Below are 113,937 nucleotides of genomic sequence, written 5' to 3' on the forward strand. Positions count from 1 at the left end.
GTCTGATGCGGAGTTTATGTTAGAGAATTCTATGTTTGGTTTACCACAAGGATCTGTATTTACAACGAAATCTCATAACACGTATCAATCAGCACCAGCAATTTTAGGACAACAAGGATACACATCAGCTGTATTCCATGGTAACTATAAAACATTTTGGAACCGTGACGATATTTATAAATCATTTGGTTTTAATAAATTCTTTGATGCTTCATACTATGATATGAACGAAAAAGATGTGGTAAACTATGGATTAAAAGATAAACCATTCTTTAATGAATCCATTCCGTTATTAGAAACATTGAAACAACCGTTCTATACGAAGTTTATTACGTTATCGAATCACTTCCCGTATCCGATTGATAAAGAGGAAGCGACAATTGAACCAGCAAACACAGGTGACTCGTCTGTAGATACGTATTTCCAAACAGCACGTTATTTAGACGAATCTGTAAAAGGTTTCATCGATTACTTGAAACAATCTGGTTTATACGATAATTCTATTATCGTTATGTACGGTGATCATTATGGTATTTCAGATAATCATAATGCAGCAATGTCAAAAGTAATGGGTAAAGAAATTAACTCATTTGAAAATGCACAGTTACAACGTGTACCATTTATCGTTCGTGTACCAGGTGTGAAAGGTGGCGTACAACATCAATATGGTGGTGAAATTGATGTTCTTCCAACTCTTTTACACTTACTAGGAACAGATACAAAAAATTATGTTCAATTTGGTTCAGATTTATTATCACCAGATCATAAACAAGTTGTTGCGTTCCGTAACGGCAACTTCGTAAGCCCAACAGTTACTGCATTAAACGGCAAATACTATGATACAACGAATGGAAAACCAGTAGAATTTACAGATGAAATAAAACAAAATGAACAAATGGTTCAAAACTCGTTAAAATACTCTGACCAAGTCGTAAATGGTGACTTATTACGATTCTACACACCGGAAGGATTTACACCGATAGATCGTTCGAAGTATAACTATAACAATCGTGATAAAAACAAAACGAAAGTAAAAACGACTCCGGAAGGGGAAGCTAAATAAATAACAAAAGGCACTATTCCTATGAATAGTGCCTTTTGTTTGTAAATAAAACATCATCATGAGATAGAACCATCTGTTGCTTTCTGTTTTGTCTTTCCGAAGAAAACTACACCGGCAATAATGATAATGATGAATGCCCATTTTATGAAAGGATTACTTTCGAAAAATGCAGTGAACCATTTCTCGTCTACAATCATTTTCGCAGCGGTATAAGCTAAAACAGCTGCTCCAATCGTAATGATGATAGGATAACGGTCAACCCATTTTAAAATTAATGTACTGCCCCAAACTACTACTGGAATTGAAACTAATAGCCCGATGATTACTAAAGAAAAGTTGCCATGCGCAGCTCCAGCAACAGCGAGAACGTTATCAATTCCCATCAATGCATCAGCAATGATAATGGTTTTAATAGCAGACCAGAAACCTTCTTCTGCCTTAATATCGTGATCTTTGCCTTCAGCAATTAATTTGTAAGCGATCCATATAAGGAGTACACCACCAATTAGAAGTAGCCCTGGTATTTTTAACAACCAAACGACAACTAAAGTAGCGAGGGCTCTAATCGCGATTGCCCCGATAGTTCCCCATATAATAACTTTCTTTTGTTGATCTTTCGGTAATCGTCTTGCTGCTAACCCAATTACAATGGCATTATCACCTGCTAACACTAAATCAATTACAATAATGGCAAGTAAGGCTGACAAATATTCAGCTGAAAGGAAATCCATATACATATCACTCCTTAAGAGTAATATGTGCTAAAGTGTTGATAATATAAAAAATAGGATTGACTTTGTATATTCAATCCATAATTTCTTACTGTATTTTGATAAATCTGTTTTAATTTCGTATCAATCGCCTTTGCAATCTCTTTTGCTTTTCGATTCATCTTTTTAATACGGTTTTCTCTTCTACTATCCAAGTTTTTACTTCTGATTTCATGAATAGATCTATCTTCCTTAGCACGAAAACGTCGTATTTTTTTACGAAGGAGAGAGGGGGAATTGAGTCGAATATACGAGGAGTAATTCCAAAAACGATAAAAAGACTTGATTCCTAGTTAAAGGAAATCAAGTCTTTTTATTACATACGATTATCGTGCCAGAAGTTTAATGGGAAGTGTTCGTTCTCACTATAGGCTTCTAATTCATATCCTTTTTCTTTCAGCCCTTTAATAATACCAGGTACTGCTTTTACGGACTGTGGATGAATGTCGTGCATAAGGATAACTTCTGTTGGCTTGTTTGCACCATTAATAACGTTTTCTACAATTTTAGCTGATGCAGCGTCAACCGGCATTTTGTTATATCTCCAGTCTAATGAATCAATTGTCCAATCCCAAACTTTTAGCCCATTCTCAACAACTTTGTTGCGAAGCGCTTCGTTTAATCCTGGCATTGAGCCGTAAGAAGGACGAGTTAATACTGGTGATTTACCTAGAACGCCAGCGATTAATCCTTGATCTTCTTTCATCTCATCTACGTAATGACCTTCTGTGTAAAGTTTCTTGTAGTTATGAGTCATACTGTGCATCCCAACGTAGTGGCCTTCAGCATCTTCACGCTTTACAAGATCAGGAAAAGCTTTTACATTTGAACCAATAAGGAAGAATGTTGCTTTTGCATTTTCTTTCTTTAACATATCTAAAAGCTCAGCTGTGTATTTTCCAGGACCATCATCAAATGTTAAATAAGCTACTTTTCTAACTTGCCCATTGTATTGTTTTGGAGCTTCTTTCGGTGCAAGAGACGATTGAATTTCACTTACAAGTTGAACAGATTTTGCTTCATCCTCTGTACTTGCTAGAGCAGTATGTGTTGATCCTAAAGCCGCTTCGTATGTAAATAATACCCCCGCGCAAATCAAAATAGCCCTTTTCACTAAAGTTGTCATTCGAATTCCATTGTGCATAATTTTCCTTCTCTCTATAAAAGTTCTACTCTACTATATTAGCAATTATAGGGAGGTAATTGCAAAAAAACTTTTTTACAAGTGCAAAAAAGTTTGTCCAAAAGTATGCAAGATTTCATACTTTCGTATCACTTCATTTTCGTTCCAATTATTGATTCGAATATTTTTGTTTTTTATTAAGATATTGGTAAAGAAACAATTAAATGAAAAGGGAGGGGGAATATGGCTAATTATATTTGCAATACATGTGGAGTACAGTATTCCTAAAATGAAGAAGCACCTTCTCGTTGGAAAATTTGTAATGAAGAAAGACAATATGTGAATCCAATTGGACAGTCATGGACAACATTAGAAACTATGCAAAATAGCAATTTATACAAAAAGGAAGAAATGTTTATTTTATCTTGATATCCATATAATTAATTTTATATGAATTTAATACTAAAGGCCTACTATTTATAAACTAATAGGCCTTTCAACTTAAGTAGTTCTCACACTAATGAGGGATGTTAAAGGAAATATATGTTACCTATAATAATGACTGTAAAGCTTTGGAAAATGAAAAGGAGGAGATTTGCATGAAGAATTGGGTTCAATTTAGAATTGCAAGACCAACAGATAAATTTGAAGAAGTTATAAGTTTTTATGAGACGGGGTTAGGATTAAAGCGTATAGGAGAATTTCACAATCATGAAGGATATGATGGAGTTATGTTTGGATTACCGGATGCCGAGTATCATTTGGAGTTTACAACGCATGTTAACGGAAGTCCCTGTCCGGCACCGACAAAAGATAATTTACTAGTTTTTTATATGCCTAATAAAGATGAAATTGAAAAAATAGTGAATCGATTAAGCAATATGGGCTATCATGAGGTGGAACCAGAAAATCCGTATTGGATAGAGAAAGGAATCACAATAGAGGATCCAGATGGTTGGAGAATTGTGCTAATGAACGCATTTGAATAAAGAAGCTCTTTTCGTATGTAATGAAGTGTAACAAAATGATTGAGTCATAAATCCCTACAGCATTTGTAGGGATTTTTATATAAGAAGATTTAGTTAAGGGAGTTATTAAAAAGTATAGAGTATTAAGTCATATAGAAGGTACAGGCCAAGAAATTATTGTACAAATGAATGGGAAACCAATTCATGCATGGGTAGCATCTGCTGGTATTGGTGGAACTCTAATGGGGGGTATAAAGCAGTAAAGAATTATACAAAAAAATTGAGCTACATTTAGTAATGCCTGCTGAATTGCCTTATGGTTCTGAACAACCACCAAATGATTTAAAGAAATATGCTGGATCAGGTGGGTTCGGCTTAGGAAGGAAACAGGAAGACAATTTGATAGAAAAACAATGGACTTATTCATATGAAGAGACCTTGTATGAAATGGCGCGTTTTTATAATGAAACTAGTATGAAAATAGGAACGTCTGCGGCAGCGAATTTATTAGCCGCTAAACAAATTGGGAGAGAAAAAGGTTCTGATTTTAATGTAGTTACAGTTTTTCCAGACGCAGGGTCCATAGAAGAGTGGTCAGATGTAAAGAGCTTACCAAAAATAAGGAGAGAATCAAACCATTAAAAGTTCTTTCATATTCTATTTCTTACACTATAGGAAATCGATGAAACGAAAACCTGTATATGTAAAATGTACAGGTTTTTCGTAGGGGTTTTAGATGTTTGTAGCAACTAAAAAATTTCACATACCGAATTTAAAAAGTAAATATAGGAAAACCAAAAAGTAATGTAGAATATATCGTACATACATATATGAAGTCAACATAAAAAATAAAGAGGTGGGTATATGTTACTTGAAGAAGTAATGCAGCAACTAGAGGAATACGGAACAGAACAGAATCGTAAAACGTATAAAAACCACGGAGCGAAAGAGCCACTATTCGGAGTTAGTTTTGCTAATTTAAAATTGTTAAAAAAGAAGATAAAAAAAGATCATGATTTAGCAATTTCATTATGGGAAACAAAAAATATGGATGCAATGACATTAGCAACAATGATATTAGATCCAAAAAAAGTTACGACAGAACTACTAAATAAATGGGTACAGGAAGTTGATTATTATTGTTTAATGGACGTTTTAATGACAGCTATTTGTACGTCGCCAATCGCGATAGAAAGAATGGAAGACTGGACAAAGTCTGATGATGAATGGATTGGAAGAGCAGGCTGGGCTTTATTAGCAAATATAGCGATTAAAAATAAAACGTTACAAGATGATGTCTTCTCTCCTTATCTAGATGAGATTAAAGAAAATATACATAATGAAAAAAATAGAAAAAGAGAAGCAATGAATCGTGCTTTAATCGCGATAGGAATTCGTAATGAAGACTTAGAGCAAGCAGCGATTGAAATTGCACGTGAAATTGGAAAAGTACACGTTGATCACGGAGCAACGTCATGCAAAACACCAGACGCAGAGTCGTATATAAAAAAAGCGAGAGAAAGAGCTGCAAAAAAGAAAGTGAAATAAGAAAAGGGGAACGGTTATGAAAGCAATGGAAGCGGCAAAAAGCATCATTACATCACACTTTCCGGATTGTGATGTAGCCTTACTTGGAGGAAGCGTTGCAAGAGGGGAAGCGACAAAAACATCTGATCTGGACATTGTAATAATAGATCCTAGTTTGTCATCTTGTTATAGAGAATCTTTCTATAGTAATGGATGGCCAGTTGAGGTATTTGTACATAATTTTGAAACGTTAAAAACCTTTTTTAAAATGGATTGTGATCGCGGAAGACCTTCGTTACCACAATTAGTTGCAGAAGGTGTTGTATTAAAAGGGGAAGATGAAATTGTTGAGAAATTAAAAAGCGAAGCGAATGAGTTACTAAATAAAGGACCAGCTAAATGGACTGAAGAAATGATGAAGCAGAAGCGTTATTTTATTACAGATACTTTGGATGATTTTATTGGTGCATCAAAAAGAGAAGAAGAGTTGTTTATCGCGAATTTATTAGCTGATTTATTACATGAATATGTATTAAGAGTAAATGGGAAATGGCTTGGAAGTTCAAAATGGTTTATAAGGGTACTTAGAAAATATGATGAACAATACGCAGATCAATTTGTAGTAGCGTTCGATCATTTTTATACAACGGGAGAGAAAATAAAATTAATTACTTTTGTAGAAAAAACGCTAGAACAGTATGGAGGAAGAATGTTCGAAGGGTTTTGTATAGGAAAGTAAAAAGGGGATAATACAATGAATATACCATTCGTTCAATTAAGAGAACTGACACTAGATGATGTAGAAGACCGATATCAATGGTCATTAGATACAAAAGTAACAAAACATTTAGTTGTACCAGATCAATATCCACCGTTCACTCGTGAAGATACAAAAAAATGGATTGAAGCATGTATAAATCGAAAAAATGGTTACGAACAAAGAGCTATCACTGCGGAGAACGGCATACACATTGGATGGGTAGATCTTAAAAACTTTGATAAAACAAATAAAAATGCAGAATTAGGAATCGCGATTGGTAATAAAGAATACTGGGGTAAAGGGTATGGAATAGCTGCCCTATATAGTATGTTACATGTAGCATTCTTTGAATTTGAATTAGAAAAAGTATGGCTACGTGTAGATGAAGATAATTTTCAAGCTAGAAAGAGCTATGAAAAGGCTGGTTTTGTATGCGAAGGGTTAATGAGAAATGATCGATTACGTAGAGGTCAGTTCATTCATCGCTATCGTTATAGTATGTTAAGAGAAGAATATCAATCTTTAATTAGTAGTTTATAAAAATGTTATGTTAACTAAAAGGAGATAGAGAAATATGATTCGATTACTTACGAAAGAAGATGCAAAAAAATATTGGGACTTACGTTTACAAGCATTACAAGTAAATCCAGAGGCATTTGTAACAACTTATGAAGAGGCGATTCACCAAGAAAATCCGATTAAGCGAGTGGAAAGTAATTTAACAGCTGCTACTAGTTGTACATTTGGTGCTTTTAATGAAGAGCATCAATTAGTTGGAGTTGTTACTTTACTAACAGAAGAGAAAGAGGCGTATAAACATAAAGGTCATATCGTTGCGATGTATGTAGATGCAAGCAATCGAAGAAGTGGTCTTGCACGTGAGTTAATACGTAAGGCAATCGAAAAAGCAAGAGAAATGAACTTGGAACAATTGACATTAGGTGTTGTATCCACTAACGAGCCAGCAAAAAGGTTGTATGAATCAATAGGCTTTAAAACGTATGGGATTGAAAAGAGAGCTATAAAGATGAATGGTGTGTATAGTGATGATGAACATATGGTTTTGTTCCTTTAAAAGAGGGAGTTTACTATGAAAGATCTCTATTTAGAAAAAAATATGAACCCGCAAGTAGCAATTCTATATGCGACAGTTGCCGATACATTTAAACGGTTGCAAAAGTTAGTAGAGGGTACCGATGAGAAAGAACTGTCTTTTAAAGGGTTAAAAAATAATGAAAATAGTATTGGACAACTACTTCAACATTTAGCAGTTGTCGATTTGCATTGGGTATACCGCTTAAAAGGAGAACCCGTTCCACTGGCACTTGATAATATATATGGACATATGTTAAATGAAGTAGGAGAGCTGCCCAGTTTAAGAAAATATACATTGCAACAATTAATGCAAGATTATGAAGCAGTGCAACATATGTTTTATGAGGAATGTTTGAAACTAACAGAAAATGATTTAACACGAGAGGTTTTTTATGAAAAGGGAGAAAATGCGACTATAAGGTGGGGAATATGGCATATAGCTGATCATAATCGGTACCATCAAGCTCATATTAGTCAGTTAAGAAAACTATATAGAGCTAGAATGCATACGAGATAAAGATTTCGAATTTTAATTATATTTAATTTGTTGTATAGTATAAGAAGAAACTAAACAAGGGGTTTTATAATGAAAGCTATTGCAGTAGGGATATTGGCATCATTTTTCTTTGCCTTTACCTTCGTTTTAAATCGGGCAATGGACCTAGAAGGTGGAAGCTGGATTTGGAGTGCATCATTACGGTACTACTTTATGGTCCCAATGCTTTTACTTATTGTCATGTATAGAGGGAATTTAAAGCAACTCTTTCAATATATGAAAAACAATCCGAAAGAATGGTTAGTGTGGAGTATCGTTGGATTTGGTCTCTTCTATGCACCACTTAGTTTTGCTGGAGCTTTCGGACCTGGTTGGCTCGTTGCATCAACATGGCAAATTACGATCGTAGCAGGGATTTTGTTAACACCATTTTTTGCAGTAGATCCGTTACATAAAAAACTCCCAATGAAGGAATTAGTTATGTCGGGTATTATTTTATGTGGTGTTGTACTTATGCAAGTAGAACATGCTTCTTCATTAGGAATTCGTGAAACCGTTTTATGTGTAGTTCCTGTACTTATTGCAGCGTTTGCGTACCCTCTTGGAAATCGAAAAATGATGCAAGTTTGTAAAGGGGAATTAGATGTATTTCAGCGAGTTCTCGGTATGACATTAGCAAGCTTACCATTTTGGTTTTTACTATCTGGTTATGAAGTATCAACAGGTGGTCTACCGTCAAGTAGCCAAGTTTTCCAATGTTTTATTGTAGCAGTTAGTTCTGGCTTAATCGCAACGGTATTATTCTTCTTTGCGACAGATCTTGTAAAAGATGATCCGCAAAAACTAGCAACAGTGGAAGCAACTCAGTCCGGTGAGGTTTTATTTGCGCTAGTAGGAGAACTTATCTTGTTATCTGCACCAATTCCGTCATCTTTATCTTGGATTGGTATGAGTCTAGTTATTATTGGAATGATACTACATAGTTATGTAGCGGTCGTTGTGAAGAAAGAAGAAAAAATAACGGCGTAATGAGATTAGCTCTTTATATAAAGAGCTAATCTTTTTTCATAGAAAGGAATGATGATATGAATTTGCAACGCGTTGAACAAATTGAGAAAGATCCTATTTTAAATGTACTACAGTATGCAGTCGGACCAAGTGAAATTAGCTTAAAGAAAGCAGTTTTATTTTATGAAAGGAATAAAGCGACTTTGCATAGATATGAAGAAAAGGCTTGCATAGGTATTGAAATAATTGGAGCAAAGAAAGCGAGAATTTGTCATATAGCAGTCATTCCACAATATCGTCATAATGGAATTGCGTGGCAAATGATAAAGGAAGTATTAAGAATACATCAATTGATGTATCTAGAAGCAGAGACAGACGATGAAGCGGTAGAATTTTATAAAAAAATTGGTTTTCAGGTTAAAAGTTTAGGAGAAAAATACCCGGGGGTTGAAAGGTTTTGTTGTTATTTGGAAATTCATTATAAAAATATATAAATATACATCTTATGTTTCGTTTGAAAAAAGTGATATTTACATTATATAATAAAGGTATCTGGAAAAATATAGATAATAGAAAATAGGTGTATAACACATGAGAATGGATAAAAGTAAATTTATAAAAATTGCTACTTCAATAGGAGTGTCATCTTTTTTATTAACGGGCTGTGGCGATTATGAAGAAGATACTGTCCAGCAAGAAAGTACTGCTGTTAAAACAGATGGTGCAAAACAAGGAAATGAACAAGAAAGATTAAATTGTGATGATAAAGCTCCAACTAATGAAAATGTAGAAAAAGATGAGTTATGTAAGGAAAATAATCCGTCATTTTCTTCTTATCATGAAAATTCACATTTACCGATACTGCCGTTCGTTGCAGGATATTTATTAGCAAGCAGAACTTCAAATATGAATTATACAGTAAAACCGAATATAATGAAGAAACCGTATGCAAATAACATTATTCCATATCGTGAAAAAGACCAAAGTAGAACTGGAGGCAGCGGTGGTGGCGGGTATTACGGCGGAACTAACAGTAACAATAATAAATCTTCCAATAAAGTGGATTTAAATAAACAACAGCCAAATCCATCAAATAAAGTAACACCAGATACAAATACGCCGAAATCATCTACGACACAAACGCCGAAAGTGAATTCTGGTTCTAGTGGAATTGGGAACGCAAAAGCGCCAGCAGGATCCTAAAATGAAAGGATAATGGAGTAATGTATACAGAACAAGAACAGAAAGAGTATATGAAAGTATGGTTTTCACTTGCAGAAGAGGCTGGTCGGAATGGGTTTACTTGGCCGAGTCTATTAGAAAATGAAGAATGGAATCAATATATGGCAACAGGTATGTATCGTATGCCAGTAAAAACTTATACTGCTATTTCAAAAGCGACAGAAGAAATTATGTATGTGTTATATAGAACGTATCAATACATTCTCAATACGACAGAAGATTTTCAAAAATTAGGATTTCCAGCTGAAACGTGGGAAATTGCGAGAATGAAACATACAGGTTTATTTTCATATTTTACAAGGTTTGACTTTATCGTAAATGGTGAAGATATAAAGTTAATAGAAGTAAATTGTGATACACCAACAGGTTATTTAGAGCCATCTGTCGCAAATGAAGTGTTATGCCGTTATCACGATGTAAATCATCCAAATCATATAGAGGAGCATATTGTGCAGGCGTGGGAACAAATTAAACATGACTATAGTATAGATCCTAGAGAAACGATTTATTTTACGAGTTATGATTGGCATGATGAAGACCATCAAACAGTTCAATTTTTAAGAAGCTATTGTTTAGATCAGTCAACGGATTATATAGGTATTCAAGATATCGTTGTTGCAGATGATGGTATATATACGCAAAATGGTGAGAGAATTCATTATTTATATAGACTATATCCAATTGAATATTTAGTTTCAGATGCTGATAAAAGCGGGAAAAGAATTGGACTCCAGTTTTTAGATCATATAGCGCAAGGCAGAGTGAAAATCATTAATCCACCAGCTGCTTTTCTTATGCAAAATAAAAGTGTACTCGCATTAATTTGGCAACTTTACGAAGAAGAAGTTTTCTTTAAGGAAGAGGAGCGAGGAATCATTCAGAAATACTTCCTACCAACATATTTTACAAATAAACCGTTTATAGAAAGAAATGAATCCTATGTTTCTAAACCTTTATACGGCCGTGAAGGCGGAGGAGTATCTATATACGAAAATAATGAACTATTAGCTGAAGATAAAACAGAGTATTACTTTGAACAGCGGAAAATATATCAGCAATACATAGAAATGCCAGACTATACAATTGACACGTGGGACGGTCCGTATACTGGTAAACTATTAATTGGTTCACACTGTATTAGCGGGAGAGCTGCTGGTTTATTTTTACGTGTAGGTGAGAAAATAACAGGAAATTTATCGATGTTTACTGGAGTTACAATTGAAGGATAAATGAAACAAAGAGCTTATCATTTTTGGTGAGCTCTTTGTTTGTATATAGTGTTTTTATGTTTTTGATGTAACGCCTTCATTTTTTGCATAGATAAAATGAATAAGTTAAAAATTAAGAAAAATATGATAATATATGTATGTAGTAGTTTAAAACAAATGGGGGAACAATCGTGAAAATGAATGACATAGTGGCAAGTACGCAATTGCCAAATACAATCAAAACAATTACAAATGATTTAAGAAAATTAGGATTAGAAAAAGGAATGACAGTTATTGTACATTCTTCGTTAAGTTCCATTGGCTGGGTATCAGGCGGAGCAGTTGCAGTAGTAGAGGCGTTAATGGAGGTTATTACAGAAGAGGGAACGATTATTATGCCAACTCAGTCTTCGGATTTATCTGATCCGAAACATTGGTCAAGACCACCTGTACCTGAAGAATGGTGGCAAATTATTCGGGATAACGTTCCAGCATTTGAGCCACATATAACACCAACAAGGGCAATGGGAAAAGTAGTTGAATGTTTTCGTACATATCCGAATGTAGTACGTAGTAACCATCCATTAGGAAGCTTTGCTGCATGGGGAAGACATGCAGAAGAAATAACAGTAAATCAGTCACTATCGATGAGTTTAGGAGAAGAATCTCCATTAAGAAAAATATACGATCTAGACGGATACATATTATTAATTGGTGTTGGATATGATTCCAATACTTCTGTACATTTATCAGAAGTACGTTCTGGTGCATGTGAGTTAATAAAAGTAAGGGCACCTATTATAGAAAATGGTGAAAGAGTATGGAAAGAATTTGTTGATATGGATTACGATTCTGACAAATTTGTAGAAATTGGTGTAGAGTTTGAGCAAAAAGGAACCGTAACAATGGGGAAAATAGGAAACGCAAAGTGCCGTCTTATGAAACAACGTGATATAGTTGACTTTGGAACAGAATGGTTTCGTAAGAAAAATTAGTAAGGGATGGTTACGATGAAGGGGAAAAAGGTATTAATTACAAGCGGTGGTTGTTTAGAAAAATGGGATCAAGTACGCGGCCATACAAATATGGCAAAAGGAACAATTGGAAGAATAATCGCCGAAGAGCTTATAAGTAAAGGGGCCCATGTTATATATTTACATGGTTATTTTGCGGAGAAACCGAATGATATAAACAATCAATTAGAATTACATCCATTTGAAGGAATTGTTGATTTACAAGATAAAATGAAAAGTATCATTACGCATGAAAAAGTCGATGCGGTTATTATGGCAGCGGCTGGATCTGATTGGATTGTGGACAAGATTTGTGATCAAGAGGGTAATGTTCTTGATATGAATGGAAAAATCTCAAGTGATATAGCACCAATTATACATTTTCAAAAGGCACCGAAAGTATTAAAACAAATAAAAGAGTGGGATCCAGAAACTGTACTCGTTGGCTTTAAACTTGAAAGTGACGTAAATAAAGAAGAATTGTTTGAAAGAGCGAAAAATAGAATGGAAGAAGCGAAGGCGAGTGTAATGATTGCAAATTCACCACATTCTTTATATTCGCGCGGAGCAATGCACTACGTAATTGGACAAGACGGTAAAGGGCAGTTATGTAATGGAAAAGATGAAACAGCGAAAGAAATTGTCAAAAGGTTAGAGGTACTATGTAATCGCGTTACTGCTTCATAATTTCAAGTATTTGGATAAGAGTGAATCCGCATAGTATATATTGGTAAGCGAAACTTTTTGCTTTGATACAAACGTTGACCATTCAATATGGATACATAGAATAATTGGTGAGGAGTGAATTCTATGGAACATTTATTAAAGCAAGCTATTAAACTCCGGAAAGAAAAGAAATATGCGCAGTCTAAAGAGATACTCATTGGATTAACGAATTTTACGAGGGATGCAGAAGTACTTTATCAATGTGCTTGGATACATGATGTAATGGGGCTGGAAACAGAAGCTATGCCGTATTATGAACAGGCAATTGCAAACGGTCTTGAAGGTGAGTCACTTTGCGGAGCTTATATCGGCCTTGGTAGTACATATCGTTGTATAGGTGAGTATGACAAAGCAATTACTGTTTTAGAAACAGGATTACAGCAGTTTCCAGATAATGATGTGATGAAAGTATTTTTGTCATTAGCGAAATATAACGTAAACGATCATGAATCCGCGATGAAATTATTACTTGAAACAGTCGTAAAAGTAGAAGAAGTGAAAGAATTTGAACGTGCTATTTCATTTTATAAAGATCATTTAAATGAGGTTTTTAAATAGAGGAGTGAACATATGAGTGTCACACTTTCGCGAAGGCGAAAAGGTATATGGATTGGACTCGTATCTTTAATCTTGTTATCAAACTATTTATTATATGCTCTTCCGATTGTACCAGCTGCTCCGAAAGAAGTTGTCCTTGGATCAATATTAGATTGTATGTTTGTAATTCCAATCATTACGTATTTCTTTATTATTCGAAAAAGGTACTCGTTAACGTATATATTTCCTGTTGTAATAGCTGGTTATATATTTGCAAGATTTATTATTCCAAGCGACTATTTACAAGCTTTTTCATACGTTTCTTATATTATAGTTGCAGGGGAAATTGCTTTTGTATGTTTTGAGTTATTCCTTCTATATAAAATTGTTAGAATGCTTCCTACAATAAGAAAAAAATATAAAGAATATAAAAGTGAGTATTCTTCATTTTCTTATGCAATTGATGCAGCGTTTGACACCACTATAAAAAGAAATAAATTAGTAGATATCATTGTAACAGAGTGTAAGTTAATCTATTATGCATTTTTATCGTGGCGTGAAAAAGTGCCAGAAGGTGAATGCGTATACTCATATCACAAAAAGACTAGTGCAATAGGTGTATATATTATGATCATCCATGCGACTTTAATAGAAAGTATCGGTTTTCATTATTTGTTTCATCAATGGAATCCAGTTGTAGCATGGGTGTTACTTATTTTAAACGTATATGCAATGTTTTATTTTTTAGCTGAAATACAAGCAATGCGTAAAAATCCAATTATTGTTACGGAAGAACAGGTAATTATTCAAATTGGATTAGGGAAGAAAATCATTATACCGTTTACACAAATTGATAAGATTACGTTTTATAAAGGAGAACTTTTAAAAAAAGAGAAAGAGCTTCTTGACGCAACGGTGATGGAATTTATAAAGGAACCTCCAACATTTGAAATAATACTTAAAGAGCCAATAAAAGCACAATTGTTATATGGATTTTCTAAAACAGTAAGTCGCGTTCACTTAAATGTTGATGAGGAACGGAAATTTTATGATGCAGTTACCGAGAAATTAAAACATGGGTAATGCTATTAATTTTCATCATGCGTTTGGTGTGTACGGTATTTGTATCGAAAATAATAATATATTAGTAATCGATAAATCAAAAGGTCCATATAAGAATAGATATGATCTACCTGGTGGGAGCTTATATGAAGAGGAGTCGCTGTTAGCGGCACTCCATAGGGAATGTAAAGAAGAAACTGGATTAGAAGTAAAGGTTATAAAGCAAGTAGGAACGGTTGATTTTCAATACCCTTCAAAGTTTAAAGATTATACACATGTACACCATATTGCAGTTTTGTATGAAGTTGAAAAGAGTGCAGGGAAAATCATAGTACCAAAACAATTTGAAGGTCAAGATTCTTTAGGAGCGAGATGGGTTTCTATAGAAAGCATTACAGAAGACAATTCATCTCCGCTTGTATGTAGTGCAGTAGAGTGGCTGAAAACAAATGAGCTTCCATTAGAAGTAAAAAAATATGAAACATGGACAGTGAAAAACTCCTTCTAAAATAAGAGGGAGTTTTTATTGTGTATTTGGAGACCAAACACTTCTTTATCACTATATAAATGGATATAATAAAGCTAGAAATAGCATAAGGGGAAACAAAGAATGAATAAATTACTAACACCAAAAAGTGAAATTATAGAAAGAAAAATAAGATATGACTCGACAACAGTAGAACACACTTGTTTATTACTTGAAAAGCAGTTGCAAAGTATCGTGCTATTTCATGAGGTTCAGTATTCATTTACAATGACTGCACATCGTGCGAGTTTAACAATCCCAAAAGGAAGTTACACCATTGCATACTATTGGGAAGATCGTCCGTACAATTTATACATATGGAGAGATAAGAATGGAACGTATTTAGGCTCTTATTTTAATGTTGTAAAAAATACGCAAATAACAGATGAACTAGTGTCATTTGAAGACTTAATTATTGATATTTTGGTACTTCCAAGTGGAGAATATTTTATTTTAGATGAGGATGAGTTGCCTGAGTCTTTAGAGGAGTTTGAGGATGGTTATGTGAATGAAGCTCTTAATGTATTAGAGGAAATAATTCAAAAGACGCTTCCTCAAATGATTGTAGAGACAGAAAGAGTGAGGTTAAACTAAATTGTAATCGATTTGAAAATAGAATACGTGTTTAATGAAATTGAGTAGTCTCAAGTTATATAATCTAACTTTTTTGATAAGTCTAAGGTTAGATGTATATTTCTTGGGATTACTCTTTTTTTGTGGAAATTAATATTGACTGAATACAGTTCAGTCGTTTATGATTGAATCATATTCAGTCGCAGAAAAAACATAATAGGAGATAACATATGAAAAGAATATCGAAAGAACCAGATGTTAGAAGGCAAGAGTTGATGGATATTGGTTTTGAACTATATATGAAAAATGGTATGAAAGGATTTGGCATAAAAGATGTTGTGAATCATGCTGGTGTAGCAACGGGCTTATTTTATTATTACTTCAAGTCTAAAGAGAATTTTGTTGATGAAGTATTAAATGATTTTATTGTGAAAAATATGGAGTTAATTGAAGAAATACTTGTTTCTAATGAACGGTCTGTCATGCAAAAGCTGAAAGATTCTCTAAATATATTTTGGACATTTATCGAAAAATTAGCGCCTTATAAAAATGTGAGTTCGTTTCAGACGGAACAACATTTTCAACTGGAACAGAAATTATTTACGCGAATGCAGCCATTAATTCGACAAGTAATCGAAGAAGGGGTGAAAACTGGGATTTTTAATATTGATAACTCATTATTAGCATCAGGATTTATTTTATACGGTCTTAGCAGTATTGCTCATTCAGAGGTGAATTTGAATCTAGACATGAAGCGAGAAATGGTTAATTTAGTATTAAATACACTACGATATGATCAAAGAGAAGGAGAATGTATATGAAGATCATGATTGATGGAAACAATATTTCGAATGAACAACTTACAAAGTGGAAAAAAGAACGTATGAAAAAAGTTTTCAATACATTAGGACATAAAGAGCCAGAATTAAATGATACAGACGTTATGATAAAAAAACTAACAGAACTAAAATTAAATTATTCATACAATGAAATGTATGATAAGTTAAAATCTAAACTTAAATTAAGTGAAATGGGTATGCGTATTTGTACTGCTTTATCTGGTGATAGACGAAAATTTTCAAAAACAAATATTTATTTAGATGGGATTACAGCAGAAGAGGCGATAAATGGAATTGATAGTTTTATGCTTGAACAATCAGATGAAAATAATCAAGTGAATTTATCAGCCTGTCCAGATCACTACGTACTAAGACCCTTTGGGGAAAATGAATTGGAGGTTATCGAAACTACTGGTAATTCTCCATTTCCAGTTCAATTTTTTATTGTTTTTGGTGACGAAACAGGATTAAAGACACCTAGAGATAAGTCTTATCAATACCAATCAACAGGTGTTGCACGTATGAAAGACGGTACTACTATTGGTGGAGTTCGACATCAATTCAAAGATACAGATACTGGTATAGAAGTAAGTCTAGTTGTAGAGTTTCCGGCACTTTGTCCTAATAGTCTTATTGAATCGCATCAAATGCATTTGGCATGTGAGTTTTCTTATTGGTTACAGTGGATTAAGGAACATAAAAAATAATTTTTATATAAATAACAATAAGGGTATTTAAACGAATTATATATATTTTTTAATAAAACCTAGTTGACTTATCGGAAATATTTGTATAATATGTACTTAATTCTATTACGTATTGCTGATTGGAGAAACCAAAGGCATTTTATCTATTGATAAAATGCCTTTGGTTTTTTTATTACATAAATACTGAATCTATTCATTTAGATGAATCATTTCAAGGAGGGGAAGAAGTGACTGTTTCAATTAATGAGGTATCAAAATATTTTTCGAAGCAAACTGGTACTGTTCAAGTATTAGAGAATATTAATTTTCAATTAGAAAAAGGGGATTTTGTTACAGTAATTGGTCCGAGTGGTTGTGGAAAAAGTACATTATTAAAAATTATTGCAGGTTTAGACAACGATTTTGAAGGTGAAATCATTATTGATGGGGAGCGTATAACAAAACCGAGTAAGAAGCAAGGATTTATATTTCAAGAGCATCGTCTGTTTCCGTGGTTAACAGTTGAAGAAAACATTGCAGCTGATTTGTCATTAAAAGATAAGTATGTGAAGGATAAGGTAAAGGAATGGGTTAAAATTGTTCGGTTAGACGGTTTTGAAAAATCATATCCGAAAGAAATATCAGGCGGGATGTCACAACGTGTTGCGATTGCAAGAGCGTTGCTAAGAGATCCTAATGTATTATTACTTGATGAACCATTTGGAGCATTGGATGCATTTACCCGAAGTCATTTGCAAGAAGTACTGCTCAACATTTGGGAACAAAAAAAGACGACAATGATATTCGTTACACATGATATAGACGAAGCAATATATCTTTCAAACAGAATTGTCATCATGAGTGCAAAGCCTGGAAAAATACATAAAGTAATTGAAAATAATTTACCTTATCCGCGTAGTAAAACTTCGGAGTCATTCCAAGAAATTCGAAAGAAAGTATTACAGCAGTTTGAGTATGGAGGATTGATTCAAACAAGTTTATAGGGAGAGGGTGAGTATTTATGTATAAAAAATTTAAAGTTCTTTCTTTTGCATTAGCTATTTCTTTATTTTTATTCGGATGTGAAAAAAGCACAGCAAGTAGTAAGAAGGAAGATGTAACAGTACAAATTGGTATTCAGCAAGGATTAAGTCCACTATTACTCGCGCAGAAAAAGGGATGGTTTGAAGAGGAGTTTAAAAAAGAAGGAGTTAAGGTGAAATGGACAGAGTTCCAAAGCGGACCTCCTTATTTTGAGGCAATCGCATCAAATCGATTAGACTTTGGTGAAGTTGGCAATTCTCCAGTTATTTCCGCGCAAGTAGCAGGTATTGAATTTACCGAAATTGCTAATACAAGTTATGCGAGAAAAGGAACAGGGATTCTTGTACAAAAAGATAGCAAGATTACGAGTGTAAAAGATTTAAAAGGTAAAAAAATCGCAGTAGCAAAAGGAAGTAGCGCATTTAATTTATTGTATCGAGCGCTTGATAAAGAAGGTATCAATACGAAAGATGTAAATGTTATTCAACTGCAACCAGATGAAGCGCAGCCAGCATTTGAATCAGGATCAGTAGATGCATGGGCAATTTGGGATCCTTTCATATCGTTACATACGGTAAATAAAGGAGCGAAGGTGATTACAGATGGTGAACAATTAAATGTATCTTCTCCAGAGTTTTTAATTGCGAGAACAAAATTTGCGAAAGAGCATCCAGAATTAGTGGAGAAATTCCTTAAAGTATATGAAAAAGCACGTGTATAGCAAGATGAAAACTTGGATGAAGCAATAAAAATATACACTTCTGCAAAGAAAATAGATGCAGATATTGTAAAAGAAGTGTTTAATCACGACAAACCCATCTTAGTTCCGGTAACGAAAGAAATAGTTGCAGAACAGCAACAGACAGCAGATTTTCAATATAAGCTTGGTTCTATAAAGAAAGAAATTAAGACAGATAAAGTTGTAGATAATTCTTTCGTAGAAAAAGCGTTAAAGGCGAAGTGAAAAGAGGTTGTATAAATTGGAGAATACGAAAGCGGTTATTAAAAGGGCGAGTATAACGATTGAGAAAAACAATGTAAAGAAAGTACAGAAGACGAATATCAAATTTTTGATAAGGGCAATTACTATACCGATTATTATATTAATAATTTGGCAATTGGCCGGCGTATTCGGTCTAGTTTCTAAAACAGTTTTACCAACGCCGCTAGATATATTTTTAGCTTTTCAAGAACTTATAAAAACAGGAGAGTTATTCGGTCATGTAAGTATTAGTGTATTCAGGGCTGCGGCTGGTTTCTTTATTGGCGGGAGTTTAGGAATTATTTTAGGAACAATTGTTGGATTTTCAACGAGAAGTGAGCAATATTTAGATCCGTCAGTACAAATGTTAAGAACTGTGCCTCACTTAGCTGTTGCACCGCTTTTCGTATTATGGTTCGGTTTTGGGGAAACATCAAAAGTGTTATTAATTGCAGATGGTGCATTTTTTCCTTTATACGTAAACGCGTTTCTAGGAATACGAGGTGTAGATTCAAAGTTATTTGATGTTGCGAGAGTGTTAGAGTTTAGTAAAAGAAAATTAATTACAAAACTAATTTTACCGGCAGCATTGCCAAACCTATTACTTGGGGCAAGATTATCATTAGGAGTAGCATGGGTGAGTTTAGTAGTAGCAGAACTTATGGGATCTACAGAAGGTGTTGGCTATATGATTATGGATGCAAGGCAATTTTCAAATACAGATATTGTATTTGTCGGTATTATTATCTTTGCATTTGTTGGGAAGTTTTCGGATTCACTCGTACGTTTACTAGAAGTAAAGTTTTTAAGATGGCGAGATAACTTTAAAGGCGAGATAGGAAATTAACATATAAATTATTAGGGGTAATTTATATAGAGTAGTTTAGTGTACGTTTCAAAATAAATAAGGGGTGTGTAAAGGTATGGAATTATTATGGTTTATTCCGGCGTATGGAGATGGACGATATTTAGGAACGACAAAACGAGGAAGAGCAGCTGAGTATGGTTATTATAAACAAGTTGCACAGGCAGCTGATTATTTAGGATATACAGGTGTGTTACTTCCAACTGGCCAAGGTTGTGAAGATCCATGGGTATTAGCATCGGCACTTGCAGCTGAGACAGAAAAGCTAAAATTTTTAGTAGCAGTTAGACCGGGACTAATGTCACCGACAGTTGCAGCAAGGATGGCATCTACATTTGATAGAATTTCAGACGGGAGGTTACTTATTAATGTAGTCGCTGGAGGAGATCCAGTTGAATTACAAGGAGATGGATTGTATCTTGAGCATGATGAAAGATATGAAGCAGCTGATGAGTTTTTAAAAGTTTGGAAATCGACATTGCAAGGTGAAACATTTTCTTTAGAAGGAAAACATATTAAAGTTACGGAAAGTAAAGTTGTGTTCCCGCCAGTGCAAACGCCATACCCTCCTATATATTTTGGAGGATCATCCGCTGCTGGAAAGGAAGTTGCAGCAGAACATAGTGATGTATATTTAACGTGGGGCGAGCCACCAGAGCAAGTGAAGGAGAAAATAGAGGAAGTAAGAAAACTGGCAGAAGAGAAGAGACGTTCAGTGCGATTTGGCATCAGGTTACACGTAATTGTAAGAGAAACAGAAGAAGAAGCGTGGGAAGAGGCAGAACGTTTAATTCAATATGTAGATAATGAGACAATTGAACTTGCTCAGAAGACATTTGCAAGATATGATTCAGTTGGTCAAAAGCGAATGACCCATTTAAATAAAGGTACACGGGAGTCGTTAGAGATAAGTCCTAATTTATGGGCTGGCATCGGGCTTGTAAGAGGTGGTGCAGGTACTGCGCTTGTTGGAGATCCGCATACAGTAGCAGATAGAATAAAAGAATATGAAGCGTTAGGAATTGATACGTTTGTATTATCGGGATATCCTCATTTAGAAGAGGCATATGAAGTGGCAGAACTGTTATTTCCTTTATTGAAGGAAGATAAGAAGCAAGAAAATAAAATTGTTGGTGAAATGATAGCTGATGCATATGCATTAAAAAAATAGTGAGAAAAAACCCGCAAGTAAATCACTTGCGGGTTTTCATCGTAAACTATCAGAAAATATGGTAAAATTAAATAGTAACTTAAGGTGCGGTTGGTTGTTCAATTATCACTTCTCTAAGTAGGAGGGGGGTGATAATAAGTGAGTGAAATAGCGTTGTTACTGCAAGGTGGACTGTTTCTCGTTGCACTGTTAACATTCGTCGTCGTTTTAATAGACAAGCTCAAAAAATAACAACCCACCTATGCCAATAGAATGTGGGTTGTTTTGTTTGTAAGAAACAAATAGGATAAATGAACAATCCAATCTGCTAAGTTACGTGGACTAGTGTGTAGCCGCACACTAGTCTTTTTTATTTATATACAATTTATAATTGGTTTATGTGATTGTATTGTTCTTTTCATACTTATTATAACACAGTGTCTTTTCATCAAGAAAGGAGACCGTATGTTCTGTTTCTAATTAAATAGAAGGTGACTTTTCTTTAAAGAGCCCGTCCATATACTGTTTTAAAGTTTGAACGTAAAATTTTTGCTTATTTACATCATTTACGCCGACAATTGGTGATGGAAGTTCATATCTCTTTTCTGATAAATGAACGACAACATCAAAAATATCAAATAGACGAATGAAACAGAACAGGCCATCTTTATCACTTAATAAAATAAAGTAATGGTTTTCACTATTTGTATTTAATGTATTCCATAAAGAACTTTTGCTTAAATCACGAACAATGCTCTTTTCTTTTAATTCCATGAAGTCGGCATTCGATAGGATGCTAGAAATATCAATCGCATCTGGATCTTCAAAATAGCCATCGACTGCTTGTACAGCGAAAGTATAAGCCATTTTTAATACACTCATTTTATACTTACGGTTATCTAAAAGTAATTCCCGTTGAATAGAGCTAGCTACTTTCGTTACACGTTCTTCTTTCCAGATTTCGTTATGTAGTGAAATATCGTGCTTTTTACATAGTTTCATAATTAATGCATTGGAATAAAGTATTTCGTCACTTACTTCAACAACATCTGTCTCAGCGGCCGCAAGTTCCTCACCATGCTCATTCGTATAGAGCGGGGAGTCAATCTGTTTTTTCATATGTTCAATCTTAAACTGACTTAATTTATGCCGAATTAAGGGGCGATCAATATTTGTTGTCATTTGTTCATAACAAGTATCACAAATTGAGTTTGTGAAATAATATCCACATAATATTTCTGGGATGACATATTGTTCACTAAGTTCTTTCGTATCTTTTCTGCAAATGATGCATTGTGTCATTTTTATCACCTTTACCTGCAAATTTGTATGTAATCTCATTGTAGTGTATTTATTGGTATTTTGGAATATTGTAAAGGAAAATATTATGTGAAATTGTTACTTATTTTGGTACAATGAAGAGAAGTGCTAGTTTAAAGGAGGACGTTTTTTTGAAATCGAAAGTGCACTTTTGGACATTAGAAGTGCTAATGGTTGTAGCGATCATATTTATTTGCACAAAAATATCGTTTCTATTTCAACCGATTGGTATCTTCATATCAACGCTGTTTTTCCCAATCTTAATCGCGTTATTTTTATACTTCATATTTAATCCGGTGTTAGTCTTTTTAGAGGAGAAAAAAGTACCTAGAAATTTAGCGATTTTACTGTTATATCTTTTTATCATAACATTAACTGCGGTTGGCGTTGGGGTAGTTGTTCCAACGATCTCACAACAGCTAATGGATTTAGTGAAAAATATGCCAGGCTATATAAAAGAGGGAAAACTATACATACAAGATTTATCCCATCATAGATTGTTTGAATGGTTATCTACACAAAATTATGTTTCCATTGAAACAATTGAAAAAAATGCAATTGAATACTTAAAGGATATACCAAACACAATTACGTCGAGTGCAACGGCTTTATTTGGTATCATAACGAACGTCGCATTAGTTATTTTTACAGTACCGTTCATTTTATTTTATATGTTTAAAGATGGACATGCGTTTCCAGGAAAAGCAGTAAGCTTATTACCAGAGTCATACCGTGAAGAAGGGCTTCGTATCATTAAGGAAACGAACGAAACATTATCTGCATATATTCAAGGGCAAGCGCTCGTTTGTATATTTGTAGGTGCTTTTACTTTTATCGGTTATTTAATTATCGATTTACCGTACGCTTTTGTTTTAGGAATTATAGCTGCATTTACAAATATAATTCCTAACTTAGGCCCATTTATCGGTGCAGCACCAGCTGTTATTGTAGGTTTGTTCGTATCTCCGATGCAAGCGTTGTACGTAATTATTATCGTAACAATTGTACAACAGTTTGAAAGTAACATCATTTCACCGCGTATTATGAGTTCAAAATTAAATATCCATCCGTTAACAATTATTATTTTAATTTTAGGGGTAGGTAACTTTGCGGGAATTATCGGAATGATCTTGGCGGTGCCAGTTTATGCAGTAACGAAAACAGTTGTATCAAACTTAGTGAGATTGTTTAAGACGAAACGAAGTAATCGAAAATAGTATATGTTGAGAAAGATACACCACTTTTTAAGTGGTGTATCTTTTATTTATTAATCAATGTTAAAAAGTGTACGAATGCAATTTTATTATATATTTATTACATATCAAATAAAACGGTAAAGTTGTATGATATAGCCCCCAATAAACTATGTGGAATCCCTCTGAACTATCCAAATCATTTCCTTACAACGTGCTATCAACATCATAATCGACTCCTTTCAAGTTTTATATTTTTAAAGGATTATAGGTGAGTGTAGTATTTGCTTCTACGATCTCGAATTTCGTCCATAATCTTTTTGTATTGTTGCTCTTGTTTTAATTCATCTTCAGAAAAGATTTCTTTCTGGATTGTAATTGTTAAGAAGAAAAGATGAAACTTCATGATACATTCCTCCTTTCGAAAGGAATTATAGATGGCTACAGTAGTGACTTTGACGTTCTTTTACATCTTCCATAGCTTTATTAATTTGATGGTCATGCAATACCTCACTGTCCGAGAACTTAGTTTTTTGAATGGTAATCGTTAAAAAGAATACTTTAAATTTCATTAGATAAAACCCCTTTATAATTGATTTAGAAAAGACGGCTGTAATAAGAAGCTTGACGCTCTTTTACTTCGTCCATAATAGTTTGAATGTGTTGCTCACGTAAAATCTCACTTTGAGAAAGCTTACGTTTTTGAATGGTGATAGTTAAAAAGAATGCTTTAAATTTCATGAAGGTATTGCTCCTTTAAAATATATTTTTAATACATATGCGTATAATATGAACTTTTAATGTCAGTCATTTTATCAGTCAGTTGTTTTATTTGTTGTTTACGAATGATTTCACCTTCAGATAAAGTATTTTTCTGAAGTACAGTCGTAAAAAAGAAAATATGAAAAGTCATAAATGAATTCCTCCTTTCGAAAAGGAATTACATGTGATCACAATAAAGTGCTTGGCGCTCCTTAACATCATTCATAGCTTTTTCAATTTGCTCATTATGAAAAATTTCATGTTTGGAAATTGTATTTCTTTGAATCGTAATACTTAAAAACAATACGCTAATAGTCATCGAATGTTGCTCCTTTCTTTAAAAAATAATGTAAGAGACTAAAAAATCGCACAAAAAAGCCACAGGAAGATATAGTTCTCCTATGGCAGGGCGTGAAAAAGCCACAGGAAAGTATACGACCTCCTGTGGCGAATTTATGAATTAATAGAAATAAAGTACGATTTTCAATTCTCCATTAGGGTGGTCGAATTCATATTTAATTGTTCAGAAAATACAGGTGCAGTTAACGCTAAAGTTAAAGCATGTAATTGTAATTTCATCATTTCCTTCGACCTCCTTTTAGAATATTTTTCTTACGTTAGTAAGTATATACAATTAATGGATAATTGTAAACATAAAAAGCGAAAATTTTTAATTTTGATTAAAATGCGTATATTTTAAAGGGTTTTGAGAAGGTGTATTGTAATTAACGAAATATCGATAAAAATGGGGGATGCTAAATGAAATATATGCATCGTAATGTAGTTGTTATGCTAACAATTTTTTTATGTATTACTGCTTGTTCTAGAGGAGAAAGAATAAAAGAAATATCTGATGTTGAACCTGGTGACTTTAAGAAATATGCTGGGACATATGTTGGGAATAACTCAGATGTAGTTGCAATTGTTAATCGTTTACCCGGTGGTGAAACATTTCAAAGTGTAAGTTTAGAGAATGAAAGTATAAAGGTGAACTATGGTACAAAAGAAAATGGAACTTTGACAGAAGACATGGTTGAGACGTATTGGTTTGATGGTAAGGATACGATGGAGAAGAATTTTCTCTTTAACGTTATTTATTTAGCGATTTTAGTACCAAATGCAAAAGGTTACGAGTTGCAAGTAGAAAATAAAAATTTCACGATAAAAAGAGAAGAAATACTATCAATCCTGTATGAAAAGTTTGATAATTTCCCAAAAGAAAATGATATATGGGATAAAAAGAAAGTAGTAAAGTTTCTTAACGAAAATAACGAAGAAATTACAATGCTTATGAATGATAAAGAGTTTAGGAATGCTTTATTTGTAAAGTATCCAGTACAGCAGTTGAAATGATAGGAGGAAAATAGGTGGAGTTAGTATATAAAATTACTTATCATCGAATGCAAGATCATTATTTACCTAAGTTAATACAGGCAATTAGCTTCGTTAGTGAAGAAGATTTATGGAAACAAGGGGATTCTGTGAATTCAATTGGTGGAATCGTACTACATATTTGTGAACATATACAGAAAAATACTAGTCGTTATAAAAATCCAAATATAGTCTTTGAAAAGGGAATTGAGGAGTATTTTCCAGTAAAGCGACAACGTACTGAACTTTTGCTACAGTACGTTGAAGACGTATTTGATGAATGGGGAACAGAATATATACAAGCATGTGGAGAAAAAAGACATATTGACCTTCATAGTTTATTACATTTAGTGGAGCACACAAGTAATCATTTAGGGCAAGTTGTAGATCGTACAAAGTCTATAAAGGGACAACAATTTAATTTTTGTCAAAATGGTATAAATGAAAAGAATTTAAAAATTAGAGTTGAAACTTCAAAATTTTAGAAAGAGAGTCATTCTTAAACGAATGACTCTCTTTTTTTATAAAAGAAATTTATGGAAATATACATTTTTATGTGATATGGTTAATTACATAAGTAATGAACCTATGAACCTAAGGTGGTGAAATTATGAAACCTACTCTGGAGCAAAATAAATTAATATACTTGCAAATTGCAGAAACGATTGAATCTGATATTTTAAAAGACATATTACTTGAAGAAGAACAAGTTCCATCAACAAATCAATTTGCGAAGATGTTACAAATAAATCCAGCTACTGCAGCTAAAGGGGTAAACGTATTAGTGGATGAAGGGATTTTATATAAAAAGAGAGGGATCGGGATGTTTGTTGCAAAGGGAGCGAAAGAAGTTGTACTTAAAAAAAGACAAAATACTTTTATGACCGAATATTTACCTAAAGTGTGGGAAGAAGCGAAAGTATTAGAAATATCCAAAGATGAATTGATGGATATGATTCAAAAAATTACGAAGGGGGGGAACGAGGGATGATTGCACTTGAAACGAAAGATATAACGAAAAAATACAAAAAGAAAGTAGCAGTAAATGAAGTAACGATTTCATTGGAAGAGCATAAAATATATGGTTTGCTCGGTAGAAACGGAGCAGGAAAAACGACACTATTAAATTTACTTGCAGGTCAAATTACTTCAAGTAGTGGAAGCGTATCAATATTTGGCGAACATGTTTTTGAGAATAGTAAAGCGATGCAAAATATTTGTTTTGTTAGAGTAAAAGAAGAAGCTCAGTTAAGTTTTAAAGTAAAAGAAATTTTTAAGATGTGCAGCATGTTTTATAAAAACTGGGATGGAAAGTATGCTGAAGAACTCGCTAATAAATTTCAGCTTAATATGACAGTGAAATATCATAAATTATCACACGGCATGCAAACAGTCGTCGGCATTATTCAAGGGTTAGCAAGTAGAGCACCAATTACTATTTTTGATGAACCAACTACAGGTTTAGACGCAGCACACCGTGAATTATTTTATAGTCTACTACTAGAAGATTACGGTGAGTATCCACGAACAATTATATTATCAACACATTTAGTAGAAGAAGTAACCCATGTGATTGAAGATGTGATAATCATAAAAGAAGGAAGATTAGTTGTTCAATCATTGGTAGAAGATTTATTACAACAAGTTCAGATTATTTCAGGGCAAAAGGATAAAGTGGACGAGTTCTTGATCAATAAAAAAGTATTAAATCGAGAAGTTTATGGAAATAAGGGTATTGCTGTTATATGGGAAGAACTTTCTAATGAAGATTATTACTCTCTTGAAAAAGAAGGTTTAGCAATTGATAGAATTACATTGCAAAAATTATTTATTCATATAACTGGTGGTGAAGTGAAATGACGATGTTAATGAAGCAGTTAAAGTTACATATTAATTTTCATTATAAAGCAATTTTAATATTTTGGATTGTAGCCTTATTAATAAAAGGAGCTTTAAATGCTGCGCATTTAAATGGAGTGAACATTGGTTATTTACCCGAAATTATAAATAACCCGTCAATAGCAATTATGTTGTTTATAGTAGGGAGTGTTTTCATCATTCAAGATGAGCTATTTCGTTTAGCTGTTTCATTTGGTGTAACGAGAATTCAATATTTCATCGGAGCAATTTGTTATATCATCTTGCAATCCGCAATGTTTTCGTTTCTTCAAATAATGCTTTTACAAGATATAAAATATAATTTAGTAAATGTTAGTTTTGGGGAGCAATCGGTGCAACAATTTATTTTGCAATTTTTATTTTATGTTACAACAGCATGTTTCTTTCAAGTGGTAGTAGTTTTTAAACAACGATTTCAGTGGATCGGTCTTATGATTGGTGGGACCCTTTTCTTATCAACAAATAGTGTACTTTATGGAGAAGCAGGGGTAACCAATTTATTATTTACGAGTGATGGATCTTTAGTAAATATACCGTATTTTACTGTTATTTCAATTGGATTAACTGTCCTTTATATCATAACTAGTAGTATATTTATTCGTAAAGTATCATTCGAAAAAACGATTTGAAATATTATTAGATTACTATAGAGAGAAGGATAGCAAATGGGAGACACATCTTCACTCATTACAGTCTTTTTAGGCATTGCACTATTAATATTCTGGCGTCGTTATCGCTCCATGCATAAGCCAATAAAGGGATCAGGAAAACGTATTTTATGGCCGTTATTATTTTTAACACCAGGTGTTGTATGGTTTTTTGGTCCAGTACATCCAGCTATATTACAAGTAGTTATAGCGGTATTCATTGGGGTACTTTTCTCTGTGCCGCTTATAGTATTAACAAATTATGAACGAAGAGATGATGGGAATATTTATACGAAAAAAAGTGCTGTCTTTTTAATTACTTTTATTGCACTTGTCGTTTTAAGATATGGTTCAAGACAATTTATTGTAGATTTAGATCAACAAACGGTTGGTTTATTATTTTACGTAGTTGCAGTATCGTATATCATTCCGTGGAGAATTGCTTGTTATATAAAGCTTAGGAAAGTTTGGCGGGAAAATAGTAATCATACTATATGAAAACTTCTCATTTGAGAAGTTTTTTATTTTTATAGGTAAGTAAAATAATTTGTTGAAGTGCAAGATTGTTATAGAATATGATACATATTAAAATAAGGAAAAGTAGAGGGGATAAAAATGCGTACAATTTTAGTTTTTCTCAATAATATGTCCATCGATAAAATAGAGAACATTAGACAAAAACATGATCCTTTATTTGAATTAATTCCACCGCATATAACAATTGTATTTCCATTTAAGAGTGATATTTCAAATGATGAATTAAAATCTCATATTTTGAATTTATCAAGAGGGGTAGGCAAAATTGAAATTGAATTTGCAAATTGTATCACTCATGTAAGAAACTATTTGTTTTTAGAAGTGGAGCGGGGGAAAGAACAAATAACTAAACTACATGATATCCTGTATACAGGACCTTTATTACAATTTTGGAGAATGGATATTCCGTACATACCGCATGTAACAGTCGGGAGAAAAGAAAGTGCGGAGTTAGCTGCTGAAGTAGCCAAGGATATTCATAGTTTCCCTGAAAAGTTACAATGTGTAATTGATAGAATTAGTGTAGAGCGAATTGGAGAAAAGGGGGAATCAATTATTGAATTTGAAGTACCGTTGCAAAAAAGCTGACAAAAGTCAGCTTTTTTTATTCGTAGCATAAAGTAAAGCACCAATCGCACCGCTATTACCACCATCTCGTAAAAAGATGGGTGTTTTATTTTGGTATTTTGTGTAGCTACTAATAATATTTTGAAGATGTATGTTATTACATAGAGTTGAACCAATATAAATAATATGGTCAATGTTTTTTGTTTCGGCGAATTGAAGGCTTAATGCAGTAACGACTTCACCGACAAGTCCTTGTACAGTAGCAAGTATATCTGAGCTATTATAATTTGATTCTATAGTAGCGGCTTTGCCAAAATTGCTTGCAGTTAAACTATTATCAATAGGGGAGAGAATACCACCATAAATATCTCCAACCGTAATATCTAGTTTTTTTCTAGTTCCTACTTTTGTTAAAGGGATCACATCTTCAAAATGATCTAGATTTGTTAATAATTTTGAAAGTCCCATGATAGTACCACCGCCAACACCAGTTCCGCCAGCTCGAATATATTGGTCATTATAAACGTAATGAATAGAAGTACCTGTACCGATATTTGTTAAAATAAAGTTGTTTATATCATACTTCTCTTCTTTTAAAATGTATCGGACGCCTATAAGAGTAGCTTCAAATTCATTTAGTTCTACTATTTTATATGAGTTTGAAAGTAGTTGCTGTAATTCTTTCGCTTTACCACCTGTAATACATATTTGCTTTTTACCAGTGTTTTTCTTAAGCCAATCTATTATTTTATCTTGTTCATTTGAATAAAATTTTTCAAAAGCTAATTGCCTTTGTTCATCCAAATAAGCAATTTTCGTTAATGTGCCTCCAGCATCGATACCAATAGTACTTTCCATTTGTCTGCTCCTAACCAAGTGATTTATTTACTCTGTTCATGTTGATGAAACGAATTTTTAGGAGATAGACACCCCCGTTGAATTACATGATTTTTATTCTGCTTGATATATTAATAGCTTTTCTATCGTTACAATCGGTTGATTATTAACAGTGGCGGTACTTTTACCTAGTAGAAAACCTCGGCGATTGCGAGTTAACTCATAATGCAAATTAAGTTTATCACCGGGATATGCTTTTTCATGGAATGTAACCCCATCTAACGAGGAAAGGAAGCCTAGTCCGTTAGAATCACTTGTATGTACAAATGCACTAAGCTGAGCAAGTGCTTCTACAATTAACATATGAGGCATATGTTTTTGACTATCATTTATAAACCATTCGTTATTTGTAATGAGTTTATATCCTGTAACGGATTCACCTTGTTTTACATTTGTTACTTTATCAATCATTAAAAATGGATAACGATGAGGAAGAGTGTCTTTAATATGCATTTAAGTACCTCCAATGAATAACTCCCCTGCTTATAGTTAAGCAGGGGAGTTATCATTAATTTTTAACTAATTCTTCTGCTTTTTCAAGAGAAAAAATGCCACTATTTCTAATGTTTTCAACAACTTGTTGTAACACTGCTTTATCTTGAACGAGTGCAATGCGTACAAAGCCTTCTCCGTGAGGTCCAAATGCATGACCTGGCGTAACAACGACATTCGCACGATCCATTAATGCATATGCGAAATCTATAGAAGTCCAGCCGTTCGGAATTTCGGCCCAGACGAACATACTGCCAGCTGGTTTTTCAACATGCCAGCCAAATGTTCGGAACCCATCGACTAAAGTATCTCTACGTTCTTGATAAATACCGCGGTTTTTCTCACAAAAAGCAGCACCATTTCTTAGTGCAGCACATGCCGCTTTTTGAATTGGTAAAAATACTCCGTAATCTGTATTAGATTTAAATTGTGTAAGTGCCCCGACAATTTCTTCATTACCAATCATATAACCAATACGGCTACCTGCTAAACTATAACTTTTTGACAAAGAGTTAATTTCTACGCCAACTTCTTTAGCACCAGGCACAGAAAGGAAGCTAATTGGTTTATTACCATCAAAATAAAATTCAGCATAAGCAAAATCATGGACAACAATAATGTTATGCTTTTTCGCAAATGCGATTACTTCTTTAAAGAAATCTTCATGAGCCATTGCTGGAACCGGATTCCCTGGGAAGTTTAAAATCATCATCTTCGCTTTATCTGCAATTTCTTCAGGAATTAGCTCTAAGTTAGGTAAGAAATCATTTTCTTTTTTTAAAGGCATGTAGTAAGATGTTGCTCCAGCCATTTGAATTCCTGTTTCATAAGCTGTATATCCTGGATCAGGAACTAATATAATATCTCCCGGATTCGCATAAACCATAGGTAAATGAACGAGTCCGTCCTGTGACCCCATTAATAATAAAACTTCTTTATCGGCATTTAATATAACATTATGAGTGTTGTTGTAATATTCAGTTACAGCTTCGTGAAATTCTTGAATACCACTTAATGTGTATCCATAGCTTTCTTTTTGATTTGCTGTATGTACCATTTCTTCTCTTACGAAATCAGCAGGTGGCATATCAGGATTCCCGATACTTAAATCGATCATTTTGTGACCTGCTGCAATTTTTTCTTTTTTATAGGCCCCTAATTCACTAAATATAGAAGATTGGAATGCTTTCATTCTAGTTGCTAACGTGTAAGTCATCAAAACCCCTCCTAAAAAACAGTGTTTTCTTCCTGCGTTTTTAATTATTCTGAAAACACATACTTACATTTTATCACTTTTTTGTGAAAATTAAAATGATTGACAAATTTAGAGGGAGGATAAAGAGATGGAATACAAAATAACGCAGAAAACATTTTCTGCGTTTGATATGAAGTGTAATTATTTCTTTTTATATGTACATAATTTTTCCACTGCATAAAAGTATACGTTTAATTTGCCATCGACAACTTTTAAAGTTTGATCTGATGTAAATGAGTTACCATAATCAATGTGATATACATTAGAATCCTTAACAAATGAGCCTTTGTATAAGTCTTCTTTTTTCTTCGTTGTTTGCATCTCTACTAAATATTGAATGATTTTTTCTTTCTTTTCTTCTTTTACAACTGTTTCAAATTTATACGATATAGGACAAAGACCGTTTTTGTTGTCAACGACTTCCCAAGTGCCGTATATGTCATTATTGCTACATCCACTGAGTAGTATAATGAATAATGGAATAAGTAATAGAATCTTTTTCATTTTGTACTCCTTTCTTTGCATTTTCAATAAACGTGCGAATACGATACGAACATTGTAATAAATAAAGTTTAAATTTTTATAAAGAATTATTTAATTTCATATAAAAATTTAGGGGGGGATTGAAAAAGCATGAATCTAGTGTAAAGTCAGATTCATGCCGAGTACAATAGTTTATGTGATGTTTCTTTTGAGGAAGAATAAAGAGGAAAGTAGGATCACAATTCCATTTAAAATATATACAATTGCAACAATAAAGGCTAATGTACCTGCGACAAATCCAGCTTTATCAAATATAGAAGCGAATGCTGTGGTAGTCAAAAAGACAAGGGGAGTCAGTAGTGAAAATATAAAACCTGCGACAATTCTTCTTTTAAAGTTATGCTGAGAAAGGAAAATGGCTAAAAAGTTTAGGATGCTAAACATAACTATTACAAAAATAAAGATAATAAATAATTGCATACCATCAGACATTCCTACACCGCCTTGTTGTAGATAATAGTTTATATAATGTATTCGAAGGTAAGAGTGTTTACTCCTTTTAATAATTTCAATAAACGTAATAAATAAGATTATATAAAACAAAGAAGCATGGATTAGTTTAATACTACTAAATCCATGCTTCTTTAATTATGTTATAAATTCGCAGATTGCGAAGGTTGTTTTTCATACTGTTTCTGTTTAGATAGCGATATGAAGATAATGAATAATGAAATAACACCGAAAATAAGAACCATATATTGCAATCCAATCGTATCTAAGAAGAAGCCTGTGCCAAGTAAGACAATTTGGAACATCACTCTCTCAAACATATTACGGAATGAGAAGAGTCGGCCGTGATAGTTCTTTTCCACTTTCGTTTGGAAAATTGTTGACATAATAGGGAAGAAACAACCAACACTAAAACCAAACAACCCAAATGATGTAAGAGACATCCATTTTATATCGCTAAAGAACAATGATAGATGTGCAAAAGCGGTACAAACAGCGAAGAAATATAGTAACTTTTCAGGTTTGAAATGATCAGATAAACGTTTAATAACGAAGGCACCTAACATAAATGCGATACCTTCAATCGTATATATAAAGCCTTTAATCGTTGGATCATGTTGCATTTCGCTAATATTAATTACCATTAAATTAAATCCAGCTATAAATAATAGAGGGATAATACTTAATATAAGTGCTGTGAAAGCAATCGGAATTCCTCTTAAAATACGAAATACTTCCATAAAGCTATTATCTTTTGCCGCTTGCTTACTAGGTGTTGTTGATTTCTTATCTTCGAATTGTAGGAAGAAAGTTGAGAGGAATAATAAAGCATATGCTGCCATTGAGAAGGCGTACATATATTGTAAACTCATTACAACTAAAAGAATTCCACCTAGTGAAGTACCTGCAATACGAGCGATTGTACCTACATTCATATGTACACCGTTCATTTGTAATAACTCATGCTCACGTACGATGAGTGGAATTACAGATTGTAATGCAGGGAAATAAAATGCTGCTGAAATTTGAAGCGCAACCATAAATGCAATCATAAAGGCGATACTTTCAAATTGGATAGCGAAAAACATAAAAATAACACTAATAACACGACCAAAACCAGCATAAAGAAGGACTTTTTTCTTTTCATATTGATCGATGATACGACCAGCCATAGGTCCCACTAGAACACCTGCTAATAGCCCGATAAACAATATAACTGATTTCATGAAATCAGAAGGGACATATTTTTGCATAAATTCCAGGTTGCCAAGAATTCCAAGCCATAACCCTAAACCAGCAATAAACTCCCCAATTAAAACAATCCAAACATTTTTGTTACGCCACATAATATAAAACCTCTCCGTCTTTTAAAATGAAAAACTCGTATATAAAACCTCCTTATTTTATGTATTATTTTTAACGAACTTTTTTAGAGTCAGAGTCTATATTACGTGTTTCATGAGTGGATTTCAATTTTTTTGATTTGTCAAAAAATCGATTCGTTAATTGATAAAATAAGCAAATCAAAATGTAAATACTAAATGATTAAAACATAATGAATAGTAGGGATAAATATTAAAAAAATAAAAAAGCAAGAACATATAACTATGTCTCGCTTTTCTCAATTGCAAAATTAAACATTAGATTCACTTAGCAGCATTTACGCTCTTGTCCAATAGCTAAAGCGCTAAAAGATAGAGGACCAACAACTTCTGCGCTTGCACCACTAGTAAGGTTTTCTACAGTTAATGAATATTGGTGTGTTCCACTGCTAACATTTTGATCTATAGCTTGAAATGTTTGAGTGTAGAATTGCTCAGAATCTGTAGATTCAATACCTGCTTGTGCATTGAAAATTTCAAAGTTATCACGGAAAATTCGGAATAAAACTTGTGAAGTCCCAGATATACCTTCTATACCAATTGTAGCGATTAACTCTACACGATTATTACGTGAATTTCTACTTGAAATTCTTACTTTCAAATTTGCTAGAATTGCTTTATTTGGAGAAGCTGGAATTGCAAAAGTGGTTTCACCCGTTTTACTTATAGGTTGAGTAGCTTGGTAATCAATGATATGAGTCATATTCGTCACCTCCTCTTATACTAAAATATGAAAATAGCAATGAAATAGCTTGGACAAATAATAGAGTCGACATTAATTGTTGAAAAGGAGTAATTCACAAAAAAGCATCAAGAAAATATCACAATACAGTGATGGTTTTCTTGGTGCTTTTGTACTTAGGCCGAAAATTCTTCTTTGCGTACTTCGAAAAATTCATTACGACGTAAGTAATTATAAACTTTCTCGGAAACCTCTTCTTCTTCAGACATTAAGAAACGATGATTAAAAGCATAGAAGGATTGACCTTTAATTAATTTTACGTAGTAAATTTTACACGCCTCCTCTAGCAAAATTAGTATTCACTTAATATTATGATGACCTATATGCTTGTGAATCATACTTGAAGTTTCAAAGTATAGAAGCGAAACAAATTAAAAAGCTTACAAAACTGTAATGTTGTTGTCACGTTTTCCGATAGTTAAAAATAACCAATCTCTTCTATACTACAAATAAGTTACATAAAATAAGGGGGTAAAAATGATGGATGAAGTGATTGGAGAAGTTGTAGCAGGAATTTGTGAATTTGTGGTGGAAGTAACAGCAGATGCTATTGGGAATTTAGTTTCTGGAAAGGATGAGGAAAAAGAAACATTATAATAGTTTGTAAAAGTATACAGATGATTAAACTATAAAGGCTGATTTCTAAAGGGAAGTCAGCTTTTTTATTTTTTACATTATATTAATATTATTTGAATATTCATTTGTTATTATGTTTATGAAACTCATAAAGGAGGTGAATAAATAAAGATGTCGAATTTAGAGGCTGATTTATCTGATTTTCGTTTAATTGTGGCGAATGTGGAGGAAAAGGAATATCACTTTATTGTTCGTGAACACCCGATTGTAGGAAAAATTATATCGCTATTGGAAAATGGAAAAGAATATGGTTTAATAGATAAACAAATTGCTAATAAAGATAAATTTATTAAATCGGAGCTTACTAAATTAGAGTATTTTAACATAGATGTTCTCTATCATACACCTGGATGGATATGGATTGGTATGGATCAATTTGGTTTACATGCTCGTGAGGCTACTTATAACGAAGTAGACGTTATTATGAAGTTGAAAGAGGATTTATATTATATAGATGTATATGAAAAAGTAAAAATGTAATTGATATTTGGTCAGGTTAGGGGACAAGTTCCCGTAGCCTTTTTTGTTTTATATGTAAACGGAAAATCGATTTTATGTTGATGATAGGACAGCATGATAAGAAGTGAGCTGAAAAGAGGATTTGAAAATACATAAAGAGAACTTTAATTATTATATGAATTCTATATGTAAATAACAATAGAAAGAAGATGATAAAATGAGTAAAGAAGAGCTTGTGAAACAACAGTTTGGTAATAATGCGGAGAAGTATGTAAAAAGTAAAATTCATGCTAAAGGACCGGATTTACAATATGTAGTTCAACAAGTTGAGTCTCGTCATAATAATCGTCTTCTTGATATTGCTACTGGCGGAGGACATGTTGCAAATGTATTAGCGCCATTGTTTAACGAAGTAGTTGCTTTAGACTTAACAGAAAAAATGTTAGAGAATGCAAAAAAATTTATTATAAGTAACGGCCATGAAAATGTGTCTTTTGTTGCTGGAAACGCTGAGAGTTTACCGTTTTCTGATAGTTCTTTTGATACAATTACGTGCCGAATTGCAGCACATCACTTTACGAATCCAGCTCAGTTTATTTATGAAGTAAATCGTACGTTAGAAGATAATGGATTGTTTATTTTAATAGATAATGTTTCACCGGAAAATAATGAATACGATACATTTTATAATTTTATAGAAAAAAAGCGGGATCCGAGTCATGAACGGGCTTTGAAAAAAACAGAATGGATTACCTTATTAGAGAAAAATGGTTTGCAAATGCAGTCATGTCTTACTTTTGACAAGAAATTTGATTTTGACTGGTGGTGCGATATGATGAATGTACCTTTGCAGAAGCGGGTGAAGTTAACAGAATGTATGATGAAAACATCAGTTGAAATGCAAGAATTCTTTAACATTCAATATGAAAATAATAAAATTATATCGTTTTATACTGAAATGGCATTGTTTGTATGTAGAAAAAGTTTAACATTAAAAAGATAAATTTCTTGCAGTCTTTCCAAAGTACGTTATACTTAGTAACAGAGAAAATGAGAATTGAGGAAATGTAATAATGATTCGCGTACGTATTGAAGGAACTGAAGAAGAAATGCTTGAATTTATGGAGAAAATGCCGGATATTCCTGGATTTGAAAAAACACATACGAGAGAACCAAGAAAAGGAAATAATCCAAAGTATGATTCAAGTAAAAATGTGCTAGCATATTTATCTTATAAAAAGATTGAAGTCGCCAATAAATAGGCGGCTTTTTTAGTTTGCACCGTTTCACAGCCTTGTCTTTTTTACATACTAATAATAGTAGATAATGCTGAAGAGGGGTGAGTATAGTTAATAAGAAAATCATCTTTTTTGGAGACTTTGGTATTGATGATGCTGTGGCGTTAATTTATGCAAATAAAACATGTAAATTAGATATTTTAGGTATTGTTGCTGAATATGGGAATGTATCGCGAGAAATCGTAACAGAAAATGTGTATTTTTTAGAAAGATACTATGCTACAGAAGTAAAAATCATTGAGGGTGCAGCAAGACCGATGACAGCTGAAGAACCTTTGTTTTTTCCTGAAATTCATGGAGAGCACGGCTTAGGTCCCATTATTCCACCTGAAATGAGGATTTGTAAACGGGAAAATTTTTGTGAATTAATTAAATTAATTGAGCCTTGTCCAGAAGATATTATTATCGTAGCGACAGGACGATTAACAACATTGGCAACATTATTTTTATTATATCCAAATGTAATGGATAAAATATGTTCGTATTATATTATGGGCGGTGCGTTTTTATTTCCTGGTAACGTTACTCCTGTATCGGAGGCAAATTTTTATGGAGATCCAATTGCTGCAAATATTGTAATGAAGTACGCAAAGAATGCGACTATTTATCCATTAAATGTAACGCAACAGGCCCTAATTACGCCTGAAATGGTGGATATTATTAATAAAGAAGGAACAGGGCAGGCAAAGCTTATTAAACCAATGATTGATTTTTATTATGAGAACTTTTATAAAAAAGAATACCCGGGTATTGCTGGAAGTCCGATTCACGATTTGCTTCCGTTCATTTCATTTATAAATGATGATATTTTTGAATATAAAAAATCTGCAGTTTGGATTAGTACGACAAATGACGTAACAAGAGGACAAAGTGTGGCTGACTTTAGAAAAATAGCTGAGCCGACGAGGTTTGATGATCGGCCGATACAAAGAATTGCGGTTGGTTTTAATTATCCTGCATTTAAAGAAGAGTTTATGCGGACAATATTGAAGCCCGATTGTCCATAATAAGTGTAATATCTCAAGCTGCATAAATCGTTAGTCTAAAAAGTTAATTAACATGTATCATTTTTACAAAAAAATACAGTTATGCTCCATGAATAACTTATGAAAAATGTAACATAACTAATGGTAAGCAATTGTTTCTAATTATATTTTGATTGGTGAAATATAAAGGAGGTTATCATATGATTTGGTCTTTAATCGTTGGTGGTATATTAGGGTGGCTTGCTAGCTTAATTACTGGTAGGGATGTACCAGGCGGTGTAATTGGTAATATTATTGCTGGTATTATTGGTTCTTGGATTGGTGGGAAATTACTTGGTAGTTTCGGCCCAGTAATCGGCGGATATGCAATTATTCCAGCTTTAATTGGTGCGATTATTTTAATCTTCATCGTAAGTTTCTTATTGCGAGCAATGCGAAAATGAATGTAAGGACTGTTTACATTTGTAAGCAGTCCTTTTTATATGTTATGCTAGTATTATACAATCAGGAGGTGTCAGCATTGAAAACATTTACAGTAAATTTTCATCAAGAAGATAATGCTAAAGCGACAACAGTACATAAATTAAGTGAAGAGGACTTCAATAAAGCGACAGAAAAAGGTACTCGTCATCTATTTGATTTAGATACAAACGTTGGATTCTTCGTATTCTTTGACGCAGAAGATGCAGAAGGAAATGATCAATACTTAATGCTACAATATGAAGGAGATCATGAAGAGCCAACTGCGTGTTACGGATTTGACTTAAAATTATACTATCAATTTTTAGCACTATACTTAAATGATCTTGAATTCCAAGGCGAAACGGATGAGGAAGAGGAAGAATATGGTCCAATTCATCATTTAGCTCACTTACTTTACCATATTGTTGAAGATGGTAAGTCAATCGAAGTGTAAAAATACATATGTAAAGCTGTCCTTTTTGGGCAGCTTTTTTCTATTTAAGGAAGGAGTGCAGTGTAAATGGCGAGAAGGGATATATAAGGAGATGGAAAAATGATAAACAATACAATTCCAAGTTTTTTAAAATTATGGGAAAGCACCGACGTAGAATTAGCAGTCCTCAATCAATACTTCACTTCGCATCCAGAGATATTTGAAGAATACTTTAAGTATCATTGTCCTAATACGAATGAACGTCTTTCTAATGCCATAAAACAATATCCCGCAAAAATAGAAGACATTCGTATCATTACTAAAACATTACCAATCATTATCCAAGAGGTAACAAATGCATATCATAATAAATTTAACTTTGATGTAAAAATGAAATTTCATTTATTTGTTGGAGGATTTGGATCAAATGCATTTGTAGAAAGAGAGATTATTGGAGATATGTTTTTTGCCGCAGAAAAATTATCTCCAAATTTAAATCACCTTCGTGTTATTGTCGCTCACGAAATAGGGCATATATATCATAATGTTATGTTACAAAATAATGGAATGGATTGGGAGAAAGCTGAGTGGACCGATGCGGCAGTTAATTTGTATCGTGAAGGTGTTGCAACATACGTATCAAAGCAAATTGTGAAAGGTTTAAATGAATCCGTGTATTACTCATATGACGATGATGGTGAACGTTGGTTACAATATTATATAGAAAATGAAGAACAAATAAAGAAACGTTTTTTGAAAGATTATATAGAAGGATGGACGTTTGAAAAAGAGAAAGAGTGGTTTCGGTTATCTGGCGGACAATATTTTGGATACAACCGACTCGGTTATTTTTTAGGAACAGCTTTTGTAGAATATGTTGCACAAGCATTGGGCGAGAGTGAAGTATTTACTTTTTGGAACAAACACAATTTGAAAAGAGGTGTAATGGATTGGTTATCGAAATGAATCAGATTATGATAGGGGGCTGAAATGTATGAGAGTGTATGTAAAGATAGGTATGTTATTTCTCGCTTTTACATGTATTTTTGCATTAGTAGCATGTAAAGGAACAGACGAAAAAAAGGAAACAGATCCAACAACGGAAAATAGTAAAAATGAACAGAATAATACTTCTGAAGAAAAGAAAGAGCCTGATGAAAAATCAAATAAGGCAGGGTCAACAAAACCAAAGATAGATCCAAGCACGAAAGATACAGTAATCAATCAAAAATCAATTAACCATGTTAAAGAATTATTTGAACTAGCGAAAGAAGGAAAAGTACCTAATGTTCCGTTCGCAGCTCATACAGGAGATATTGAAGAAATAGAAAAAGCGTGGGGGAAAGCAGATAAAACAGAACAAGCAGGAAACGGAATGTACGCAACTTTTACAAATAAAAATGTTTCCTTCGGTTTTAATAAAGGATCACAAGTTTTTGATGTACGCTCCTATCATGCAGAACTAAAATCAATTACATTTCAAGAAATAGAGAAAGCTTTAGGAAAACCAGCTGCAGTTAAAGTAAATGGGGAAGATAAAATATATGTATATAAAGTAAACAATCAGTTTGAGTTAAAATTCATTATTTCAAAATCGACTGGTAAGGTAAATCATATTTCGGTATTTTCGCCTGAGGATAGTATTAATAAAATGGCAGGGTAATAAAGAAAGGATGTCACAAAGGTCATCGAGACTTTTGTGACATCCTTCTTTTTACTGTTAAAAGGGTGGGGAATGCAGCCTATAAAACATGGGGAGTATGCTCCGAAATGTCTTTTTTTATTTTATTACGCTCTAAATTTTGAACAAAAAGAGCTTGAATAATGCCCCCAATTATTAAGAAACAAGCACAAATATAAAATAGCATGCTACCGTTTAGTTTACTTAATAAAACGGCACCAAGTACAGGACCGCACGTTCGGGATATATCCCAATGTAACCCGTAAATTGAAAAATACAATCCACGTTTATCTGTAGGGGCGATTTCTGAAACAAATCGAAGTAAATGGTTTAAAGCGATGCTTCCACCAATGACTAAAAAGAGTAATGTAAAAAATAGTGACGCGATTGTTGCTGAAAGCCCGTAGCCAATTGCAGCTATTGTATAGCATGTGTAAGAAATAAGAATAATTTTCGCCATAGAAAATCTTTCAGACCATTTCACGAGGAAAACTTGCAGAAAGATTTCCATAATAGCTTTGCATGTTGAAATAAAAACGAGTGTGAGTTCGAAATCCGGAAAATTATGTTTCGCGAAAATAAGATAATTCGTCTCAGTTTGTGCATAAAAAAAGCTAATAGGAAGTGTAGAAATCATAAGTCCAAATACTGCGTAATGTTTGTGTACAAATTGTTTTGGAGATGTTACTTCAAATTTTTGCGTTGGTGTTGTCATTGCCGGAGCGGTTTCTGGAAGCTGCGTCCAAACAACGACTGCATATACTATAAGTGCAATGCTTTGTACTGTAAATACATATTCAGGGTGAGTCTTATAAAAAATAGTACCAATTAAAGGGCCGATTAGGGTACCTATTGCTCCCATCGTTTGCAGAAGAGAGAAGATTTCTGCTTGCTGATTTTGTTTTGTTAAATCAGCTATTTGTGCACGTTGAGCAGGAATATATAAGGAACGGCCAACCCCATTTATGACATATAACAAAGCAAATATAAAAACGGATTGAGCAAAGATGAAGCTGCCGATTGCAACACCTTGCAGCAGTAAGCCGAGTAACATAATTTTCTTTCGCCCATATTTATCAGTCACTCTTCCAGCAATAAGTGTAAATATAATGTCCGAAAGCGGTTGTAACCCGAAAATAAGCATAGTCATCATAATATTGCCGTTTAGCATCTTATTAACGTAAATAATCATAATGATAGCTAACATGGATTCTGTTGTTCGAGTTAATAATTCACCGCACAGTCTAATGATGATTGGTTTATTGTAACGTAATAAGAGATGATTCAATATTATTTCCTCCTTTCTATATTGAAATGATAAGATGAAAGGAGAAATGGAAAAAGGGTAAAAAGAATAGGGAGTATTTTTCACCTTTTAGGGGGAATATGATGTTTATTTTAGATCAATACATTGAACTATGGGTTGCCTATGGGAAAGGGAAAAAAGAAGGAGAACAATTAGAAATAACAGTCCAAAATATATCCGAAACATTATTTTGTACAGAACGTAATAGTAAATTGATTATAAAAAAATTAGATGAGTTAAATTGGATTGCTTGGTTTCCAGGACGAGGGAGAGGGAGGCGTTCTAAAGTAATATTTCGAAAGCATCCGAAGTCATTAATTTTAGATAAGGGAAAAGAAATAACGAAAAAAGGGGATGTGAGGAGCGGAATCGAATTTGTGGAACGCTATAGCTCGCTATTTTCATCCGTACAGAGTGAATATCAGTCATGGATTGATTCAATATTTGGTCATAAAATAGAAATGACATCTGAAGGGAGAAGAGATGTCCTTCGTTTGCAAGTACAAATGAATCTAGATATCGCTTTAGATCCGGTTTACGCTACGATGCGATCGGAATGTCATATGGTTAAACATATTTTTGATACACTTGTATATGTAAATGAGGAAACAAACTCTATAGAACCAAGGCTTGCTTTTCAATGGGAATATGATGATGCTGAAAAGGTATGGACTTTTTATTTACGAAAAGGCGTTCGTCTTCATAATGGGAAACGACTTACTGCACATCATGTCATACATTCATTAAAACGATTTATGAAAGCTGAAAACAACCCACATGCATGGATGTTACAACATGTTGAAAGTTTCCGTGCAGTGGATGAATTTGTTGTTGAAATTCAATTACATACGGAAAATAGGATGTTTTTACATATGCTAAGTGCAGAACAATGTTCTATCGTAAAGGAAGATGAAGCGGGAAACTTCATAGGTACAGGACCTTTTATATTACAAGAGAAGAATACACATTTATTTGCATTAGAAGTACATGATTTATATTATCGTGAAAGACCTTTTCTTGACCGAATTGAACTATTGAATGTAGAGCAAAATGTAAATACATATGACGTATTAGTAAAGGCACAGTATAAAGATAAAGAAAATCTTAATAAAGAACTTTCACGGCTTGAATCGAATGTGACATATGTAACGTGTAATCTTGTAAAAAAAGGGCCAATGCAAGATGAGCTGTTTCGAAAAGCGCTATACAAAATTATTCATGGTGATAAAATCGTTCAAGAACTCGGCGGAGAACGTGGAGAAGTGGCAAAGAAACTAATATTAGCAAATGAAAGTATAGTAGATATTGACGAAGATATCCAAAGTTTAATTAAAAGGAGTACGTATCATAGTGAAGTGCTACAACTATACACATTTACAGGACGAGATCACGTTGAAGATGCACAATGGATACAAAAAGAGTGTGCGAAGTACGGGATTCGTGTAGAAACCAATTTTCTTGAAATAGAAGATCTTTTAGAAATTAGTACGATACAAAAGGCTGATATGATGCATGATAGCGCAACAATTAGCGAACGAATAGAAGATAGTTTATTATATATGTTTCTTACAAAAAACAGTTTTATTCATGGGCAAAGCAGCGTGGATTTTCATAAATTATTGTCCCCTTATTTTAAACAAGAACAAGTAGAGGAAAGAGTTACACTGTTACGCGATATTGAGGACACATTGTTACGTCAAATTCATGTTATTCCTTTATATCGCAACAAACAACAAGTAACTTCTCATGAAAAAGTACAAAATATAATGATTAATTCACAAGGGTGGATTGATTTTTATAGAATATGGTTTAAACCTTGATAGATAAAGGTTCTTATGCATTTTTTATGAGGTGTATAAGAGCCTTTTTGTATGTAAAATAGGATTGTTTTACACATTGTTACGCTACTTGTGATAAAAGTCCATTTACAACGTAACAGTGTTATGTTACATTGTTATCAGGAAGGAGTGTTATACAGTTGAGTACAGATTTAATTTCAAAAAAAGATTTATTAGAACTTACTGGTATTTCATACGGACAGTTATATAGGTGGAAAAGAAAAAATTTAATACCGGAAGATTGGTTTGTACGAAAGTCTACATTCACGGGTCAGGAGACATTTTTTCCGAAAGAAAAGATTTTAGAGCGAATTGATAAAATCCAAACGATGAAAGAGGATCTATCACTTGATGAACTAGCGAATATGTTCTCACCGAGTGTGAGAGAAATTCTTTTAACAAAGGAAGACGTTTTACGTAAAGGGATTGCATCAGAACCAGTTTTACAATTTTTCATAGAACAAACGAATAAAACAGCAGAGTTTCAATTTGTAGATATTCTTTATGTGTACATGTTAGAAGAATTACTACAATCGGGAGAGATTAGTTTAGAAGAAGGAAAAATGGTCTTGCAAGTTTTAAGTGAAAATTATGAAGCAATGAAACATAAAACGTGTGACTTAATCATTGTCCGAAAGTTAGGGATTTCTACATGTTTCTTAGTTTCAAACGTGGATGACTTAATTTTTGAAAAAGGCACCAAAATCGTTTTACGCGAAGCGATTATGAAATATACCGAAGCATTAAAAACTAAATTGTTGTAGTGGAGGAGAAAGTATGCGTACAGATAATTTGATTATAAATGGTTACGGTTCATCGAATGGCGGCGAGTTTCATAAAGTGCAATTAAACGGAAAAGGAACTGTGAATGGAAATGTTGAATGTGAGCAATTTGAATGTAACGGTTACGGTGCAGTTACTGGCGATTTGAAAAGTAGCAGAGCACGAATTAGCGGATCTGGTAAAGTTGATGGCACAGTTCATGCTGAAACGATGCGAATTGATGGAAAAGCTACAATTACGCAAAATGTAAAGGCAAACAGTTTGAAAATTGCAGGAAAAGGTACGATAGGCGGAAATGTCACAGGTGAAGAATTTAAAGTCAATGGTCAAGCAACAATTGACGGTAATTGTGAAGTGGATACTTTTTCTTCAGAAGGACAATTTACAATTGGCGGATTATTAAGCGCTGATGAAATAAATATTAATATTCACGGTACATGTCGCGCGAAAGAAATTGGTGGTCAAACGATTAAAGTAAGACATAGATCAGGTACATTAAGTAGGCTATTTAAAACAGTATTTGGCTTGCAATTAGAAGCTGAACTATTAGAAGGTGACAATATTGATATTGATTATGCTCACATAAGAACGGTAAGAGGAAACAATATTACAGTAGGACCGAACTGTGAGATTGAACTCATTGAATATACAGGTGTTCTTACTGTTGATAAAAGCGCAAATGTAAAAGAAATTAAGCAGGTTTAATGGGAAGGAGAAAGTAATATGGAACATCCACATAGTCTCACAGTAAATGGTTCCGGTAATTCAGCAGGCGGAGATTATAATAAAGTGAAGATTCGCGGTGAAGGAACGATTTCTAATGATATGAGCTGTAATGAATTTAAAACGTACGGCACGAGTGATGTACGGGGGAATATGAAAGTAAAAAATTATGTTGTGTATGGAGATAGTGAAGTACAAGGAACTGTAGATGCAGAATATGTAAAAGTATATGGTAATACAAAAATGCATGGTGATGCACATATTGAAAAAACAAAAGTTAGAGGTATGATAGATATTGCTGGGAAGTTTTCAGGTGATTTTGTCGATGTAAAAGGTGCTTTAAATGTGAGGGGAAATATTGAAGTAGAAGATTTATCATTAACTGGTGGTCTTGAAAGTGATGGATTACTTAATGGTGAAAATATTCAAATCTCACTTCGTTATGAAGGAAGTAAGGTAAGAGAAATTGGTGGTAAAAAAATTACGATTCGTAAAAAAGCGAGATTTCTTCCTTTTATTAGTCATGTTGGAAACCTTCAAACTTCAATTGTTGAAGGAGATGATATTTATTTAGAACATACGATTGCTGACATAGTGAGAGGAAACAACGTTACAATTGGCCCTGGGTGTGAAATTAGTGTTGTAGAATATCATACTAGTTTTAATCAAAAGGGTAATACAGTCGTAAAAGAACATAAACAAATATAAGTAGTATGAGGGAGAGCAAGGTTATGGTTGAGAAGAATAATAAGCTCGGCTTTATTGTGGCGGGCTTATTGCTAGGTATTTTAATGGCATCAATGGATAATACCATTGTCGTAACAGCGATGGGAACGATCGTTGGTGACTTAGGAGGTCTTGAAAACTTTGTATGGGTCGTTTCTGCCTATATGGTCGCAGAAATGGCAGGTATGCCGATATTCGGTAAACTATCAGATATGTATGGTAGAAAGAGATTCTTTATTTTTGGTTTAATCGTCTTTATGATTGGTTCGGCACTTTGTGGTACTGCTGAAAACATTACACAGTTAGGCATTTATCGTGCGATTCAAGGTATTGGCGGCGGGGCATTAGTACCGATTGCATTTACTATCGTGTTTGATATTTTCCCTCCTGAAAAGCGCGGGAAAATGGGTGGTTTATTCGGAGCAGTATTTGGATTGTCAAGTATTTTCGGGCCATTACTTGGCGCATATATTACAGATTATATTAGTTGGCACTGGGTATTTTACATTAACTTACCGCTTGGTATTTTAGCACTTATTTTTATTACATTCTTTTATAAAGAATCACGAGTTCATAGAAAACAAAAAATTGATTGGTTTGGCGCAATTACTTTAGTTGGTGCAGTAGTTTCTTTAATGTTTGCACTTGAACTTGGCGGACAAAAATATGATTGGGATTCTAGCTTTATTTTAAGTTTATTTGGTGGATTCGCTATTTTAATTATTGCATTTATTTTTATTGAACGAAAAGTAGAAGAGCCAATCATATCATTTGAGATGTTTAAGCAGCGCTTATTCGGAATGAGTACCATTATTGCTTTATGTTATGGTGCTGCGTTTATGTCAGCAACTGTATACATTCCGTTATTCATTCAAGGTGTATACGGAGGTACCGCAACAAACTCAGGGTTATTACTATTACCGATGATGTTAGGATCAGTTGTAACAGCGCAATTAGGTGGGTTTTTAACGACGAAGCTTAGCTATCGAAACATTATGATTATTTCTGCTGTTATTATGCTAATTGGACTATTTTTATTAAGCACATTAACGCCAGAAACAAGTCGTGTATTATTAACAGTGTATATGATTATTATTGGATTTGGAGTTGGTTTCTCATTCTCTGTACTAAGTATGGCGGCTATCCACAACTTTGGTATGGAACAGCGAGGGTCTGCGACTTCAACGAGTAACTTCATTCGTTCATTAGGCATGACGCTTGGTATTACAATCTTCGGAATGATCCAAAGAACAGGTTTTCAAGATCAATTAGAAGAAGCATTTAAAGGTATGAACGGGGGAATGAATACAAACGCTTTAGGAGATTCAAGAGCTATTTTATCAGAATCGGCAAGATCTCAAATTCCACCGCAAATATTAGATAAAATTATTGATGCTCTTTCTAGCTCAATTGTCCAAACATTTATGTGGGCATTGGTACCAGCTGGTTTAGCATTCATATTTATTTTCTTTATGGGAAATGAGCGCATGGTAATTAAAAAACAACAAAAGAATAAAAAGAGCGAAACATCAAAAGCGTAATGAAAAAGCTCCCTTCCAATTGGAAAGGAGCTTTTTCGTATGTACGGATTTAGATTAGCCTTCGATGATTTCGTATTCTTCGTCTGCTAATAATAAAATTTGTGTTTTCTTACCTTTGTTTTGAACTTCGATTACATCGTAAGCACCTAAGTCTCTTATTTTGCTTTGAGAAGCGTTAACCATAACTTCAATAGAATCAATTAAGATATCTTCTTCAATGTATGATTCAGGCAATGCCATATCTTCAGTATCTAATACACATGCGTATAGATTTTGTAAGTTTTCAGCAGTTGGATTTTGTTCTTCAACATCAATGATGTTTTTTACTGCTTCCATATTTTCTTCTTTTGCTTGGTATACTTTAATTTTAGCCATTGTTTTAATCTCCTTTATAACGTAATCGTAGAGGCTACACTTCATTATAACGTTTTTTTCATGAAAGATGAAATTGTTATATGTATTTATAGGGAAATTTAAGTGTTTTTACCCATTATAGACGTAATTTCATGATTTGTGTAATGAATAAGTAACTATATGCCTAGGTTAAAAGTATACTGTCTAAGCTCTTCTCATATTTCATCCCTATACTATATGTATTAGATAAAAACATATAGTATAGGGATGGAGTGTAATGGATTGTGAGTCAGCATGAAATTGTAATATCTTATTGCATTTAATGAGATGAAAGGTATCGTATCATATCATTCGTGCAAGAGGACAATGGGGTTATCTTTGTAGATTGCAAATCATTCATGAGTCTAATAACTGTTATCGTATAGTATTTATGATAAAGGGGTTAAAATTGAAGTTGCGACTGATCACAATTATAGAAGAAAAGGATTGGCGACTATAGTTAGTGCAGCACTAATCTTGGACTGTTTAGAAAAAGGGATATATCCAAACTGGGATGCAGCGAATACTACATCTGCAAAACTAGCTGAAAAACTAGGATATGTTTTTGATAAGGCGTATGATACTTATTTTGTGGATAATAGTTCAAATAAAAGAGCAGTTAGCCAAAGCTAACTGCTCCTCTCTAAAGGGGGAATGGAGAGATACAATCATGTTATTTACATTATTGACGGGAGATTGATTTTTAAACAATCTTCTATAAAAGTTGAGATAAAATATTTTTAATTAACCCTGAGGATCCAATTAAGAGTACTGATAAAAAAACGATTGAGAATATACTTTTTTTAGGTTTTTTAAATTCTATGTATATGTTAATAATGGCACCAATTGCAACTACAGTAAAGATAACGAGTCTTATTACATCTATCATAAATAACGCTCCTTTTAATTACTTAATTGTATTATATAGGAATTGGCCTTTCGATTAGTTTATTTGAATACGATTTAAGGTAATTTTAAACAAACTAATCATTTATACAAAAGTAAGGTTAAGAAAAAAGACAGCGTAAGAAGTAATAGTATATCTTGTAGAAGCTGATGTTGACCAAATAAATTAGGGTTATTATCTATGCGGAAAAGTATAATTAATATTTATATATACTCACTTTAGGTACTTTTACAACTTAAATAATAAAACATGCTTTTCATAATGATCCAAACACCAATTATATTTTTCTAGAATAATTGGATGAACAACTTCTTTCGGAGTATCGACCTCAGTATAGCCATATTTCTTATAAAAGTTTTTTAATTCCTCAAAAGGAAGACAATATACATTTGGAACTTGTAATTTCTTCGCAGTTTCTACTAAAAATGAAACAAGATCCCCAGCTAATTGTAGCCCTCTAAATTGAGGAAGAATATAAATTCCACCCATTTCTAAAGTATCTTCATCTATTTGGACTAATCGTCCAACACCTGCATACTCATTGTTGTATGTAATAATTGCAACTTTGTCTCTTTTTAAATCACTTCGTACAAATCCTATTGAGTCGTATTGATTATTAATCCATTCTAAATCATTAGATGTAGCCATTTGGATACTCATAGACATCCTCCTTCGGAATACTAGCACTATCTTTATTATATAAAACATAAGATGCTATATCAAAAGAACCTTGATATAGCACATTTGCAAAATTTATTAGTTGAAGTTGTAGATTTGCTGGTATTGAAATGATAATTTCAACTAAAAGAGGATAAGAACCTTGTGAATTTAGTGTAAAACTAGTTCTTGTGTTTGGTAACGCATTATTATTTAAGCGTATAGAGTTTATAGGCTTATTTTAATTGGTGTAGCTACTATATTATTGGAACTAGTAAGGAAATATAATAATCCCCAGCCTGAGTGATAAAAATCGTATTAGGATTTAGCAAAAAAAACCTCCTGAAAAAGAAAAGGGATTTAAAAATAAGAGCACTTCGAAAAGTGCCCTTCAGTAACGACTACTCATTCTAAAAAGAAAGGATGCAATATATCATATGAAGTTAAGTGTATTTAATTATGGGCCTTTTATATAAAAGTTTTATTTTGTATTTTGTTCCGAATAAAAAGGCGGTTGTTTCCGCAACCACCTTTCAGTAAAATAAAGCACTTTTTATGAAATAAATTATGGATGATCCCTAAAAAAGGTTATAGGATATACTCACATTTTTATAACTAAAGTGACGAGTTCAGGTTATAAGAAAGGAACAATTATATTGTATGAAATCTATTCCAGAGTAGTCGCAAAGAAAGCTGTCTTCTTATTTGAAGGCAGCTTTCTTTTATTAGAAAAAGAAGTAGAAGTAAAATAAAAGATTAAGTTACTTGTCCAAACAAATCTTTAAAAAATACATAAAATGCTAATAGTTAGTCAATATTTTAATATTGCTAACTTTTAAGACTAAAAGGGGTGATTTTATGTGTGAATGTGAAGTTTGTAGAAGAAAGAAAAACCGAGATCCATTAAATCGGGATTGTGAGCCGAAAAAACGAGCTCCTAAGCTAAAAAAAGAGGATTGTGAACCAAAAAAAGAGGATTGTGAACCAAAAAAAGAGGATTGTGAGCCAAAAAAAGAGGATTGTGAGCCAAAAAAAGAAGATTGCGAATCATTAAATTATTATTCGTTTAGTAAAAATACAAATTTTTTAGAGGAAGCTATACAAACAGATAAAATCGATCAAATTTCTGAGGAATATATTGAAATAGTTGATTCAGCAGATGTACAAGTTACTACTACAGATACAAAAGCTGCGCTATCTATCCAAGCGGCATTACAAGCAGCTATTGTGGTTGTAGTAAGTATTTCTATAGCAGATAGTGAAAAGGCAGATAAAATAACACAAGAATTATTTCAAAAATCAGCTATTAAACAAATTAATAGACAAAAAACATTTATTAAAAATTCCAGAAACGTAACCGTAACAACGACTGATACAGATATTGCAGTGAATATTCAAATTCTCCTTCAAATTTTATTAGCTTTATTAGTTAAACTAAACATTTTATAAAGTGTCTATCCTATTGATATTTAGCTATAAGTTTTCACTCTAAGTAAACGTTTTTTGTTGTAACATATGGTACAAGCTTGGACTTCTTATTATGACTGAATTAATATTCAAGATAAATGAAAAAGCAAGTGTGGAAAACTACAAATAAAGTTGAAATACATTATTTAACAGTAAATGAAACTTATATTTATGTGAAGTGAAGGAAAGAAAGCTGACTTCTTATTAGAAGCCAGCTTTTTGAAGTTATTAGTAAAAAGAAGTGGAAAATAGAAGATTAAGTTACTTGTCCAAGCAATTTTTATTAAATTACATATAATGCTCTTAGTTATTTGAAATTTTTATAGAAAATTGATTGGAGTGAATATTGTAAATGGATGATTTAAACAAATTTTCTTCCTTTAAGTTTGATAAGGATCAAAAGAATATAATTATAGACCTTTTACTCTCAGATATTTTTAATAGGCATGGGATAAATGAAGAAAAACTAAAAAATTTATCGCCAGAAAAAAAGCAGCAAATTAAAAGTATTGTTTCTGAAATACAATCACAAGTTAATAATTATTTAGATTGAAAGGGGGTGAACGTATGGACAAAACATGTCATTCAGATGAAAATAAAAAATGGAGTGCATTAGATTACTCAAATCCTCATCCATCTTTTAAAAATGCTAGTGTTTCAGAAGCAGCTGCGCAAGAAAGTAAAACTTACCAAATTTCTGAAGAATCAATTACAATTGTCGATTCAGCAGATGTAGAAGTTACTACTACAGATACAAAAGCTGCGTTATCTATTCAAGCGGCATTACAAGCAGCTATCGTGGTTATAATAAGTATTTCTATAGCAGATAGTGAAAAAGCTGATCGTGTTGCACAAGAATTGTTTCAAAAATCATCTATTAAACAAATTAATAAACAAGAAACTGTTATTAGAAATTCTAGAAATGTTACAGTTACGACTACTGATACAGACATAGCAGTAAATGTTCAAATTCTTCTCCAAATTTTATTAGCGTTACTAGTTAAATTGAATATTTTATAAAGTGTTTAACTTGTTTTTTATCTAGTGATTCTTTTACTGTTTTAATTATAGTACAGGCTATAAATATTACTCATAACTGGACTAATATTTAACATCGCTAAAATAATAATGAGAGCAATGTGATGGAAAATGAAGTTTGGTTATTTTATGAAAATTTAAAAGCCATTTCCTTTATTGGATTTGGCTTTTAAATTTTAAACAGTATGAATTTGAAAAGATTATATTAAGATAAAGAATTAAAATATAATGATACAAAATACTTATAAAATTATTCGTGTTTTAGAAAAATAATAAGAAAAAGGTGTTTAAAATAGAATCATTTGTATTAACAGTTCAAGTTTTGAAGAATAGTGCATACAATATAAAGTGTTTTCCTTTCTTCATTTAAGTTTTACGTATATAATTTAAAAGTACTATTTTTATTTTATATTTTTTATATTTATAACAGAATAGAGGTTTAAAAATGGGTGTTAAAATCATTACGGATAGTGCGGCGGATTTACCGGTAGAATTGCTGCAAGCATATGATATTGATTTAATTCCACTCCGTGTTTATGATGAAGCAGAAACAGAGTATTTAGATGGAGTTACATTAGAGTCAGTTACATTATTGCAAAAAATGAGAGAAGGCGCTGTTTATAGAACGTCATTGCCTTCACTTGAAACTTTCCAAGAAAAATTTGTTTCTTATGCAAAAGAAGGTAATCCTTGTATATATTTAGCTTTTTCATCTGAACTGTCTGGTACATATCAATCATCAGTTCTCATTAAAGAGGAAGTAAAAGAAACATATGCTAACTTAGATTTAGAAATTATTGATACGAAATGTGCTTCGCTTGGTCAAGGTCTTGTTGTTTTAGAAGCTGCTAAAATGGCCAAAGACGGTGCATCAAAAGAAGATATTTTAAAACGTGTTGATTTTCTAATGAACCATATGGAACATATCTTCACTGTAGCTGACTTACAGTACTTAGTGAGAGGTGGACGTTTAAGTAAAGTCGCAGGATTTATCGGTGGTTTACTAAACATTAAACCGATCTTAAACGTGGAAGAAGGAAAACTTGTACCACTTGAAAAGGTAAGAGGGAAAAAGAAAGTACTTGGCCGAATTGTCGATATAATGGAAGAGCGTGGAAAAGAACTTAAAGGTCAAACAATCGGTATAACTCACGGTGACGATCTAGAAACAGCTGAAGCGTTAAAAGCATTAATTACAGAAAGATTTGGCTGTGAAGTATTTATCGTAAATACAATTGGTGCAGCAATCGGAGCACATACAGGACCTGGAGTTATAACGTTGTTTTTCTTAAATGAAGTAGAGTAAAGGATTGATCTTTTGATCAATCTTTTTTTCTTCAAGGTAATGTTACTATTTCTGTAGCAGATGAGCTGAAAAAATTTAAGGAATTATTACATATGGGTGTTATTACAGAAGATGAATTTAATGCGAAGAAAAAGGAGTTACTAAATATATAAATTAGTTTTTTATGAAATTAGTATGAAAATGCTAAATATAATATATAAAAAAGATGATTCTGTTGTGGACAGAATCATCTTTTTTATGTATTGAAGTATTTTGTTTATAAAAATCTAAATATTTCAAGATATTAAAATTTATTTATTTCATATATAATTGTGTAGGGAGAAATATCTGTAACTATTTGTAAAAATAGGGGGCGGCTATAAAATGCATGAAATTGCTAAGTGGGATTTAGATTCATTGTATTCGAATGAAGATATCCTATCTCCAATATTGGAGTTAAAAGAACAATTTTTTGTAACAAAAGATATAGGGATTCTTTCAAATTTTATACAAGCTATTGAAAAAGCAGAATACTATTTGTACTGTCGATTGGCTGAAGAAAGTGTTTCATCTGACATTACTAGATTGACTGTGAAAGTAAAGGAACTAAAAAGTGAAGTGCAGCAAGTCATACAGCAAAGTGAAGTGGAAATTACTGATAATACTAGGCTAATAAAAGCTGAACTACATGCGTGGGAAAATATGTACATACAATTAAGGAATAGGATAGAAATAGAGCACAATAATAAGCAATTATCATTTGGACAAGCAAATCATGTTGCAATGAATAGTGATAATGAAAAGGAAAGACTAGAAGTATTCGAGTCATTAATATGTGCTTTACATAAGGAGAAAGAAATTTTTGCTACTGTATTAAATCAAATAGGAAGATTGCGTAATACAAAGAGTAATGAATTAGAAGACATAGATATTTTAACTCAATCTTTTCATGCAAATGGCATTTCAGAAACTGTATTATTACAAATATGGAATGCGACAGAAGAAAACCTAGATAAATTAGTAAGTGCTTTAAACGTGTATAAGAAAGGTAGAGCTTCGATTACATGGCATGAACTTATGACAGTAAAGGAGAATAATGAGGTTATTATTCCTTTTTCAGTAGCAGTACAAAACATATACGATGCATTAAAAAATATAGATGAAGAATTAGCAGAATTTGCACGTCATGCGATAGAAAGTGGTTGGGTAGATGCAGAGCTGAGAGAGAATAAACCACCAGGTGGATTTTGTGCTCCTTTTTTCAGTGAGAAAGAATCTCGAATCTCAATGCGTTACGACGGAAGTATCGATAGTGTAAGAGTACTTGCCCACGAACTAGGACATGCTTGGCATTTTTATAATATGAGTTTTGAACAATCCTCTTCTTTTTTAGATGATTATTTGCCAATGAGTACAGCTGAATCAGCATCTATTTTCTTTGAAACGGTGCTTATAAATTATCTAATTCAAACAACAGATAGTATAGATATGAAAAAGTCATTGCTTAGCTGGAAAATAAGAAACTGTTTTAATTATGTAATGGCAATTCGAGCATCGTACGAATTTGAGAAGAACTTTTACGAGAAATGTAAAGAAAGTCCTTTAAGTGCTGATCAAATCGAGAAATTATCTATAGTAGCGCAAGAAAAAGCATATGGAAATTCATTATCAGAATATCAGCCGTTCGTGTGGATGAAATATATTCAATTTTATATAGCAGATGTTCCTTTTTATAATTATCCATACACATTTGGATATTTAGTTAGTTTTAGTTTATTAGAAATAGCTAAAGAAAGGAAAAGTACTTTTCATTTGAAATATAAAGAGTTTTTACGAGAAACAGGAAAAGCTCCAGTGGAAGAACTTATGAAAAAACATTTTGAAATAGATATAACGAGCTATGAATTTTGGGATAAAGCCTTTAAACAAATTTCTAAAGATATTGATGAATATTTGCAACTTATGTAAGGGGAGAGTAAAGTGAATCACCAACTTATAAAGGGAATACCTTTTTCAACTTTAGAATATGCAAAAGCTATAAGTTTATTAAAAGGTTGGCTACATGAAAAACAAGAGAAACCAAGATTTGTAGTAACTGCAAATCCTGAAATTGTTATGTCTGCAAAGGAAAGTACGGCTAAATCTAAACAGTTTAAAAAGATGTTACTATCTGCGGATTTAATAACAGCGGATGGAATTGGTGTCATAATTGGCTCGAAAATATTAAAAGGAACGCTGAAAGAACGCGTCACTGGGGCAGATATCACTCACGATTTAATAAAATATTGTAACGATAATAGATACCGCGTCTTTCTTTTTGGAGCTGCTCCAGAAAGTAATAAAAAGGCATTAGAAAAATTAAATGAGCAGTTCCCGGGAGCACAGTTTAAAGGACAGCATGGGTTTGTAAATGGCGAAGAAATAGAAGAAGTAAAAATGAAAATAAAGCAATTCAAGCCGCACTTATTGCTAGTAGGACTAGGTTCACCAAAACAAGAAGAATTCATCTATGAAAACATACAAACATTAAACATTCCACTATCTATTGGTATTGGAGGTATGATCGATATATTATCTGGTACTGTAAAAAGAGCACCAAAAATTATGAGGGATACTGGAACTGAATGGCTGTATAGGTTACTTTCACAGCCGAAAAGATTAAAGAGACAAATCGTACTTCCGAAATTTTTATTGTGGGTTATGTCTGAAAGAATTAAAGGGAGTAATTAATAAAGGAGAGTACATTCATGAACAGAATCGGCATTATCGGAGCAATGCAAATTGAAATAGACTTACTTTTAGAAAAATTAGTTGTACAAGAAGAACAAACAATCGCAGGAATGCCTTTTTACGTTGGGGAATTCATGGGAACAGAAATAATTGTTACAAGATGTGGTGTAGGGAAAGTTAATGCAGCCGCATGTACGCAAACGTTAATTCATAAATTTGATGTAGATGCTATCATCAATACAGGTGTTGCTGGCGGGCTACATCCAGATGTAAAAGTTGGCGATATAGTTATTTCAACGAATGTAACTCATCATGATGTAAGTAAGACTCAAATGAAAAACTTATTCCCGTTCCAAGAGGAGTTTTACGCAAGTAAGAAATTAATGGAGTTAGCACGTACTGCATGCAATAGTAGTAGTTTACATATTGGAGTTCATGAAGGGAGAATCGTAAGCGGTGAATGTTTTGTTGAAGATTCAAACCTAAAAGCGAAATTAATAGATGAATATGCACCGCATTGTACAGAAATGGAAGGTGCAGCAATTGGACATGTTGCCTACATAAATGAAGTACCGTTTCTCGTAATACGATGTATTTCTGACAGTGCAGACGATGAAGCCCAAATTTCTTATGATGACTTCGCGAAAACGGCCGCAAACTATTGTTCAGAAATTATCGTTGAGATGCTTAAAAATATATCAAGTAAAACTGTATTATAATTTAAAAGGAGAGAATGAAATGTTACAAGCATTAATTTTTGATATGGACGGAACGTTATTTCAAACAGATAAAATTTTAGAATTATCGTTAGATGATACATTTGATCACTTAAGATCCCTTCAATTATGGGATACGGTAACGCCTATTGATAAATACCGTGAAATAATGGGTGTACCTTTACCGAAAGTTTGGGAAGCTTTATTACCGAATCATTCTCTTGAAGTAAGAGAACAAACAGATGCATATTTTTTAGAAAGACTAATTGAAAATATTAAGAGCGGAAAAGGTGCTTTATATCCGAATGTAAAAGGAATTTTTACATATATAACAGAAAATAATTGTTCAATTTATATTGCTAGTAATGGTTTAACTGAATATTTACAAGCAATCGTATCTTATTATGAGTTAGATCAATGGGTTACTGAAACGTTTAGTATTGAACAAATAAACTCACTTAATAAAAGCGACTTAGTAAAAAGTATTTTGAACAAATATGATATAAAAGAAGCAGCTGTAGTTGGGGATCGTTTATCTGATATAAATGCAGCAAAAGAAAATGGCTTGATTGCGATTGGATGCAATTTTGATTTTGCACAAGAAGAGGAACTAGCCCAGGCAGATATAGTAATAGATGATTTACTGGAATTGAAGGGGATATTATCTGGAGTAGAGAATACGCATGCTACAAATTGAATGAGGTAACAATCATAAAAATGCTCAGAATAAATGATTCTTGAGCATTTTTATGTATTTTCACACATAGGAGGGGATGGACTTGAAAGGTATACATATTAAACAAATAGAAAATTTAATGAAATATGAATTCAAATATCTTGTTCAAGAGAGTAAAGAAGAAGGTTTTAACTTCCTAAAAAAATTAATAAATGAATATGAAAACAAACTAAACACATTTAATAAAACGGGTGAATGTCTATATGGTATTTTTCAAGGGGAAAAGTTAATTGGAATAGGAGGGTTAAATGAGGATCCATATACAGAAAATAATAAGATTGGCCGATTAAGGCGATTTTATATTTCAAAGGACTATCGTCGTATAGGGCTAGGAAAGTCGTTATTAAACAAACTATTATCTCATGCGGAAAAGAATTTTAAAGTAGTTGTTTTACATACAGATACAAAACAAGGTGATGCATTTTATAGTGCAAATGGATTTGTGAAGGGGCAGGTATATAAAGGCTCTAGTCACTATAAAGTATTATGTTAGTAAAAAAAGAGACCTCTGCTTCGAAAAATAAGCGTATGAAGTCTCTTTTTTCTAGTCAATTATGTTTAACATTCATTTTTTTCAATAGTCCCTTCGGATCACCTTTTACATAATAAAAATGTGGATTATTTTCATCGTCGTAAAGCATAATATAAGGTTTTTGATTAAGAGGGAGAAGAATAAGTACTTCATCAATTGTTGTTTGTAGCCATTGATTTGTAATAGAAACTGGTTTAGATAAAGGAATTTTTATCATGTGACCATCTTTTGGAACGACATTTAAGTTTTTGAAGGGGCCAGTAATGGATTTAGCATATTGAACAGCTTTTTTTTGAATAGCTGGATCTAAAGATTGTTTTTGAACGACCATTTCTTTTTGACAATCAAATACTTCAATTTGTTGATTTGTATTTGCGAACGCATTTGTTGATAATAAGAAGAAAAGAAGAGTAATGACCCCGATTTTTTTCATCATAGTACAACACCTCGTTTTTACTATACCCTTAACTAGTTCAAATATTTTTCTGTCACATACATGTAACAAAGAAGTTGTATGATACAATTAATTTTTGTTTAAAAGCAATGGAGGATAATGTATGAAAGTATTAATCGCAGATGATGAACAAGATATGCTAAGGATTTTAAAAGCTTATTTTGAGAAAGAAGGCTTCGAAGTTTTCTTAGCGAAAGATGGAGAAGAAGTACTTCAAATATTTTATGATGAAAAAATTGATTTAGCTATTTTAGATTGGATGATGCCGAAACATAGTGGTATTACTGTTTGTAAGGAAATAAAGAAAAACTCAAGCGTAAAAGTATTAATGCTTACGGCGAAAAGTGAAAGCGAAGATGAATTAGCAGCGCTTCAAAGCGGGGCAGATGAGTACGTAAAAAAACCATTTCATCCAGGTGTATTAATCACTAGAGCGAAAAAGCTTATACAGCACGATGATGTCATTCAAGTTCAAGATTTGAAAATAGATTTTACGAAAAATAAAGTTTATAAAAATGACAAAGAGTTAGATATTACAAAAACAGAGCTAGAATTAATAAAGTGTTTTTTAAGTCATAAAGGCATGATTTTGACTCGTAAAAAATTGTTAGATATCGTATGGGGATTTGACTATTTTGGAGAAGAGCGAACTGTTGATACACATGTAAGAAGGTTACGTAAAAAAGTAGGAGAAAATATTATAAAGACGCATCGTGGTTTAGGGTATAGTTTGGAGGAGCAGAGTGAATAAACTTGGAAAAAAACTATTTCTCAGCATTTCTTTAACTGTTATTCTTATTTTTACGATCTCTTTATTAATAATTAACTATCTTTTACCGAAATATAATATTTACAAAACGAGAGAGAACTTGAATGAATTTACAATGCAAATACAAAATACATCTGTAAATGAGTTAGAAGATGTAATTCGTACAATTGAAAGCGAAAATAACGTTACGTTTGCATATACGTCAATCAATCAGTCAGAAGATGATATGAACGAAGCGTTACGCATGCAACTTACGAAAAAGAAAGTAGTTTTAAATAAACTGTGGATTACGAAAGACGAAGTCATGAAGGTGAAAGCGGAAGGGCAATCGAATAAACTGTATGATCAAGAGAAGTTAAAAGCAAGTTTTTTCGCTAAATATATTGCAAAAGATAATACAATAATTTTAATGGGAACTTCTATTGCACATTCTAACGAAATTATAAAAACGTTAAATACATTTTATTTATACATTCTTTGTTTCTCACTCCTTCTTATTATTTTACTTGTGTGGATACTTTCAAAAATAATAACGACTCCATTAAAAGAGCTAAGTGATGTAGCTCAGGACATTTCACATTTGAAGTTTAAAAGAACAAAAGTGAAAACGAACGATGAAATAGGGGAGTTAGCCGATAGTATTAATATCATGAGTGATACACTACATGAAGCACATCAAGATTTAACAGATCGTAATGAACATTTAAAACGATTTATGGGTGATGTGACGCATGAATTAAAGACACCAATTGCATTAGTAAAAGCATATTCTATGGGAATTAAGGATGGGTTAGATGATGGGACATACGTAGATACAATTATAAAACAAACAGATCAAATATCAAACTTAATTGAAGAACTATTACAATTTTCGAAGTTAGAAAGAGATGTTTTACAAAAAGAAGAATTCCCTATTGAACCATTAGTCCGAAGTATAATAGATAAGCATAAAATTGAACTGGAGTCGAAAGAAATACAGTTGCAGACGAACAGTAATATTAAAAATCAGGTCATTTATGCGGATTTGAATAAAATGGGAATGGTGTTTCAAAATTTAATTTCTAACGCAATAAAATATACAACAAATCAAAATATAAAAATCATTTTAGAAGATAGAAATAAAAGTGTATATTTTCAAATTGAAAATGAGATTAATGCAGAACAAATTCAAGATATCGAAAAAATTTGGGAACCTTTTTATGTCTTAGACTCTTCACGAAGTAAAGAAAAATCAGGCACAGGATTAGGACTAGCGATAGTGAAAAGTATTTTAGAAAGGCATGGTTTTGACTATGGCGTATCTACTAAAGAGGGAGAAATACGGTTTTATATTTCTATGAAGAATGACTAATTCAATACAATTAGAAGCATCGTCTATTAATAGGTGATGTTTTTTATTGATTATATGAGAGCAGTAAATCAGAATATATAACCTTGAAAGCCCGTTGGAAGAGTGTTCTACAAATTTCTCAAGTTGCTGTATAAAAAATAAACTGAATTTTCAGTAATTATATTGTATAGTAAAAGGAGACATAAATGGGGAGGGAAGGATATGGGGAAAAAGAAAATAGCAACATTATCAGCAATATTATCTTTATCAATTACGTCAGGAGTTTCTAGTATGACTGCGTATGCAGACAATAAAGAAACAAACTACATAAATGAGCATGACGTGAAGTTAAATGGAATTGTTTCAGATGCGTTACGTTCAAGTACGAAAATTGAATTAGAAAATGGGATGACAAAACCGATTTATTCGCTTGATGAAGCAATTATTGAAAATTTATTTGTAGAAACGGAAGTAGATAGTGATCGAGATGGAAAAAAAGATCGAGTATCAGTAAAAGTTATGCGTCCAAAAACTGATCCAAATGTGAAAGTTCCTGTTATATATGAAATGAGTCCATATCGAGCTGGTTTAAAAGATGTTCCTGTATATAACGTAGATGAAGAATTGTATGCGTATGAAGGGAAACCGTATGGAGCTGTTAATCTTGGTTCGTATGGAAATTATTATGTACCAAGAGGTTATGCAGTCATTTTAGGTGAAAGTATTGGAACTGGGAAATCAGATGGATGTCCGACGACTGGGGATGAGCAAGAAATATTAGGGACGAAATCTGTTATTGATTGGGTAAATGGACGTGCGAAAGCATATACAGAAAATGGTGAGGAAGTTAAAGCCGAGTGGTCAACGGGAAATGTCGGTATGACAGGAGTTTCTTATAATGGTACGTTACCAAATGCTGTTGCAACGACAGGCGTTGAAGGGCTAAAAACAATTATACCAATCGCAGCGATTAGTAGTTGGTATGATTATTATCGTGCAAACGGTGCAGTGATTGCGCCAGGTGGATACCAAGGAGAAGATACAGATAATATGGCAGAAGCAGTATTAACAAGGGAAAACCCTGAAGTTTGCGGACAAGTAATAAAAGAGCTAACAGCCGGACAGGACCGGAAAACTGGTAATTATAATGATTTTTGGGATAAACGAAATTATGTAAAAGATGCTAAAAATGTAAAAGCGAGTGTGTTTGTTGTTCATGGTTTAAATGATTGGAATGTAAAAACGAAGCAGTTCGCGCAATGGTGGGAAGCGCTTGGAGAGAATGATGTTCCTCGTAAAATGTGGCTACATCAAGGTGGACACGGTGGAACATCAACGAATGACTGGCAAAGAACACAAAATAAATGGTTCGATTATTGGTTATATGGAATTGAAAATGGGATTATGAATGAGCCAATGGTTGATGTACAACGTGAAAATAAAACATGGGAAAAATTAAAAAACTGGCCAGATCCAGCAGCTGTACCGTCAAAAGTGCGAATGTATTTAAGTAATAAAGCAGTTAATTTACCATTCAGTATGGGTTCTGTTAATAAGATGTTTTCATTCGTAGATGATGCAAAAATGAAATCAAACGAATTAGTAGCAAACCCAGAATTAGAAGTAGCCAATCGATTAGTGTATACAATGCCTGTACTGCAAAAAGATACGCGTATAAGTGGTACACCAAAGATTTCAATTACAGGAAATATTGATCGATCTGTATCAAATTTAACAGCATTACTTGTTGATTACGGAGGAACGAAGCCGGAAATCGTAACACGAGGCTGGATGGATCCACAAAACGTAAAAAGTATAGAAAATTCAACAGCGATTCAACCAGGCAAAGATTATACATTTACATGGGACATGCAGCCAGATGATTATGTCTTTAAAGCTGGGCATCAAATAGGAGTCGTTTTAATTGCTAGCGACTATGATTATACAATTAGACCGAAAGCGGGCACGAAGCTTACAGTGAAATTAAGTGAAGTGACATTGCCAATTGTGAAATAAATAGTTATGGATAAAGAGGCTGTCCCAAAAGGTGCTTTTTAGCCAAAACCGAATAGAAAGTGAAAGGAAGAAACGTTGATTTAATAACGTTTCTTCCTTTTCAATTTCATGTGATTTTACTTCGAAAGAGACTTATGAGACAACCTCTTTACATTTTGAAAGGGAGAGTTTAATGTGAATGTTTATTGGTAGATACAAAAAGGCTTACAATAAATAAAAAAATTGCATTTATGATCAATAGGCCACTAAATGTAAGCCCAGCAAAACCTCCAGCGAATCCATCTCCTACTTTTTCACCAATTACATGCAAAGTGGCGAAGAAAACGATGGGGGAAGAAAGAATGAAAATGCCACTGGTAATTTTCCATATTCCCCTATATTTCTTTGCTATAAAGAAAATTAGAGCATTAAAAGCAATAAGAAGTAAAAGAAATATAATGAATGAATTCATCATATCCTCCTTTTGGTAAAGAGTTTGAATTTTCATTATTTACATTGGTATTTCAAAGGAAATATTATACAATATGATTATATTCTATGGAAAGTGAGTGATATATTATGACAGTCAGCTCTTTCGAATTTTCATTAAAAATACAGGTACAGGGAGATTAATTGAATTTAAATCTTCCGTACGTAAAAAACGGGGGAGAAAATAAATGTTTAGTTTTTATAGTACACTTTGCACGGAACTTTATGATTACACAAAGCCTGTCGGTTATTCTTTAAATGGTGATATTGAGTATTACGAAAAACGTTTAAAAAATTGTAGAGGAAGAATTCTCGAAGCAGCAGTAGGATCAGGGCGTGTCATCATCCCGCTTCTTGAGGCTGGTTTTACAGTAGATGGGATTGACTATTCACCTGAGATGCTAGAATCGTGCCGTATAAGATGCAAAGAGAGAGGCTTACACCCTAATTTATATGAAGGAAGCTTACAACAATTTTCACTTCCGCATAAATATGAGGCAATTATTATTCCTACTGGTTCTTTTTGCTTAATTGAAAATCGAGAGGATTCTATAAATGCATTGAAATGTTTTTATGAACACCTTAATCCAGGCGGACGATTAATCGTAGATATTATGCTTCCGTATGACTGGAAGACGGGGGAGATTCATACATCGACTTTTTCTTTACCAAATGGTGACGGAATTACATTAGAAAATAAATCAATTGAAATAGATTGGCTGAACCAAGTTACTCTATCCTATTTAAAATATGAAAAATGGAGTAAAGGGCAGTTAGTACAAACGGAATTGCAACGCTTTGCGGTGTGTTGGTATGGAATAGAAGAGTTTAAACTTCTTTTAGAAAGTATTGGTTTCTCTAATATTACTTGCTCTGCTGACTATGTTTTTGAAAAAAAACCGTCAAATGCAAATCAAATGTTTACTTTTGAAGCTGTGCGAAAAGAAAAATAAAGAAGTATGTAAGAAAACAAGGCAATCGATACAATATCGATTGTCTTGTTTTAATTGTATATTATATTGCGTACATGTTATTACGTTTTCATTGTCCAAGCATCCTTCTACTAACTACATATACTATTTATATTAAAGACAGTCACTATTTTAAATAGAACTGTAATGTTTCTATAAATGATATTTTAGAGAGGTAGGGGATAAATTTGGCAAACGAAGAACAAGATAGAATTGAAAATCAAGTGTATTCAAATCGTGTAGTAAGATCAGAATTTGATGCGAATTGGGAAACTTGTATATCAAAAAGTGGTTATATAATTTATGTAGCAACAAGTAATAATGCTGAAGTAATAGTACTTCTTGCAGATGGTTCAAGTAAATTATTAATTTTCGAACAAGGCGGTAAAGTAGTAGTAGGCGGTGGTGGAACAAGTCATTACAGTAAGCCGCACATCGCAAGAAATATTTAAGGTAGAACAAAATGCCGGAAAATGGTTAACTCATTTTAGTAGAACTTGATGTACTACAAATACTTTTGAATGATCAGAGAAGTTTGTAGGGAATTGTACGGATCAATATTTGAAATATAATGTATGGTTTGAAGAATTCTATAAGCAATAAAAAAGCATTTCCTATTTCGGGAAATGCTTTTTCTATGTTATAGTATAATAGTGTTTTAAAACAATGTTATTTTAATATATTTCAAATTTTGTTATGTATTATTTTTATATTAAATTAGTTGCGTAAGTATTTTTTTATATAAGGAGTAATAATTAGAGAAATGAAAAATATAGACTTTATACTAGAAAGTGATGAGGCATTAAAACCGTCTGAACGATTAGTACTATTATTATTAGAGAAGCATAGAATGTTATATACGAACGATCTATTGGCATTATCTAATTTATCATATAAAACATTAACAGATTCATTAACGTCGCTTGTATTAAAATCATATGTGTTAAAGGAAACAGGTAAGGGAAGAAGACAGAATTGTTATAGATTGGTATGATAAGACTGCTGATTTTAGAGATTTTATATTAATATTTATCGAATGTAAGGGGAAAACGCATTTTTGTTTTCAAATGAAAAATGTAATAAACTTAAATGTTTTTAATTTCATTTTTGTTAATGATAATTTAATTATTTTAAAAAATAGAAAAATAAAATAAACTGCATAAAACAGAAATAAAAAAACAATCCGTTTTTAAAACGGATTGTTTTTTTATTGGAATAATATTATAAGATGAATGGAACACAGGAATAACTATTCTACTTCACTTGTATACTTTTCAGGTAATAATTCCATTACGTTACATTTTACAAGTTCACCATTATAAGAAAGTATAACGTTCGTATTTTTTCCGTAATCACTTATTAATTCTCGACACATACCACATGGAGCAACAACCCAACATTTTTCTATATCTTCATGAGGGTGTGGGTGAGCAACTGCTACAATGGTATCAAATTCATGATCACCTTCTGAAATAGATTTTCCAATTGCCATAGCTTCACCACATACTGTTATTCTTCCAACATTCGCTTCAACATGTACTGCTGCATAAATATTACCTGTTTTAGTGCGTACTGCTGAACCGATATGATGACGGCCATATTTATAGTTTTTTTCGATTACTTTTTCAGCCGCTTTAATTAAATCATAGTCTTCACTATTTAAAGGTATTACGTGTAACATAATTTCTCCTCCATACTAAACATGATTAGCATTATTTTAGCGGGAAATTTTAATATTTAAAATAAAAGATAAATGTTAAATAGATAATATTATTATGTAAACTATAATTAAAAAAGGAATTTATAATAATCAACAGAACATATAGAAGAGTGTGATGATGAGAAAACAGCCTATGATATAGCCTTAGAAAAAGGTCATACTCACCTTTTACATTATTTGCAACAGGGAGTGAACGTGTGATGAATAAATGGAGTGTAGGGATATTTTTATTTAATGAGGTGGAAGTGTTAGATTTTGCAGGGCCATTTGAAGTTTTTTCTATCACTAAAGTACATGAAGAGAAACCATTTACTGTTTATACAGTTAGCCAAAATGGAGAAATGATTACAGCAAGGAACGGATTAAAGGTAAAGCCTGATTATAGTATTGAAGATTTACCACCAGTTGATATATTAATCATTCCAGGTGGTAAAGGCGCACGGGAAAATGAAGTGAAAAATGATATTGTAATAAATTGGGTTCGTCAGCAAATGAAAGAAGTAAAGCTAATGACTTCAGTTTGTACCGGAGCGTTATTACTCGCGAAAGCTGGTTTACTGGAAGGGTTAAAAGCAACAACACATTGGGCTAGTATTCAAACTTTCAAAAAAGATTTTCCGAATGTAGAAGTAATGGAGAATGTGAAATTTGTAGATGAAGGACATATTATTACATCGGCAGGTATTTCAGCTAGTATTAACATGTCATTTCATATTGTGAAAAATTTGCTAGGTGTGGAGATCGCTGAAGAAACGGCCAAAAATATGGAATATGATATTGATTTACAAAATTAAAAAAGCCCAAATTGGGCTTTTTTCTTATTTTGAGTGTATATAGGTATGATCTATGCTCTAAACTTAAGCTCTTAAACAGTCATTCTAGTTTATCGAATGTACGAAAATGCATCTCTTTTCTCCTTGTAACCATGTTAAAACAAGGAGAACTTTGTATGTAAAAAAACTCTTCTACAATAGTAGAAAAAGAATAACAGAAACTACTATTTTATGCCAGCATACATAAAAAAATGCAATGTAAATATGGAAATGTCGTCGAATGCTATCTTTAATTGGTTAATTAGTGAGATATTTTTGTGAAGGAGCTTATTTTATAAGAATAGAATTAAAGTTAATAAGAAATCATGCCGATGGTAGTGAAAATATATGTGTTAGGGGGATTTCATAATGAGGAAACTCAAGCGAATAAATGTTCCTAATATACAAGAACAACTATCACAGTCTAATGAAAATCGAGCAATTAATAAGAAAAAACTAAGACGATTTATATTCATGTTTATATTTATTGCGGCGGCTACTTTGTACGTTCAATTTATTTTAACGAAACAACAAGAAATAATTGTAGAAAAAAAAGATACAATTACGAATCAAAAAAAACAATTGGTTTCTTTAAAGAAAGATGAGGCTTCTTTAAAGACTAACATAGAAAATTTAACAGATGATGATGAAGAAATTTTGAAGTTTGCGAGAAAAGAATATCAATTTTCTAAGTCAAATGAAACTATATTTGTGTTGCCGAAATAGTGTAATAGAACAGTTAGCGATAGCTAGCTGTTTTTTCATGTAGGAATGTCATGGTACAAGAAACAATTACATATTGTAAAAATGAAGAGCTGGAGCTGTTTTTATACTTATGGAATATATACGAAAATAAATGTTGTTAAAATTCTGTCAATTGTATTATAATACAAGGTAAGCGGATACATTTTTTAATCCATGTTGAGTTTATCACTCATACGACTATTAAGAAAACCGTTATCCCGTATTAGAAAGGAAGAGAGCTGTGTACGCTTCAAATACAATTTATGTCGTAGGGGATGCGAAAGCACCTCAAAATAATCCCATTACCGAAAAGTTTAAAAGCTATTTTGTAGCGTTTGTACTTGTTAAGGAGACTGGGGAAATTGTAGATGCAGATTGCTCAGCGACAATTGCATTAACATCTCAATTCGTTAAATATTTATTTCTACATAAAAATATTAATGACCCAGAATTAGTAATGGAAATAAAAGATCGTTATTTCGGTTCGTCTCAAAAAGCATTACTTGTAGCATTAAAAGATGCACAGAAAAAATATAATCAAATTGCTGCTTTGTCTACCCATTCATAGACAAAATCCAGCCGTAAGAATCTTCTTATGGCTGGATTTTTTTATTTCACATTTACCTTCTATATGAAAAGTAAGCGAAAACGGAGATCTTTTGCTCCAAAAAAGTTGAGAATTAAGGATCCGTTTTGCCAGACAACGAAAGGATGAACAAAATGAAAATTACCGATGTAAAAGTAAATCGTAGACGTGTAAATCTTCATACACCGTTTAAAACCGCGCTTCGTACCGTAACCGAAATAGAAAGTATAGATGTATATATTCATACAGATGAAGGAATTGTTGGCAAGGGTGCAGCAGCTGCAACACCGGTTATTACGGGGGATTTCGCTAACGGGATTGAAGAAGCAATTTTAGGGCCGATGCGTTCCAATTTAATTGGTCAAGATATCATTCAATTTCAGCAGTTACTACAGCACATCCAAATGAGTTGCATTGGAAATCCAAGTGCGAAAGCCGCGGTAGATATCGCATTATATGATGTGTATTGTCAATATCATAACATTCCACTTTACGCATTATTAGGTGGAAAAAAAGAAATTCACACAGATATTACTGTAAGTGTAGATGAACCGTTCATTATGGCGAAAGAGGCAAAGCAACATGTAGAAAAAGGATTTCAAACTTTAAAAATTAAAGTGGGGAAATCTGCACACTTAGACTTAGAACGTATTGAAGCGATTCGAAATAGCGTACCAAAAAATACGACGTTACGATTAGATGCAAATCAAGGGTGGAATCCAAAAGAGGCAGTTTCTATCATTAAAGAGATGGAAAATCGCAATTTAAATATTGAATTTATTGAACAACCTGTTCATGCGAAAGATTGGGATGGATTAAAGTACGTCAAAGATCATGTACAAACACCTATTATGGCAGATGAAAGCATATTTTCAGCGAGTGATGCATTAAAAATTGTGCAAGGAAGATATGCAGACTTAATCAATATTAAATTAATGAAATGTGGAGGCATACGTGAAGCGTGGCGTATTGCTGATATCGCAGAAGCAGCTGGTGTGAAATGTATGGTAGGAAGCATGATGGAATCTTCTCTTTCTGTTAGCGCTGTTGCACATTTAGCTGCTGCACATCCTAATATTCATTACTTCGATCTTGATGCGCCACTTTGGTTAATGGAAGAACCGGAAGGAATGACTTATTCTGGATCAAAGGTAAACCTTCAATCGACAGTGAATAGTAAATCTTAGGAGAAGAGACTAGTAAATTATCTTTTAAGGGGGATATGTATGAAAAAAGTAGGAACTGCATTTTTAACAACTTTATTTATATTTTCATCGTTTACATCAGCAAATGCTGAAGAAAAGAAAGATAGTAAGGCGTTTATCGATGTATCTGCCGCAACACTTTGGACCACGCCTGATTCATTACGGCCAATTGATGCACCAAGTGCTACAAATCCAGTTGATTTGTGGAAGTGGACGAAGTCGATGACGCTGGATGAGAAACTTTGGTTAACAAGTGCAAATAAATTAGAAACGCAAGCGTTATTAGGCCAAGAAGTAACAGTTGTAGATAAAAAAGGGGATTGGGTGAAAGTGTTAGTCCATGGTCAGCCAACACCTCGAAATGAAGAAGGCTACCCAGGATGGATGCCTGAAAAACAGTTAACATATAATCAAGAATTTGCAGATAAAACAAATGAACCTTTCGTATTAGTAACAAAACCGACAGCCATTTTATATATAAATCCTTCTGAAAAACATAAATCGCTTGAAGTGAGCTATAATACGCGACTGCCGCTACTTAGTGAAGATACGATTTCATACCGCGTGTTGCTACCAAATGGGCAGAAAGCTTGGCTACGAAAACATGATGGAACGGTTTACCGTTCTCAAAATGATATTCCAACCCCGACGGCCGATGATTTAATAAACACAGGGAAAATGTTTTTAGGATTACCGTACATTTGGGCTGGTACAAGTGGCTTCGGATTTGATTGCTCTGGATTTACACATACGATTTATAAATCGCACGGTATTACAATTCCACGAGATTCTGGTCCGCAATCGAGAAATGGAGTTGCAGTGGATAAAGAACATTTACAAAAAGGAGATTTAATCTTCTTTGCACATGATCAAGGGAAAGGCAGTGTTCATCATGTGGGGATGTACATTGGTGATGGAAATATGATTCACTCACCGAGAGCTGAAAGATCGGTAGAGATTATACCGCTAAATACACCAGGATATATAGAAGAATACGCTGGCGCCCGTCGTTACTTACCTTAAAAAATAGAGGGGGTTTTCAAATGAAAAAAGTTGTTCGTTACTCATTAGTTAGTACTTTATTCGTTTCTTCAATTTTAGTTGGCTGCGCAAAAGAAAAAACAACGACAAAGCCGAAAGATGAGAAGAAAGTATTACAGTTACTAGAAACGGGTGAAATTCCGTCATTAAATTCAGGGAAAGTAACAGATGCAGTATCATTTAACGTTTTAAATAACGTCATGGAAGGATTATTCCGCTTATCGAAAAACGATGAAGTGATTGAGGCTGGAGCACAAAAATATGAAGTGAGTAAAGATGGGAAAACATATACATTCCACTTGCGTGATGCGAAGTGGTCTAACGGAGATCCAGTAACAGCGCAAGATTACGTATATGCTTGGAAACAGCTTATCAATCCGGATACTGCTTCTCAATATGCATACATTGCATACGATGTGAAAAATGCGGAGAAAATAAATAAGAAACAACTAGGGTTAGAGGAATTAGGAGTAAAAGCGACGGATGATAAAACATTCGTTGTAGAGTTAGAACATCCTGTACCGTATTTTACGAAATTACTTATTTTACCATCGTTCTATCCAATTAACGAAAAATATGCGAAAGAACAAGGTGATAAATATGGATTAGAAGCAAATAAAGCGGTATATAATGGGCCTTTTACACTATCTGATTGGAAGCATGAAGCGAGCTTTACGATGAAGAAAAACGAAAAGTATTGGGATAAAAAAGCAGTGAAGTTAGATGAAGTAAACTATCAAATTGTTAAAGAAATTTCAACTGCGGTAAATTTATATGAAACAGATAAAGTTGATCGAGCTGTCATTTCAACTGAATTCGTAGATAAATATAAAAATAATAAAGAGCTTAAACAATATACAGATCCGGTTATGTACTTCTTCCGATTTAATGAAAATGTGCCGATTCTTAAAAATAAAAATGCACGTCTTGCACTAAGTACAGTGTTTGATAAGAAAGGACTTGCGACTTCATTTTTAAATGATGGATCGGTTGCTGCAAACTATTACGTGCCAAAAGGATTTTTAAAAGGTCCAGATAAAAAAGATTTTAGAAGTACAGCAGGTGAGTTTAATAAAACGGATGTAAAACAGGCGAAAGAATATTGGGAAAAGGCGAAGCAAGAGACTGGTACAAATGAAGTAACGCTTGAGTTATTAAACTATGATTTAGAAAACTTTAAGAAAGTAGGAGAATACATTAAAGAACAGCTAGAGAAAAACTTACCAGGCTTAAAGGTAAATGTAAAATTACAACCACATACGCAAAAGCTAGCGCTAGAGAAGAAGAAAGAATATGAAATGTCATTATCACGTTGGCTACCAGATTATCCAGATCCAATGACATACTTAGAAGTATTCCTTTCTGGAAGTAGTGTGAACAATACTGAATATGCGAATCCAGAATATGATGCGTTAATTAAGAAGATTAAAACAGAATTAGGTAATGATGAAAAGGCTCGCTGGAAAGCACTACAAGATGCTGAAAAAATGCTACTTGATGATGCAGTTATTGCTCCAGTATTCCAGCGCGGATTATCTTACTTACAAAAGCCGTATGTGAAAGATTTATACGTACATCAATTTGGACCAGCAACAAGTTTAAAGTGGGCAGATGTACAAAAATAAAGGATGAGAAAACAGACTCCACGTTTGTGGTAGTCTGTTTTTTAGTTAAAGTCGGGTAAATAGTACATGGTATAATTTACTAGTCTGTATAAAATTTTGGAGGGGAATGAAGTTTTATGTTTGAAGAAAAGAAAGTAATACATACAAAAAGGTTATTCATGAGAAAGCCCATTATAGAAGATGTTGATCAATTTTATAGCATAGTAAAAGAAGAGGCTGTTGGCAAATGGCTTGCTAAATCAAAGGGAATGTCAAAGGAAGAAGCAAAGGACTATATTATGCAACTAATATCACATTGGGAACAGTATGGTTTCGGGGTATGGTTGTTAGTTAATAGAAATACAGGAGAGCTTTTAGGACATTGTGGTTTAAGAAAAATAGATGAAACAGGTGAAATAGAAATTATGTATTTACTTGATCCGGAATATTGGGGAAATGGATATGCGTCAGAAGCAGCAAAGGCTTCCATTCAATATGCAAAAGAGATGATGAATGTAAAAAGAATAATTGCTAGAGTAAAAGTAGCAAATGAGAACTCGAAAAAACTTTTACGAAATCTAGGGTTTATATATACTCATGAAGTTGATTATAGCGGGCGCTTATTATCATATTTTGAACTCAATACATCATCCGAAGAATTCTAGACATTTCATATGTTTTTTCATTGTTAAAAAATAAAATTATTACTAAAATTTCAGTGTGAAATGTATGTAGAATCTTGTATAATTAACGTGTTTCTATGGAAACATTTTCTTGCGCTATATATAGGTCTTAATAGAACAAGGAAAGAAATACATACATGTATATAATAGATAAATAGAATGGAACATGTATAGAGAAAAAGGAGAGAAATGATGACGTGTCAAAGACAAGGGTTACAATTTAATTGCGATAGGAAGAGGAATAAAAAATGAAAATGAAGCATGCCTTTGGTCCCATAATTTTAGCGTGTGTGCTTTTTTTTATTATCATACTCATCCCATCGAAAAGTTTAGTATCACTGATTAGTGATAAGAAGGTAGCAGATGCGGCAACTTCCTTACAAAAAGAAAAATTACAAAGTGTATTCTTGCAACAGAAAATGTTAGAGAATTCGCAGTATTTACCGATGTACGGTTCATCTGAATTTTTACGAATGGATGCATATCATCCGTCTAATTATTTCAAAGTAAATCCCGCTGGTTTTACGCCATATTTAATTGGGATTGGCGGTACACAAAGTTTAGCTCATATATTAAATATGACATCTACAATGGATGAGTTAGAAGGTAAAAAAGTAGTCTTTGTTTTATCACCACAATGGTTTACAAAGACTGGTGTATCGCAGGGGGATTTTACGAACAATTTCTCTAAACAACAAGCATATCATTTTATTTTTAATGATAAAATAAATGTAGAAATGAAGAAGCAAATTGCGAAACGACTTTTAGATTATAAAGTTGTTCAAGAAGATGATATATTAAAAAATTCCTTAGAAGGTATTGTATTTAATGATACGAAACATAACGTAAAAGCGGGTTTAGTTAAACCACTTGCTTATATGCATCGAAATATTTTAGATCATAGAGATTTATTTAACTCCATATTTAAGATTGAGCCGATGAAAGAAAAAACAAATGTGGGACTACGTTCAATTTCTTGGGTAGATGCACGTAAACATGCGGAAGAAGAAGGGAAAGCGGAATCTACTACAAACACATTCGGAATTGAAAATCCATATTACTATAAACATAATTTGAAGAAAAAGTTAAAAGGTTTAAAAAACTTTAGAGCAAATGAATCGTATGAAGAATCACCAGAATATGATGACTTACAAATTGTTTTAAATATTTTTAAAGAGAAAAATGTCAAGCCGCTCTTTATTTCTGTACCTGTAAATGGACCGTGGTATGATTACGCTGGTTTCCCTAAAGAGCGCCGTGAAGTGTATTATAAAAAAGTTCGGGAACAAGTTGAGAAAGCTGGGTATCCAGTAGTCGATTTCTCTGGCCATGAATATGATAAGTATTTCTTAAAAGATACAATTCATTTAGGTTGGAAAGGCTGGATTTACTTTGATGAAGCAGTGCAAAACTTTTATACTGAGAAATAAGTGTGGAGAAAAAGGAACGGCTATAAGCTGTTCCTTTTTTTAGTATAGAGGATTTTGATGTGGGCAATTCGGAAAGGCATGTATATCTTGAATGTGTCTAAAATCATAATGTTTCATTGCGAACTGCGCTTGATAAAGGTATTCATACACATATAATTGACCATCATGTGCTGAACATAATACACCAGAGGTTCCTTGCCCATTTATGAAGGAAATACCGATAGGGCGTCCGATTAAGTATTGTATTTTTTGTTGCCAATGCATAGGGGAATCACTCCTTTTTGAGATAATATACGAAATGAATGAGTGAATTGTTGCTTATCCACATAATTATGGAGGCTTTTTATATAATTCCTAGAAGATATTCATATGAATGAATTACAAGTGCGAGAAAGGAATGCATAATGAAGAAAGAAAATATTTTAGAAGAAAAGTTAAATATAATAGAATGGTGTCAAACATTACAGCGAGTACCTGATGATATATGGTTTCAGGCATTAAGAGAAGGTTCATGGGCAATTGCAGATGTGATTTCACATTTTATCGTTTGGGATGCGTTTTTAATAAAGCATAGAATTCCATACTTTATAAGTGGACAATCTGTACCAAATGTTCCAATAGATGTTGAGGAAATGAATAAGGGAGCAATTAAATATGCGAGATCTGGTATTTCAAAAGAAGGACTATTAAATCAATTCAGTGTTACTCGTAAATAGTTAGTGGATGAAATTGAGCGAATTCCCACCAAATATTTTTATAATGTCTACCAATTTGGCACTAAAAACGTGAAATTAAATCATTACTTTTCATCACTCATTCAACATGACTTAAAGCACAAAGAAGAAATAATGCAATTTCTAATACAAAATTAAGCCTATAATAAAAACCGCTAACATTCGTAATGAATGTATAGCGGTTTTTATTTATATTTTTACGCAAGATTTTTACGTTTTTTTGTCCATTTTTTTATAACGAAGTATAAAACAATAAGTATGACGCCACCAATTGCGAATGATTTCACATATGGTCCAGCGATATCATTAATATTCTCCCAATTTTCACCTAGTTTTTCACCTAAGTAAATGAAAATGATAGACCAAGGGATGATTGCGAGTGCTGTTAACGTAGTGAAACGTAGGAATGACATTTTTGTAATACCAGCAGGAATTGAAATCGCATGACGCACTACTGGAATGAAGCGTGCTGTAAAAATGACGCCAGTTCCGTAACGATTAAACCAATCTTCTGCAGCATCTATATGTTTTTTATGAATGAAAATATATTTTCCGTATCGTTCTAATATAGGTCGTCCACCGTATCGTCCAAGCCAATAAATAAAAATTTGAGCAATAACACCGCCAATTGTACCAAATACAACTGCGCCTAAAAATGAGATACTACCATTGAATACTAAGTATCCCGCATAAGCAAGGACAATCTCACTTGGGATAATCTCAATCATAAGTCCAAGCATAATGCCCCAATAACCTAATCCTTCAAAAAACGTTAATACTGAATGAATAAAACTACTTACCATTGTTGCACCTTCTAGTTTATGTATTTTTGAATAGGTGAACCTTATACTTAATAACATAAAAGATTCACTATGTGTAGATTATACCTTATTTGTATAGGGGATTGCTATTTCAATTCTTTTATGTCCTTTATAAGGATTATAGTAAAGTATATAAGTTCAATTTTCATGAAGAGAGAATGAAAAGATTATTAAAAATTCCTCATATTCTAATGATAATAGACTGAAAATTAAGTATAATAGTGGAGGTCTTTAATTTACAAAAATAGGAGGAGAACATATGTATATTACAGATCCGATTTATGGACCAATATCTATTCAGGATAGATATATTCTTCAATTGATAAATACAAAAGCATTTCAAAGGTTGGCGGATATAAAACAACAAGGACATACATACTTTTTACACGAAAACGCAATACATACGAGGAAAGAACATTCAATAGGTGTATATGTACTTGTAAATAAAGTGATAGAACATCTTACGAATATTGGTGATATTCATTTATCAGAATATGAGAGGGAATTATTATCTGTTGTAGCACTTCTACACGATATTGGCCATGGTCCGTATTCGCATTGTTTTCAACAAATATCAGGTGAAGATCATGGTGAGTGGACTATACGAATCATTCAAGAGGACGAAGAAATACGCACGATTTTAAATTAGACCCCTGGATTATTAGATGATGTAATGAAAGCTTTAACAGAAGATGGTGTTTTTCTAATTATAGATGAACTTTTATTTAATTCATTAGGCATGGATCAATTAGATTTTTGGAATAGAGATTTATATTATTCTAATCTTGAATTAGAGGGCTTAAGAATTGAAGAACTGATTGCTAGTATGCGTTTTATTAATGGTAAACTTGTAATTGAAGAATCTGGAATCCCTTTGATTGAACAACTAATGAAAATGAAAGAAGGACTTTATAATAATGGCTTTGGTCATCCGTTTGTAATAGGAAAAGATTTATTGTTGCAATCCATTTTTCGAAAGGTAATGGAAAAAAACCTTAAATTCTATACTCCTGAATTACAAAATTTCTTTTATAAAGAAGAGGGTTTATTAGTAGAGGACTTTCTTCCATTACAAGATGAAATGATTTTACATGAAGTTCAGTGCTTTGCAAAATCAGAGGACAAACAATTAGTGGCGTTAATTCAGCTTTATTTTTCAGGTACTAAAAGTTTATCATTTCAAAAAGGGCTGGAGGGTGATTTTAAGAGGGAGAATAATAATTTAGCAATAATAATTGAGAAAAAGGCGTACAGTTCATATGTAGGTGGTATTTACGTCTATAGTGAGGGGCAGCTAGAGGATATTGTAGAAAAATCCCCTTTTATTCGAGAGATAGTAAGGTTACCTAAAAAAGAATATGCATATTCAATTTAATTAGTTTGAAAACATAAAATGGATGAGGTGGAAATGTGGAGTGGAAAGAACGCCTTTTAGAAATGGATGATTTACCAGTTATATTAGAATGGTATAACGATGAAAAATTACATAACATAGCGGATATAAAACCATTTAAGCGATATACAATCGAAGAGCTTCGTCAGTACTGGACCGAAAAATTGTCGCGGTCTCATGCAAGTTATCATGTAATAGTAGTGAAGGATGAAGTAATAGGTAGAGTTGGATTAAAAAAGACGAAATATGATGATATATATGTGATGGAATACTCTATTCTCATTGGCGTTTCGAATTTATATTCAAAAGGGCTTGGAACGGAGATTACAAAGTATTTTATTAGTAAATCATTTTTAGACCCTGATATAGAAGCAGTTCTATTGCAAGTTAGGGAAGATAACAAGAGGGCGATTCGTTGTTATGAGAAAGCTGGATTTGAAAAAGTAAAATCGTATGTGGAGAATGAAGTGAAAGTGTACGAAATGCGTAGAGTTAAGAAAGAGGAAACAGTATAGAAAGAAAAAAGCGTGTGTATTTAATTCTGAATATAGCGTGAATTAGGGAGAGTGAATAAAATACATGAAACATAAAATTGCATTACTGGCAGATGTACATGGAAATGCAACTGCTTTACAAACAGTTATCGAAGATTCTATGAAAGAAGATGTGACTGATTATTGGTTTTTAGGAGATTTAATTATGCCAGGTTCTGGATCGAATGATTTATTTAAAATGTTAGAAAGTATAAACGTTGATACTTATGTACAAGGAAACTGGGAAGATAGCTTTCTTGACGTTCTTAATAAAAACATTGATATTGATAACGCAACTGATATTTATGTTTCTAGATTAGTTCAGTATCAATGTGAAAACTTGGATGAAAACTATATTAAGCATATTAAAAATTTACCATTACAGATAATAAAACAGGTTAATGATTTATCAATCAGTATTAGTCATAATTTACAAAATAAAAATTACGGAGGAGATTTGTGGCCCACTAATAATCAGGAACAGTTTGATCGGTTATTTGATCGTGAATATGATATTGCGATTTACGCTCATACCCACCATCAATTGTTGCGCTATAGTAGCGATGATCAATTAATTATTAACCCAGGAACAGTTGGACAACCTTTTTACAAGTGGAATAAGCTAAACTCTGACTTACGTGCTCAGTATGCAATTCTTGAGATTGATGAGGCAGGGATTGCGGAGGTGAGATTTAAAAAAGTTTCTTATGATGTAGAAAAGGAATTAAAAAACGCTATTAGTAAAAATCTTCCTTATATTGATTTATATCGCGAATTGCTCGAGACTGGAAAAACTCATACTCACGATATTGAATTATTGCGAGAAATTAATGATAAATACAATTACAACGATGATGTAATTAAGTTTATCGAGAAAATCTAATAGGCATTTAATAGCACGAAATGAAGATTGTTGAATGAATTATAGATTAGTAATGATAATTACATAATCAAGAGCAATTGTAAAATGAAACTTATATGTAAACGATTTTTGCATCTTATATTGATATAAAAAACAAGCATCTCCCAGTTCTACATATAAGATAGGGGGGATGCTTGTTTTTTACGGTTTCACATCTAAATTTTGTAGAAATAAAGTTGCTGTTACGTAACGTTTCGCTAACATTTGTACATATGCGGTATGTACAGAAAGTGTGGCGATAATAATGGCGTTACGGATTGCTTCACGTTGTTCGTTATTAACCTGATCGAACTTGCTTGCAATTTTATCAGCTCTTTCTTTTACGATGTTTTCAATTGTATGGATTGTATCTGTTGCATTTAATTGTAAGCAATTCCCTTGATTGAGTTCTTCAAATAGAGAAGAGTATGCTCCATATAAATGAACAGGATTGATTAAGTCATCACTTCGATCGGCTGGGTCGTTTACGATAAGGCGTAATAGCTTACGAATGGATTCAAAATCAAGTGCTGTTTTTAAATCTTCAACAATGAATAGTAAGGCTGCTTGTTCAATTGAATATTTTTTTCCTTTTTGAGGAGAGCCAATCATTTCTTTTATATCTCGTTTCACCCAGTTTTGCATGGCAGTTACAGAGAAACTTGTGTTTTCGATCTGATTGCCAAGCGCGACTATTTCATTTAAAGAGAAACCGACGTCTGTATCGTCAATTTTTATCAGTTTTTCAAAAATAGGTGAAAGTGCGGTAGTGATAAAAGCAGTTACGCTTTGTCCGCTTTCAATATCTTTTTTATGTGACTTTGCCCAAGCTTCTTGTAAAATACCGAGAGGCTTTTTCGTATTCCATCCTCTTAATGATAGAAGAAGGGTAGCCATTTCGTTTCGTGTGAGATGAAATGTTTCCATCTTTTCACCTCCATAAATAATAAAAAGTTCTTATGAACCTATAATATGTTTTGTTTCATTTAAAGTCAATTCTGTTTTGCTTAATTTTTCCTTTGTCACTAAACTGTCGGAAGTAAATAACACTTGCATATTTCGACAAAAGTTCATATAATAAGTTCATAAGAACCTTTAAAATGTTTTTAAAAATAAATCTATCATTCTGAATTTACTAGAAAGGTAGATTTCACATATATCTATATAAAAGGAGAATGGATATAATATGTTGAAAAAACTTGTAGCAGTCATGACAGCATTCATGGTTATCTTTGGAGCTAGTAGCTTCATGTTTGTAGATCACGCAGCAGCGAAGAGTTACAAATCTGGTAAAAAGTCGTTTACACCAAGTTCAGGTCAAAAGTCAAAAGTTGATTTAAACAAAAAAGACTCAAATGTAAATTCTCAAAAAACGACTCCTGATTCAAAAACAAAAGCAACAAATACAGCACCAAAAAGTAATAAAGGAAGCTTTATGAAAGGTTTATTACTAGGTGGTCTCGGTGGTTTACTAATGGGTAGCTTATTTGCAAATATGGGAGCTCTTGGTTCTGTATTAGCATTTATGGTAAATATGTTAGTAATGGCTGGTATCGTAATGTTAGCAATTCGTGCATTTAAATACTTCAAAGATCAACGTAAGAAAAAGGAAGATGAAGTAGCATGGAAACGATAAAAATTTCTGAACAAGAACTGATCAATGCCCTTTGCGTATATATCGCTGAAAAAAGACAAGTTGGTCCAGAAGAAGTTTTAGTTGAACTTATGTACGACGATGACTATGGTTTTTCTGCTGAAGTAGAGGTAAATGGTCGCCAGCAAATTTTAATTCAAGCGAACTTAATCGAAGCACTACGCTTATTACTTGACAGAGAATATAATGTCAATTCATTTGCGGCGAGATTACAACTTGAATTAGATGATGAAGAAGGTATTTACGCGTTAGCGAAATTTAATAACTCAGATGAGTAGGAAAAAGAGCTGTTGAGAGTATTCTCAGCAGCTCTTTTTAGTATGTGCATATGCAAGGGAATAATCACGCCAAATTTCATTCATTTTCCGTCTACCGACATCAACACCTTGGTTAAATTGAATGGCAGCTTGTTGACGTACCGCATGTACATGTTGGATTGCTTGTTGCAATTGTTGTTCCACAGAATGGGATTTTTTATTTGCCTGTTTTACAATTGAATATCCAGCAACAGTCCCTTGTGCCATTGCAATTTTCCCGCTTTCAATGCCAGTTATATTGCCGGCTACAAATAAACCAGAAAGAGGGGTTTCCATTGTTTCGGAATGGAGAGGAACATGCCCGCCTAATTCCGGAATGTAACGGAACGGACAGCCAGCTACAGCGGCTAGTTCAGCGAGAGGATATAAGCCACCGGCAATACAAACGAAGTCTGCTTCATATATTTGTTCCGATCCGGTTACGATATTTCCTTTCGTATCAATATTAGCAATGCGTACACCTTCAACTTGATTTGTTCCGATAATTTCAAGAGCTGCTTTTCGAAGGTGAAGAGGTGTACCGTTTATTTTCATTCCGCTGTTTGGATAGAAGGTTAATCCGGCTTTTCGAATCCAGTCATATTTCATAAAATGGCTACCTATGCGTAGAAAAGCAGAAGGAGCGAGATGAGCCGCATTTAAAAGAGAGTTTAAAACTTCTTCTGGTTCTCCAGCCTGTTGACTTAATTCACTTTTTTCAGGAAGTACGATATGTTCAACTTTGATGCCTGCTAATTGTAATTCATTCAAAATAGCGAATGACAAAATGTTAGCACCAATAATGATTCCTTTTTCCCCAACTTGAACGCGATGAACATTTGTCATTACTTGGGCTGCCCCGATTGACATGACTCCTGGAAGTGTCCAACCGGGAAGGGGAATGGAGTACTCAGCAGCGCCAGTAGCAAGTAAAACGAACGGTGCTTCTAACGTACCGATATTCGTATGTACGTACCAAGAACTTTCATCTTTATCTAAATTATAGACGGAAATGCCACATTGAATATTAACTGAAAGAGATTGTGCTTCTTCGTGAAGGCGTTTTGATTCTTTTATCCCGTTCCACCATTCTCCAGTAGGTTCTTGATGTAATTGTCCTAACAATCTTCCGCCAGGCTTCATAAATTCATCAATAACAAGTACATTCAGTCCAAATCGAGCGCAAGAGATAGAGGCTGATAAACCCGCTGGGCCAGCTCCGATAATTATGACATCATTCATCGCTTTTTCACCATCTCTCTCACGATATTTGGATGCTGTTTACCACTAGCAACAACCATATCTTTTTCAACGACAGTTAAGCATGCTCGTACGTTTGCTTGATTGTTTACTGTGACGCGGCATTCAGAACAATGTCCGATATTACAGTAAATACCTCGCGGCGTCCCGTTATCTTCGTGCACTCTTAATGTTCTTATTCCGTTTGCAAGTAAAGCGGCCGCAATCGTTTCATGTTCATATGCTTCATATTGTTGACCGTTAAATTGAAAAGTAATGCGATTACTATTATGTAAACTTCCTAAAATAGGGTGATGTGTAATTCTACTCATTTACTTTCACCTACCGATCCAAAAGTAACTGCTCGTACCGGTGGTTGATATTTCAATGGAATATCATTTGTAGTTACGCCTGGATTTGCATGTTCAATCATTCGATCTATCATCATTCTACATGTGCGGCCACCGCAAAATCCCATGCCAGCACGTGTTCTTAGTTTTAATTCTCTTGCCGAGCATTTATATTCAGCAATTGTCGATTGAAGTTGACCGTATGTAACTTCTTCACATCGACAAACAATTAAGTGGTCTTTATTCGTCATATGTATTCCTCCTCTAGTTCGGTTTGCACAAATTATACAATGCAAAAACTATGCCAATATAGAGGAGGTAAGGTTTATTGTAACCCGAGCTTTTTTAAACGGTTATATAAAGTGGCTCTCGTAACACCAAGTTGTTTCGCACATTCTAATTTATTTCCATTCAAAATGCGTAAAGCCCTCTCAATGACCTTTTTCTCATGTTCCTCCATCTCTTCTTGTAAAGAGAGGATTGTATTATTGTTGCTGAGTAATAGGGAATGAGCCGAATGTTCCTCTAAAGTTTCAGATGTATGAAATGGTAAATATTCTTGTTTTATAATACCGTCAGTCGCAAATACGACAAGTCTTTCGACAACGTTACGGAGCTCGCGAATATTACCTGGCCAATTGTAATGAAGCAGTTCATGCATAATGCTTGAAGGTAAGTCGCGAATGGGTCTGTTATAGTTGATTGAAAAATCGTTTAAGAAAGAGTAGGTTAATTCAATAATATCTTCGCGTCTTTCGCGCAGCGGTGGAATATGCAAACTAACTACATTTAGACGATAGTATAAATCTTCTCGGAACGTGCCTTTTCTCATTTCTTCTTGTAAATCACGATTGGTAGCAGCGATAATACGGAAATCAATATGAATCTCTTTTTCTCCACCAACTCGGTAATATTTTCGTTCTTGTAGTACACGTAAAAGTTTCACTTGCATATCGAGCGGCATTTCTCCTATTTCATCAAGAAATAATGTGCCACCTTGGGCGAGCTCTATTTTACCTTTCTTACCTTTATTATTTGCACCAGAAAACGCCCCGCGCTCATAGCCGAATAATTCACTTTCAAATAATGCTTCTGGAATTGCGCCGCAGTTAATTGAAATGAATGGAGCTTTAGCTGCTTCACTTGCATCATGAATTGCTTTCGCAAATACTTCTTTTCCAACACCACTTTCGCCGAGTATTAAAACAGTTGATTTCACCGAACAAACTTTTCTAGCTAATTGTATTGTTCTTTGTATAACGGGGCTCTTTCCATTCATCGCAAGAAAAGGGTCTGATTCATCTTTATACTTTGCTACTTCTTGTTCTAAACGGTGCATTTCATGTGACATATTGAATAGTTTTTCATTTAATGCGACTTGATTTGTAACGTCAGTTTCTGAAACGACTGCTCCTATAATTTCATCGTTACAATAAACTGGATTTGAGTTAATTAATACGAACAAATCTGGACGAGGTTGATGGAACTGAGCGATTATACTTTTTCCGTCATGTAATGATTGCAAAATTTCCAAATCTTTATAGTCAAAAAAACGAGTGATAGGTTGCCCAATAATCTCATTATGCTTGACTGAAAAGATCTTCTCGGCGCCATCTGTCCAGGTGCAAACGCGTTCTTTATCATCGATGACTGTAACGGAAGAATCCGTTGTTTGTATTACGGTGTTATAAAAAGAATGGAGTTCATTGTATGACTTAACAAGAAACGGGATGATTTGCTGAGCTGTTATACAGCATATAGGCTCTTTATTTTCGTTCATTATGATAACGACTATTTCATTGGAAAACGCGTCAATTAAAGCGGTGAATGATTCATCTTCATATATTACTGCGCAGTTATATTTTTCTGTAGTAGAAGGGCGGTAATAATACTTTCCGTTAATTTGCTCAATATGTTGCAAGCAGTATGTATGATTAATGGATAAAATTTTTAGAAATTCTTTTATTGTGGGAAATGAGAATGCCATATTGTCCTCCTATTATGTATAAAAATTTTGACAGTGATAAAAAAATAATACACTTATTTGCGATAAATTTAAAATATTTTTACAAATAAAAATATTATTTATAAAAATTGTATATATGTACAGTTGGCACGTCAATTGCATAAAAGAAAGTGAGAGCTTTAGGGGAAGGAGGAGTATTTTGTGAGGCACTGCGACGTTTTAATAATTGGCGGCGGTATTATTGGCTGCTCGATCGCTTATTACACTTCAAAATACGGAAGAGACGTAACAATCATTGAAAAAGGAGAATTTGTCAGCGGGACGTCTTCACGCTGCGATGGAAATATTTTGGCTATTGATAAAGACCCAGGATTTGATAGTCAAATGTCGTTAGTAAGTCAAAAATTAGTAACGGATTTAAGTGAAGAGTTAGAGCACTCATTTGAATATAGGGCACCAGGAAGTATTCTCGTATGTGAGTCAGAAGAAGAAATGGAAGCAGCGCAGCAATGGGTGAATCGTCAAAAAGAAGCGGGTTTACCGTTTCGAATGCTTGATAGGCAAGATATAAGAGCAGAATCGCCATTTTTTGCAGATGATTTATTAGGCGGGTTAGAATGCGCAACAGATTCGACTGTAAATCCATATCTTCTTGCTTTTTCACTTCTTGCAGAATCGAAGAAATATGGTACGAAGGCTTTTAATCATACGGAAGTAAAAGAAATGAAAAGAGATAAAGAAGGTTCCTTTATTGTAGAAACGACAAATGGGACGTTTACTGCGAAGCAAGTGGTGAACGCAGCGGGTGTGTGGGCTCCGAAAATCGGACAAATGTTGGATATAAATATCCCAATTGAACCGAGAAAAGGGCATATTATTGTAGCTTCAAGGCAACAACACGTTGGTTGCCGTAAAGTAATGGAATTTGGTTATTTAATTTCTAAATTTGGCGGACAACGAAAAGTGGATGCTTTAACTGAAAAATATGGGGTAGCTCTTGTGTTTGAGCCGACAGAAAGCCAAAATTTTTTAATTGGTAGTAGTAGAGAGTTTGTAGGGTTTCATACGAGGATAAATAACGAGGTTATTAAATGTATTGCGAACAGAGCAATACGTTTTTATCCGAAAATGGCGGATATGATGGTGATTCGTTCCTATGCTGGATTACGCCCGTGGACAGAAGATCATTTGCCGATTATTTCACGTGTGGAACATATCCCAAATTACTTTATAGCAGCAGGGCATGAGGGGGATGGCATTAGTCTTGCCGCAGTTACAGGAAAAGTGATTGAAGAGTTATTAAATGAAAAAGAAACAATCATTCCTATTGAACCACTTCGTTTGAGTCGTTTTACAGAAAGGGTGTTAAACGGATGAGGTCACAAAGAGTCTTTACGACGATTGATACACATACGGGCGGGAATCCAACGAGAACATTGATTAGCGGCCTGCCTAAGTTAATAGGCGAGACGATGGCAGAGAAGATGTTACATATGAAAAAGGAGTATGACTGGATTCGCAAATTGTTAATGAATGAACCGCGTGGTCATGATGTAATGTCAGGAGCACTATTAACAGATCCGTGTCATCCTGAAGCAGATATTGGTGTTATTTACATAGAGACAGGTGGATATTTACCGATGTGTGGTCACGATACAATTGGTGTATGTACAGCTTTAATTGAATCAGGTTTAATTCCGGTAGTTGAACCGATTACCTCGTTAAAGTTAGACACGCCAGCCGGCTTAGTTGAAGTGGATATCTTTGTTCAAGATGGAAAAGCGAAAGAAGTCTCCTTTTGTAACATACCAGCTTTTTTACTGAAACACATTACTGTAGACGTCGAAGACATTGGAACTGTAGAGGCGGATATTGCGTATGGAGGGAATTTTTATGCCATTATCGATGCGAAATCAGTAGGGTTAGAGTTAGTACCAGAAAACGCATCTACAATCATAGATAAGGCAATTCATATAAGAAATATCATTAATGAGAAATTTGAAATCATTCATCCAGAGCATTCGTTTATTAGAGGATTAACCCATGTGGAGTTTTATACAGATCCTACACATGAAAGTGCGCATGTGAAAAATACAGTTGTCGTTCCGCCTGGAGGAATTGATCGTTCTCCATGTGGTACAGGAACATCAGCAAAGTTAGCGGTATTATATGCTAACCAAAAAATTGAGATTGATGAAGAGTTTGTTCACGAGAGTATCGTTGGCTCTTTATTTAAAGGTTGTGTCATAAATACGACAAATGTTGAAAATATTGAAGCTGTCGTAACGAAAATTACAGGTTCAGCTTGGCTTATGGGGATGCATAGATTTTTTTACAATGAAAAGGATCCACTGAAAGAAGGCTTTTTGCTAATTCCGCCGATGGAACATGAAACGGAGGATGTAAAATGAACATTCAAAAAATGTATACAGCAGTAGACGTACACGTAAATGGCGAGGTATTCCGTGTAATCAAAGATGTACCATGCAAGTACTACTACAATTTAGAACAATTAAACGAACAATTTTCAGGTGAATTAGCGGAAGAAATGCAGCTTTTATTAAATGAACCGCGTGGTTTTATCGGTTTAAATGGATGTATCGTCGTTCCTTCTATTCATCCGGAAATCGATGCAGCTGTATTATTTTTTAATCATGAAGGGTCAATACCTCTTCATTACGGAGGTATTGTCGCAGTCATAACGATGTTACTAGAAAGTGGGTATGTAAAAAAGAGAGAGACGAATCAATACAAAATCGAAACGTTATCTGGCATATTTTTAGTTCATGCGTATGTAGAGCATGATGAAGTTGTATCTGTTTCGTTTGAAAGTAAAGTATGTTATATGATTGAGAAAAATTTACAAGTTGAACATATAAGTTACTCTCTCATACAGGCAGATAAAGTATACGCAGTTGTAGAAAAAGATGCGTATTCACCAGAAATTCATATTGAAAACATTTCTGAATTGAAAAAATGGGGAGAAAGTACACTACAAGCTATACAAAAACAGTCGTTAATAAAAAGGCTTATTTTAGTAGATTCTTCGCAAAAAGAAAAGAACCATATAAAGTCGATTACCTTTCATGAAGATAACTTTATCGTACGATCGCCAGGTTTTGTTTCTACTATTGTGTCTTATGTTCACGCGTTATTTAAAAATAATTATATAGCGGATAAACCTTTTATAAATGAAAGTATATGTAATAGCTTTATAACTGTTGAAAAAGTGAAGAAGGAAGAAATAGGTTACATTTTCCGTTTTGAAAGTAGAGGATTTATTACAGGGATGCAGACGTTTCTATTAGATCCTACAGATCCGTTTCCGACAGGATTTTTATTAAAATAAAATAGTAAAGGGAGAGATAAATATGAAAAATATTAAAGGGGCATTTCCAGTATTAATCACACCGATGGATGAGTTTCAAGAGATTAATTGGAACGGTGTAAAACAAAACGTAAACTACTTTATTGAGCAAAAAGTGGCTGGCATTATTATTAATGGAAGCACAGGAGAGTTTGTGAGTTTATCAAAAGAAGAACGATTTAAAATGGTAGAAACAGTATTAAAAGAAGTTGATGGTCGTATACCAGTTATTGTTGGAACTGCTGCGGAGACGACGAAAGAGACGATTGAATATACGAAACATGCAGAAGCGCATGGAGCGGATTGTGCATTAATTATAAATTCGTATTATTGTAAACCGAAAGAAGAGGAAATATATTTTCATTTTAAAGAAATCTCAAACGCTGTAAATATTCCAATTATGTTATACAATAACCCGTTTACATCTGGTGTTGATATGAGTACAGAACTCATGCTACGTATTGGAAAAGACTGTGAAAATGTTACACATATTAAAGAATCTAGCGGAGATATTCGAAAAGCGAGAGATTTAGTAAGACAAGGCGAAGGTGCTTTTCAAGTATTTTGCGGATCTGAAGATTTAGTTATGGAATCTTATTTAGTTGGTGCAACGGGATGGGTTTCAGTAGCAGGTAATATCGTACCGGGACTTGTTACGAAAATGTATGAGCATTTCCAAAATGGTGAATTAGAAAAAGCTTGGGAAATAAACGACGCTATTTTACCCCTTTGCGAGTTTCTTGAAGGATCAGGAAAGTATGTGCAAATTGTGAAACGATCAATGGAATTACACGGGCAAGCTGGAGGACCTTCACGTTATCCGAGACTCGGATTAACTGAAGAAGAAGATCAAAAACTTCAAACGATTATTTCAAAAATTGCAGCTCATGCAGCTGTTTAAATAAGGAGGAGAGCATATATGTTAACGAAAAACATTGAACTAAAACCAAAAGTGAAAGCGTTTTTAAATGAAGAAATTAAAATGTTTATTAATGGTGAATTTGTTCCTTCAATTAGCGGGAAGACGTTTGAAACATACAATCCAGCAACAGAAGATGTTTTAGCGGTCGTATGTGAAGCACAAGAAGAGGATATCGATGTCGCAGTAAAAGCGGCACGATCTGCATTTGAATCAGGACCTTGGGCAGAAATGACTACCGCTGAAAGAGCACATCTTATTTATAAATTAGCAGACTTAATAGAAGAGCATGGAGAAGAATTAGCACAGTTAGAAGCTTTAGATAATGGGAAGCCATATCAAGTAGCACTGGATGATGATATTGCAGCGACTGTAGAAAATTATCGCTATTATGCGGGATGGGCTACGAAAATTATCGGGCAAACCATTCCGATTTCAAAAGATTACTTAAATTACACACGCCATGAACCTGTTGGCGTTGTAGGTCAAATTATTCCTTGGAATTTTCCGCTCGTTATGTCTTCTTGGAAAATGGGAGCTGCACTAGCAACAGGTTGTACGATCGTATTAAAACCAGCAGAGCAAACTCCTTTATCGTTATTATATACAGCGAAACTTTTTAAAGAAGCAGGTTTTCCAGATGGTGTTGTAAACTTTGTGCCAGGTTTCGGCCCTGAAGCGGGAGCTGCAATTGTAAACCATCATGATATTGATAAAGTAGCCTTCACAGGTTCAACAGTTACAGGAAAATATATTATGCGTCAATCTGCAGAAACAATTAAACATGTAACGTTAGAACTTGGTGGTAAATCACCAAATATCATTTTAGAAGATGCTGATTTAGAAGAAGCGATTAACGGTGCATTCCAAGGTATTATGTATAATCACGGCCAAAATTGTAGTGCTGGATCTCGCGTGTTCGTTCACCGAAAACATTACGAAACAGTCGTAAATGAACTAGTGAAAATGGCGAATAACGTGAAACTTGGAGCAGGTATGGAGAAGGAAACGGAAATGGGTCCTCTCGTATCTAAAAAGCAACAAGAGCGTGTACTACATTACATTGAACAAGGAAAAGCTGAAGGCGCGACTGTTGCTGCTGGTGGTGAACGTGCATTTGAAAAAGGTTATTTTGTACAGCCAACCGTATTCATAGATGTTACTGACGATATGACGATAGTTAAGGAAGAAATCTTCGGTCCAGTTGTCGTTGTACTTCCATTTGATTCAACGGAAGAAGTAATCGAAAGAGCAAATCGCTCTTCTTACGGACTCGCTGCAGGCGTATGGACACAAAATATTAAAACAGGACATCAAGTTGCCAATAAATTAAAGGCAGGAACGGTATGGATTAATGATTATAACTTAGAAAATGCAGCGGCACCATTTGGTGGATTTAAACAATCTGGTATCGGCCGTGAGTTAGGTTCATATGCGCTTGATAATTACACAGAAGTGAAAAGTGTTTGGGTAAATATAAAGTAATAGAGAGATGAAATAATGAGATAGACGGACAACTGGAAGTTTTCATAATAGTTGTCCGTTTTCTTATATATAAAATAGTGTTCTAAAGAATGATAAGGGGGATTTGGATGGAGCAATTAGTAGAGTGGTTAGTAGGGCAAGTATGGAGTATAGGGCTAGTTATTTTCGCATTAGGGGCAGGGGTGTATTTTACTATTGCAACTCGTTTTCTACAAATTCGTTATTTTAAAGAGATGATTAAACTATTATTTGAAGGGAAGAGCTCGGAGACGGGAATTTCATCCTTTCAAGCATTTTGTTTAGCCTTATCAGGTAGGGTCGGAATAGGTAATATTGCAGGGGTCGCAACAGCTATCGCTTTCGGCGGACCGGGAGCTGTATTTTGGATGTGGGTAATGGCTCTATTAGGAGCAGCTAGTGCATTTGTTGAATCAACATTATCTCAAGTATATAAAAGTAAAGTTGGAAATGAATATCGCGGTGGTACACCATATTTCATTGAAAAAGGATTGAAAATGAAATGGTTTGCAATCATTGTAGCAGTCGTTGTAACACTTTCATATGGTGTTTTATTACCAGGTATTCAATCTAGTAGTATCGCAGTTGGATTCGAAAACTCTAATGGTATTAGCAAATATATAACTGGTATATTGTTAGTCATATTATTAGCGGCAATCATTTTTGGTGGCGTAAAGAGAATTGCAGGCGTTTCACAAATGCTCGTTCCATTTATGGCAATTGGATATGTAATTGTTACATGTATCGTATTAATTGCGAATGTAACGGAAATTCCAAGTATGTTCGCTTTAATTTTCTCTAGTGCTTTCGGTATAAATGAAATGTTTGGTGGAATCGTCGGTGCAGCAATTGCATGGGGCGTAAAGCGCGCTGTATTTTCAAATGTAGCTGGCGTTGGAGAAGCGACGTATAGCTCTGCTGCGGCTGAAGTATCTCACCCAGCAAAACAAGGGTTAGTTCAAGCCTTTTCTGTATACATTGATACAATTATCGTATGTACAGCGACAGCTCTTATGATTTTAATAACAGGTATGTATAATGTTATACCGGAAGGGAAAAGCGCTATTGTAAAAAATATAGGGAATGTTGATGCTGGTCCAATCTATACACAACAAGCAGTTGAAACTGTTATGACTGGGTTTGGTCCATTATTCATTTCAATCGCAATCTTCTTCTTCGCATTTACAACTTTACTCGCATACTACTATATCGCTGAAACGACACTTACTTATTTAGATCGTGAGCTTAAATATAGCTGGTTAAAACCAGTTTTGAAAATTGGATTTTTAATTATGGTTTACATCGGTAGCATAGAATCAGCGTCGCTTTTATGGAATCTTGGGGATTTAGGAATTGGTAGTATGGCATGGTTAAACTTAATTGCGATTCTACTATTAAGTAAAATCGCATTAAAAGTGTTAAAAGATTATGAAGCGCAGAAAAAAGAAGGGAAAGATCCAGTATTTGATCCTAAAAATGTAGGAATTGAAGGTTTAACATTTTGGGAAGAAAGAAGTAAAGAGGTTCAAAGAAAAAATGTTAAAGAACAAGAGGTAGTGGATGATAGTCTGAAACTGTAGTTTAAATAAACTGAACATTCACTCTATTGAACGAGGTATATTGCCTTCTTTTCATCACATACTACAGTAGGTACAGATAATTTGAATGGGGGTAATAATAAGATGGAACACGAACAACATCATAGTTCAGTAAATGACGTTCTACATCATTATAAAGAAGGAATCGGTAGTTTTACAAACCAAATTCCTGAAATTGCTGAAACATATAATGCATTCACGCAAGCTTGTTTTCAAGAGGGTTCTTTAACAAAAAGAGAAAAACAACTTATTGCATTAGGAATTAGTCTAGCAACGCAAGATGAATATTGTACCGTTTATCATACAAAAGGGTGTCTTGATCAAGGGTGTTCAGATAAAGAAATTCTGGAAGCGTGTGGTGTATCAGCAGCATTTGCTGGTGGAGCTGCAATGAGTCAAGCGGTAACTTTAGTGCAAGAGTGTTTAACAGAACTGAAAAATCATAAGCATTGAATAGAAAAAAACGTTTTAAACTTTATGTTTAAAACGTTTTTTATGTGAAATTACATTTGTATTCACTTTAATATTTTATATCTTCATAAATCGAATTCTCTACATCAGGAAGAACTGTGTATATGCTTTTACCGATTAAAGCTTCTAATTCTTTCTTAATTGCATAAAACCCTTTCCAATGTAATGATGTATGAGACGTTGTACCGTGACGTAAACCAACGGAAATCAATCTTCTTTCCAGCGTAGTAAAACCATCCGCGTCAGCAAGAGCATCACAAAGAGTAATTACTTTATTGTATAAATCGTAGTTACAATGTTCATTCAATATTTCAACTAACTGGATTCTCATATGATCAGGAACGAGACTCCACTCCGCTGCGATATCTATATGTTCATTTTTGCATGGGAATGAGTGTGTAACACAAATAACAGCGTTTCCTGTATACCCTAAATCATTCATATACATATAACCATCATAGGAATGAATGACCGATTTGGTAAAACCTTTGTATCTTCCGATATCATGCAAAAGGGCAGCATTATATGCTATATCAGCATCTACGTTATACCCATTTTTAATAAGTTCTATAATTATGTTTTCAGTTGCCTGAGCAACATTTATTGAATGTTCAAACCAAGGACCGGGGTTTTGTTCATATGCCCATTCGAGTAATTCTTTTGCATATGTTCTATCTACTATATATTTCATATCGTTATCCTTTCCCTAAAAAATCATGTTTTAAAGAATTTCATCTTAGTATATCATTATTCCTGCTTTAAAAATTGGTACAATGAAACAAAAGGGGGATTAGTAATGCAAAATTTAGTAATTGAAGAGATTAAGAAAATAAATGATGATATGGAAGAGCTTTCTGAACTTTTGAAAACGGTTGTAAATGATGGGGCGTCAATTGGTTTTTTACCTCCACTGGATCAAAAAGAATCAGCGAGATATTGGGAAACTGTTTTAGCACCAGAAGTGATCTTATATGTTGCTAAAATAAATAATGAAGTGGCAGGGAGTATTCAATTACATTTCGTTACAAAGCCTAATGGGATTCATAGAGCTGAAATTTGTAAGTTAATGACTCATCCAAACTTTAGACGTAATGGCATTGGACGTTCACTTATGCGCAAAGCAGAGGAACGAGCGAAGCAAGAAAACAGGACTCTTTTAGTGCTAGATACTAGAGAAGGAGATCCTTCGAATAAATTATATAAATCATTAGATTATCAAGAAGCTGGCAAAATACCAGAATACGCAATTTCTCCAAATGGTAATTTAGATGCAACAGTTATTTATTATAAATTTTTATAAGTGATGATTAAAATGCTGTCATGCTTAAAATAATAAAGTTTGATTTTTAACACCGTCTATATTTCTCTAGCGGTGTTATTTGAATTTAATTAATGTGCTAATTGAATTTGAGAAAGTTTTTAGAGGGTTCTTTTCGTAATGTTCCTCGACTTATAATGGATGTAGAGAAGATGACTAGGCAACTATAGTTATTTTCGCTTTATTATGGGAAAGGGGATGACGAGATGAAAACGAAAGGTTTACAGAAGGTGAAGAAAGTTATATTAAGTGGTGGGATATTACTTACAGGATTGTTAACTTTCGGTTTTTCAGAAAAAGCTTCAGCTCATGGATACGTAGAATCACCAGCGAGCCGTTCTTATTTATGTAAGCAAGGGGTAAATGTAAACTGCGGTCCAATTCAATATGAGCCGCAAAGTGTAGAAGGAATAGGTGGATTCCCGCAATTAGGACCTTCGGATGGTCAAATCGCAGGAGCTGGCCATTTCCCTGCTTTAGATGTACAGACTGTAGATAGGTGGAAGAAAGTTACGTTAAACGGTGGGACGAATACATTCAAGTGGAAACTAACGGCTCCTCATAGTACGAAAGAGTGGAAATATTATATTACGAAGAAAGATTGGAATCCGAATAAGCCTTTAACGAGGTCTGATTTAGATTTAGTGCCTTTCTATGTAAAAAATGATGGAGGAGCTAGACCTGGAACTTCCGTAACACATGAAGCAAATGTGCCAACTGATAGAAATGGATATCACCTTATTTTAGCTGTGTGGGAAATCGCAGATACTGGAAATGCATTTTATCAAGTTATAGATGTTAACCTTGTAAATAACGGTTTAGCATCAAATAACGTGCTAAATCATGTAGTGCAAGTTCCTACTTTATTTTAAATAAAGTATACATTTCGATCATCTAATTCATTTTAGATGATCTTTTTTACGAAAAACGATGAAAAATATAGAAGAAAGTGCAATTATTTATAAAAAATTATGCTTTAAATATTGTCATATTTGCTTCTTTAAGATATCCTTTTCATGAAGAGGTGGAAAACATGGAAAAAGTACTAGTTTTCGGGCATAAAAACCCAGATACAGATGCAATTTGTTCTGCAATTGCTTATGCAGAATTGAAAAAAGAATTAGGAATGAATGCTGAGCCTGTACGTTTAGGCGAAATCAGCGGTGAAACTCAATTTGCGTTAGACTATTTTAAAGTAGAAGGACCGCGTTTTGTTGAAACAGTTGCAAGCGAAGTGGACAACGTTATTTTAGTTGACCATAACGAGCGTCAACAAAGTGCTAACGATATCGAATCAGTTCGTGTGTTAGAAGTTATTGACCATCACCGTATTGCTAACTTTGAAACAAGCGATCCTATTTACTACCGTTGTGAGCCAGTTGGTTGTACAGCTACAATTTTAAACAAGATGTACAAAGAAAACGGCATTACAATTCGTAAAGAAGTTGCAGGTTTAATGTTATCTGCAATCATTTCAGATTCTTTACTATTCAAATCTCCAACTTGCACAGAGCAAGACGTAGCAGCAGCTCGTGAATTAGCGGAAATCGCTGGTGTAGATGCTGACAAATACGGCTTAGAAATGTTAAAAGCTGGTGCTGACTTAAGCGGAAAAACAATGGAGCAATTAATCTCTCTTGACGCTAAAGAATTCCAAATGGGTAATGCGAAAGTTGAAATCGCACAAGTAAACGCTGTTGATACAAATGACGTTCTTGTACACCAAGCTGAACTTGAAAAAGTTATCTCTGCAGTAGTAGAAGAAAAAGGTTTAGACCTATTCTTATTCGTTGTAACTGATATCTTAACTAACGATTCTGTCGGTCTTGCGATCGGTAAAGCAGCAAACGTTGTTGAGAAAGCATACAACGTATCCCTAGAAAACAATACTGCTACATTAAAAGGTGTAGTATCTCGTAAAAAACAAATCGTACCAGTATTAACAGAAGCATTCCAAGCGTAATATTATTGAGTATGATTTAGCAAAAAGACAAGTAGTCAGATTGGCTACTTGTCTTTTTCTTTCTCTAAAAAACAGAAAATTAGATTTTTAAAAGGAGAGTTGTGTATGTTTAATGATTTGGAGAGTAAATTACAGTCACTTTTAGAGCGAAATATTACTTCTGTTTTAGAATTAGAAAATTGGCTTTTCGATGAATTGCGTGTAAACGCTGAAATAGAAGAGAAGATAACAAGTAGTTTAATCGCCACGTATAGAGATACAGGTAACAGAAATATGCATGATTTACATATGTATAATCAAAATACAATTCAACCACTTTTAAAAAGATACAATGCAAAGTTTGACCAAAAATTTATAGAGTGTCCGTTTTCTAACTTATTAGACGAGCGAAAATATGCATTTATGAAAAAAGCAAGATTTGTAAAGAGTAAAATGTTTAATGAAAAAAACATTGCTCTTTCTATTAAAGAGCAAGAGTGCATTACGAAGTATAGAGAAATAATGTCTAACATAACAATTAATTGGGAAGGCGAGCAAAAGACGTATGCACACGTTAAAGCAAAGCTAGATAACCCAAATAGAGCTATTCGCGAAAAAGCTTGGTACGCTTTATGTGAAGCAAGGAGTGCAGTGAAACCAGAAGTGGATCGTATTATGAATGCACTTATACAATTGCGGAATGAGATAGCTTTAAATGCAGGGTTTAATAATTATAGTGAATATGCTTTTAAACAAAAAAACAGAGATTACAGTATTGATGATTGCTATAAGCTCCATGAATCTATAGAAAAGTATGTTGTACCAATTTGGAAACAGTTGGGAAGTATTTCTAAAAAGAATCTCGGTGTAAAAACGTATCGCCCTTGGGATCTTTCTCCATGTAATTTACCAAAAGTCCCATTCCAAAATGTGATTGATTTATTAAATGGTGTGGAAGAAATATTTCGAAAGACAGATTTATATTTTTATGAGAAATTTATTCATATAAGGAAAGCTGGATGCATTGACGTAGAAGAACGTGAAAATAAAGCACCAGGAGCTATTTGTTTTACCTTGCCTCATAGTAAAGAGGTTTTTGTGTATTCTAATTTTAGTTCTTCATTTTATGCAATTAATGCACTTATACATGAAGTGGGGCATGCATTTCATTTTTATAAACAATTTAAAAACGATAGTAGTATGCAGGAAAGATATCTGCGCGAAGAGGTGGCTGAACTTTATTCCCTCAGTCTTGAGTTATTAGTAATGGATAAGCTGAATGTTTTTTATAAGCAAGAGGATGAATATAAAGAAGTGCAACGCCTACAAATATATCGTGCTTTGTCTTTATTAATGTCGTCAATTGCAGGAGATGTATTCCAGCACTGGATCTATGCGAATCCAAACCATACACCAGAAGAACGTGATAAGAAACACGCCGAACTATGCAAAAGATATCAATATTCAACAGTCGACCTTGCAGGATTAGAGGATGAAATCGGTGCAAGCTGGATAGAGTCCTTTCACTATGTTCAGTTTCCTTTTTATAAAATTGAATATGCAATTGCACAAATAGGAGCAATGCAATTGTTTCAAATTTACTGGGAAGACCCAGAAAAAGCGATTGCTTTCTTTAAAGAAGGTGCGAGTGCAGATTGGAATTTATCTATACAAGAAATATATGAAAAAACAGGTGTCACGTTTGATTTTTCGGAAGAAAGGATAGAAAGTACTGCAAGTGTTATTTTGGATGTGATCAATGAATTAAAATAAGAATAGCATTCGCTATCCTTATAACTGTTTATTCGTAGATTTTTTCTTGTTTATATAAAATGTAATAATAGCTGTAATGAGAAAAATAGGTATAGCATACGCTTGCCCAACAAACAACTTCCAGCCCGCATGATTATAACTTTGAGATGCTGGAGCAATCATAGCGATTACGCAAACAATAATATAGAGTACTAGTGCAGGGAGTATATTTTTCATTTGTTCACCTCCTTTTCAGAAAATCACCACATGTATATTTATATAACACATTATAGCTTGAGATAACAAATATGTTTTTCTAATATTTATGTAAATAAAAGGGTTGTTTTTAAGTGGAATAGAATAGGTGTATGTAGAATGATATAGGGGTGTTACATATAATGAACAATATATTAAATCGAATAAAGAAAGATGTAAGTATAGAATTATTGAATACGCTATGGCCTGGTTTTAAGAGGGCTGCATTTGCACTATACGATGATGAGCATGTGTATGTATTTCATCATCCTCTATTTTTGAAAGATAATGATGAGTATAGTGTTTTAAAGTGGGATGAACAATTTAAAGGTGATACTTGTATTCTATTCAAAGATTATCCAACTGCTATCGTGAATATGAATAGATATAAAGATTATGCAAGTTTACTTGCGATTGTGGTGCATGAACTTTTTCATTGTCATCAATATTTGAATAAAGAAAGTAGATTTCCAAATGAATCTATAGGATTTCAATATCCTATAATAGAAGAAAACACAGAATTACGAAATAAAGAACGAATTTGTTTATATGATGCTGTTCATTGTAAATCTCAAGAAGAGAAAATTAATTATATTAAGCAATTTATTAAACTAAGAGAGCAAAGAGCTAGTGTTATGGGAGAAGATTTTATAACATATGAGCATATGATTGAAAGTATAGAGGGGCCTGCTTGGTATGTTGAAATGAATGCTTACAATGCAGTATGTAAAAATGATGAAAGCGACACATTACGAAAATATAGCGGACTCATTTTAGATGCATATGAAGCTAATTGTAACATTAGAAAGAGCTGCTATAGCTCAGGAATGCTTTTATGTTTATTATTAGATGAAGTCCTACCTGAATGGAAAAAAAGCTTCTTTAATAGTGATAAATCGTTATATGCTTTTTTAAAACAAAATATAAAGGTGGATTTGAGTTTAAATAATGAAATTACAATAAGTAAAGAAACGAAGCAAATCCTTCATTTTGTTCAAGACGAAAGAGATAAGGATTTCAACCACTTTTATGAGGAGAAGGGGTATCATTTGTATATTATAGGCAATATAAAATTAAATTCGTTTAATCCAATGAATGTAAAGTTAAACGGAAATAAAGCATTACATAAAACATTTTTAAGTGTAGGTATACATAATAAAACATATATGATAAATCAGCCTGTTTTAGCATCTTTTGAAGAAGATTTTAAAAATATGACAAAAGTTCATATCAAAATAAACAAAAAACCGAAAGAAACAAATAATGGATGGAATGTATTGGGGGTTGGAGATATAGAAGCTGAGTATGAAGAAGTAGAGGGTTCTATATTTTTATATTTAAAAAGTTAGAAATGAGGTAAGAAAAAACGATGAAAAGGTTATGCATAATTCCATGCGGAAAGAAGAAAATTTGGGATAAGTATCCTGATTACGGACCGATGGAGGCAAAAGATGTATATATTAGCCCGTTCGGAAAAGCATGTCAATCGTATGCAACTATGTTTTTTGAGAATTGGGTTATATTATCAGCGAAGCATGGATTTTTAAGGCCAAATGATATTGTACTAGAAAACTATGATCTTGCGTTTGATTCAAAGAGCGATAAGGTAATAAGTATAGAGCAATTACAAAAACAGATGGTAGATAAAAGTTTACTACAGTTTGACGAAATCGTCTTACTTGCAGGGAAAAAGCATAAAAAAGTAGTAACAAAGCTATATCCAGAAGAAATGATTACATATCCGTTAGAAGGATGTAAAGGAATTGGATATATGTTGCAGAGGTTGAAAGAGGCAGTGAAGGAAGAGGAGGAAATATAAGTATAGTTTCGGTCACTATGAGCTTAAACTGTTTTTAGGGAATTAAAACGTAAAATAGAGTTTTTAAGCATCGCCAAAAAGGTGATGCTTTTTGTTCGTGTCACCACTTTTTATAACGAAAACGAATTGCCTTCACTTTTAGAAAATGTAGGATGTATGGGTACAGTTAAGATTGTAAGTGGGAATAGCAATAAGACAAGTTTTGAATATGATATTAAGAAAGGAGATGTTGATAAATAATGGCCAGATATAGTTTGCACGGAGGACACAATAGTATTGTTCAAGGTGCTAATTTCGGGAATCGGAAAGAACACGTTCTAGATAGGCAAGTTAAAGATGCTGTGGCGACTAAGTTAAGGTCCCTAGGACACACGGTTTATGACGATACGGACGAGGTAGGGACAACTCAATCACAAAATTTAAATAATATCATTCGGAATAGCAATTCCCATGCTGTGGATTTAGTTATTTCTTTTCATCTTAATGCAAGTGATGGAAATGGACAGGGTGTTGAGGTTTTGTATTATGATCAGAAAGATTTGGCGGCTAAAATCTCAGCTCAACTAGCAAAAGATATTGGATGGCGTGATCGAGGTGCGAAACAACGTACAGATTTAGCAGTATTAAATGGAACGAAAGCACCGGCTATTCTTATTGAATTAGGATTTATTGATAATGAATCCGACATGGCAAAATGGAATGTTGATAAAATCGCTAATTCTATTGTATTTGCTCTTACAGGACAAACTGGAGGAGGTGCAACGGACTTGCTCAAAGTAAAAACTGGTGGTGTAGCATTTAGCAATTTACAAGCTTTGGCTCAGGCGATGGTTGATGCGGGTATTGATGGACAAATTGTCGTTCAGAAAGATGGCATTGGTTATGCTATAACGAATGGCTATCCGTCCGGAAATATCGATAAATTTACAGCTTGGTTAGATGCACGTAAATGGTACTATGAGTACTTGAGATAAAACGAAAAATTGTCTTATTTTTAGTTAACAAGTATATTAAGTAACTAATAATTATGTAACTATAAAAATATGAACAATGTATATGTAAATTAGTACACAAAACCACCTGTCAGAAAGGTGGTTTTGTGTATCACGCTTTAATGGCAGTAAAATTCATACCTCAAAATTCGGATGAAGCTAAGAAATTAGCTGGGAATTGCACTGCTTGTGGCCTCCTACTGATTATAGTTTAGAGCTTTGTAAGTCTTTACTTATTAAACCTGTAATAATATTTTATTTTCTCAATACATAAGCCGAATTTTAAAGTATTACGCAATAATACACTACCTTTCATACTATTTATTAGTTGATAATAGCAAAAAAACAAGCTTTGAATATAATAATGAAAAAGACCAACTATGAGAAGTCAAGAGGAATTTTATAAATAGGAAACTTAAAAAAGGGTGCACCAAATAACCCTAAGAGATGTTAAAAAAAATAAAAGTATCAAACTTCTTTTGAATATTGAGGGATTTCATACGGTTTATTGTTTTTTAGGATGGCATAGATAATGTAGCACAACTTTCTAGCTACAGCTCCTATACAAACATAGTAGTGCTTTCCTTGTTTTCGTTTCTTCTCATAAAAAGCTTTCAAGACAGGGTCATGTTTATGGGCTGTAATAGCGGCTTGGAATAAGGCTCTACGTAAATGAGAAGAGCCACGCTTAGATATAGACATACCTGATGATTCAAATTGTCCAGATTGGGACACAGAGGCATCAATGCCTGCGTAAGCGACAAGTTTAGATGGTTTATCAAAGCGGTGTATATCCCCAATTTCACTTAGTATAGTGGCACCTAAAATTGGTCCAACGCCAGGTACTGTCATGATAGGAGTATCTAAATCAATTAAAAGTTGTGACATTTCGTCTTCACATTCTTTGATTTGATCTTCGATAAAACGAATTTGCTCCATCAACATTTTTAGTTGGAAGGAAAAAGCGTTTTTACAGAAGGTAACACCAAACGAATTAGAGGCTAATTCCATTAGCTTGTTAGCTGTTTTCTTTCCTAGTCGGTTACGACTGGTTTGCTCAATTATTTGTGTTAAATCATCAATAGATATCTGTTCATAGTCACTAGGAGAGGCATATTCAAGTAAGATTTGCGAAGAAGTTTTACCAAAAACATCCGAAAAGATGCTTTGGTACTCTGGGAAAGTCTGATCTAATACGACAAGAGCTTTTCGTTTTAAATCACTCATATTACTTACAAGCGCATTACGAAAGCGGCTCATTTGTTTTAGAGCGAACATTTTTTCGTCCACAAGTGGGGTTTCAACAAAACGGCCGAATCGAATGATATCGGCAATCATAGTGGCATCAATGGCGTCTGTTTTTCGCTTTCTAATTTCTGTTCCTTTTCGCCAGGCATTGGTTTGAATGGGGTTTAATACAATGACTGAAAATCCATGATCCAGTAGAAAAGAATAAACAGCTAACCAATAATGTCCGGTGGCTTCCATTCCAATCAGTATTTCTGTAGGAGACTCAATGTATTGGTAGATCTGATTTAAAAGGGTTTGTCCACCTTCTTTGTGATTCTGAAAAGGAAATGGCTTAGTAATAGGTTTTCCCGCTTGATCGATAATGGACGCATAATGTTTATGTTTAGCGATATCAATACCTAAATAGAACATAGCTTACACCCCTATATTAATTAGTGTTAGATAGTGCTTTCCTCCCCTGAACTAATAAGCGCTACTACCTCGTAAGAGATACGAAGAATGACCAATGGTCATCAACATCCAACTCATTCGTAAACTACTTATTAGACAGAGGTACCGCTCTTTTTTACGAATACAAAGATTCAGGGAGATGGTCGGCAACACTCTATCTACAAATATTAGTATCTCATAAAAATAGATACCCTTGGGTTTATAGGTACATCCCGTCCCTAAAAACCTAACTTAATCATACGAGGAGATGTGAAATAATGGGTTATATTGTAGATATTTCGAAATGGAATGGCGACATTAACTGGGATATCGCAGCACCACAATTAGATTTTGTAATTGCACGTGTGCAAGATGGTTCAAATTATGTAGATCCTTTATATAAAAATTATGTGCAAGCAATGAAAGCAAGAAATATTCCGTTTGGTAATTATGCGTTCTGTCGTTTCGTTTCAGTAGAGGATGCACGGATAGAGGCGAGAGACTTTTGGAACCGTGGTGATAAAAATGCAACAGTTTGGGTAGCTGACGTAGAAGTAAAAACAATGAACGATATGAGAGCGGGTGCACAAGCTTTTATTGATGAATTACGCAGATTAGGAGCTAAGAAGGTTGGTTTATATATTGCTCATCATATGTATGATCCATTTGGAATGGCAAATGTCAATTGTGATTTTGTATGGATTCCTCGTTATGGTGGTAACAAACCAGCCTACCCATGTGATATTTGGCAATACACAGAAACAGGGAATGTAGCTGGCATAGGAAAATGTGATTTAAATAAGTTAATGGGAAATAAGCCGTTAGTTTGGTTTACTAATCAAACTATTGAACAATCGACAAAACAAGAAGGAGTTGGAATTATAGTGAATAAATTTAGTAAAGTTGTTACGTATGAATTTGGTACAGCGTTAGTAGTAGAAATGTTAGGAATGATGGATGCTCTGGGGTATGAATCTCGTATTATCTCATATGGAGATAAACAAGGATTAGTTAGATTTGAAACAGCATATCGCCAAGGGAATGAATTAGATCGAGCGACAGCGTGGTTAGATGCTAAAGGACTTAAATATTTTTATACAAAAGAGTAGTTTGCTAAATAAAAAGCCGTCATGTGACGGTTTTTTATTTTTATGTAATCTTTTAACTCTATGTAAAACAAAAGCGAAATGCCATTGTAGGCATGAAGAGGAAAGGTATTAATAATAAAAAGGAGTACGATACGTACTCTTTTTTTGGGTGATTATATTCCATCTTGAACAGATTTCTTTACAATTAACCATGTGTCTTTCTTTTTAATCGTTATAGCTACATTAGTTCCATTAGATTCCTTATAAAAGATATATCCATTGTTTGAGTTTACATATGTGACTGGTTCGCCTATGCAATCTCGCGAGCAGGATTTGTTGACTAGTTCAATTAGGGATAGTTCGCTTGGATCTGTTTTACTGGCTTCTATAACAGCATCAAGGCTTGTTTTTCGATAACCTTGCAAGTTTATATGAAAAAGCTGCTCTATTTCTCCTGTAATGCTAGTATTCATTACTTCTATTGAATTCTTTTTTTCTTGAAGAAATCCGTTTTCATAAAGTAATTTTGTATATCCAATCCATGCGATTAAAACTAGCATGATAAACATACTACATATTTTAAGTGTTCGAAGGCGTTTACTAACTATCGTTTCTGAGTATTTCATTCACTTTAATCCTCCAATGTTTTTAATTTAAAGTATGCCTCAATACATATTTTTAGAAGAAGGATAGAATTTAAAGAGTTCTAGATAAAAAAGAAAGCATCTGAAGTGAGATGCTTTCTTTTTAGTATTTTCACTATCTGTTCGTTACTTGTTTCATAAGTGGTCTAATTTCTTTAACGGGTGGTTTTTTATCATAGGCATCAACGTAAGAAAAGTAATAATTTAAGTTTCTGAGAAGTCCTTTTCCTATTTTAGCACTTAAAAAGGGAAAGACTTGTCCAGTATAATCATCAAGAGATTTACAGTAGTATTTTTCATCTAAATATATACTGTATTTACATGTTAGTTCTACTAGTGAGTTCCCTTCATCATCAATTACTTCCTTAGAATCAATAATGTCTATTAATGCGAATTTTTCATTTAGATAAACTTTCTTCTTTTTCTCATGTTTATTTGTAAGTATAAATACGAGACCAATGGCGTTAATCAAACTGTTTCCTCCTATAAAAAACGGATATTAATAAAATATATCGATATATGTTAAATGTAAAGAGGACAGGTGAAATATCATTGCTAGAAAGTTCGATAAGCCGATTTGGTTTTCAAATCGGCTTATTGTTATTGAAATACTTGCGGGAATTGCTTTACGATTGCGTTTGTTATCATGTCGGAAATTTCTAAAGCTTCTTTTTCAACTTTATCGTACAATTTTACTCCTGCTTCATAATCTTTATTTAGAAATGCCAGTGCTTCTGCTTTTGTTAATGCTAGATGTTCATAAAACATTTGTGTAAATTCTTCTTTTTGTATATATGGGTTGATGCTAGTAAGAAACACTACAATTTCATCACCGTTAGCGTACCATTTTTTCTCTATAGCGACAGCTGCGTTTTGGTCACCAGCTTTTGCAGCTTTAACAAGATCTGCTGCAATTACTAAGTGGTCTTTAATTAATGCACTATATTTTTTTACTGCATCTTCACCATAGAATGGTTCAAGAGATAGTCCCATATGTGTTGCATTTTGAAGAAGCCGTCCAACTGTAACGTTTATGTCGGGTAAATTGAAAACAATACTTATAATAGCTAATCTCGTCCAAGCGACATGTTGTTCCCATAAAGAACGCATATAACCTTTTAGAAAGTTCTCGTTTTTACTAATTCGGAAATTACGTACAGATGTATCAAAGTGTACATAAGGGTTATGATAGGGGGAGTAATACGATTGCCAATAAGTATACATAAACGGTAACACTCCTTTGAACATGTATAACTCAAAGTATGATGGAAATTTATTTTTAGTTACGTGTCCTCGTTTATTTTCAAAAATTGCTATGGAAAAAGATGAGGAATTTTATTGCGTTATATATAAATAAATTGAATATAAAGTAAAAGAGGCTCTGCAAGGGAAGTTGCAGAGCCTCAAAAGGGTATTGCCGAGATGTCGGACTCGACTACGTAATATTATCATAAAATTCTATTAAAAAAACCTGGTAAATGTGTCCAATTGAAAGTGAGTCTTTAATAAAGTGAAAGGGACCTGCTTCCCGCGGCAGATCCCTTTCACTAGATAATGTCGATGAGCAAAAACTCATCTGGAGTACCTTTATAGTAACAAGTGAAATTCGTTTTGTGTATTGAGAAAAAAGAATTAGATATTTAAATGTTAAGCATTTATATTTTACCTTTTGTAATTATGACCATTTGTAGTGAGTGGATTAAGATTATAAAATGGTGATAAGATTTATAATTACATCTAAAAGTGTTATGAAATATATATAAATTAAAAAAGACCCGCTTATATAAGCAGGTCAACTTAAGGGGTTTATCCAACAGAATATTTCATATAATACCAACTGTATTGCAGTAAGTCTATAAGGGTTATATTGAGAAAATTATTATGAATGATCTATTTCGCACCTGTATTAACGTTTAAAAAGTTGAGAAAGAAAATGAAAAAGCTTTCTATAAGAAAATAATGGTTGGTACTTATAGTATGATTCATATTTCCACGCTTCATTATTTGAGAATTGGGGTTGGTTCGATACGCTTTTCTGTTTGATGAAACTAATATTATGGTGCTTCATATAGTAACCTCCTGAATTCATATGTATAAGATTAGTAGTATTCAAGGAGAATTAATAAAATGTGTATTTATTTTGAAATTCGTTATAATTGCTAATCATTCTCAAAAACGTAAAGAAGCATAAAATAATGAAAAAGCAGGCTGATAGTCATGTATTCATCACTTTCATGATGCATAAGAGATGATATAATAGGAGTAGATGAAAGATAAAGAAAAGCAGGTGACTCTTTTTTGTTTACAAAAGCACAAGAACTTTTAGCGTCTTATTTCGGTTATTCGTCATTCCGAAGAGGACAAGATGAAACAATTAAAAATGTATTAGATGGGAAAGATACTGTCTGTATTATGCCTACAGGTGGTGGTAAGTCAATTTGTTATCAAATTCCCGCATTAGTATTTGAAGGAACAACGTTAGTTATATCGCCTTTAATATCACTTATGAAAGACCAAGTAGATACATTAGTACAAAATGGTATTTCAGCTACATATATTAATAGTTCTATTTCGATTACAGAAGCGAATCAACGAATTCAATTAGCGAAACAGGGCCATTATAAGTTACTTTATGTAGCGCCAGAGCGACTTGATTCAATGGAGTTTGTTGACCAACTGATCGATATGAAAATCCCGATGATTGCCATTGATGAGGCGCACTGTATTTCGCAGTGGGGACATGATTTCCGTCCGAGCTATTTACATATACACCGTATATTAGATTATCTTCCAGAAAAACCGCTCGTATTAGCATTAACTGCTACGGCAACACCACAAGTTCGTGATGATATTTGCAACACGCTTGGAATTAATCAAGAAAACACGATTATGACAACGTTTGAGCGCGAGAACTTATCATTTTCTGTTATTAAAGGGCAAGATCGTAATGCATATTTAGCGGATTATATTCGTCAAAATCAAAAGGAATCTGGGATTATATATGCAGCTACTAGAAAAGTAGTTGATCAGTTGTATGAGGATTTAATGAAAGCGGGAGTTTCTGTATCAAAATATCATGCCGGTATGAGTGATAACGATCGAAATGAGCAACAAGAACTCTTTTTACGTGATGAAGTGAGTGTAATGGTAGCCACATCTGCGTTTGGGATGGGTATTGATAAATCGAATATTCGTTACGTTATCCATTATCAACTTCCAAAAAATATGGAAAGTTATTACCAAGAAGCAGGACGTGCTGGCCGTGACGGATTAGATAGTGCATGTATATTGCTTTATTCTTCTCAAGATGTACAAGTACAACGCTTTTTAATTGATCAATCGACAGGAGAGTCTCGTTTTTCAAACGAACTTGAAAAACTGCAAAATATGACTGACTACTGTCATACAGAACAATGTTTACAATCATTTATTTTGCAATACTTTGGAGAAGAACCAAAAGAAGATTGTGGCCGCTGCGGTAATTGTACAGACGACCGAGAAAGTATCGATGTGACGAGAGAATCGCAAATGGTTTTATCTTGTATGATTAGGACGAACCAACGATTTGGTAAACAAATGATTGCACAAGTACTAACTGGATCTAAAAATAAGAAAGTCATTGAATTTAATTTTCATACTTTGCCAACTTACGGACTTTTATCAAATCGTAGTGTAAAAGAAGTGAGTGAATTTATTGAGTTTTTAATTTCAGACGAGCTAATTGCAGTTGAACATGGTACTTACCCGACACTAAAAGTAACGGAAAAAGGGAAAGAAGTGTTACTTGGTAAAGAGAATGTTTTACGTAAAGAACGAGTAGAGACAAGACAAATCGTTCAAGATCATCCTTTATTTGAAGTACTTCGCGAAGTACGTAAAGAAATTGCGCAAGGAGAAGGGGTACCTCCATTCGTTATTTTCTCTGACCAAACGTTGAAAGATATGTGCGCAAAAATGCCGCAAAGCGATTCTGAACTTTTAACTGTGAAAGGGATTGGTGAACACAAACTTGTGAAGTATGGTTCGCACTTCTTACAAGCAGTTCAGCACTTTATTGAGGAAAACCCAAACTATGCTGAAACTATTAAAACAGAAGTGATGACAGAACGGAAGAAATCAGGGAAAGCTTCAGCAAATTCTCATTTGGAAACGTATGAAATGTATAAACAAGGTATTAATCTAGATGAAATTGCGAAAGAACGTGGATTATCAAGACAAACGATTGAAAATCATTTAATTCGTTGTTTTGAAGATGGAATGGAAGTAGACTGGAACAGTTTTGTTCCTGCAGAATACGAACAACTGATTGAAACTGCTGTGCAAAATGCTGATGGTGGTCTGAAATCGATTAAGGAACAACTTCCGAATGAAGTGAGTTACTTTATGATTCGTGCTTATTTACAAATTAAAAAGTAGTGACATGTAAAGGGGATAGGGATTAATGCATCACGTTTTTGTGTATGGCACGTTAAGAAAAAAGCAAACGAATGCTCATTATATGCAAGGTGCAATATGCATTGCAGACGAAGCATGGACGTATGGGGAATTATTTGATACAAACGAAGGGTATCCGGCGATGACTTATTCGAATGAAGAAAAGGTGTATGGAGAAGTTTATGAAGTAAATGATGACATATTGCATAAGTTAGACGAACTAGAAGAATATACAGGTAATGCAGAGACGGATTTATATAAACGAATCACACAAATAGTATTTGATGGTGATAGGGAAATAGAGGCATATGTGTATCTCGCTCAAGATAAAAATATGCTAAAGAAAGTTATCATTTCTGGTGATTGGTTGAAGTATCAACAAGGGAAATAATAGCAGCCATAGAGCAGATATTGGAATTTTCCATTATCTGCTCTTTTATTTTTGGTACTTTAAAAATTCTTATTATTTAGATAAAATGTAAATGTAGGGAAATCAAAAGGAGGATTTTTCATGGGTATCAGAAATTTAGTTTCTCACCTGTAGTAGAAAAATAACGTACAGGAGGAGAATAATAATGAACGAATTAAATGTAAAAGAATTTTATAAAAAACAATTTGAATTACTAAGCTATAATATAAAAAATGAAAATTGGTTGCAGGAAGTTGCGAAAGAAGTACAAGAACAAATTGGATATTCATTTCAAACGATGTTAGAACTAGGAGCTGGAAATGGTGGTTTTGCAAGAGCGATGTCTAATTTGGATGTAAAAATGACTACTGTTGAGCTTGTACCAGAGTTAGTTATGTTTGCTAAAGAACATTCTACTAGTGATATTGAGATTCATTGCGCTGATTTTTATAAAATTAACTTTGAAGAAAAGTTTGATGTTGTTAGTTATTTAGATGGATTTGGTGTAGGGACAGATGAAGAACAATTGGTTTTATTAAAACGAATCCATAATTGGTTGAAAGATGATGGGTGTGCACTTATTGATATTTATCAACCATTATATTGGGAAAAAGCAAATGGACAAGAAATGCCGATTTATTCTGCAATGCGAAAATATGAATATGATAGTGAGAATGCTAGGATGCTGGACCACTGGTGGGAAAAGGATTCTTCAAATGATATCGTGACACAATCTTTACGTTGCTATACGATAGGTGAGATTAGTAATTTATGTGCAGAGGCTGGTTTCAGTATAGTTGGGATTTTCCCAGGAGGAGCGTATGACTTTGAAGAGAGGAAATATAAAGAGCAAGCGTCTTTAAATGAATGTTTATCATATCGAATAAAAATAAAAAAAGAGTAGGGATTAATTCCTTACTCTTTTGTGCCTTTATAGTGTGAATCATTGACTGTTTTTCGTATTTAATTGTCGTTCTTTTTTAATTCTTATAGATCTTAGTACAATCCCAATTCCAAGAAATACAATAGTAGCAACGACTCCGCTAATAGGGTTTAACCAAAAATCACTGCCTTTGGTAAGTGTAATAATCCCTGTTATTGTAACTAAAACGGTAGGAACAGCATCTTCAATTGCATGCATGATAACGCATGGCCATACTGACTTTGTAAGTCTATATATTTCAACATACATAATAGACCAAGAAACCATAAGTATGCAACCGGATAAAAGCATATTTAACCTTGAAATAGATTCGAAATATTCATTTGGTAAAAAAACTAAATAATAAGCGGCATGCCAAAGAGACCAAACTAAACCAGAAATAATATAAATAAACCAATCGTTTAACTTTAGTTCAATGAGCTTAGGAGTTAAATAACCGCGCCATGAAAACTCTTCAAAAATATTTTTAATAAAGTTACCAATAGTAGACATGAATATGAGTGACAATAACGAATATATTTCAAAACTAGTTATGTTTGCTACTCCAAAAATAAGTGCTAAACTTATCGTTATTACTGTAACGAACGGGTAAATTAGTATCGCAACGAAGTACCATTTAAAGTTTGCCTTCAAATTTAGTTTTATACCAAAATCATTCCAATCTCGGCTAATAACTCTAAGGAAAATACATGAGAGGAAAGGTAATATTAGCCACAGTCCCATGCCTAAAGAGTTTCCTTCAGGCTGATCTGTTAGAAAAGAATCTAGAATTATGCCAATCCAGCCACTAGCCAATACAATGAACACAAAAATAAGTAAATGTAACTTAAGGGTTTTTCTTTTGGTAGCAGTCATTTTCAATAGACTCCTTTACTCTTATTTTTGACTTTTGTGACCTTGGGTATTTTATCAATGAAATAATAGATAACTAGAAAAGAAGCTGGAGAGTATGTAAGGGAAACTTAGTTAGATAGTATAAAGTCCTTTTAATCAATAGAAAATAGCGGCTTTTGTATAAATCACATTATTATATGTGTAGTTGTATGATTTAGATGTTATATATTCTTATCATGTAAAAATCTCATTGGAATTTCAATATTAGAAAGGTGAAAAGTAAGTTTTTTCAGAAAAAACAAATTAAGTCCTTGACTTTATAATTGGATTTTTAATACAATTATATTTCGACTGAAAAATTAGAACGGACAGGAGGGAATCATCAAATGAACAACATTTTTGAAGAAGAGTTACAAAAAATGAAAGATACATTACGTACGATGGATGATCAATTAGAACAGCTTGAAAAAATTCCAGTTTATTACGGCGATGATTTTAAAGAGCAAATTCTTGAAAGTATGAGGGAGTCTAATAGACAAAACTTACGTATTGGGGTACAAGAACCGTACTTTGGTAGATTAGATTTTCAAGAGGATGGCAAGGAAGAAGTTATGCCGATTTACATCGGTAAAGTTGGTGTTTCAGATAAAGATACGATGAAGCCAATTGTAATTGATTGGCGGGCACCTGTCGCAAGTATGTTTTATTCATTTACCGGCGGTGAAGAATTAGCGTTTTATCAATCACCGGATGGATTAGTAGAAGGTGATGTTTATTTAAAGCGAAATATCTCTATTCGAAAAAGAGAATTAGAACGTGTTGTTGATACATATGTAAAAGGAAATGAAGATGTCTCGCATGCCGATGATTTTCTTCTATATCGATTAGGTGAGAATAAAGATAATAAACTAAAGGATATTGTTTCGACGATTCAATCGGAGCAAAATGATATTATTCGTGCGGAAAGAAACTTGCCATTATTAATTCAAGGGGTTGCAGGAAGCGGTAAAACAACGATCGCTTTACATCGCCTTGCTTTTTTAATTTATGAATATCGTGAGCAACTAGAAGCTGAAAGAATGATTGTATTCGCTCCGAATAGTCTGTTTTTAGACTATATTTCGAGTGTGCTTCCTGAATTAGGTGTTGGGAATATTAGTCAAACAACATTTCCGGACTGGGCATTACGTACGTTAGATGATTCGGTGAAACTGAAGCAGACAGAAGAAAAGTTGAAAGAAGCATTTTCTATTAATCGTGATGAAAAAAAGGTTATGCTTGGTAAATTGAAAGGTACGCTAGAATTTAAGTCCTTTATTGAAGAGCAAATGGTTCAATTTGAAAAAGAACTAGTGCCAACAAGTAATTTTGAGGCATGGGATAAAGCTGTTATTCCAGTGGAAGATATAAAAAAATGGATGCAAGTTGAGTATAAACATTATCCATTAAAGAAAAGAAGAGAACGTTTAGTTGGCCGAATGAAGCGCTGGATTGAAATTGAACTAAAAAAGTATGGCGAAACAAACGAGAAGAAATTATTAAAAAAAGAAGCGACAAAGAGATTGAACAGTTATATGAAGTTTTGGCCGAAAATGAGCTCGCTTTCAATATATAGTTCAATATTGAAAAGCAAAGAAATACTCGAAGTATTACCCGAGGAACTTGTGAAAGAAACTGAGAAGAGTTGTCGTAAAAAAGAAGTGTATGTAGAAGATTTACCCGCTTTAATTTACATACATCATCGCATAACAGGTATTGAAATCGGGCAGAAATTTCATCACGTCGTTATTGATGAAGCGCAAGATTTCTCACCATTCCAAGTTTATGTATTAAAAGAAATTACATTAGGTAATTCTTTCACTATATTAGGTGATTTATCTCAAGCGATTTATGATTACCAAGGGATTGAAGATTGGAGTGCTTTTAAGGAAGTATTCCAAGAAACAGGCTATTATGAACTGACGAGGAGCTATCGTTCTACAAAAGAAATTATTGAATTTGCGAACGAAATAATTAAAAACGCCGAGATTCCAGTAGGGCTTGCGACACCAGTTTTTCGTAGTGGTGAAGAGGTCAAAGTAATTCAAGCAGAAGATCAATTTAATGAGATTATGAAGACGTTAAAACATTTACAAAATGATGATGTGAAAACAATTGCGGTAATAGGAAGAACAGACGATGAATGTCGCGATATATATGAGAAATTAACAAAGGCAGGAGTAGCTGTAAACGTCATTGAAGCAGATCAAAGTAAATATGAAGGTGGTATTTCAGTAGTACCTGTATACTTGGCAAAAGGGCTAGAATTTGACGCTGTGCTACTCATTGATGTTGATGAAGAACATTACAAAAATACAAAACACGATGCGAAGTTACTATATGTCGGATGTACGAGATCACTTCATGATTTATGGATTTTCCATAGTGGGGAAGCATCGCCTTTAATTAACGGATTAAAATAAAAATGAAACGCAAGAGGCTTTTCTAGTAACAAAAAGAAGGACCTCTTGTTTTTCCATATAAAGGTACGGGGAGAGAATAACAATGATTACAAAAGTAATAACAAAGAGAAATTGGGAAATCGCAAAGATAAATGGAGAAATTAATGAAGCCTCATTAAAAGAAGAGGGATTTATTCATTGTTCGTTTTTTGAACAAGCTTTAAACGTTGCAGCAAAATATTTTATTCATGAAGTAGATGTTTTATTACTGACAATTGATCCATCCTTAGTGAAAGCAGAAATAAAATATGAACTTGCTTCTAACGGCCAAGAATATCCGCATGTTTACGGAGCAATTAATATAGATGCAATTATAGATGTTGATCCATTGCTTAAGGAAAAAGGGGAATTTATATTACCAGAGTTACAAAGTTAAGCGTGTTATAAGTAAGCTAGAAAAGCACAAATTACAAATTTGTGTTTTTTATTATCCGTTTTTTGGTAAAAAACATTGTGTTTGTCACCATAATACTGTACGATACATAGTATAAAACATATACTGTATGACATATAGTAATGGAAATGAGGTGAATATATGGATGCTTTATTAAATTCATTAATTACTGAGCTAAGAAGAGGTACATTAACATTAGCAGTTTTAAGCCAATTAAGAACGCCGCAGTATGGATATTCACTTGTCCAATTATTAGAGAAATCAGGAATCGTAATCGATCAAAGTACTTTATATCCACTACTTCGCCGGTTAGAAAAGCAAGAGCTAGTGACGAGTAGTTGGGATAAAACAGAGAGTAGACCTCGTAAATATTATGTTTTAACTGAATACGGATTAGAAATATTCCAGCAGTTGAGAAAGGAATGGATAAAAGATTCGAAAGAACTTTATAACTTATTAAAGGAGGAGGACAAGAATGAATTTGATTGATATTTATGTCGAGGAAGTAGCGAAGAGATTACCTGAAAAAAATCGTGAAGATATTATTCTTGAGCTACGGTCAACAATTGAGGATATGTTGCCTGATGATTATAATGAAGATGATGAAAAAAGGGTTCTTGAAAAATTGGGGAGTCCGGTTTCATTAGCTAATGGATATTTGGATAGACCGATGCATTTAATTGGACCGCGTTATTTTGATG

General features: G+C 33.4%; 128 protein-coding genes and 10 pseudogenes (2 of these 138 only partly in view). 101 read left to right on the forward strand and 37 right to left on the reverse strand.

Annotation, left to right across the window (positions count from 1 at the left end; all coding sequences use genetic code 11):
- Positions 1 to 1,063, forward strand: the 3' portion of a protein-coding gene (ltaS, locus tag QCI47_RS13430) for a lipoteichoic acid synthase (RefSeq protein WP_074543304.1). The gene continues 911 nt to the left of window position 1, outside the view; the window shows 1,063 of its 1,974 coding nt (coding positions 912–1,974); its start codon lies beyond the left edge, outside the window; the stop codon is at positions 1,061 to 1,063.
- Between the two features lie 56 nt (positions 1,064 to 1,119).
- Here the strand turns inward: ltaS and QCI47_RS13435 are convergent, their stop codons facing one another.
- The 3 genes and pseudogenes from QCI47_RS13435 to QCI47_RS13445 all read right to left on the reverse strand — a co-directional run bounded on the left by QCI47_RS13435 (position 1,120) and on the right by QCI47_RS13445 (position 2,977).
- Positions 1,120 to 1,794: a TerC family protein gene (locus tag QCI47_RS13435; protein ID WP_309423148.1), complete on the reverse strand. Its 675-nt coding sequence runs from the start codon at positions 1,792 to 1,794 to the stop codon at positions 1,120 to 1,122.
- Positions 1,795 to 1,906: 112 nt separating this feature from the next.
- Positions 1,907 to 2,069, reverse strand: a pseudogene (locus tag QCI47_RS30295) (DUF3841 domain-containing protein); the annotation flags it as partial.
- Positions 2,070 to 2,149: 80 nt separating this feature from the next.
- Entirely contained in the window at positions 2,150 to 2,977 is an 828-nt protein-coding gene (locus QCI47_RS13445) for a peptidoglycan-N-acetylglucosamine deacetylase (protein ID WP_000551424.1), read from the reverse strand.
- Positions 2,978 to 3,199: 222 nt separating this feature from the next.
- Here QCI47_RS13445 and QCI47_RS13450 point away from each other — a divergent pair.
- From QCI47_RS13450 to QCI47_RS13570, 25 genes and pseudogenes are all read left to right on the forward strand, one after another.
- Positions 3,200 to 3,364, forward strand: a pseudogene (locus tag QCI47_RS13450) (hydrolase); the annotation flags it as partial.
- Between the two features lie 191 nt (positions 3,365 to 3,555).
- A complete protein-coding gene (locus QCI47_RS13455; RefSeq protein WP_000800664.1) occupies positions 3,556 to 3,945 on the forward strand; it encodes a VOC family protein in 390 nt (129 codons plus the stop codon).
- Positions 3,946 to 4,064: 119 nt separating this feature from the next.
- Positions 4,065 to 4,566: pseudogene (locus QCI47_RS13460) on the forward strand (pyridoxal-phosphate dependent enzyme); the annotation flags it as partial.
- A 222-nt stretch (positions 4,567 to 4,788) separates the two neighbouring features.
- Positions 4,789 to 5,472, forward strand: a complete 684-nt coding sequence (locus QCI47_RS13465; protein ID WP_000923435.1) for a DNA alkylation repair protein — start codon at positions 4,789 to 4,791, stop codon at positions 5,470 to 5,472.
- 16 nt (positions 5,473 to 5,488) lie between these two features.
- Positions 5,489 to 6,190 carry a nucleotidyltransferase domain-containing protein gene (locus tag QCI47_RS13470; protein ID WP_000646299.1) on the forward strand — a complete coding sequence of 234 codons (702 nt, stop codon included), beginning with the start codon at positions 5,489 to 5,491 and terminating at the stop codon, positions 6,188 to 6,190.
- A gap of 15 nt (positions 6,191 to 6,205) precedes the next feature.
- Positions 6,206 to 6,751, forward strand: coding sequence for a GNAT family N-acetyltransferase (locus QCI47_RS13475; protein ID WP_001024999.1), 546 nt, complete (start codon positions 6,206 to 6,208; stop codon positions 6,749 to 6,751).
- Between the two features lie 34 nt (positions 6,752 to 6,785).
- The gene (locus QCI47_RS13480; RefSeq protein ID WP_000620335.1) at positions 6,786 to 7,286 is read left to right on the forward strand and encodes a GNAT family N-acetyltransferase; all 501 of its coding nucleotides are present in this window, start codon (positions 6,786 to 6,788) and stop codon (positions 7,284 to 7,286) included.
- Between the two features lie 15 nt (positions 7,287 to 7,301).
- Positions 7,302 to 7,823, forward strand: a complete 522-nt coding sequence (locus tag QCI47_RS13485) for a DinB family protein (RefSeq protein WP_309423145.1) — start codon at positions 7,302 to 7,304, stop codon at positions 7,821 to 7,823.
- A 69-nt stretch (positions 7,824 to 7,892) separates the two neighbouring features.
- Entirely contained in the window at positions 7,893 to 8,831 is a 939-nt protein-coding gene (locus QCI47_RS13490; protein WP_000643664.1) for a DMT family transporter, read from the forward strand.
- Between the two features lie 56 nt (positions 8,832 to 8,887).
- Positions 8,888 to 9,304 (forward strand): GNAT family N-acetyltransferase, encoded by a 417-nt coding sequence (locus QCI47_RS13495; protein ID WP_309423143.1) that lies wholly within the window; start codon positions 8,888 to 8,890, stop codon positions 9,302 to 9,304.
- 97 nt (positions 9,305 to 9,401) lie between these two features.
- Positions 9,402 to 10,013 carry a hypothetical protein gene (locus QCI47_RS13500; protein ID WP_076874374.1) on the forward strand — a complete coding sequence of 204 codons (612 nt, stop codon included), beginning with the start codon at positions 9,402 to 9,404 and terminating at the stop codon, positions 10,011 to 10,013.
- Between the two features lie 20 nt (positions 10,014 to 10,033).
- Positions 10,034 to 11,281 carry a glutathionylspermidine synthase family protein gene (locus tag QCI47_RS13505; protein ID WP_061184563.1) on the forward strand — a complete coding sequence of 416 codons (1,248 nt, stop codon included), beginning with the start codon at positions 10,034 to 10,036 and terminating at the stop codon, positions 11,279 to 11,281.
- Between the two features lie 176 nt (positions 11,282 to 11,457).
- Positions 11,458 to 12,255 carry a BA2930 family N-acetyltransferase gene (gene aacC / locus QCI47_RS13510; protein WP_353812010.1) on the forward strand — a complete coding sequence of 266 codons (798 nt, stop codon included), beginning with the start codon at positions 11,458 to 11,460 and terminating at the stop codon, positions 12,253 to 12,255.
- A 15-nt stretch (positions 12,256 to 12,270) separates the two neighbouring features.
- Positions 12,271 to 12,960: a phosphopantothenoylcysteine decarboxylase domain-containing protein gene (locus tag QCI47_RS13515; protein WP_000676710.1), complete on the forward strand. Its 690-nt coding sequence runs from the start codon at positions 12,271 to 12,273 to the stop codon at positions 12,958 to 12,960.
- Positions 12,961 to 13,083: 123 nt separating this feature from the next.
- Positions 13,084 to 13,557, forward strand: a complete 474-nt coding sequence (locus QCI47_RS13520) for a tetratricopeptide repeat protein (RefSeq protein ID WP_000400626.1) — start codon at positions 13,084 to 13,086, stop codon at positions 13,555 to 13,557.
- A 12-nt stretch (positions 13,558 to 13,569) separates the two neighbouring features.
- Entirely contained in the window at positions 13,570 to 14,619 is a 1,050-nt protein-coding gene (locus QCI47_RS13525) for a hypothetical protein (protein WP_309423141.1), read from the forward strand.
- Positions 14,612 to 15,106 carry an NUDIX hydrolase gene (locus QCI47_RS13530; RefSeq protein ID WP_061130986.1) on the forward strand — a complete coding sequence of 165 codons (495 nt, stop codon included), beginning with the start codon at positions 14,612 to 14,614 and terminating at the stop codon, positions 15,104 to 15,106. Before QCI47_RS13525 ends, QCI47_RS13530 begins: the two co-directional genes overlap by 8 nt.
- A 102-nt stretch (positions 15,107 to 15,208) precedes the next feature.
- The gene (locus QCI47_RS13535) at positions 15,209 to 15,718 is read left to right on the forward strand and encodes a ribonuclease FAU-1 family protein (protein WP_073535821.1); all 510 of its coding nucleotides are present in this window, start codon (positions 15,209 to 15,211) and stop codon (positions 15,716 to 15,718) included.
- 209 nt (positions 15,719 to 15,927) lie between these two features.
- Positions 15,928 to 16,518, forward strand: coding sequence for a TetR/AcrR family transcriptional regulator (locus tag QCI47_RS13540; RefSeq protein WP_000822635.1), 591 nt, complete (start codon positions 15,928 to 15,930; stop codon positions 16,516 to 16,518).
- A complete protein-coding gene (locus QCI47_RS13545; RefSeq protein WP_000699947.1) occupies positions 16,515 to 17,243 on the forward strand; it encodes a hypothetical protein in 729 nt (242 codons plus the stop codon). The genes QCI47_RS13540 and QCI47_RS13545 overlap by 4 nt, the downstream gene beginning before the upstream one ends.
- Positions 17,244 to 17,470: 227 nt before the next feature.
- Entirely contained in the window at positions 17,471 to 18,226 is a 756-nt protein-coding gene (locus QCI47_RS13550) for an ABC transporter ATP-binding protein (RefSeq protein WP_000218625.1), read from the forward strand.
- 17 nt (positions 18,227 to 18,243) lie between these two features.
- Positions 18,244 to 19,230, forward strand: a pseudogene (locus QCI47_RS13555) (aliphatic sulfonate ABC transporter substrate-binding protein).
- Between the two features lie 16 nt (positions 19,231 to 19,246).
- Entirely contained in the window at positions 19,247 to 20,095 is an 849-nt protein-coding gene (locus QCI47_RS13560; RefSeq protein WP_071741967.1) for an ABC transporter permease, read from the forward strand.
- 76 nt (positions 20,096 to 20,171) lie between these two features.
- Entirely contained in the window at positions 20,172 to 21,284 is a 1,113-nt protein-coding gene (gene ssuD / locus QCI47_RS13565) for an FMNH2-dependent alkanesulfonate monooxygenase (RefSeq protein WP_076874372.1), read from the forward strand.
- Between the two features lie 138 nt (positions 21,285 to 21,422).
- Entirely contained in the window at positions 21,423 to 21,515 is a 93-nt protein-coding gene (locus tag QCI47_RS13570) for a putative holin-like toxin (protein ID WP_001289320.1), read from the forward strand.
- Between the two features lie 228 nt (positions 21,516 to 21,743).
- On the opposite strand, the gene QCI47_RS13575 is transcribed toward QCI47_RS13570, so the two are convergent.
- A complete protein-coding gene (locus QCI47_RS13575; protein WP_000189721.1) occupies positions 21,744 to 22,565 on the reverse strand; it encodes an HNH endonuclease in 822 nt (273 codons plus the stop codon).
- 149 nt (positions 22,566 to 22,714) lie between these two features.
- On the opposite strand from QCI47_RS13575, the gene QCI47_RS13580 reads away from it, so the two are divergent.
- Complete coding sequence (locus QCI47_RS13580) at positions 22,715 to 23,800, forward strand: AI-2E family transporter (RefSeq protein ID WP_000837888.1); 1,086 nt, start codon at positions 22,715 to 22,717, stop codon at positions 23,798 to 23,800.
- 241 nt (positions 23,801 to 24,041) lie between these two features.
- Here the strand turns inward: QCI47_RS13580 and QCI47_RS13585 are convergent, their stop codons facing one another.
- From QCI47_RS13585 to QCI47_RS13605, 5 genes are read right to left on the reverse strand one after another with little or no spacing between them, the layout of a single operon-like run.
- Positions 24,042 to 24,182: a YrzI family small protein gene (locus QCI47_RS13585; protein ID WP_000668488.1), complete on the reverse strand. Its 141-nt coding sequence runs from the start codon at positions 24,180 to 24,182 to the stop codon at positions 24,042 to 24,044.
- Between the two features lie 25 nt (positions 24,183 to 24,207).
- Positions 24,208 to 24,348 (reverse strand): YrzI family small protein, encoded by a 141-nt coding sequence (locus tag QCI47_RS13590; protein ID WP_000669815.1) that lies wholly within the window; start codon positions 24,346 to 24,348, stop codon positions 24,208 to 24,210.
- Positions 24,349 to 24,373: 25 nt separating this feature from the next.
- Entirely contained in the window at positions 24,374 to 24,517 is a 144-nt protein-coding gene (locus tag QCI47_RS13595; RefSeq protein WP_000668983.1) for a YrzI family small protein, read from the reverse strand.
- Between the two features lie 28 nt (positions 24,518 to 24,545).
- Complete coding sequence (locus tag QCI47_RS13600; RefSeq protein ID WP_000142725.1) at positions 24,546 to 24,689, reverse strand: YrzI family small protein; 144 nt, start codon at positions 24,687 to 24,689, stop codon at positions 24,546 to 24,548.
- Positions 24,690 to 24,716: 27 nt separating this feature from the next.
- Positions 24,717 to 24,857 (reverse strand): YrzI family small protein, encoded by a 141-nt coding sequence (locus QCI47_RS13605; RefSeq protein WP_000156198.1) that lies wholly within the window; start codon positions 24,855 to 24,857, stop codon positions 24,717 to 24,719.
- Positions 24,858 to 25,297: 440 nt separating this feature from the next.
- Here QCI47_RS13605 and QCI47_RS13610 point away from each other — a divergent pair, with 440 nt between their 5' ends.
- The 7 genes from QCI47_RS13610 to QCI47_RS13640 all read left to right on the forward strand — a co-directional run bounded on the left by QCI47_RS13610 (position 25,298) and on the right by QCI47_RS13640 (position 29,580).
- Positions 25,298 to 25,891: a DUF4825 domain-containing protein gene (locus QCI47_RS13610; RefSeq protein WP_309423134.1), complete on the forward strand. Its 594-nt coding sequence runs from the start codon at positions 25,298 to 25,300 to the stop codon at positions 25,889 to 25,891.
- Between the two features lie 14 nt (positions 25,892 to 25,905).
- The gene (locus tag QCI47_RS13615; protein ID WP_309423132.1) at positions 25,906 to 26,394 is read left to right on the forward strand and encodes a DinB family protein; all 489 of its coding nucleotides are present in this window, start codon (positions 25,906 to 25,908) and stop codon (positions 26,392 to 26,394) included.
- A 125-nt stretch (positions 26,395 to 26,519) separates the two neighbouring features.
- Positions 26,520 to 26,900 carry a GntR family transcriptional regulator gene (locus QCI47_RS13620; RefSeq protein ID WP_000805196.1) on the forward strand — a complete coding sequence of 127 codons (381 nt, stop codon included), beginning with the start codon at positions 26,520 to 26,522 and terminating at the stop codon, positions 26,898 to 26,900.
- Positions 26,897 to 27,769 (forward strand): ABC transporter ATP-binding protein, encoded by an 873-nt coding sequence (locus tag QCI47_RS13625; RefSeq protein WP_000560908.1) that lies wholly within the window; start codon positions 26,897 to 26,899, stop codon positions 27,767 to 27,769. The genes QCI47_RS13620 and QCI47_RS13625 overlap by 4 nt, the downstream gene beginning before the upstream one ends.
- Positions 27,766 to 28,437 (forward strand): DUF4052 family protein, encoded by a 672-nt coding sequence (locus QCI47_RS13630; RefSeq protein ID WP_000178193.1) that lies wholly within the window; start codon positions 27,766 to 27,768, stop codon positions 28,435 to 28,437. Before QCI47_RS13625 ends, QCI47_RS13630 begins: the two co-directional genes overlap by 4 nt.
- 36 nt (positions 28,438 to 28,473) lie before the next feature.
- The gene (locus tag QCI47_RS13635; protein WP_309423130.1) at positions 28,474 to 28,953 is read left to right on the forward strand and encodes a CcdC family protein; all 480 of its coding nucleotides are present in this window, start codon (positions 28,474 to 28,476) and stop codon (positions 28,951 to 28,953) included.
- A 117-nt stretch (positions 28,954 to 29,070) separates the two neighbouring features.
- The gene (locus QCI47_RS13640; protein WP_309423128.1) at positions 29,071 to 29,580 is read left to right on the forward strand and encodes a 2'-5' RNA ligase family protein; all 510 of its coding nucleotides are present in this window, start codon (positions 29,071 to 29,073) and stop codon (positions 29,578 to 29,580) included.
- A 6-nt stretch (positions 29,581 to 29,586) separates the two neighbouring features.
- On the opposite strand, the gene coaW is transcribed toward QCI47_RS13640, so the two are convergent.
- The 8 genes from coaW to QCI47_RS13680 all read right to left on the reverse strand — a co-directional run bounded on the left by coaW (position 29,587) and on the right by QCI47_RS13680 (position 35,589).
- Positions 29,587 to 30,417: a type II pantothenate kinase gene (gene coaW, locus QCI47_RS13645; protein WP_061130995.1), complete on the reverse strand. Its 831-nt coding sequence runs from the start codon at positions 30,415 to 30,417 to the stop codon at positions 29,587 to 29,589.
- A gap of 93 nt (positions 30,418 to 30,510) precedes the next feature.
- Positions 30,511 to 30,909, reverse strand: a complete 399-nt coding sequence (locus QCI47_RS13650; protein ID WP_048557957.1) for a 3-hydroxyacyl-ACP dehydratase FabZ family protein — start codon at positions 30,907 to 30,909, stop codon at positions 30,511 to 30,513.
- A 55-nt stretch (positions 30,910 to 30,964) separates the two neighbouring features.
- Entirely contained in the window at positions 30,965 to 32,164 is a 1,200-nt protein-coding gene (locus QCI47_RS13655; RefSeq protein ID WP_061130996.1) for an LL-diaminopimelate aminotransferase, read from the reverse strand.
- Between the two features lie 180 nt (positions 32,165 to 32,344).
- A complete protein-coding gene (locus tag QCI47_RS13660) occupies positions 32,345 to 32,707 on the reverse strand; it encodes a lipoprotein (protein ID WP_046199223.1) in 363 nt (120 codons plus the stop codon).
- 171 nt (positions 32,708 to 32,878) lie between these two features.
- On the reverse strand, positions 32,879 to 33,178 hold the full coding sequence (locus QCI47_RS13665; RefSeq protein ID WP_001279503.1) for a hypothetical protein: 300 nt from the start codon (positions 33,176 to 33,178) through the stop codon (positions 32,879 to 32,881).
- Between the two features lie 161 nt (positions 33,179 to 33,339).
- Positions 33,340 to 34,542, reverse strand: a complete 1,203-nt coding sequence (locus tag QCI47_RS13670) for an MFS transporter (protein WP_000269249.1) — start codon at positions 34,540 to 34,542, stop codon at positions 33,340 to 33,342.
- Between the two features lie 304 nt (positions 34,543 to 34,846).
- Positions 34,847 to 35,281, reverse strand: coding sequence for an exosporium protein ExsC (gene exsC / locus QCI47_RS13675; protein ID WP_000148803.1), 435 nt, complete (start codon positions 35,279 to 35,281; stop codon positions 34,847 to 34,849).
- Positions 35,282 to 35,436: 155 nt separating this feature from the next.
- Positions 35,437 to 35,589: a YqbF domain-containing protein gene (locus QCI47_RS13680; RefSeq protein ID WP_071729165.1), complete on the reverse strand. Its 153-nt coding sequence runs from the start codon at positions 35,587 to 35,589 to the stop codon at positions 35,437 to 35,439.
- 478 nt (positions 35,590 to 36,067) lie between these two features.
- Here QCI47_RS13680 and QCI47_RS13685 point away from each other — a divergent pair, with 478 nt between their 5' ends.
- The 8 genes from QCI47_RS13685 (at position 36,068) to QCI47_RS13720 (ending at position 41,257) form a co-directional block, all read left to right on the forward strand.
- On the forward strand, positions 36,068 to 36,436 hold the full coding sequence (locus QCI47_RS13685; protein ID WP_000067092.1) for a hypothetical protein: 369 nt from the start codon (positions 36,068 to 36,070) through the stop codon (positions 36,434 to 36,436).
- Between the two features lie 196 nt (positions 36,437 to 36,632).
- Positions 36,633 to 37,418 carry a class I SAM-dependent methyltransferase gene (locus tag QCI47_RS13690; protein WP_000031333.1) on the forward strand — a complete coding sequence of 262 codons (786 nt, stop codon included), beginning with the start codon at positions 36,633 to 36,635 and terminating at the stop codon, positions 37,416 to 37,418.
- Positions 37,419 to 37,488: 70 nt separating this feature from the next.
- Positions 37,489 to 37,677 (forward strand): YvzF family protein, encoded by a 189-nt coding sequence (locus tag QCI47_RS13695; protein ID WP_000621882.1) that lies wholly within the window; start codon positions 37,489 to 37,491, stop codon positions 37,675 to 37,677.
- Positions 37,678 to 37,754: 77 nt separating this feature from the next.
- Complete coding sequence (locus QCI47_RS13700; RefSeq protein WP_000029504.1) at positions 37,755 to 38,720, forward strand: nucleoside hydrolase; 966 nt, start codon at positions 37,755 to 37,757, stop codon at positions 38,718 to 38,720.
- A gap of 179 nt (positions 38,721 to 38,899) precedes the next feature.
- Positions 38,900 to 39,142 carry a GlsB/YeaQ/YmgE family stress response membrane protein gene (locus QCI47_RS13705; RefSeq protein WP_000638307.1) on the forward strand — a complete coding sequence of 81 codons (243 nt, stop codon included), beginning with the start codon at positions 38,900 to 38,902 and terminating at the stop codon, positions 39,140 to 39,142.
- A 77-nt stretch (positions 39,143 to 39,219) separates the two neighbouring features.
- Positions 39,220 to 39,615, forward strand: a complete 396-nt coding sequence (locus QCI47_RS13710) for a hypothetical protein (RefSeq protein ID WP_000847587.1) — start codon at positions 39,220 to 39,222, stop codon at positions 39,613 to 39,615.
- Positions 39,616 to 39,714: 99 nt separating this feature from the next.
- On the forward strand, positions 39,715 to 40,560 hold the full coding sequence (locus QCI47_RS13715) for a gluzincin family metallopeptidase (protein ID WP_000609539.1): 846 nt from the start codon (positions 39,715 to 39,717) through the stop codon (positions 40,558 to 40,560).
- Positions 40,561 to 40,588: 28 nt separating this feature from the next.
- Complete coding sequence (locus QCI47_RS13720) at positions 40,589 to 41,257, forward strand: YjgB family protein (RefSeq protein ID WP_071741971.1); 669 nt, start codon at positions 40,589 to 40,591, stop codon at positions 41,255 to 41,257.
- A gap of 79 nt (positions 41,258 to 41,336) precedes the next feature.
- On the opposite strand, the gene QCI47_RS13725 is transcribed toward QCI47_RS13720, so the two are convergent.
- On the reverse strand, positions 41,337 to 42,563 hold the full coding sequence (locus tag QCI47_RS13725) for an MDR family MFS transporter (protein WP_001016135.1): 1,227 nt from the start codon (positions 42,561 to 42,563) through the stop codon (positions 41,337 to 41,339).
- Positions 42,564 to 42,664: 101 nt separating this feature from the next.
- Between QCI47_RS13725 and QCI47_RS13730 the strand changes: the two genes are divergently transcribed.
- The 5 genes from QCI47_RS13730 (at position 42,665) to QCI47_RS13750 (ending at position 48,192) form a co-directional block, all read left to right on the forward strand.
- The gene (locus tag QCI47_RS13730; protein ID WP_061130343.1) at positions 42,665 to 44,401 is read left to right on the forward strand and encodes an ABC transporter substrate-binding protein; all 1,737 of its coding nucleotides are present in this window, start codon (positions 42,665 to 42,667) and stop codon (positions 44,399 to 44,401) included.
- A 158-nt stretch (positions 44,402 to 44,559) separates the two neighbouring features.
- Positions 44,560 to 45,183 carry a YhbD family protein gene (locus QCI47_RS13735; protein ID WP_000102254.1) on the forward strand — a complete coding sequence of 208 codons (624 nt, stop codon included), beginning with the start codon at positions 44,560 to 44,562 and terminating at the stop codon, positions 45,181 to 45,183.
- 13 nt (positions 45,184 to 45,196) lie between these two features.
- Entirely contained in the window at positions 45,197 to 45,907 is a 711-nt protein-coding gene (locus QCI47_RS13740) for a bactofilin family protein (protein WP_001258379.1), read from the forward strand.
- 18 nt (positions 45,908 to 45,925) lie between these two features.
- Positions 45,926 to 46,633, forward strand: a complete 708-nt coding sequence (locus tag QCI47_RS13745) for a hypothetical protein (protein WP_000400898.1) — start codon at positions 45,926 to 45,928, stop codon at positions 46,631 to 46,633.
- Between the two features lie 23 nt (positions 46,634 to 46,656).
- A complete protein-coding gene (locus QCI47_RS13750; protein ID WP_000229602.1) occupies positions 46,657 to 48,192 on the forward strand; it encodes an MDR family MFS transporter in 1,536 nt (511 codons plus the stop codon).
- A gap of 54 nt (positions 48,193 to 48,246) precedes the next feature.
- Here QCI47_RS13750 and QCI47_RS13755 read toward each other — a convergent pair whose 3' ends face one another.
- On the reverse strand, positions 48,247 to 48,567 hold the full coding sequence (locus QCI47_RS13755; protein ID WP_001062732.1) for a hypothetical protein: 321 nt from the start codon (positions 48,565 to 48,567) through the stop codon (positions 48,247 to 48,249).
- Between the two features lie 396 nt (positions 48,568 to 48,963).
- On the opposite strand from QCI47_RS13755, the pseudogene QCI47_RS13760 reads away from it, so the two are divergent.
- Positions 48,964 to 49,218: pseudogene (locus tag QCI47_RS13760) on the forward strand (GNAT family N-acetyltransferase); the annotation flags it as partial.
- Between the two features lie 502 nt (positions 49,219 to 49,720).
- Here QCI47_RS13760 and QCI47_RS13765 read toward each other — a convergent pair.
- Positions 49,721 to 50,152, reverse strand: coding sequence for a GNAT family N-acetyltransferase (locus tag QCI47_RS13765; RefSeq protein WP_000027225.1), 432 nt, complete (start codon positions 50,150 to 50,152; stop codon positions 49,721 to 49,723).
- Between the two features lie 617 nt (positions 50,153 to 50,769).
- On the opposite strand from QCI47_RS13765, the gene QCI47_RS13770 reads away from it, so the two are divergent.
- From QCI47_RS13770 to QCI47_RS13815, 10 genes and pseudogenes are all read left to right on the forward strand, one after another.
- Positions 50,770 to 50,901, forward strand: coding sequence for a hypothetical protein (locus QCI47_RS13770; RefSeq protein WP_000204198.1), 132 nt, complete (start codon positions 50,770 to 50,772; stop codon positions 50,899 to 50,901).
- A 106-nt stretch (positions 50,902 to 51,007) separates the two neighbouring features.
- The gene (locus QCI47_RS13775) at positions 51,008 to 51,598 is read left to right on the forward strand and encodes a spore coat protein (RefSeq protein WP_000333022.1); all 591 of its coding nucleotides are present in this window, start codon (positions 51,008 to 51,010) and stop codon (positions 51,596 to 51,598) included.
- Positions 51,599 to 51,968: 370 nt separating this feature from the next.
- On the forward strand, positions 51,969 to 52,169 hold the full coding sequence (locus QCI47_RS13780) for a spore coat protein W (protein ID WP_000342253.1): 201 nt from the start codon (positions 51,969 to 51,971) through the stop codon (positions 52,167 to 52,169).
- A gap of 14 nt (positions 52,170 to 52,183) precedes the next feature.
- Entirely contained in the window at positions 52,184 to 52,636 is a 453-nt protein-coding gene (locus QCI47_RS13785; RefSeq protein WP_000361679.1) for a spore coat protein, read from the forward strand.
- 463 nt (positions 52,637 to 53,099) lie between these two features.
- Positions 53,100 to 53,960 (forward strand): DegV family protein, encoded by an 861-nt coding sequence (locus QCI47_RS13790; RefSeq protein ID WP_000538272.1) that lies wholly within the window; start codon positions 53,100 to 53,102, stop codon positions 53,958 to 53,960.
- Between the two features lie 47 nt (positions 53,961 to 54,007).
- A pseudogene (locus QCI47_RS13795) lies at positions 54,008 to 54,112 on the forward strand (SHOCT domain-containing protein); the annotation flags it as partial.
- Between the two features lie 211 nt (positions 54,113 to 54,323).
- Positions 54,324 to 55,907, forward strand: a complete 1,584-nt coding sequence (locus tag QCI47_RS13800) for a M3 family metallopeptidase (RefSeq protein WP_061130569.1) — start codon at positions 54,324 to 54,326, stop codon at positions 55,905 to 55,907.
- A 12-nt stretch (positions 55,908 to 55,919) separates the two neighbouring features.
- Entirely contained in the window at positions 55,920 to 56,669 is a 750-nt protein-coding gene (locus QCI47_RS13805; protein WP_353811824.1) for a WecB/TagA/CpsF family glycosyltransferase, read from the forward strand.
- Positions 56,670 to 56,686: 17 nt separating this feature from the next.
- Positions 56,687 to 58,082: pseudogene (locus tag QCI47_RS13810) on the forward strand (5'-methylthioadenosine/adenosylhomocysteine nucleosidase).
- 82 nt (positions 58,083 to 58,164) lie between these two features.
- Positions 58,165 to 58,614, forward strand: coding sequence for a GNAT family N-acetyltransferase (locus QCI47_RS13815; protein ID WP_071741972.1), 450 nt, complete (start codon positions 58,165 to 58,167; stop codon positions 58,612 to 58,614).
- A gap of 55 nt (positions 58,615 to 58,669) precedes the next feature.
- Here QCI47_RS13815 and QCI47_RS13820 read toward each other — a convergent pair whose 3' ends face one another.
- Positions 58,670 to 59,089, reverse strand: a complete 420-nt coding sequence (locus QCI47_RS13820) for a hypothetical protein (protein ID WP_000976095.1) — start codon at positions 59,087 to 59,089, stop codon at positions 58,670 to 58,672.
- A 121-nt stretch (positions 59,090 to 59,210) separates the two neighbouring features.
- Between QCI47_RS13820 and QCI47_RS13825 the strand changes: the two genes are divergently transcribed.
- From QCI47_RS13825 to QCI47_RS13835, 3 genes are all read left to right on the forward strand, one after another.
- Complete coding sequence (locus QCI47_RS13825; protein WP_061130574.1) at positions 59,211 to 59,858, forward strand: response regulator transcription factor; 648 nt, start codon at positions 59,211 to 59,213, stop codon at positions 59,856 to 59,858.
- Positions 59,851 to 61,227: a sensor histidine kinase gene (locus QCI47_RS13830; protein ID WP_061130575.1), complete on the forward strand. Its 1,377-nt coding sequence runs from the start codon at positions 59,851 to 59,853 to the stop codon at positions 61,225 to 61,227. Before QCI47_RS13825 ends, QCI47_RS13830 begins: the two co-directional genes overlap by 8 nt.
- A gap of 201 nt (positions 61,228 to 61,428) precedes the next feature.
- Positions 61,429 to 63,222, forward strand: a complete 1,794-nt coding sequence (locus QCI47_RS13835) for a Xaa-Pro dipeptidyl-peptidase (RefSeq protein ID WP_061130576.1) — start codon at positions 61,429 to 61,431, stop codon at positions 63,220 to 63,222.
- A gap of 169 nt (positions 63,223 to 63,391) precedes the next feature.
- Here the strand turns inward: QCI47_RS13835 and QCI47_RS13840 are convergent, their stop codons facing one another.
- Positions 63,392 to 63,673 (reverse strand): hypothetical protein, encoded by a 282-nt coding sequence (locus tag QCI47_RS13840; protein WP_001083943.1) that lies wholly within the window; start codon positions 63,671 to 63,673, stop codon positions 63,392 to 63,394.
- A 205-nt stretch (positions 63,674 to 63,878) separates the two neighbouring features.
- Here QCI47_RS13840 and QCI47_RS13845 point away from each other — a divergent pair, with 205 nt between their 5' ends.
- The 3 genes from QCI47_RS13845 to QCI47_RS13855 all read left to right on the forward strand — a co-directional run bounded on the left by QCI47_RS13845 (position 63,879) and on the right by QCI47_RS13855 (position 65,655).
- Positions 63,879 to 64,643: a class I SAM-dependent methyltransferase gene (locus QCI47_RS13845; RefSeq protein ID WP_000490900.1), complete on the forward strand. Its 765-nt coding sequence runs from the start codon at positions 63,879 to 63,881 to the stop codon at positions 64,641 to 64,643.
- A gap of 206 nt (positions 64,644 to 64,849) precedes the next feature.
- A complete protein-coding gene (locus tag QCI47_RS13850) occupies positions 64,850 to 65,113 on the forward strand; it encodes a hypothetical protein (RefSeq protein ID WP_001262613.1) in 264 nt (87 codons plus the stop codon).
- A 311-nt stretch (positions 65,114 to 65,424) separates the two neighbouring features.
- Entirely contained in the window at positions 65,425 to 65,655 is a 231-nt protein-coding gene (locus QCI47_RS13855; protein WP_000789033.1) for a hypothetical protein, read from the forward strand.
- Positions 65,656 to 65,910: 255 nt separating this feature from the next.
- On the opposite strand, the gene QCI47_RS13860 is transcribed toward QCI47_RS13855, so the two are convergent.
- Entirely contained in the window at positions 65,911 to 66,342 is a 432-nt protein-coding gene (locus tag QCI47_RS13860) for a cytidine deaminase (RefSeq protein WP_000903440.1), read from the reverse strand.
- 153 nt (positions 66,343 to 66,495) lie between these two features.
- Between QCI47_RS13860 and QCI47_RS13865 the strand changes: the two are divergent.
- The 9 genes and pseudogenes from QCI47_RS13865 to dltD form a co-directional block, all read left to right on the forward strand.
- Positions 66,496 to 66,582, forward strand: a pseudogene (locus tag QCI47_RS13865) (ankyrin repeat domain-containing protein); the annotation flags it as partial.
- The gene (locus tag QCI47_RS13870; protein ID WP_353811826.1) at positions 66,579 to 67,175 is read left to right on the forward strand and encodes a DJ-1/PfpI family protein; all 597 of its coding nucleotides are present in this window, start codon (positions 66,579 to 66,581) and stop codon (positions 67,173 to 67,175) included. The pseudogene QCI47_RS13865 and the gene QCI47_RS13870, both read left to right, overlap by 4 nt.
- Positions 67,176 to 67,562: 387 nt before the next feature.
- A complete protein-coding gene (locus QCI47_RS13875; protein WP_001228720.1) occupies positions 67,563 to 67,919 on the forward strand; it encodes an FtsB family cell division protein in 357 nt (118 codons plus the stop codon).
- A gap of 259 nt (positions 67,920 to 68,178) precedes the next feature.
- Positions 68,179 to 68,505: a DUF3870 domain-containing protein gene (locus QCI47_RS13880; protein ID WP_000271328.1), complete on the forward strand. Its 327-nt coding sequence runs from the start codon at positions 68,179 to 68,181 to the stop codon at positions 68,503 to 68,505.
- Between the two features lie 143 nt (positions 68,506 to 68,648).
- Positions 68,649 to 69,710 carry a dipeptide epimerase gene (locus QCI47_RS13885; RefSeq protein ID WP_001997652.1) on the forward strand — a complete coding sequence of 354 codons (1,062 nt, stop codon included), beginning with the start codon at positions 68,649 to 68,651 and terminating at the stop codon, positions 69,708 to 69,710.
- A 39-nt stretch (positions 69,711 to 69,749) separates the two neighbouring features.
- Positions 69,750 to 70,751 carry a C40 family peptidase gene (locus tag QCI47_RS13890; protein ID WP_000755445.1) on the forward strand — a complete coding sequence of 334 codons (1,002 nt, stop codon included), beginning with the start codon at positions 69,750 to 69,752 and terminating at the stop codon, positions 70,749 to 70,751.
- Positions 70,752 to 70,771: 20 nt separating this feature from the next.
- On the forward strand, positions 70,772 to 72,394 hold the full coding sequence (locus tag QCI47_RS13895) for a peptide ABC transporter substrate-binding protein (protein ID WP_071741974.1): 1,623 nt from the start codon (positions 70,772 to 70,774) through the stop codon (positions 72,392 to 72,394).
- Positions 72,395 to 72,510: 116 nt separating this feature from the next.
- Positions 72,511 to 73,038 (forward strand): GNAT family N-acetyltransferase, encoded by a 528-nt coding sequence (locus QCI47_RS13900; protein WP_000461339.1) that lies wholly within the window; start codon positions 72,511 to 72,513, stop codon positions 73,036 to 73,038.
- Positions 73,039 to 73,304: 266 nt separating this feature from the next.
- Positions 73,305 to 74,486, forward strand: a complete 1,182-nt coding sequence (gene dltD, locus QCI47_RS13905; RefSeq protein WP_071741975.1) for a D-alanyl-lipoteichoic acid biosynthesis protein DltD — start codon at positions 73,305 to 73,307, stop codon at positions 74,484 to 74,486.
- Between the two features lie 39 nt (positions 74,487 to 74,525).
- Here dltD and QCI47_RS13910 read toward each other — a convergent pair whose 3' ends face one another.
- Positions 74,526 to 74,750 carry a hypothetical protein gene (locus QCI47_RS13910; RefSeq protein WP_000558700.1) on the reverse strand — a complete coding sequence of 75 codons (225 nt, stop codon included), beginning with the start codon at positions 74,748 to 74,750 and terminating at the stop codon, positions 74,526 to 74,528.
- A gap of 140 nt (positions 74,751 to 74,890) precedes the next feature.
- Here QCI47_RS13910 and QCI47_RS13915 point away from each other — a divergent pair.
- Positions 74,891 to 75,358: pseudogene (locus QCI47_RS13915) on the forward strand (DinB family protein).
- A gap of 59 nt (positions 75,359 to 75,417) precedes the next feature.
- On the opposite strand, the gene uptA reads toward QCI47_RS13915, so the two are convergent.
- Complete coding sequence (uptA, locus tag QCI47_RS13920; protein WP_071741976.1) at positions 75,418 to 76,023, reverse strand: undecaprenyl phosphate transporter UptA; 606 nt, start codon at positions 76,021 to 76,023, stop codon at positions 75,418 to 75,420.
- Positions 76,024 to 76,300: 277 nt separating this feature from the next.
- Between uptA and QCI47_RS13925 the strand changes: the two are divergent.
- The 3 genes and pseudogenes from QCI47_RS13925 (at position 76,301) to QCI47_RS13935 (ending at position 78,850) form a co-directional block, all read left to right on the forward strand.
- Positions 76,301 to 77,416, forward strand: a pseudogene (locus tag QCI47_RS13925) (HD domain-containing protein).
- A gap of 35 nt (positions 77,417 to 77,451) precedes the next feature.
- Positions 77,452 to 77,949 (forward strand): GNAT family N-acetyltransferase, encoded by a 498-nt coding sequence (locus QCI47_RS13930; protein WP_000454877.1) that lies wholly within the window; start codon positions 77,452 to 77,454, stop codon positions 77,947 to 77,949.
- A gap of 64 nt (positions 77,950 to 78,013) precedes the next feature.
- Positions 78,014 to 78,850: a metallophosphoesterase family protein gene (locus QCI47_RS13935; RefSeq protein WP_071741977.1), complete on the forward strand. Its 837-nt coding sequence runs from the start codon at positions 78,014 to 78,016 to the stop codon at positions 78,848 to 78,850.
- Between the two features lie 180 nt (positions 78,851 to 79,030).
- Here QCI47_RS13935 and QCI47_RS13940 read toward each other — a convergent pair whose 3' ends face one another.
- Positions 79,031 to 79,795 (reverse strand): DUF1836 domain-containing protein, encoded by a 765-nt coding sequence (locus QCI47_RS13940; protein ID WP_000447224.1) that lies wholly within the window; start codon positions 79,793 to 79,795, stop codon positions 79,031 to 79,033.
- Between the two features lie 259 nt (positions 79,796 to 80,054).
- Here QCI47_RS13940 and QCI47_RS13945 point away from each other — a divergent pair, with 259 nt between their 5' ends.
- Positions 80,055 to 80,504, forward strand: coding sequence for a hypothetical protein (locus QCI47_RS13945; protein ID WP_000914477.1), 450 nt, complete (start codon positions 80,055 to 80,057; stop codon positions 80,502 to 80,504).
- The gene (locus QCI47_RS13950; protein WP_000447759.1) at positions 80,492 to 80,800 is read left to right on the forward strand and encodes a YxcD family protein; all 309 of its coding nucleotides are present in this window, start codon (positions 80,492 to 80,494) and stop codon (positions 80,798 to 80,800) included. The genes QCI47_RS13945 and QCI47_RS13950 overlap by 13 nt, the downstream gene beginning before the upstream one ends.
- 24 nt (positions 80,801 to 80,824) lie before the next feature.
- Here the strand turns inward: QCI47_RS13950 and QCI47_RS13955 are convergent, their stop codons facing one another.
- The 4 genes from QCI47_RS13955 to QCI47_RS13970 all read right to left on the reverse strand — a co-directional run bounded on the left by QCI47_RS13955 (position 80,825) and on the right by QCI47_RS13970 (position 84,394).
- Positions 80,825 to 82,060, reverse strand: coding sequence for an NAD(P)/FAD-dependent oxidoreductase (locus QCI47_RS13955; RefSeq protein WP_061130583.1), 1,236 nt, complete (start codon positions 82,058 to 82,060; stop codon positions 80,825 to 80,827).
- A complete protein-coding gene (locus tag QCI47_RS13960; protein WP_000087049.1) occupies positions 82,057 to 82,389 on the reverse strand; it encodes a (2Fe-2S)-binding protein in 333 nt (110 codons plus the stop codon). Before QCI47_RS13960 ends, QCI47_RS13955 begins: the two co-directional genes overlap by 4 nt.
- Positions 82,386 to 82,658 (reverse strand): (2Fe-2S)-binding protein, encoded by a 273-nt coding sequence (locus QCI47_RS13965; protein ID WP_000182238.1) that lies wholly within the window; start codon positions 82,656 to 82,658, stop codon positions 82,386 to 82,388. Before QCI47_RS13965 ends, QCI47_RS13960 begins: the two co-directional genes overlap by 4 nt.
- Positions 82,659 to 82,732: 74 nt before the next feature.
- Positions 82,733 to 84,394 (reverse strand): sigma-54 interaction domain-containing protein, encoded by a 1,662-nt coding sequence (locus tag QCI47_RS13970; protein WP_309423110.1) that lies wholly within the window; start codon positions 84,392 to 84,394, stop codon positions 82,733 to 82,735.
- A gap of 180 nt (positions 84,395 to 84,574) precedes the next feature.
- Here QCI47_RS13970 and QCI47_RS13975 point away from each other — a divergent pair, with 180 nt between their 5' ends.
- From QCI47_RS13975 to QCI47_RS14005, 7 genes are all read left to right on the forward strand, one after another.
- Positions 84,575 to 85,750 (forward strand): NAD(P)/FAD-dependent oxidoreductase, encoded by a 1,176-nt coding sequence (locus QCI47_RS13975; protein ID WP_001215270.1) that lies wholly within the window; start codon positions 84,575 to 84,577, stop codon positions 85,748 to 85,750.
- Positions 85,747 to 86,784, forward strand: coding sequence for a proline racemase family protein (locus QCI47_RS13980; protein WP_001257530.1), 1,038 nt, complete (start codon positions 85,747 to 85,749; stop codon positions 86,782 to 86,784). The genes QCI47_RS13975 and QCI47_RS13980 overlap by 4 nt, the downstream gene beginning before the upstream one ends.
- On the forward strand, positions 86,781 to 87,722 hold the full coding sequence (locus QCI47_RS13985; protein ID WP_061130586.1) for a proline racemase family protein: 942 nt from the start codon (positions 86,781 to 86,783) through the stop codon (positions 87,720 to 87,722). The genes QCI47_RS13980 and QCI47_RS13985 overlap by 4 nt, the downstream gene beginning before the upstream one ends.
- Positions 87,723 to 87,744: 22 nt before the next feature.
- Positions 87,745 to 88,641, forward strand: a complete 897-nt coding sequence (dapA, locus tag QCI47_RS13990; RefSeq protein ID WP_073541739.1) for a 4-hydroxy-tetrahydrodipicolinate synthase — start codon at positions 87,745 to 87,747, stop codon at positions 88,639 to 88,641.
- A gap of 18 nt (positions 88,642 to 88,659) precedes the next feature.
- On the forward strand, positions 88,660 to 90,144 hold the full coding sequence (locus QCI47_RS13995; protein WP_061130588.1) for an aldehyde dehydrogenase family protein: 1,485 nt from the start codon (positions 88,660 to 88,662) through the stop codon (positions 90,142 to 90,144).
- A gap of 107 nt (positions 90,145 to 90,251) precedes the next feature.
- Positions 90,252 to 91,742 carry an alanine/glycine:cation symporter family protein gene (locus QCI47_RS14000; RefSeq protein WP_000436985.1) on the forward strand — a complete coding sequence of 497 codons (1,491 nt, stop codon included), beginning with the start codon at positions 90,252 to 90,254 and terminating at the stop codon, positions 91,740 to 91,742.
- 102 nt (positions 91,743 to 91,844) lie between these two features.
- On the forward strand, positions 91,845 to 92,213 hold the full coding sequence (locus QCI47_RS14005) for a carboxymuconolactone decarboxylase family protein (protein ID WP_000399705.1): 369 nt from the start codon (positions 91,845 to 91,847) through the stop codon (positions 92,211 to 92,213).
- Between the two features lie 67 nt (positions 92,214 to 92,280).
- On the opposite strand, the gene QCI47_RS14010 is transcribed toward QCI47_RS14005, so the two are convergent.
- On the reverse strand, positions 92,281 to 92,922 hold the full coding sequence (locus tag QCI47_RS14010; RefSeq protein ID WP_353811827.1) for an HD domain-containing protein: 642 nt from the start codon (positions 92,920 to 92,922) through the stop codon (positions 92,281 to 92,283).
- A 105-nt stretch (positions 92,923 to 93,027) separates the two neighbouring features.
- Here QCI47_RS14010 and QCI47_RS14015 point away from each other — a divergent pair, with 105 nt between their 5' ends.
- From QCI47_RS14015 to QCI47_RS14030, 4 genes are all read left to right on the forward strand, one after another.
- The gene (locus QCI47_RS14015) at positions 93,028 to 93,531 is read left to right on the forward strand and encodes a GNAT family N-acetyltransferase (RefSeq protein WP_074543344.1); all 504 of its coding nucleotides are present in this window, start codon (positions 93,028 to 93,030) and stop codon (positions 93,529 to 93,531) included.
- Between the two features lie 224 nt (positions 93,532 to 93,755).
- Positions 93,756 to 94,421, forward strand: coding sequence for a lytic polysaccharide monooxygenase (locus QCI47_RS14020; protein ID WP_000850064.1), 666 nt, complete (start codon positions 93,756 to 93,758; stop codon positions 94,419 to 94,421).
- A 161-nt stretch (positions 94,422 to 94,582) separates the two neighbouring features.
- Entirely contained in the window at positions 94,583 to 95,512 is a 930-nt protein-coding gene (ppaC, locus tag QCI47_RS14025; protein ID WP_000416855.1) for a manganese-dependent inorganic pyrophosphatase, read from the forward strand.
- Positions 95,513 to 95,617: 105 nt separating this feature from the next.
- On the forward strand, positions 95,618 to 97,264 hold the full coding sequence (locus QCI47_RS14030) for a M3 family oligoendopeptidase (RefSeq protein WP_000481354.1): 1,647 nt from the start codon (positions 95,618 to 95,620) through the stop codon (positions 97,262 to 97,264).
- 18 nt (positions 97,265 to 97,282) lie between these two features.
- On the opposite strand, the gene QCI47_RS14035 is transcribed toward QCI47_RS14030, so the two are convergent.
- Entirely contained in the window at positions 97,283 to 97,480 is a 198-nt protein-coding gene (locus QCI47_RS14035) for a DUF4017 family protein (RefSeq protein WP_000789869.1), read from the reverse strand.
- Positions 97,481 to 97,641: 161 nt separating this feature from the next.
- On the opposite strand from QCI47_RS14035, the gene QCI47_RS14040 reads away from it, so the two are divergent.
- From QCI47_RS14040 to QCI47_RS14050, 3 genes are all read left to right on the forward strand, one after another.
- Positions 97,642 to 98,847 (forward strand): peptide ABC transporter permease, encoded by a 1,206-nt coding sequence (locus QCI47_RS14040; RefSeq protein WP_074543346.1) that lies wholly within the window; start codon positions 97,642 to 97,644, stop codon positions 98,845 to 98,847.
- Positions 98,848 to 98,867: 20 nt separating this feature from the next.
- Complete coding sequence (locus QCI47_RS14045; RefSeq protein WP_071741985.1) at positions 98,868 to 99,317, forward strand: DUF6884 domain-containing protein; 450 nt, start codon at positions 98,868 to 98,870, stop codon at positions 99,315 to 99,317.
- 239 nt (positions 99,318 to 99,556) lie between these two features.
- On the forward strand, positions 99,557 to 100,291 hold the full coding sequence (locus QCI47_RS14050) for an N-acetylmuramoyl-L-alanine amidase (RefSeq protein ID WP_000135295.1): 735 nt from the start codon (positions 99,557 to 99,559) through the stop codon (positions 100,289 to 100,291).
- A gap of 486 nt (positions 100,292 to 100,777) precedes the next feature.
- Here QCI47_RS14050 and QCI47_RS14055 read toward each other — a convergent pair whose 3' ends face one another.
- Positions 100,778 to 101,971 (reverse strand): IS110 family RNA-guided transposase, encoded by a 1,194-nt coding sequence (locus tag QCI47_RS14055; RefSeq protein ID WP_049106919.1) that lies wholly within the window; start codon positions 101,969 to 101,971, stop codon positions 100,778 to 100,780.
- Positions 101,972 to 102,267: 296 nt separating this feature from the next.
- On the opposite strand from QCI47_RS14055, the gene QCI47_RS14060 reads away from it, so the two are divergent.
- Positions 102,268 to 103,098: a GH25 family lysozyme gene (locus QCI47_RS14060; RefSeq protein ID WP_000540609.1), complete on the forward strand. Its 831-nt coding sequence runs from the start codon at positions 102,268 to 102,270 to the stop codon at positions 103,096 to 103,098.
- Positions 103,099 to 103,250: 152 nt separating this feature from the next.
- Here the strand turns inward: QCI47_RS14060 and QCI47_RS14065 are convergent, their stop codons facing one another.
- The 3 genes from QCI47_RS14065 to QCI47_RS14075 form a co-directional block, all read right to left on the reverse strand.
- Positions 103,251 to 103,703: a hypothetical protein gene (locus tag QCI47_RS14065; RefSeq protein ID WP_000877581.1), complete on the reverse strand. Its 453-nt coding sequence runs from the start codon at positions 103,701 to 103,703 to the stop codon at positions 103,251 to 103,253.
- 133 nt (positions 103,704 to 103,836) lie between these two features.
- Complete coding sequence (locus tag QCI47_RS14070; protein ID WP_000606238.1) at positions 103,837 to 104,193, reverse strand: hypothetical protein; 357 nt, start codon at positions 104,191 to 104,193, stop codon at positions 103,837 to 103,839.
- A 128-nt stretch (positions 104,194 to 104,321) separates the two neighbouring features.
- Complete coding sequence (locus tag QCI47_RS14075) at positions 104,322 to 104,945, reverse strand: hypothetical protein (RefSeq protein WP_061130592.1); 624 nt, start codon at positions 104,943 to 104,945, stop codon at positions 104,322 to 104,324.
- A gap of 1,074 nt (positions 104,946 to 106,019) precedes the next feature.
- Here QCI47_RS14075 and recQ point away from each other — a divergent pair.
- From recQ to QCI47_RS14090, 3 genes are all read left to right on the forward strand, one after another.
- Positions 106,020 to 108,137, forward strand: a complete 2,118-nt coding sequence (gene recQ / locus QCI47_RS14080; protein ID WP_309423103.1) for a DNA helicase RecQ — start codon at positions 106,020 to 106,022, stop codon at positions 108,135 to 108,137.
- 25 nt (positions 108,138 to 108,162) lie between these two features.
- Entirely contained in the window at positions 108,163 to 108,546 is a 384-nt protein-coding gene (locus QCI47_RS14085) for a gamma-glutamylcyclotransferase family protein (protein WP_309423102.1), read from the forward strand.
- 184 nt (positions 108,547 to 108,730) lie between these two features.
- Entirely contained in the window at positions 108,731 to 109,468 is a 738-nt protein-coding gene (locus QCI47_RS14090; protein ID WP_061536709.1) for an SAM-dependent methyltransferase, read from the forward strand.
- A gap of 39 nt (positions 109,469 to 109,507) precedes the next feature.
- Here QCI47_RS14090 and QCI47_RS14095 read toward each other — a convergent pair whose 3' ends face one another.
- Positions 109,508 to 110,362: a CPBP family glutamic-type intramembrane protease gene (locus tag QCI47_RS14095; protein ID WP_309423101.1), complete on the reverse strand. Its 855-nt coding sequence runs from the start codon at positions 110,360 to 110,362 to the stop codon at positions 109,508 to 109,510.
- Between the two features lie 365 nt (positions 110,363 to 110,727).
- On the opposite strand from QCI47_RS14095, the gene QCI47_RS14100 reads away from it, so the two are divergent.
- From QCI47_RS14100 to QCI47_RS14115, 4 genes are all read left to right on the forward strand, one after another.
- Complete coding sequence (locus QCI47_RS14100; RefSeq protein ID WP_076867707.1) at positions 110,728 to 112,803, forward strand: HelD family protein; 2,076 nt, start codon at positions 110,728 to 110,730, stop codon at positions 112,801 to 112,803.
- Positions 112,804 to 112,885: 82 nt separating this feature from the next.
- Entirely contained in the window at positions 112,886 to 113,218 is a 333-nt protein-coding gene (locus tag QCI47_RS14105; RefSeq protein ID WP_309423099.1) for a DUF952 domain-containing protein, read from the forward strand.
- A gap of 159 nt (positions 113,219 to 113,377) precedes the next feature.
- A complete protein-coding gene (locus tag QCI47_RS14110) occupies positions 113,378 to 113,725 on the forward strand; it encodes a PadR family transcriptional regulator (protein WP_000339349.1) in 348 nt (115 codons plus the stop codon).
- Positions 113,712 to 113,937: the beginning of an HAAS signaling domain-containing protein gene (locus QCI47_RS14115; RefSeq protein ID WP_076867709.1), read on the forward strand. 785 nt of this gene lie beyond the right edge of the window; 226 of the gene's 1,011 nt are visible here — the first part of the coding sequence; its start codon is at positions 113,712 to 113,714; its stop codon lies beyond the right edge, outside the window. Before QCI47_RS14110 ends, QCI47_RS14115 begins: the two co-directional genes overlap by 14 nt.

Origin of the sequence: Bacillus cereus group sp. RP29 (assembly GCF_040459765.1) — a bacterium.
GTDB classification, from domain to species: Bacteria; Bacillota; Bacilli; order Bacillales; family Bacillaceae_G; genus Bacillus_A; species Bacillus_A paranthracis.

What these genes read in the sequence shown, in the direction of transcription:
- QCI47_RS13745 (WP_000400898.1), top strand. Translation starts at nt 45,926, where the DNA reads ATGGAACATCCACATAGTCTCACAGTAAATGGTTCCGGTAATTCAGCA.
- uptA (WP_071741976.1), bottom strand. Translation starts at nt 76,023, where the DNA reads ATGGTAAGTAGTTTTATTCATTCAGTATTAACGTTTTTTGAAGGATTA.
- QCI47_RS14000 (WP_000436985.1), top strand. Translation starts at nt 90,252, where the DNA reads ATGGAGCAATTAGTAGAGTGGTTAGTAGGGCAAGTATGGAGTATAGGG.
- QCI47_RS14055 (WP_049106919.1), bottom strand. Translation starts at nt 101,971, where the DNA reads ATGTTCTATTTAGGTATTGATATCGCTAAACATAAACATTATGCGTCC.
- QCI47_RS13530 (WP_061130986.1), top strand. Translation starts at nt 14,612, where the DNA reads ATGGGTAATGCTATTAATTTTCATCATGCGTTTGGTGTGTACGGTATT.
- QCI47_RS13640 (WP_309423128.1), top strand. Translation starts at nt 29,071, where the DNA reads ATGCGTACAATTTTAGTTTTTCTCAATAATATGTCCATCGATAAAATA.
- QCI47_RS14045 (WP_071741985.1), top strand. Translation starts at nt 98,868, where the DNA reads ATGAAAAGGTTATGCATAATTCCATGCGGAAAGAAGAAAATTTGGGAT.
- QCI47_RS13635 (WP_309423130.1), top strand. Translation starts at nt 28,474, where the DNA reads ATGGGAGACACATCTTCACTCATTACAGTCTTTTTAGGCATTGCACTA.
- QCI47_RS14090 (WP_061536709.1), top strand. Translation starts at nt 108,731, where the DNA reads ATGAACGAATTAAATGTAAAAGAATTTTATAAAAAACAATTTGAATTA.
- QCI47_RS14065 (WP_000877581.1), bottom strand. Translation starts at nt 103,703, where the DNA reads ATGAAATACTCAGAAACGATAGTTAGTAAACGCCTTCGAACACTTAAA.
- QCI47_RS13540 (WP_000822635.1), top strand. Translation starts at nt 15,928, where the DNA reads ATGAAAAGAATATCGAAAGAACCAGATGTTAGAAGGCAAGAGTTGATG.
- QCI47_RS14105 (WP_309423099.1), top strand. Translation starts at nt 112,886, where the DNA reads ATGATTACAAAAGTAATAACAAAGAGAAATTGGGAAATCGCAAAGATA.
- QCI47_RS13605 (WP_000156198.1), bottom strand. Translation starts at nt 24,857, where the DNA reads ATGACTATTAGCGTATTGTTTTTAAGTATTACGATTCAAAGAAATACA.
- QCI47_RS13695 (WP_000621882.1), top strand. Translation starts at nt 37,489, where the DNA reads ATGATTCGCGTACGTATTGAAGGAACTGAAGAAGAAATGCTTGAATTT.
- QCI47_RS14100 (WP_076867707.1), top strand. Translation starts at nt 110,728, where the DNA reads ATGAACAACATTTTTGAAGAAGAGTTACAAAAAATGAAAGATACATTA.
- QCI47_RS14005 (WP_000399705.1), top strand. Translation starts at nt 91,845, where the DNA reads ATGGAACACGAACAACATCATAGTTCAGTAAATGACGTTCTACATCAT.
- QCI47_RS13705 (WP_000638307.1), top strand. Translation starts at nt 38,900, where the DNA reads ATGATTTGGTCTTTAATCGTTGGTGGTATATTAGGGTGGCTTGCTAGC.
- QCI47_RS13445 (WP_000551424.1), bottom strand. Translation starts at nt 2,977, where the DNA reads ATGCACAATGGAATTCGAATGACAACTTTAGTGAAAAGGGCTATTTTG.
- QCI47_RS13835 (WP_061130576.1), top strand. Translation starts at nt 61,429, where the DNA reads ATGGGGAAAAAGAAAATAGCAACATTATCAGCAATATTATCTTTATCA.
- QCI47_RS14060 (WP_000540609.1), top strand. Translation starts at nt 102,268, where the DNA reads ATGGGTTATATTGTAGATATTTCGAAATGGAATGGCGACATTAACTGG.
- QCI47_RS13685 (WP_000067092.1), top strand. Translation starts at nt 36,068, where the DNA reads ATGTCGAATTTAGAGGCTGATTTATCTGATTTTCGTTTAATTGTGGCG.
- QCI47_RS13765 (WP_000027225.1), bottom strand. Translation starts at nt 50,152, where the DNA reads ATGAGTATCCAAATGGCTACATCTAATGATTTAGAATGGATTAATAAT.
- QCI47_RS13750 (WP_000229602.1), top strand. Translation starts at nt 46,657, where the DNA reads ATGGTTGAGAAGAATAATAAGCTCGGCTTTATTGTGGCGGGCTTATTG.
- QCI47_RS13970 (WP_309423110.1), bottom strand. Translation starts at nt 84,394, where the DNA reads ATGGCATTCTCATTTCCCACAATAAAAGAATTTCTAAAAATTTTATCC.
- QCI47_RS13995 (WP_061130588.1), top strand. Translation starts at nt 88,660, where the DNA reads ATGTTAACGAAAAACATTGAACTAAAACCAAAAGTGAAAGCGTTTTTA.
- aacC (WP_353812010.1), top strand. Translation starts at nt 11,458, where the DNA reads ATGAATGACATAGTGGCAAGTACGCAATTGCCAAATACAATCAAAACA.
- QCI47_RS13630 (WP_000178193.1), top strand. Translation starts at nt 27,766, where the DNA reads ATGACGATGTTAATGAAGCAGTTAAAGTTACATATTAATTTTCATTAT.
- coaW (WP_061130995.1), bottom strand. Translation starts at nt 30,417, where the DNA reads ATGGAAAGTACTATTGGTATCGATGCTGGAGGCACATTAACGAAAATT.
- QCI47_RS13910 (WP_000558700.1), bottom strand. Translation starts at nt 74,750, where the DNA reads ATGCATTGGCAACAAAAAATACAATACTTAATCGGACGCCCTATCGGT.
- QCI47_RS13670 (WP_000269249.1), bottom strand. Translation starts at nt 34,542, where the DNA reads ATGTGGCGTAACAAAAATGTTTGGATTGTTTTAATTGGGGAGTTTATT.
- QCI47_RS13900 (WP_000461339.1), top strand. Translation starts at nt 72,511, where the DNA reads ATGTTTGAAGAAAAGAAAGTAATACATACAAAAAGGTTATTCATGAGA.
- QCI47_RS13505 (WP_061184563.1), top strand. Translation starts at nt 10,034, where the DNA reads ATGTATACAGAACAAGAACAGAAAGAGTATATGAAAGTATGGTTTTCA.
- QCI47_RS13845 (WP_000490900.1), top strand. Translation starts at nt 63,879, where the DNA reads ATGTTTAGTTTTTATAGTACACTTTGCACGGAACTTTATGATTACACA.
- QCI47_RS13520 (WP_000400626.1), top strand. Translation starts at nt 13,084, where the DNA reads ATGGAACATTTATTAAAGCAAGCTATTAAACTCCGGAAAGAAAAGAAA.
- QCI47_RS13455 (WP_000800664.1), top strand. Translation starts at nt 3,556, where the DNA reads ATGAAGAATTGGGTTCAATTTAGAATTGCAAGACCAACAGATAAATTT.
- QCI47_RS14040 (WP_074543346.1), top strand. Translation starts at nt 97,642, where the DNA reads ATGAACAATATATTAAATCGAATAAAGAAAGATGTAAGTATAGAATTA.
- QCI47_RS14085 (WP_309423102.1), top strand. Translation starts at nt 108,163, where the DNA reads ATGCATCACGTTTTTGTGTATGGCACGTTAAGAAAAAAGCAAACGAAT.
- QCI47_RS13945 (WP_000914477.1), top strand. Translation starts at nt 80,055, where the DNA reads ATGTTGAAAAAACTTGTAGCAGTCATGACAGCATTCATGGTTATCTTT.
- QCI47_RS13890 (WP_000755445.1), top strand. Translation starts at nt 69,750, where the DNA reads ATGAAAAAAGTAGGAACTGCATTTTTAACAACTTTATTTATATTTTCA.
- QCI47_RS14030 (WP_000481354.1), top strand. Translation starts at nt 95,618, where the DNA reads ATGTTTAATGATTTGGAGAGTAAATTACAGTCACTTTTAGAGCGAAAT.
- dltD (WP_071741975.1), top strand. Translation starts at nt 73,305, where the DNA reads ATGAAAATGAAGCATGCCTTTGGTCCCATAATTTTAGCGTGTGTGCTT.
- QCI47_RS13740 (WP_001258379.1), top strand. Translation starts at nt 45,197, where the DNA reads ATGCGTACAGATAATTTGATTATAAATGGTTACGGTTCATCGAATGGC.
- QCI47_RS13715 (WP_000609539.1), top strand. Translation starts at nt 39,715, where the DNA reads ATGATAAACAATACAATTCCAAGTTTTTTAAAATTATGGGAAAGCACC.
- QCI47_RS13620 (WP_000805196.1), top strand. Translation starts at nt 26,520, where the DNA reads ATGAAACCTACTCTGGAGCAAAATAAATTAATATACTTGCAAATTGCA.
- QCI47_RS14010 (WP_353811827.1), bottom strand. Translation starts at nt 92,922, where the DNA reads ATGAAATATATAGTAGATAGAACATATGCAAAAGAATTACTCGAATGG.
- QCI47_RS13475 (WP_001024999.1), top strand. Translation starts at nt 6,206, where the DNA reads ATGAATATACCATTCGTTCAATTAAGAGAACTGACACTAGATGATGTA.
- ppaC (WP_000416855.1), top strand. Translation starts at nt 94,583, where the DNA reads ATGGAAAAAGTACTAGTTTTCGGGCATAAAAACCCAGATACAGATGCA.
- QCI47_RS13595 (WP_000668983.1), bottom strand. Translation starts at nt 24,517, where the DNA reads ATGAAATTTAAAGCATTCTTTTTAACTATCACCATTCAAAAACGTAAG.
- QCI47_RS13575 (WP_000189721.1), bottom strand. Translation starts at nt 22,565, where the DNA reads ATGACACAATGCATCATTTGCAGAAAAGATACGAAAGAACTTAGTGAA.
- QCI47_RS13980 (WP_001257530.1), top strand. Translation starts at nt 85,747, where the DNA reads ATGAGGTCACAAAGAGTCTTTACGACGATTGATACACATACGGGCGGG.
- QCI47_RS14035 (WP_000789869.1), bottom strand. Translation starts at nt 97,480, where the DNA reads ATGAAAAATATACTCCCTGCACTAGTACTCTATATTATTGTTTGCGTA.
- QCI47_RS14050 (WP_000135295.1), top strand. Translation starts at nt 99,557, where the DNA reads ATGGCCAGATATAGTTTGCACGGAGGACACAATAGTATTGTTCAAGGT.
- QCI47_RS13655 (WP_061130996.1), bottom strand. Translation starts at nt 32,164, where the DNA reads ATGACTTACACGTTAGCAACTAGAATGAAAGCATTCCAATCTTCTATA.
- QCI47_RS13470 (WP_000646299.1), top strand. Translation starts at nt 5,489, where the DNA reads ATGAAAGCAATGGAAGCGGCAAAAAGCATCATTACATCACACTTTCCG.
- QCI47_RS13935 (WP_071741977.1), top strand. Translation starts at nt 78,014, where the DNA reads ATGAAACATAAAATTGCATTACTGGCAGATGTACATGGAAATGCAACT.
- QCI47_RS13940 (WP_000447224.1), bottom strand. Translation starts at nt 79,795, where the DNA reads ATGGAAACATTTCATCTCACACGAAACGAAATGGCTACCCTTCTTCTA.
- QCI47_RS13790 (WP_000538272.1), top strand. Translation starts at nt 53,100, where the DNA reads ATGGGTGTTAAAATCATTACGGATAGTGCGGCGGATTTACCGGTAGAA.
- QCI47_RS13585 (WP_000668488.1), bottom strand. Translation starts at nt 24,182, where the DNA reads ATGAAGTTTCATCTTTTCTTCTTAACAATTACAATCCAGAAAGAAATC.
- QCI47_RS13960 (WP_000087049.1), bottom strand. Translation starts at nt 82,389, where the DNA reads ATGAGTAGAATTACACATCACCCTATTTTAGGAAGTTTACATAATAGT.
- QCI47_RS13435 (WP_309423148.1), bottom strand. Translation starts at nt 1,794, where the DNA reads ATGGATTTCCTTTCAGCTGAATATTTGTCAGCCTTACTTGCCATTATT.
- QCI47_RS13500 (WP_076874374.1), top strand. Translation starts at nt 9,402, where the DNA reads ATGAGAATGGATAAAAGTAAATTTATAAAAATTGCTACTTCAATAGGA.
- QCI47_RS13600 (WP_000142725.1), bottom strand. Translation starts at nt 24,689, where the DNA reads ATGACTTTTCATATTTTCTTTTTTACGACTGTACTTCAGAAAAATACT.
- QCI47_RS13545 (WP_000699947.1), top strand. Translation starts at nt 16,515, where the DNA reads ATGAAGATCATGATTGATGGAAACAATATTTCGAATGAACAACTTACA.
- QCI47_RS13895 (WP_071741974.1), top strand. Translation starts at nt 70,772, where the DNA reads ATGAAAAAAGTTGTTCGTTACTCATTAGTTAGTACTTTATTCGTTTCT.
- QCI47_RS13590 (WP_000669815.1), bottom strand. Translation starts at nt 24,348, where the DNA reads ATGAAATTTAAAGTATTCTTTTTAACGATTACCATTCAAAAAACTAAG.
- QCI47_RS13515 (WP_000676710.1), top strand. Translation starts at nt 12,271, where the DNA reads ATGAAGGGGAAAAAGGTATTAATTACAAGCGGTGGTTGTTTAGAAAAA.
- QCI47_RS13730 (WP_061130343.1), top strand. Translation starts at nt 42,665, where the DNA reads ATGTTTATTTTAGATCAATACATTGAACTATGGGTTGCCTATGGGAAA.
- QCI47_RS13825 (WP_061130574.1), top strand. Translation starts at nt 59,211, where the DNA reads ATGAAAGTATTAATCGCAGATGATGAACAAGATATGCTAAGGATTTTA.
- QCI47_RS13955 (WP_061130583.1), bottom strand. Translation starts at nt 82,060, where the DNA reads ATGAATGATGTCATAATTATCGGAGCTGGCCCAGCGGGTTTATCAGCC.
- QCI47_RS13480 (WP_000620335.1), top strand. Translation starts at nt 6,786, where the DNA reads ATGATTCGATTACTTACGAAAGAAGATGCAAAAAAATATTGGGACTTA.
- dapA (WP_073541739.1), top strand. Translation starts at nt 87,745, where the DNA reads ATGAAAAATATTAAAGGGGCATTTCCAGTATTAATCACACCGATGGAT.
- QCI47_RS13785 (WP_000361679.1), top strand. Translation starts at nt 52,184, where the DNA reads ATGGACAAAACATGTCATTCAGATGAAAATAAAAAATGGAGTGCATTA.
- QCI47_RS13775 (WP_000333022.1), top strand. Translation starts at nt 51,008, where the DNA reads ATGTGTGAATGTGAAGTTTGTAGAAGAAAGAAAAACCGAGATCCATTA.
- QCI47_RS13665 (WP_001279503.1), bottom strand. Translation starts at nt 33,178, where the DNA reads ATGTCTGATGGTATGCAATTATTTATTATCTTTATTTTTGTAATAGTT.
- QCI47_RS13950 (WP_000447759.1), top strand. Translation starts at nt 80,492, where the DNA reads ATGGAAACGATAAAAATTTCTGAACAAGAACTGATCAATGCCCTTTGC.
- ssuD (WP_076874372.1), top strand. Translation starts at nt 20,172, where the DNA reads ATGGAATTATTATGGTTTATTCCGGCGTATGGAGATGGACGATATTTA.
- QCI47_RS14015 (WP_074543344.1), top strand. Translation starts at nt 93,028, where the DNA reads ATGCAAAATTTAGTAATTGAAGAGATTAAGAAAATAAATGATGATATG.
- QCI47_RS13860 (WP_000903440.1), bottom strand. Translation starts at nt 66,342, where the DNA reads ATGTTACACGTAATACCTTTAAATAGTGAAGACTATGATTTAATTAAA.
- QCI47_RS13800 (WP_061130569.1), top strand. Translation starts at nt 54,324, where the DNA reads ATGCATGAAATTGCTAAGTGGGATTTAGATTCATTGTATTCGAATGAA.
- QCI47_RS13485 (WP_309423145.1), top strand. Translation starts at nt 7,302, where the DNA reads ATGAAAGATCTCTATTTAGAAAAAAATATGAACCCGCAAGTAGCAATT.
- QCI47_RS13690 (WP_000031333.1), top strand. Translation starts at nt 36,633, where the DNA reads ATGAGTAAAGAAGAGCTTGTGAAACAACAGTTTGGTAATAATGCGGAG.
- QCI47_RS13525 (WP_309423141.1), top strand. Translation starts at nt 13,570, where the DNA reads ATGAGTGTCACACTTTCGCGAAGGCGAAAAGGTATATGGATTGGACTC.
- QCI47_RS13780 (WP_000342253.1), top strand. Translation starts at nt 51,969, where the DNA reads ATGGATGATTTAAACAAATTTTCTTCCTTTAAGTTTGATAAGGATCAA.
- QCI47_RS13985 (WP_061130586.1), top strand. Translation starts at nt 86,781, where the DNA reads ATGAACATTCAAAAAATGTATACAGCAGTAGACGTACACGTAAATGGC.
- QCI47_RS13875 (WP_001228720.1), top strand. Translation starts at nt 67,563, where the DNA reads ATGAGGAAACTCAAGCGAATAAATGTTCCTAATATACAAGAACAACTA.
- QCI47_RS13625 (WP_000560908.1), top strand. Translation starts at nt 26,897, where the DNA reads ATGATTGCACTTGAAACGAAAGATATAACGAAAAAATACAAAAAGAAA.
- QCI47_RS13610 (WP_309423134.1), top strand. Translation starts at nt 25,298, where the DNA reads ATGAAATATATGCATCGTAATGTAGTTGTTATGCTAACAATTTTTTTA.
- QCI47_RS13490 (WP_000643664.1), top strand. Translation starts at nt 7,893, where the DNA reads ATGAAAGCTATTGCAGTAGGGATATTGGCATCATTTTTCTTTGCCTTT.
- QCI47_RS13650 (WP_048557957.1), bottom strand. Translation starts at nt 30,909, where the DNA reads ATGCATATTAAAGACACTCTTCCTCATCGTTATCCATTTTTAATGATT.
- QCI47_RS14020 (WP_000850064.1), top strand. Translation starts at nt 93,756, where the DNA reads ATGAAAACGAAAGGTTTACAGAAGGTGAAGAAAGTTATATTAAGTGGT.
- QCI47_RS13495 (WP_309423143.1), top strand. Translation starts at nt 8,888, where the DNA reads ATGAATTTGCAACGCGTTGAACAAATTGAGAAAGATCCTATTTTAAAT.
- QCI47_RS13465 (WP_000923435.1), top strand. Translation starts at nt 4,789, where the DNA reads ATGTTACTTGAAGAAGTAATGCAGCAACTAGAGGAATACGGAACAGAA.
- QCI47_RS13820 (WP_000976095.1), bottom strand. Translation starts at nt 59,089, where the DNA reads ATGATGAAAAAAATCGGGGTCATTACTCTTCTTTTCTTCTTATTATCA.
- QCI47_RS14110 (WP_000339349.1), top strand. Translation starts at nt 113,378, where the DNA reads ATGGATGCTTTATTAAATTCATTAATTACTGAGCTAAGAAGAGGTACA.
- QCI47_RS13535 (WP_073535821.1), top strand. Translation starts at nt 15,209, where the DNA reads ATGAATAAATTACTAACACCAAAAAGTGAAATTATAGAAAGAAAAATA.
- QCI47_RS13885 (WP_001997652.1), top strand. Translation starts at nt 68,649, where the DNA reads ATGAACAAAATGAAAATTACCGATGTAAAAGTAAATCGTAGACGTGTA.
- exsC (WP_000148803.1), bottom strand. Translation starts at nt 35,281, where the DNA reads ATGACTCATATCATTGATTACCAAGCTACTCAACCTATAAGTAAAACG.
- QCI47_RS13660 (WP_046199223.1), bottom strand. Translation starts at nt 32,707, where the DNA reads ATGAAAAAGATTCTATTACTTATTCCATTATTCATTATACTACTCAGT.
- QCI47_RS14095 (WP_309423101.1), bottom strand. Translation starts at nt 110,362, where the DNA reads ATGACTGCTACCAAAAGAAAAACCCTTAAGTTACATTTACTTATTTTT.
- QCI47_RS13855 (WP_000789033.1), top strand. Translation starts at nt 65,425, where the DNA reads ATGAAAAATATAGACTTTATACTAGAAAGTGATGAGGCATTAAAACCG.
- QCI47_RS14075 (WP_061130592.1), bottom strand. Translation starts at nt 104,945, where the DNA reads ATGTATACTTATTGGCAATCGTATTACTCCCCCTATCATAACCCTTAT.
- QCI47_RS13965 (WP_000182238.1), bottom strand. Translation starts at nt 82,658, where the DNA reads ATGACGAATAAAGACCACTTAATTGTTTGTCGATGTGAAGAAGTTACA.
- QCI47_RS13720 (WP_071741971.1), top strand. Translation starts at nt 40,589, where the DNA reads ATGAGAGTGTATGTAAAGATAGGTATGTTATTTCTCGCTTTTACATGT.
- QCI47_RS13840 (WP_001083943.1), bottom strand. Translation starts at nt 63,673, where the DNA reads ATGAATTCATTCATTATATTTCTTTTACTTCTTATTGCTTTTAATGCT.
- QCI47_RS13755 (WP_001062732.1), bottom strand. Translation starts at nt 48,567, where the DNA reads ATGGCTAAAATTAAAGTATACCAAGCAAAAGAAGAAAATATGGAAGCA.